This is a genomic window from Oerskovia enterophila, from assembly GCF_044748475.1.
In the GTDB taxonomy this organism is placed as follows: domain Bacteria; phylum Actinomycetota; class Actinomycetes; order Actinomycetales; family Cellulomonadaceae; genus Oerskovia; species Oerskovia enterophila.
This window is the reverse complement of the sequence record NZ_JBIVFZ010000002.1, coordinates 91,314-204,647: the sequence shown is the minus strand read 5'-3', so window position 1 is coordinate 204,647 and position 113,334 is coordinate 91,314. Positions and strand designations below refer to the sequence as shown.

At 71.7% G+C, this 113,334-nt stretch carries 93 protein-coding genes and 1 tRNA gene; 62 read left to right on the top strand and 32 right to left on the bottom strand.

All coding sequences use genetic code 11. The annotated features are described in order from the left end of the window. The first annotated feature begins 215 nt into the window (after positions 1-215). From ACIPWA_RS05565 to ACIPWA_RS05555, 3 genes are all read left to right on the top strand, one after another. Positions 216-1,724 carry a sensor histidine kinase gene (locus ACIPWA_RS05565; protein ID WP_400288668.1) on the top strand — a complete coding sequence of 503 codons (1,509 nt, stop codon included), beginning with the start codon at positions 216-218 and terminating at the stop codon, positions 1,722-1,724. A 110-nt stretch (positions 1,725-1,834) separates the two neighbouring features. Then, entirely contained in the window at positions 1,835-2,494 is a 660-nt protein-coding gene (locus tag ACIPWA_RS05560) for a response regulator transcription factor (protein ID WP_068627779.1), read from the top strand. A 223-nt stretch (positions 2,495-2,717) separates the two neighbouring features. Beyond that, positions 2,718-4,199 carry an acyltransferase family protein gene (locus ACIPWA_RS05555; protein ID WP_400288667.1) on the top strand — a complete coding sequence of 494 codons (1,482 nt, stop codon included), beginning with the start codon at positions 2,718-2,720 and terminating at the stop codon, positions 4,197-4,199. Here ACIPWA_RS05555 and ACIPWA_RS05550 read toward each other — a convergent pair. Next, positions 4,111-4,932: an RDD family protein gene (locus tag ACIPWA_RS05550; RefSeq protein ID WP_400288665.1), complete on the bottom strand. Its 822-nt coding sequence runs from the start codon at positions 4,930-4,932 to the stop codon at positions 4,111-4,113. The two genes, ACIPWA_RS05555 and ACIPWA_RS05550, sit on opposite strands and share 89 nt — an antisense overlap. Before the next feature lie 123 nt (positions 4,933-5,055). Here ACIPWA_RS05550 and ACIPWA_RS05545 point away from each other — a divergent pair, with 123 nt between their 5' ends. Beyond that, positions 5,056-6,045, top strand: coding sequence for a stage II sporulation protein M (locus tag ACIPWA_RS05545; RefSeq protein ID WP_056646070.1), 990 nt, complete (start codon positions 5,056-5,058; stop codon positions 6,043-6,045). Positions 6,046-6,048: 3 nt separating this feature from the next. Here the strand turns inward: ACIPWA_RS05545 and ACIPWA_RS05540 are convergent, their stop codons facing one another. From ACIPWA_RS05540 to ACIPWA_RS05515, 6 genes are all read right to left on the bottom strand, one after another. Continuing rightward, positions 6,049-7,353: a winged helix DNA-binding domain-containing protein gene (locus ACIPWA_RS05540; protein WP_400288661.1), complete on the bottom strand. Its 1,305-nt coding sequence runs from the start codon at positions 7,351-7,353 to the stop codon at positions 6,049-6,051. A 383-nt stretch (positions 7,354-7,736) separates the two neighbouring features. Then, a complete protein-coding gene (locus ACIPWA_RS05535; protein WP_400288659.1) occupies positions 7,737-9,029 on the bottom strand; it encodes a DUF58 domain-containing protein in 1,293 nt (430 codons plus the stop codon). 24 nt (positions 9,030-9,053) lie between these two features. After that, positions 9,054-10,208, bottom strand: a complete 1,155-nt coding sequence (locus ACIPWA_RS05530; RefSeq protein WP_449870439.1) for an AAA family ATPase — start codon at positions 10,206-10,208, stop codon at positions 9,054-9,056. Continuing rightward, positions 10,205-11,464, bottom strand: a complete 1,260-nt coding sequence (locus ACIPWA_RS05525; RefSeq protein ID WP_082618468.1) for a DUF4350 domain-containing protein — start codon at positions 11,462-11,464, stop codon at positions 10,205-10,207. The genes ACIPWA_RS05530 and ACIPWA_RS05525 overlap by 4 nt, the downstream gene beginning before the upstream one ends. Continuing rightward, positions 11,461-12,234, bottom strand: coding sequence for a DUF4129 domain-containing protein (locus ACIPWA_RS05520; protein WP_400288656.1), 774 nt, complete (start codon positions 12,232-12,234; stop codon positions 11,461-11,463). Before ACIPWA_RS05520 ends, ACIPWA_RS05525 begins: the two co-directional genes overlap by 4 nt. Further along, complete coding sequence (locus ACIPWA_RS05515; protein ID WP_400288653.1) at positions 12,231-13,556, bottom strand: DUF7847 domain-containing protein; 1,326 nt, start codon at positions 13,554-13,556, stop codon at positions 12,231-12,233. Before ACIPWA_RS05515 ends, ACIPWA_RS05520 begins: the two co-directional genes overlap by 4 nt. Before the next feature lie 208 nt (positions 13,557-13,764). On the opposite strand from ACIPWA_RS05515, the gene mtrA reads away from it, so the two are divergent. The 7 genes from mtrA to secA all read left to right on the top strand — a co-directional run bounded on the left by mtrA (position 13,765) and on the right by secA (position 24,447). Then, the gene (gene mtrA / locus ACIPWA_RS05510; RefSeq protein ID WP_056646082.1) at positions 13,765-14,448 is read left to right on the top strand and encodes an MtrAB system response regulator MtrA; all 684 of its coding nucleotides are present in this window, start codon (positions 13,765-13,767) and stop codon (positions 14,446-14,448) included. Between the two features lie 56 nt (positions 14,449-14,504). After that, a complete protein-coding gene (gene mtrB, locus ACIPWA_RS05505; RefSeq protein ID WP_400288650.1) occupies positions 14,505-16,241 on the top strand; it encodes an MtrAB system histidine kinase MtrB in 1,737 nt (578 codons plus the stop codon). Further along, entirely contained in the window at positions 16,238-17,962 is a 1,725-nt protein-coding gene (locus ACIPWA_RS05500; protein ID WP_400288648.1) for an LpqB family beta-propeller domain-containing protein, read from the top strand. Before mtrB ends, ACIPWA_RS05500 begins: the two co-directional genes overlap by 4 nt. Before the next feature lie 101 nt (positions 17,963-18,063). Beyond that, positions 18,064-18,972 (top strand): ComF family protein, encoded by a 909-nt coding sequence (locus ACIPWA_RS05495; RefSeq protein ID WP_400288646.1) that lies wholly within the window; start codon positions 18,064-18,066, stop codon positions 18,970-18,972. 220 nt (positions 18,973-19,192) lie between these two features. Further along, complete coding sequence (gene hpf / locus ACIPWA_RS05490; RefSeq protein ID WP_056646087.1) at positions 19,193-19,840, top strand: ribosome hibernation-promoting factor, HPF/YfiA family; 648 nt, start codon at positions 19,193-19,195, stop codon at positions 19,838-19,840. A gap of 139 nt (positions 19,841-19,979) precedes the next feature. Beyond that, positions 19,980-21,257 (top strand): winged helix-turn-helix domain-containing protein, encoded by a 1,278-nt coding sequence (locus tag ACIPWA_RS05485; RefSeq protein ID WP_400288642.1) that lies wholly within the window; start codon positions 19,980-19,982, stop codon positions 21,255-21,257. 190 nt (positions 21,258-21,447) lie between these two features. Next, on the top strand, positions 21,448-24,447 hold the full coding sequence (gene secA, locus ACIPWA_RS05480; RefSeq protein WP_400288640.1) for a preprotein translocase subunit SecA: 3,000 nt from the start codon (positions 21,448-21,450) through the stop codon (positions 24,445-24,447). Positions 24,448-24,477: 30 nt separating this feature from the next. On the opposite strand, the gene ACIPWA_RS05475 is transcribed toward secA, so the two are convergent. Then, positions 24,478-24,996: an Rv3235 family protein gene (locus ACIPWA_RS05475; protein WP_400288638.1), complete on the bottom strand. Its 519-nt coding sequence runs from the start codon at positions 24,994-24,996 to the stop codon at positions 24,478-24,480. A 120-nt stretch (positions 24,997-25,116) separates the two neighbouring features. Beyond that, positions 25,117-26,154 carry a LysM peptidoglycan-binding domain-containing protein gene (locus ACIPWA_RS05470; RefSeq protein WP_400288636.1) on the bottom strand — a complete coding sequence of 346 codons (1,038 nt, stop codon included), beginning with the start codon at positions 26,152-26,154 and terminating at the stop codon, positions 25,117-25,119. 166 nt (positions 26,155-26,320) lie between these two features. On the opposite strand from ACIPWA_RS05470, the gene ACIPWA_RS05465 reads away from it, so the two are divergent. Beyond that, the gene (locus tag ACIPWA_RS05465) at positions 26,321-26,857 is read left to right on the top strand and encodes a hypothetical protein (protein WP_400288633.1); all 537 of its coding nucleotides are present in this window, start codon (positions 26,321-26,323) and stop codon (positions 26,855-26,857) included. A 123-nt stretch (positions 26,858-26,980) separates the two neighbouring features. Here the strand turns inward: ACIPWA_RS05465 and ACIPWA_RS05460 are convergent, their stop codons facing one another. Then, a complete protein-coding gene (locus tag ACIPWA_RS05460) occupies positions 26,981-27,196 on the bottom strand; it encodes a helix-turn-helix domain-containing protein (RefSeq protein WP_056646101.1) in 216 nt (71 codons plus the stop codon). A 210-nt stretch (positions 27,197-27,406) separates the two neighbouring features. Here ACIPWA_RS05460 and ACIPWA_RS05455 point away from each other — a divergent pair, with 210 nt between their 5' ends. The 3 genes from ACIPWA_RS05455 to ACIPWA_RS05445 are packed head-to-tail and all read left to right on the top strand — an operon-like array spanning position 27,407 to position 30,034. Further along, positions 27,407-28,096, top strand: coding sequence for a hypothetical protein (locus tag ACIPWA_RS05455; protein WP_400288632.1), 690 nt, complete (start codon positions 27,407-27,409; stop codon positions 28,094-28,096). Beyond that, the gene (locus ACIPWA_RS05450; protein ID WP_400288631.1) at positions 28,093-29,505 is read left to right on the top strand and encodes a CpaE/TadZ family protein; all 1,413 of its coding nucleotides are present in this window, start codon (positions 28,093-28,095) and stop codon (positions 29,503-29,505) included. Before ACIPWA_RS05455 ends, ACIPWA_RS05450 begins: the two co-directional genes overlap by 4 nt. A gap of 4 nt (positions 29,506-29,509) precedes the next feature. Further along, positions 29,510-30,034, top strand: coding sequence for a DUF6912 family protein (locus tag ACIPWA_RS05445; RefSeq protein ID WP_056646107.1), 525 nt, complete (start codon positions 29,510-29,512; stop codon positions 30,032-30,034). A gap of 111 nt (positions 30,035-30,145) precedes the next feature. Here the strand turns inward: ACIPWA_RS05445 and hisN are convergent, their stop codons facing one another. The 5 genes from hisN to ACIPWA_RS05420 form a co-directional block, all read right to left on the bottom strand. Beyond that, positions 30,146-30,925, bottom strand: a complete 780-nt coding sequence (hisN, locus tag ACIPWA_RS05440; protein ID WP_068709861.1) for a histidinol-phosphatase — start codon at positions 30,923-30,925, stop codon at positions 30,146-30,148. A gap of 3 nt (positions 30,926-30,928) precedes the next feature. Continuing rightward, positions 30,929-32,080, bottom strand: coding sequence for a ribosome small subunit-dependent GTPase A (gene rsgA, locus ACIPWA_RS05435; protein WP_400288630.1), 1,152 nt, complete (start codon positions 32,078-32,080; stop codon positions 30,929-30,931). Further along, entirely contained in the window at positions 32,080-33,423 is a 1,344-nt protein-coding gene (gene aroA / locus ACIPWA_RS05430) for a 3-phosphoshikimate 1-carboxyvinyltransferase (protein ID WP_400288628.1), read from the bottom strand. Before aroA ends, rsgA begins: the two co-directional genes overlap by 1 nt. 203 nt (positions 33,424-33,626) lie before the next feature. Continuing rightward, positions 33,627-34,253: a DoxX family membrane protein gene (locus ACIPWA_RS05425; RefSeq protein WP_056763989.1), complete on the bottom strand. Its 627-nt coding sequence runs from the start codon at positions 34,251-34,253 to the stop codon at positions 33,627-33,629. Between the two features lie 271 nt (positions 34,254-34,524). Further along, the gene (locus ACIPWA_RS05420; protein WP_056646120.1) at positions 34,525-35,070 is read right to left on the bottom strand and encodes a ferritin; all 546 of its coding nucleotides are present in this window, start codon (positions 35,068-35,070) and stop codon (positions 34,525-34,527) included. A 212-nt stretch (positions 35,071-35,282) separates the two neighbouring features. Between ACIPWA_RS05420 and ACIPWA_RS05415 the strand changes: the two genes are divergently transcribed. After that, positions 35,283-36,089, top strand: a complete 807-nt coding sequence (locus tag ACIPWA_RS05415) for a sigma-70 family RNA polymerase sigma factor (RefSeq protein ID WP_056646784.1) — start codon at positions 35,283-35,285, stop codon at positions 36,087-36,089. Then, positions 36,086-36,409 carry a mycothiol system anti-sigma-R factor gene (rsrA, locus tag ACIPWA_RS05410; RefSeq protein ID WP_082849193.1) on the top strand — a complete coding sequence of 108 codons (324 nt, stop codon included), beginning with the start codon at positions 36,086-36,088 and terminating at the stop codon, positions 36,407-36,409. Before ACIPWA_RS05415 ends, rsrA begins: the two co-directional genes overlap by 4 nt. Positions 36,410-36,550: 141 nt before the next feature. On the opposite strand, the gene ACIPWA_RS05405 is transcribed toward rsrA, so the two are convergent. Continuing rightward, a complete protein-coding gene (locus tag ACIPWA_RS05405; RefSeq protein ID WP_156968370.1) occupies positions 36,551-36,625 on the bottom strand; it encodes a 50S ribosomal protein bL37 in 75 nt (24 codons plus the stop codon). A 149-nt stretch (positions 36,626-36,774) separates the two neighbouring features. Here ACIPWA_RS05405 and ACIPWA_RS05400 point away from each other — a divergent pair, with 149 nt between their 5' ends. From ACIPWA_RS05400 to ACIPWA_RS05390, 3 genes are read left to right on the top strand one after another with little or no spacing between them, the layout of a single operon-like run. Beyond that, complete coding sequence (locus tag ACIPWA_RS05400; RefSeq protein ID WP_400288627.1) at positions 36,775-37,728, top strand: DUF4097 family beta strand repeat-containing protein; 954 nt, start codon at positions 36,775-36,777, stop codon at positions 37,726-37,728. Next, the gene (locus ACIPWA_RS05395; protein ID WP_068625411.1) at positions 37,728-38,330 is read left to right on the top strand and encodes a PadR family transcriptional regulator; all 603 of its coding nucleotides are present in this window, start codon (positions 37,728-37,730) and stop codon (positions 38,328-38,330) included. The genes ACIPWA_RS05400 and ACIPWA_RS05395 overlap by 1 nt, the downstream gene beginning before the upstream one ends. Further along, positions 38,327-39,256, top strand: a complete 930-nt coding sequence (locus ACIPWA_RS05390; protein WP_400288626.1) for a DUF4097 family beta strand repeat-containing protein — start codon at positions 38,327-38,329, stop codon at positions 39,254-39,256. The genes ACIPWA_RS05395 and ACIPWA_RS05390 overlap by 4 nt, the downstream gene beginning before the upstream one ends. Before the next feature lie 142 nt (positions 39,257-39,398). Here ACIPWA_RS05390 and ACIPWA_RS05385 read toward each other — a convergent pair whose 3' ends face one another. Then, the gene (locus tag ACIPWA_RS05385; RefSeq protein ID WP_235534437.1) at positions 39,399-40,031 is read right to left on the bottom strand and encodes a GDSL-type esterase/lipase family protein; all 633 of its coding nucleotides are present in this window, start codon (positions 40,029-40,031) and stop codon (positions 39,399-39,401) included. A gap of 117 nt (positions 40,032-40,148) precedes the next feature. Then, a complete protein-coding gene (locus ACIPWA_RS05380; RefSeq protein WP_400288624.1) occupies positions 40,149-41,063 on the bottom strand; it encodes an aldose 1-epimerase family protein in 915 nt (304 codons plus the stop codon). A gap of 147 nt (positions 41,064-41,210) precedes the next feature. Between ACIPWA_RS05380 and ACIPWA_RS05375 the strand changes: the two genes are divergently transcribed. Continuing rightward, positions 41,211-42,206 (top strand): aldo/keto reductase, encoded by a 996-nt coding sequence (locus ACIPWA_RS05375; protein WP_400288622.1) that lies wholly within the window; start codon positions 41,211-41,213, stop codon positions 42,204-42,206. Between the two features lie 82 nt (positions 42,207-42,288). On the opposite strand, the gene ACIPWA_RS05370 is transcribed toward ACIPWA_RS05375, so the two are convergent. The 3 genes from ACIPWA_RS05370 to ACIPWA_RS05360 all read right to left on the bottom strand — a co-directional run bounded on the left by ACIPWA_RS05370 (position 42,289) and on the right by ACIPWA_RS05360 (position 48,316). After that, positions 42,289-46,134, bottom strand: a complete 3,846-nt coding sequence (locus ACIPWA_RS05370; RefSeq protein ID WP_400288620.1) for a multifunctional oxoglutarate decarboxylase/oxoglutarate dehydrogenase thiamine pyrophosphate-binding subunit/dihydrolipoyllysine-residue succinyltransferase subunit — start codon at positions 46,132-46,134, stop codon at positions 42,289-42,291. Positions 46,135-46,388: 254 nt separating this feature from the next. Further along, positions 46,389-47,555 carry a sensor histidine kinase gene (locus tag ACIPWA_RS05365; protein ID WP_083201315.1) on the bottom strand — a complete coding sequence of 389 codons (1,167 nt, stop codon included), beginning with the start codon at positions 47,553-47,555 and terminating at the stop codon, positions 46,389-46,391. Further along, on the bottom strand, positions 47,552-48,316 hold the full coding sequence (locus ACIPWA_RS05360) for a response regulator transcription factor (protein ID WP_225219744.1): 765 nt from the start codon (positions 48,314-48,316) through the stop codon (positions 47,552-47,554). Before ACIPWA_RS05360 ends, ACIPWA_RS05365 begins: the two co-directional genes overlap by 4 nt. A gap of 184 nt (positions 48,317-48,500) precedes the next feature. Between ACIPWA_RS05360 and ACIPWA_RS05355 the strand changes: the two genes are divergently transcribed. The 3 genes from ACIPWA_RS05355 (at position 48,501) to ACIPWA_RS05345 (ending at position 52,075) form a co-directional block, all read left to right on the top strand. Further along, entirely contained in the window at positions 48,501-49,991 is a 1,491-nt protein-coding gene (locus ACIPWA_RS05355; RefSeq protein ID WP_400288616.1) for a hemolysin family protein, read from the top strand. Next, the gene (locus ACIPWA_RS05350; protein ID WP_400288614.1) at positions 49,988-51,076 is read left to right on the top strand and encodes a hemolysin family protein; all 1,089 of its coding nucleotides are present in this window, start codon (positions 49,988-49,990) and stop codon (positions 51,074-51,076) included. Before ACIPWA_RS05355 ends, ACIPWA_RS05350 begins: the two co-directional genes overlap by 4 nt. A gap of 204 nt (positions 51,077-51,280) precedes the next feature. Continuing rightward, on the top strand, positions 51,281-52,075 hold the full coding sequence (locus tag ACIPWA_RS05345) for a M15 family metallopeptidase (protein WP_400288612.1): 795 nt from the start codon (positions 51,281-51,283) through the stop codon (positions 52,073-52,075). Positions 52,076-52,178: 103 nt separating this feature from the next. Here ACIPWA_RS05345 and ACIPWA_RS05340 read toward each other — a convergent pair whose 3' ends face one another. Next, positions 52,179-53,879, bottom strand: coding sequence for a cation:proton antiporter (locus tag ACIPWA_RS05340; protein WP_400288610.1), 1,701 nt, complete (start codon positions 53,877-53,879; stop codon positions 52,179-52,181). Positions 53,880-54,085: 206 nt separating this feature from the next. Here ACIPWA_RS05340 and ACIPWA_RS05335 point away from each other — a divergent pair, with 206 nt between their 5' ends. Then, complete coding sequence (locus ACIPWA_RS05335) at positions 54,086-54,730, top strand: hypothetical protein (RefSeq protein WP_400288608.1); 645 nt, start codon at positions 54,086-54,088, stop codon at positions 54,728-54,730. A 40-nt stretch (positions 54,731-54,770) separates the two neighbouring features. On the opposite strand, the gene ACIPWA_RS05330 is transcribed toward ACIPWA_RS05335, so the two are convergent. The 5 genes from ACIPWA_RS05330 to ACIPWA_RS05310 all read right to left on the bottom strand — a co-directional run bounded on the left by ACIPWA_RS05330 (position 54,771) and on the right by ACIPWA_RS05310 (position 60,482). Further along, a complete protein-coding gene (locus ACIPWA_RS05330) occupies positions 54,771-55,397 on the bottom strand; it encodes a CYTH domain-containing protein (protein ID WP_400288606.1) in 627 nt (208 codons plus the stop codon). Between the two features lie 160 nt (positions 55,398-55,557). Further along, on the bottom strand, positions 55,558-57,609 hold the full coding sequence (drt3b, locus tag ACIPWA_RS05325) for an antiviral reverse transcriptase Drt3b (RefSeq protein WP_400288604.1): 2,052 nt from the start codon (positions 57,607-57,609) through the stop codon (positions 55,558-55,560). Next, positions 57,602-58,966, bottom strand: coding sequence for an antiviral reverse transcriptase Drt3a (gene drt3a, locus ACIPWA_RS05320; protein ID WP_400288602.1), 1,365 nt, complete (start codon positions 58,964-58,966; stop codon positions 57,602-57,604). Before drt3a ends, drt3b begins: the two co-directional genes overlap by 8 nt. 140 nt (positions 58,967-59,106) lie before the next feature. Next, on the bottom strand, positions 59,107-60,261 hold the full coding sequence (locus ACIPWA_RS05315) for a N(5)-(carboxyethyl)ornithine synthase (protein WP_400288600.1): 1,155 nt from the start codon (positions 60,259-60,261) through the stop codon (positions 59,107-59,109). 148 nt (positions 60,262-60,409) lie between these two features. Beyond that, positions 60,410-60,482: transfer RNA gene (locus ACIPWA_RS05310), tRNA-Arg, on the bottom strand. A gap of 186 nt (positions 60,483-60,668) precedes the next feature. Between ACIPWA_RS05310 and ACIPWA_RS05305 the strand changes: the two genes are divergently transcribed. The 27 genes from ACIPWA_RS05305 (at position 60,669) to ACIPWA_RS05175 (ending at position 89,201) form a co-directional block, all read left to right on the top strand. After that, a complete protein-coding gene (locus ACIPWA_RS05305; RefSeq protein WP_082618465.1) occupies positions 60,669-61,955 on the top strand; it encodes an MFS transporter in 1,287 nt (428 codons plus the stop codon). 164 nt (positions 61,956-62,119) lie between these two features. Next, positions 62,120-63,814: an arginine--tRNA ligase gene (gene argS, locus ACIPWA_RS05300; RefSeq protein WP_354506915.1), complete on the top strand. Its 1,695-nt coding sequence runs from the start codon at positions 62,120-62,122 to the stop codon at positions 63,812-63,814. Then, on the top strand, positions 63,811-65,268 hold the full coding sequence (gene lysA / locus ACIPWA_RS05295) for a diaminopimelate decarboxylase (protein WP_082618464.1): 1,458 nt from the start codon (positions 63,811-63,813) through the stop codon (positions 65,266-65,268). Before argS ends, lysA begins: the two co-directional genes overlap by 4 nt. A gap of 239 nt (positions 65,269-65,507) precedes the next feature. Next, entirely contained in the window at positions 65,508-66,866 is a 1,359-nt protein-coding gene (locus ACIPWA_RS05290; protein ID WP_056646153.1) for a homoserine dehydrogenase, read from the top strand. Then, positions 66,866-67,969 (top strand): threonine synthase, encoded by a 1,104-nt coding sequence (gene thrC / locus ACIPWA_RS05285; protein WP_056646156.1) that lies wholly within the window; start codon positions 66,866-66,868, stop codon positions 67,967-67,969. Before ACIPWA_RS05290 ends, thrC begins: the two co-directional genes overlap by 1 nt. A 94-nt stretch (positions 67,970-68,063) precedes the next feature. After that, positions 68,064-69,029, top strand: a complete 966-nt coding sequence (thrB, locus tag ACIPWA_RS05280) for a homoserine kinase (protein ID WP_056646158.1) — start codon at positions 68,064-68,066, stop codon at positions 69,027-69,029. Between the two features lie 327 nt (positions 69,030-69,356). Further along, positions 69,357-71,471, top strand: coding sequence for a transcription termination factor Rho (rho, locus tag ACIPWA_RS05275; protein WP_400288596.1), 2,115 nt, complete (start codon positions 69,357-69,359; stop codon positions 71,469-71,471). Between the two features lie 164 nt (positions 71,472-71,635). Beyond that, the gene (gene rpmE, locus ACIPWA_RS05270) at positions 71,636-71,854 is read left to right on the top strand and encodes a 50S ribosomal protein L31 (protein WP_056646165.1); all 219 of its coding nucleotides are present in this window, start codon (positions 71,636-71,638) and stop codon (positions 71,852-71,854) included. Between the two features lie 214 nt (positions 71,855-72,068). Continuing rightward, positions 72,069-73,157, top strand: coding sequence for a peptide chain release factor 1 (gene prfA / locus ACIPWA_RS05265; RefSeq protein ID WP_056646168.1), 1,089 nt, complete (start codon positions 72,069-72,071; stop codon positions 73,155-73,157). 29 nt (positions 73,158-73,186) lie between these two features. Then, positions 73,187-74,191, top strand: a complete 1,005-nt coding sequence (gene prmC, locus ACIPWA_RS05260; protein WP_400289641.1) for a peptide chain release factor N(5)-glutamine methyltransferase — start codon at positions 73,187-73,189, stop codon at positions 74,189-74,191. A gap of 5 nt (positions 74,192-74,196) precedes the next feature. Beyond that, entirely contained in the window at positions 74,197-75,033 is an 837-nt protein-coding gene (locus tag ACIPWA_RS05255) for an L-threonylcarbamoyladenylate synthase (RefSeq protein ID WP_400288593.1), read from the top strand. Further along, entirely contained in the window at positions 75,030-76,319 is a 1,290-nt protein-coding gene (locus ACIPWA_RS05250) for an MraY family glycosyltransferase (protein WP_082849198.1), read from the top strand. The genes ACIPWA_RS05255 and ACIPWA_RS05250 overlap by 4 nt, the downstream gene beginning before the upstream one ends. Then, positions 76,316-76,822: a hypothetical protein gene (locus ACIPWA_RS05245; protein WP_400288592.1), complete on the top strand. Its 507-nt coding sequence runs from the start codon at positions 76,316-76,318 to the stop codon at positions 76,820-76,822. Before ACIPWA_RS05250 ends, ACIPWA_RS05245 begins: the two co-directional genes overlap by 4 nt. 228 nt (positions 76,823-77,050) lie before the next feature. Continuing rightward, positions 77,051-77,869: a F0F1 ATP synthase subunit A gene (gene atpB / locus ACIPWA_RS05240; RefSeq protein ID WP_056646174.1), complete on the top strand. Its 819-nt coding sequence runs from the start codon at positions 77,051-77,053 to the stop codon at positions 77,867-77,869. A 117-nt stretch (positions 77,870-77,986) separates the two neighbouring features. After that, positions 77,987-78,214 (top strand): ATP synthase F0 subunit C, encoded by a 228-nt coding sequence (gene atpE, locus ACIPWA_RS05235; protein WP_030149959.1) that lies wholly within the window; start codon positions 77,987-77,989, stop codon positions 78,212-78,214. Beyond that, positions 78,214-78,807 carry a F0F1 ATP synthase subunit B gene (locus ACIPWA_RS05230; protein ID WP_056646177.1) on the top strand — a complete coding sequence of 198 codons (594 nt, stop codon included), beginning with the start codon at positions 78,214-78,216 and terminating at the stop codon, positions 78,805-78,807. Before atpE ends, ACIPWA_RS05230 begins: the two co-directional genes overlap by 1 nt. Then, the gene (locus tag ACIPWA_RS05225; protein ID WP_056646180.1) at positions 78,807-79,622 is read left to right on the top strand and encodes a F0F1 ATP synthase subunit delta; all 816 of its coding nucleotides are present in this window, start codon (positions 78,807-78,809) and stop codon (positions 79,620-79,622) included. Before ACIPWA_RS05230 ends, ACIPWA_RS05225 begins: the two co-directional genes overlap by 1 nt. A gap of 134 nt (positions 79,623-79,756) precedes the next feature. Then, entirely contained in the window at positions 79,757-81,388 is a 1,632-nt protein-coding gene (gene atpA, locus ACIPWA_RS05220; protein WP_400288591.1) for a F0F1 ATP synthase subunit alpha, read from the top strand. A 1-nt stretch (position 81,389) separates the two neighbouring features. Then, positions 81,390-82,286, top strand: coding sequence for a F0F1 ATP synthase subunit gamma (locus ACIPWA_RS05215; RefSeq protein ID WP_056646186.1), 897 nt, complete (start codon positions 81,390-81,392; stop codon positions 82,284-82,286). Positions 82,287-82,371: 85 nt separating this feature from the next. Then, on the top strand, positions 82,372-83,853 hold the full coding sequence (atpD, locus tag ACIPWA_RS05210) for a F0F1 ATP synthase subunit beta (RefSeq protein ID WP_191800002.1): 1,482 nt from the start codon (positions 82,372-82,374) through the stop codon (positions 83,851-83,853). An 88-nt stretch (positions 83,854-83,941) separates the two neighbouring features. After that, a complete protein-coding gene (locus ACIPWA_RS05205) occupies positions 83,942-84,226 on the top strand; it encodes a F0F1 ATP synthase subunit epsilon (RefSeq protein WP_056646193.1) in 285 nt (94 codons plus the stop codon). Positions 84,227-84,244: 18 nt separating this feature from the next. Next, a complete protein-coding gene (locus ACIPWA_RS05200) occupies positions 84,245-84,661 on the top strand; it encodes a DUF2550 domain-containing protein (protein WP_400288588.1) in 417 nt (138 codons plus the stop codon). Between the two features lie 196 nt (positions 84,662-84,857). Further along, a complete protein-coding gene (gene nucS, locus ACIPWA_RS05195; protein ID WP_056646199.1) occupies positions 84,858-85,553 on the top strand; it encodes an endonuclease NucS in 696 nt (231 codons plus the stop codon). 95 nt (positions 85,554-85,648) lie between these two features. Beyond that, positions 85,649-86,311 carry a TetR/AcrR family transcriptional regulator gene (locus tag ACIPWA_RS05190; RefSeq protein ID WP_082618462.1) on the top strand — a complete coding sequence of 221 codons (663 nt, stop codon included), beginning with the start codon at positions 85,649-85,651 and terminating at the stop codon, positions 86,309-86,311. Position 86,312: 1 nt separating this feature from the next. After that, complete coding sequence (locus tag ACIPWA_RS05185) at positions 86,313-87,296, top strand: YndJ family protein (RefSeq protein WP_400288585.1); 984 nt, start codon at positions 86,313-86,315, stop codon at positions 87,294-87,296. Then, positions 87,293-87,817, top strand: coding sequence for a DUF1990 family protein (locus tag ACIPWA_RS05180; RefSeq protein WP_400288582.1), 525 nt, complete (start codon positions 87,293-87,295; stop codon positions 87,815-87,817). The genes ACIPWA_RS05185 and ACIPWA_RS05180 overlap by 4 nt, the downstream gene beginning before the upstream one ends. An 85-nt stretch (positions 87,818-87,902) precedes the next feature. Continuing rightward, positions 87,903-89,201 carry an N-acetylglucosamine-6-phosphate deacetylase gene (locus ACIPWA_RS05175; protein ID WP_400288580.1) on the top strand — a complete coding sequence of 433 codons (1,299 nt, stop codon included), beginning with the start codon at positions 87,903-87,905 and terminating at the stop codon, positions 89,199-89,201. Between the two features lie 117 nt (positions 89,202-89,318). Here the strand turns inward: ACIPWA_RS05175 and ACIPWA_RS05170 are convergent, their stop codons facing one another. Then, a complete protein-coding gene (locus ACIPWA_RS05170; RefSeq protein WP_400288578.1) occupies positions 89,319-92,360 on the bottom strand; it encodes a glycoside hydrolase family 3 C-terminal domain-containing protein in 3,042 nt (1,013 codons plus the stop codon). Positions 92,361-92,638: 278 nt separating this feature from the next. On the opposite strand from ACIPWA_RS05170, the gene ACIPWA_RS05165 reads away from it, so the two are divergent. The 3 genes from ACIPWA_RS05165 (at position 92,639) to ACIPWA_RS05155 (ending at position 96,383) form a co-directional block, all read left to right on the top strand. Then, positions 92,639-94,300, top strand: coding sequence for a type 2 periplasmic-binding domain-containing protein (locus ACIPWA_RS05165; protein ID WP_400288576.1), 1,662 nt, complete (start codon positions 92,639-92,641; stop codon positions 94,298-94,300). A gap of 152 nt (positions 94,301-94,452) precedes the next feature. Beyond that, on the top strand, positions 94,453-95,361 hold the full coding sequence (locus tag ACIPWA_RS05160; protein WP_231907548.1) for an ABC transporter permease: 909 nt from the start codon (positions 94,453-94,455) through the stop codon (positions 95,359-95,361). Next, positions 95,358-96,383 carry a carbohydrate ABC transporter permease gene (locus ACIPWA_RS05155; protein ID WP_068625368.1) on the top strand — a complete coding sequence of 342 codons (1,026 nt, stop codon included), beginning with the start codon at positions 95,358-95,360 and terminating at the stop codon, positions 96,381-96,383. The genes ACIPWA_RS05160 and ACIPWA_RS05155 overlap by 4 nt, the downstream gene beginning before the upstream one ends. 29 nt (positions 96,384-96,412) lie before the next feature. On the opposite strand, the gene ACIPWA_RS05150 is transcribed toward ACIPWA_RS05155, so the two are convergent. Both ACIPWA_RS05150 and ACIPWA_RS05145 read right to left on the bottom strand, forming a co-directional pair. Next, positions 96,413-97,417, bottom strand: a complete 1,005-nt coding sequence (locus tag ACIPWA_RS05150; RefSeq protein ID WP_068625367.1) for a LacI family DNA-binding transcriptional regulator — start codon at positions 97,415-97,417, stop codon at positions 96,413-96,415. Further along, positions 97,401-100,298 carry a glycoside hydrolase family 95 protein gene (locus tag ACIPWA_RS05145; RefSeq protein ID WP_400288573.1) on the bottom strand — a complete coding sequence of 966 codons (2,898 nt, stop codon included), beginning with the start codon at positions 100,296-100,298 and terminating at the stop codon, positions 97,401-97,403. Before ACIPWA_RS05145 ends, ACIPWA_RS05150 begins: the two co-directional genes overlap by 17 nt. A 147-nt stretch (positions 100,299-100,445) precedes the next feature. Here ACIPWA_RS05145 and ACIPWA_RS05140 point away from each other — a divergent pair, with 147 nt between their 5' ends. The 7 genes from ACIPWA_RS05140 to nrdF all read left to right on the top strand — a co-directional run bounded on the left by ACIPWA_RS05140 (position 100,446) and on the right by nrdF (position 111,247). Further along, a complete protein-coding gene (locus ACIPWA_RS05140; RefSeq protein WP_400288570.1) occupies positions 100,446-102,680 on the top strand; it encodes a beta-galactosidase in 2,235 nt (744 codons plus the stop codon). Beyond that, the gene (yicI, locus tag ACIPWA_RS05135; protein ID WP_400288568.1) at positions 102,677-104,947 is read left to right on the top strand and encodes an alpha-xylosidase; all 2,271 of its coding nucleotides are present in this window, start codon (positions 102,677-102,679) and stop codon (positions 104,945-104,947) included. Before ACIPWA_RS05140 ends, yicI begins: the two co-directional genes overlap by 4 nt. A gap of 190 nt (positions 104,948-105,137) precedes the next feature. Beyond that, positions 105,138-106,628, top strand: coding sequence for a GH1 family beta-glucosidase (locus ACIPWA_RS05130; protein ID WP_400288565.1), 1,491 nt, complete (start codon positions 105,138-105,140; stop codon positions 106,626-106,628). A 561-nt stretch (positions 106,629-107,189) separates the two neighbouring features. Continuing rightward, positions 107,190-107,432 carry a glutaredoxin-like protein NrdH gene (nrdH, locus tag ACIPWA_RS05125; RefSeq protein ID WP_056646227.1) on the top strand — a complete coding sequence of 81 codons (243 nt, stop codon included), beginning with the start codon at positions 107,190-107,192 and terminating at the stop codon, positions 107,430-107,432. A 37-nt stretch (positions 107,433-107,469) separates the two neighbouring features. Beyond that, a complete protein-coding gene (gene nrdI / locus ACIPWA_RS05120; protein ID WP_068627108.1) occupies positions 107,470-107,901 on the top strand; it encodes a class Ib ribonucleoside-diphosphate reductase assembly flavoprotein NrdI in 432 nt (143 codons plus the stop codon). Beyond that, positions 107,871-110,030: a class 1b ribonucleoside-diphosphate reductase subunit alpha gene (gene nrdE, locus ACIPWA_RS05115; protein ID WP_369800615.1), complete on the top strand. Its 2,160-nt coding sequence runs from the start codon at positions 107,871-107,873 to the stop codon at positions 110,028-110,030. The genes nrdI and nrdE overlap by 31 nt, the downstream gene beginning before the upstream one ends. A 236-nt stretch (positions 110,031-110,266) precedes the next feature. Next, entirely contained in the window at positions 110,267-111,247 is a 981-nt protein-coding gene (gene nrdF, locus ACIPWA_RS05110; protein ID WP_056763957.1) for a class 1b ribonucleoside-diphosphate reductase subunit beta, read from the top strand. Between the two features lie 175 nt (positions 111,248-111,422). Here nrdF and ACIPWA_RS05105 read toward each other — a convergent pair whose 3' ends face one another. After that, the gene (locus tag ACIPWA_RS05105) at positions 111,423-111,917 is read right to left on the bottom strand and encodes a phosphoribosyltransferase (RefSeq protein ID WP_400288561.1); all 495 of its coding nucleotides are present in this window, start codon (positions 111,915-111,917) and stop codon (positions 111,423-111,425) included. 161 nt (positions 111,918-112,078) lie between these two features. Further along, a complete protein-coding gene (locus ACIPWA_RS05100; RefSeq protein WP_235534434.1) occupies positions 112,079-112,906 on the bottom strand; it encodes an FKBP-type peptidyl-prolyl cis-trans isomerase in 828 nt (275 codons plus the stop codon). Positions 112,907-113,334 lie beyond the last annotated feature (428 nt).

The window sequence follows — 113,334 nt, the reverse complement described above, 5'->3', positions numbered from 1 at the left end:
GCCCCCGGGGGGGGGGGCGGGCCCCGCGGGGGGGCGGGGCCCCCCCGCGCCCCCCGCGCCCCCCCGGGCCCCCCGGCCCCGCGGCGCGCGCGGGGGGGCCGGGGGCACACCCCCGGGCCACGACGGCGGAGCGCACCCTGGGCGCGCGGGCGCGCGTCAGGAAGACTGGTGGCACCGCTCGAACCAGATGCAGGAGTCCTGACACCATGTCTGCTGTGACCTCCCCCCAGCCGCTCGGCGACGCCGCGCCCACCGGCGGCCCCGCCGACGGGCCTTCGGGCCCGGTGGCGCCCGCCGAGCCGTCCTCGTCCGCGCCGTCCCAGGCCGGGGCCCCTCCCGTACCCGCAGGCTCCCACGGACAGACGGCCCGCCCGCCCCGCCCGGGCCGGGTCCCGGTGCCGGTCGATCCGCGCTACACGGACCACCGCGAGGACGTCGGCTTCCTGCGGGCCCCCTTCGCGCGGAGCACGTGGCGCGAGTTCGGGTACATCTGGCTCTCGTTGTTCGTCGCCCCCGTGGCCTTCACCTACGCGATCTTCACCGTGAGCTTCACGGCCGGGGTCCTCGTGACGGTCGTCGGGCTGTTCGTGACGGGCGCGCTCGTCCTCGGGGCCCGCGGCTGGGGCGGCATGTACCGGACCATGGCGCGCTCCATGCTGTCGATCGACGTCCTGGCCCCGGCCCCCTACGAGCGCCGCCGAGGGTTCTGGCGAGTGCTGTGGTCGACCGTGTCCGACGGGCCGGGGTGGCGCGCGCTGTCGTTCATGCTCGTGAGCTTCGTGCTCTCGATCGTGTCGTTCGTCGTGAGCGTGACCTTCTTCTTCACCGCGGTGGGCGCCATGACGCACTGGTACTGGGCGCAGTTCCTCCCCCTCCAGGAGGCGGCCGACGGGACGTGGCACCGAGGCGCCCAGATGGGCACCGACTGGTTCGTCGACACCCCGATGCGGCAGTCGGCGCTCGCGGCGGCCGGCGTCGTGCTGTGGTGGCTGTGGCCGCAGCTCGTCCGGGGCTTCGCCCAGCTCTTCCGCCTGCTTACGATCAACCTCCTGGGTCCCACGCGCGCGAGCCTGCGCGTCCGGGACCTCGAGAAGTCCCGCGGTCGGACGGTCGAGGACGCCGACGCCAAGCTGCGCCGCATCGAGCGTGACCTGCACGACGGGACCCAGGCCCGGCTCGTCGCGGTCGCCATGCAGCTCGGCGAGGCCAAGGAGCAGCTCGCCTCGGGCGGCGACGCGGCCGAGGCGCTCGACCTCGTCGACAGCGCGCACGCCTCGACCAAGGAGGCGCTCGTCGAGCTGCGCGAGCTCGCGCGGGGCATCCACCCGCCTGCGCTCGACAACGGGCTCGCGGTCGCCCTGGAGACGCTCGCCGCGCGCTCGCCGCTGCCCGTGACGGTCGACGTCGACCCGCGCGTCGCCCCCTCGCCCGCGGTCGAGACCATCGCCTACTTCTGCGTCGCCGAGCTCGTGACCAACGCCGCGAAGCACGCCCGCGCGTCCGGGGTGTACGTGCTCGTCGAGGAGCAGGGCAGCACGATGCGCCTGCGGGTGCGCGACGACGGGCAGGGAGGGGCCCGGGTCTCGACCCCCGACGCGCAGGGGCACCGCTCGGGCCTCGCCGGCCTCGAGGAGCGGGTCCGCTCGGTCGACGGCACGTTGGAGCTCGTGAGCCCGGTCGGTGGGCCTACGGTGGTCACCGTGACCCTGCCGAGCAGGGTCTGACCCCACCCGTTCCCGGGACCGAGCACGGCCCCGGAACCCCGGACCGCCGCCCCTGCGGGCTGCGCGGCGGTCCTGCACCACGCTGACCCACGACCAAGAAGAGGTACACCGTGCGGCTCGTCATCGCCGAGGACTCCGTCATCCTGCGCGACGGGCTCGTCGCGCTGCTCACGCGCCGCGGCCACGAGGTGGTCGCGGCGGTCGGGGACGGGGACGCGCTCGTCGCGGAGGTCGGGAGGCTCGCGGTCCTGGGCGAGCTGCCCGACGTCGTCATCATCGACATCCGCATGCCCCCGACCTTCACCGACGAAGGGCTGCGCGCGGCCCTGGCCCTGCGGGAGTCCTCGCCCGGGCTCGGGGTGCTGCTGTTCTCGCAGTACGTCGAGACGCGCTTCGTGAGCGACCTGCTCACGGGCGGCGCGGAGGGCGTGGGCTACCTCCTCAAGGACCGGGTCGCGGACGTGAGCGAGTTCCTCGACGCGCTGACCCGGATCGCGGCAGGACAGACGGTCCTTGACCCCGAGGTCGTGAGCCAGCTCATGGGCGCCTCGCGCCTCGACGACGGCCTGGGACGGCTGACGCCGCGTGAGCGCGAGGTGCTCGAGCTCATGGCGCAAGGGCGGTCCAACACCGCGATCGCGGAGAGCCTGTTCCTGTCCTACGGGGCCGTCGAGAAGAACGTGACGTCGATCTTCGGCAAGCTCGGCCTGCCGCAGGACGCGGGGGACCACCGGCGGGTCCTCGCGGTGCTCAGGTACCTGCGGGACTGAGCCCGAGGTGGCGGTGCCGGCGGGACCGCTCGCGCCGCACGGACTCGTTGTCAGAAGCGCACCGGGTTATGGCCCAGCCACGTTCTGACAGCTGATCCGGGGGACAGCCCCCGCACCAGCTCGCCGGATCGCCTCCACGGCCTCGGGGGCGGCTCCCCTTCTGGGACGAACCGGGATCTTCAAGACTTGCAGGGAACCTGATCCCCGTCTCGAGGAGCATCCCGTGGCCGTCGTCGACGCCCCCTCCGCCCCCTCCGCCCGGCCGGCCGCCCCGCCCGCTGCACGGCCCGACCGCACGGCGGGCCACGTCGCGGGCCCCAGCAGCGGTCCAGGCAGAACAGGCCCCCGCCCCGGCCAGGTCTCGGGCAAGACCTCCGCGACCGGACCGCACGACCCGACGCTCCGCCGTCGGGCCTCCGCGTCACCCGGCGGCGCCGCCCGGCGCGACGTGTTCGTCGACGCCGTGCGCGCCCTCGCGACCCTCGCCGTGCTGAGCGTGCACTGGCTCATGCCCGAGGCCACGTGGGACGGCGAACGCCTGGGCATCGGCAACGCGTTGTCGCACGGCGGCGCGTGGACGCTCACGTGGGTCCTGCAGGTCCTGCCGATGCTGTTCTTCGCGGCGGGCGCGTCCGCGGCGTACCAGCTCTGGCGCAGCGGCACGGCCGGCCGGCCCGACGGCGCCGCTCACCTCCCGACCGCACGTCGCCAGGGTGTCGTCACGGCCGGGTGGGACGTGGTCCGTCGTAGGCTCCCGCGGATCTGGAGGCCCGTCGCGGCGTTCGTCGGTACGTGGGCCGCCGCGGTCCTCGTGCTGCCGGCGCTCGGGGTCCCGCAGGAGGCCGTGCGGCAGGTCGCACGCATCGCGCCCCAGCTCCTGTGGTTCCTCGGGGTCTACCTGCTGCTGCTCGCGGTCACGCCGGCCCTGCTGCGCGCCTACCGGGCGTGGGGGTGGCGCCTGGTCGTGATCGCCGTGGCCGCGCCTCTGCTCGTGGACGCGCTGCGCTTCGGGGCGGGCGTGGACCAGGTCGCGGTCGTCAACGTCCTGCTCGGCTGGGCCGTGCCCTACGTCCTGGGGATCGCGTACGTCGACCTCGTGCGTCGCGACGCGCTGCCCTCGCGCCGAGCCCTCTGGCTCACGGCCGCGGCGGCCCTCGCCGCGATGGCCGGCCTCGTGGTCGCGGGCCCCTACCCGCTGAGCCTCATCGGGATGCCCGGCGACGCGATCTCCAACCTCGGCCCGCCCACGGCCCTCGCCGTGACCCACGCGGTGCTCCAGGTGAGCGTCGCGCTCGCGGTGCGCGACGCCGTCGTCCGTTGGGCGCAGGGACGCGGCGCGGTCCTCGTGTCGTGGGTCGCCGCGCGCTCGATGACGCTGTACCTGTGGCACCTGACCGCGATGTTCGTCGTGATCGGCGTGGTCCTGCTCGGGGTGGGGTCGCCGCTGCCCGTGGCCTGGAGCGCCGACTGGTGGGCCAGCCGGCCCCTGTGGTTCGGTGCGGCTGCGCTCGTCCTGGGCGCCCTCGCGACGGTCTTCGGCCGGTTCGAGGCCCCGACGGCCCGGCCGACCGGTCCCGCGGCGGCCCGGGTGGCCCAGCGGGCCGGCTACGGGGCGGTCAGCTCCGAGGGTCGGGCACCGAGTACGGCAGCCGGTGCAGCATCTCGCCCTGCTCGTGCGCGAGCTGCTGCCCCCGCTGCGCCGTGACCCAGTCCCGGCTCCGCCGCTCGGCGAGCACCGCGCACAGGAAGTCCTCGGGGGGCGTGCCGGGCGGCGGGCCGGGGGCGACGAAGCGCTCGATCTTGCCCGCGAGGTCCTGCCCGATCCGTACGCGCGAGGCCGGGTTGAGCGTGGCCGCGCGCCCGAGGAACTGACGCACCGCGAGGGCCAGGCCGTCGGGGAGCTTGCGCATGTCGGTGTGCGCGGCCCAGGCCGCGAGGTAGGGCGGCATGGCGATCGCGGCGTACGTCGGCCTCCCACCGCGGACGCGGATCGCGTACGTCCCGGCGAGCATGTCGCCCACGCGCTTGCCCTTGTCGTTCGACAACGACGCGATGAGCGCGACCGAGCCGAACGTCAGCCACAGCTCGCCCACGCCCACGAGCGCTCGGATGAACGCGTGCCGGAAGCGGACCGGGCCGCCGTCGTCGCGCACGACGCGGATGCCCAGGGCGAGCTTGCCGAGCGACCGGCCGCGCGAGAGGGTCTCGACCGTCGTGGGGATGCCGACCATCACGAGGACCAGGATCACCGCCCAGAGCGCCGGGGAGAACTCGGGGCTCACCGCGTCGAGCGCCGACCCGGCCGCGGCGAAGAGCAGGGCGAACAGCACGATCCCGATCGCCGTCAGGTCGATCACGGCCCCCAGGGCGCGCGTCACGAACGATGCCGGTCGTGCGTCGAGGACCACTCCCTCGCCGGTCAGGATGCCGTCTTGCACTCGTGCTCCTCGGTCGTGCCTCGTCGAACCTCGTGCCCCGTCGCGCGGACGGCCACGAAGCGGTCCGGCCCACTGTAGGTCAAGGGCGGTCCTGCGGGCTCCAGGTGTGGCAAGGTTGCCCGCGTGGACCTGGATGCCTTCAACGCCGTGCACAGCGCCGAGTGGTCGCGACTCGAGGAGCTGACCAAGAAGCGCTCGCTCGACGGTGCCGAGGCCGACGAGCTCGTCCGTCTCTACCAGTCGGTCGCGACGCACCTGTCCACGATCCGTTCGGCTGCCCCGGACCCGGTGCTCATCACCCGGCTCTCCGACCTGCTCGGGCGCGCCCGGACGCGCATCGCCGGGGCCCACGAGCCCGCGTGGCGTGACGTGGTGCGCTTCGCGACCGTCTCGGTGCCCGCGGCCCTGTACCGGATCAGGTGGTGGACCGTGACGATCATGGTCCTGTTCGTGGGCGTCGCCGTGGTCTCGGGATGGTGGGTCGCCACGAACCCGGACGCGCTCGCCTCGATGGGGACTCCCGCGGCGCGCGAGCAGTACGTCGACGAGGCCTTCGCGAGCTACTACGACCCCGGCGCGGGCTTCGCGTCGATGGTCTGGACCAACAACGCCCGGATCGCCGCGCTGTGCATCGCGCTCGGGATCTCCGGGGTGTTCCCGGCGTACATCATGTTCGCGAACGCGGTCGGCGTGGGGTCGACGGGCGGCATGATGGCGTACTACGGCGAGCTCGACACGTTCCTCACGCTCATCGCCCCGCACGGGTTGCTCGAGCTCACCGCGATCTTCGTCGCGGGGGCTGCGGGGCTCCGGCTCTTCTGGGCCCTGATCGACCCGGGGCCGCGCACCCGCGGCCGGGCCGTCGCGGAGGAGGGACGGGCACTGTTCACGATCGCGATCGGGCTCGTGGTGGTCCTGGCGGTGTCCGGGCTCATCGAGGGGTTCGTGACCGGGTCGGGCATGGCGTGGTGGCTCAAGATCGTGATCGGAGCGGTCGCGCTCGCGGCGTTCTGGGTCTACACGATCGTGCTCGGTCGGCGCGCCGTGCAGGCGGGCGAGACGGGCGACCTCACGGCCGACCACGCGGGGGACGTCGCGCCCGTCGCGGCCTGAGGCCTACCCGGCGCCGACTGCCACCACGTGCTCGGTCGCCTCGGGGGCCACGAACCGGAGCAGCTCGCCGCCGCGCTCCTCGAGAGCGGTCCGGTGGGCGGGCGTGAACGTGTGGCCGAGCGGGGTGACGTCGAGGTGCGCGACGGCGCCGGGCGACGTGGCCGGCCGCGAGCCGGACCGTCGGACCTTCCACGTCGCGGCGACGTAGCCGTCCACCAGGACCGTCCCGGGCACCTGGCCGTTGACGGTCGTGATCGCCTTGCGCCGCGCGTCGTCCACGACGCGCGTGCGGTCGGCGTGACCCAGCACCAGGTTGTCGAACTCCGCGACGAGCGCGAGGGGCGCGGGGGCGTCCGCGCCGGGGCGGGGTGCTCCCGGCAGGTCGAGGAGCTCCTTGCCGTCGGGGCCGGTGAAGGTCGTGAGCTCGGGTCGCAGGTGCCCGACGACGTCGCGCAGACCCGTCAGGCCCGACCACCTCTGGGCGTCCATGACCGTCGCCGGGCCGAACGCCGCGAGGTAGCGCCGCACGAGTCGCACGAGGGCCTCGAAGCGTTCGTCGGGGTCGCGGAGCGATCGGCTCGGGCGCCCGAACCAGGCGTCCGCCGTGGTCCACGTCGTCGTCGTGCCGGGCCCGCTCGCGCCCCACACCCCGCGCGGCGTGACCTGCACGAGCGGGAGGTAGCAGCGGGCCGTGTAGGCCAGGTGCTGAGGATGGACGTCGGGCCAGCGTGCACCGAGGAGCCGGCCCAGGTCTGCCGAGGTGAGCGGCGCCTCGGCCAGGAGGTCCTGCGCGGCCGCCGCGACGTCGCCGAGGTCCGTGCCGACCAACGCCTTGGCGTGGACGCTGCCCACGCGCACGCCGGACTCGAGCAGCGGGCGCAGCACGCCCGGGAGCTCGAGGGCGTCGTCGGCCGTGACGAGGTGGACGGTGCCGCGCATCACGGCGATGCGCGTGACCGAGCGGTCGTCGAACCGGTCCGCGAGGTCGTCGGTGCGGAACCCCTCGAGGCGAGACCACAGCCCGGGGTACGGGGTCGTGGGGACCTGCGACTGGAGCCCGACGAGGTGGTCGACCTCGGCGAGGGTCGGGGTGCTGCGCGGCGCAGGGGTCGTGGCGGGGCCCGCGGCAGCGGGAGTGGAGGAGACCGCGGCAACGGGCGCGGCCGGTGTCGTACTGGTGCGAGCGGGCGCGCCGGCCGCTGCCGGGTCCGAGGCCGGGCGCGGTGCGAGCAGGTGCTGGCGTGCCAGCAGCGCACGGTTGAGGTCGTCGAGGCTGAGCGTGGGCCCGTGGCGGCCGGCGGCGGTCATGGTGCCATCCTGCCGCGAGGGGCCGACACGCGGGACGTCTGCGGACGCGTGTCAGGACGCCGTGCGACCCTGCCCGGCAGCGGTCCTGCCGGGGCGCGGGGTCAGAAGATCAGGAAGCCGAGCGCGGGGATGACGAAGGTCGCGGACAGCGCGAAGATCACGATGATCGCGACCCGGCGGTTGCGTGCTTCACGGTCGCGCGAGGTGGCCGGTCGGCGCACGGTGCTGCTCCTTCGGTGGTGGGGCGGGACGGGTACCAGCCTAGACGGCGCCCTGGGAGCGCTGCGACGGGTCGTGTGACGGAGCTGTGAGGGCAGGACCGCGCAGGTCTCGTCAGGACCGGTGCGACCCCGGGGCCACGCCGGTCCTGGCGGCGCCGTGGGTCACAACCGTCCGGCCGCCTTGAGCGCGAGGTAGGTGTCGGCGAGCCGGGGCGCGAGCTCCTCGGGCAGTCCCTCGATCACCTCGACGCCCTTCTGCGAGAGCACGGTCCGCACCGCGGTGCGCTCGAGCTCGACGCGTGCCGCGGCCGCGGCGTCGTAGACGTCGGCCGTCGATGCCCGAGCAGCGCGCAGCGCCGCGACCTCGGGGTCGGCGACCGAGGCCACGACGACCTGGTGCTTGGAGGTCAGCTGCCCGACGACGGGCAGCAGGCCGGTCTCGACGGCTGCCGGGTCGAGCGTCGTGAGCAGGACCACGAGCGCGCGCTGCGAGAGGCGCTGGTGGACCGAGCCGACGAGTCCCGGCCAGTCGGTCTCGAGCAGCGCGGGCTCGATGGGCGCGAGCGCGTCGGCCAGGGCCGGCATGAGGCGGGGGCCGGCCGCACCCGCGACCCGGGCGCGCACGCTGCGGTCGTACGCGAACAGCTCGACGCGGTCGCCCGCCCGTCCGGCGAGGGCCGAGAGCAGCAGGGCCGCCTCGATGCTCGCGTCGAGGCGCGGCTCGTCGCCGATGCGGGCCGCTGACGTGCGCGAGGTGTCGAGCACGATCAGGACACGGCGGTCGCGCTCGGGTCGCCACGTCCGCACGACCATGTCCGCCCGGCGTGCCGAGGCCCGCCAGTCGATCGACCGCACGTCGTCGCCGATCACGTACTCGCGCAGCGAGTCGAACTCGGTCCCCTCGCCGCGTACCTGGACCGCGGCGCGCCCGTCCATCTCGCGCAGCCGGGCGAGGCGGCTCGGCAGGTGCCGTCGCGAGGCGAACTCGGGCAGGACGCGCAGGCGGCCGGGCACGTCGAGCGAGACCTGGCGGGCAGCGAGGCCGAGCGGTCCCACGGCCCGGACCGTGACCTTGTCCGCGAGCCGGTCACCGCGCCGGGTGGGTACCAGCACGGTCGTCAGGCGCGCCGACTCGCCCGGGGGCAGGTCGACGGTGTGCCGGTTGACCTGAGGGCCCGCCGACGGGGCCCAGGCGTCCCGGACCACCGCGCGCAGGCGCCTCCCGGTCAGGTTCGTCACGACGAGCTGCGACGTCGCGCGGCCCGTGAGGCGGACCGAGCCGGGGACGCGCCGCTCGACCGCGACCCGTCGCGGGGAGGCCGCGAGGGTCACGTCGAGCGCGCACAGCAGCGCGACCACGAGCGCCCAGACCAGGACCGTGCCGTACGAGGGCACGACGAGGACCGTCACCACCCCGAGGGCGGCGAGCGCGACGGCGCGCCACGTCAGAGCCATGTCATCCCTTCAGGCAGCCGGCGCTCAGCGCGGGACCGGCACGGAGGCCAGCACCGTGTCGAGCACGCTCTCCGCGGTCACGCCCTCGAGCTCGGCCTCGGGGCGCAGCTGGACGCGGTGACGCAGCGTCGGGTGGGCCAAGGCCTTGACGTCGTCGGGCGTGACGTAGCCGCGACCGGACAGCCAGGCCCACGCGCGCGACGTCGCGAGCAGCGCCGTGGCGCCTCGGGGCGACACGCCGAGCGACAGCGAGGGGGAGTGACGCGTCGCGCGGCACAGGTCCACGGCGTAGCCGAGGACCTCGCGCGCGACCTGGACCTGGGCGACCTCGGCACGCGCGCGGTCGAGGACCTCGCGGCCCGCGACGGGGCGGACGCCCGCCGCGGCGAGGTCGCGCGGGTTGAAGCCCGCGGCGTGCCGTGCGAGGACCTCGATCTCCTGGTCGCGCTCGGGCAGCGGCAGGACGAGCTTGAGCAGGAAGCGGTCGAGCTGGGCCTCGGGCAGCGGGTAGGTGCCCTCGTACTCGACGGGGTTCTGCGTCGCGATGACGAGGAACGGGTCCGGCAGCATCCGCGGCGTCCCGTCGACCGAGACCTGGCGCTCCTCCATGGCCTCGAGCAGCGAGGCCTGGGTCTTGGGGGGAGTGCGGTTGATCTCGTCGGCCAGGAGCAGGTTCGTGAAGACGGGGCCCTCGCGGAACGAGAACTCGGCCGTGCGCGCGTCGTACACGAGCGATCCCGTGACGTCGCCGGGCATGAGGTCGGGCGTGAACTGGACACGCTTGGTGTCCAGGTCGAGCGAGGCCGCGAGCGTGCGCACGAGCAGCGTCTTGGCGACGCCGGGCACGCCCTCGAGGAGCACGTGACCCTTGCAGAGCATCGCGATGAGCAGGCTCGTGACCGCTGCGTCCTGACCCACGACGGCCTTGCCCACCTCGGTCCGCACGGCCGCGAGGGCCGCGCGCAGGTCGTGCGAGGGGCCCGACGGCGCAGCCTGGGCGGGAGCGTCGGTCACGGGCTGCGGAGCGGGGGCCGTGGGCGCCTGCGCGTGGGCGGGCTGTGCGGGGACGGGGGGAACCGGAGCCCCGTAGGCGGGCGGCGTGGCGGGCTGGGCCTGCGGCGGCGCGTAGCGCTCGGCGGGCTGCTGATAGGGGTTCGTCCCCTCGGGGTGGTGCGTCACGGGTGGAAGACCTCGCTCTCCAACTGGTCAAGGTGACGCGCGAGCTCGAGCAGCGCCGCGTCGTCGGCGGGTGGTGGGCCGTACAGGAGGTGCGCGACCTGCTCGGCCGGTCGGTGCGTGGCGCGGACGATCGCGTCGATCAGCGCCGGGGCGGCGGCCGAGCGGGGGAGCCCCAGGCGTGAGGCCATGCGGTCGGCGCTGTGGGCACGCAGGCCCGCGGCGGCGTGGCCGCGCGAGCGGGAGCGGCGGTAGAGCCGCCCGCGTCCGCGCGTGGTCTCCGAGGCGCGGACCACGACGGGCAGGTCCTCGGTCACGAGCCGTCCCAGGCGGCGCCCGCGCCAGAGCGCCGCGAAGAACGCGACCACGAGGAGCTGCACGAGCACGACCGTGACCCACGGGGGGAGTGCGCCGGTGCCCGCACCGACGTCCTCGGAGATCGTGTCGTCCGTGAGGCTCGGCACGAACCAGGTGAGGGTCTCGTGGTGCCCGAGCGACCGCAGCGCGAGCGCGGCGTTCCCGTCCCGGGTGATGCCCGAGTTGGTGAGCAGCGCGGCGTCGTCGAGGGCGACGACGCGGCGCTCGCCCTCGTGGACGAGGTAGGCGCCGGTGTCCGGGGGGCTGTCGTCGCCCGGGAAGCAGACGGTCGAGCCGGGACCGGTCGCGGTGAGACCGAAGCCCGTGCTGCGGATGCTGCCCGCGGCGACGGCGTCGGGGTCGGTGCAGTCGGGGGCCCGGGTGGCGTCGGGGGACGACCAGTCGTCGGCCAGGGTCGCGGTCCCGCCGGTCGCGCCCTCGAGCAGGTCGTACCCGGGCTCGACGAGCACCAGGTCCGCCTCTGTCTCGAGGAGGGCGTCGATCTGCTCGGGCAGGAGGTCGAGGTCCGAGGTCACGAGGAGAGTGGTCCCGGCGAGTGCCCGGGAGACCGCGTCCGCGGTGGTGGTCACGTACTCGACGTCGACGCCCTGGTCGCCGAGCACCTGGGCGAGCGCACGGGCGCCGGAAGGGCCCGGGTTGTCGGGGGCCAGCGGGGTGCTCGACACCGCCGGCCGGGACAGGGCCGCGAGGCCCGCGACGATCGCGACGAGGAGCAGCACCGCGAGCGGCCACCGCACGGCGCGCCAGCGTCGCCGCGCGCGTGAGCCGGCCGTGGTGCCGTCGCCCATGACCGGGGTGGGGACGTACGCCGTGGTGACCGCGGTCGAGGACGTGTCCGGGGCAGAGACCGGTGGTGGCGGAGCTGCGAGCCCTGTCGTCATCGGTCTGCTCCCGTGGTCGAGGACGTCCCGGCCCCGACGGGCAGGTCGCCGGCTCCGTCGGCGGGATCCGGCGTCGGGCCGGTGGCGGCGGGCGTCGGGCGGGTCGCGAGCGCTGCGGCGTCGAGCTCGCGCAGCGTCTGGTCGGCGGCGGCGCCGACGGACACCTTCCCGTACCGGACGTCGTCGAACAGGCGGGCGCCGCCCGCGAGCCGGTCCGCGAGGGACGGAAGACGCAGGGCCGCCGCGTCGGCCGCCTCGTGGGCCGTGCGCCCGGGGCGCGGGTCGAGGATCACCCGTTCCTCGAGTGAGCGGACGACGGCCCGGTAGCGCTCGACGACGGCCGTGGCCCAGTCGCCGGCCGCCGCCGCGGCGTCGGCCGCCGCGCGCAGGTCGGTGGCCGAGCGCGTGTCGTCCTCGAACACCGTGGCCGACGTGCGAGCCCGGCGCGAGAGCCGGACGGGGCCCGCGATCACGTAGGCGATCACCGCGACGACGAGGACCACGCCGACCACGACGAGCGACGCGACCACCGGGTTCACGTCGAGGACCTCGACCCCGTCGAACAGACCGATCAGCCAGTCGATGAAGCGCATGAGCAGGGACGGCTGGTCCTGGTAGACGGGATCGAGCAGCTCCTCCTGGAGCCAGCGGCGGGCCGTGTCGGCGTCGGGAGTCACGGGGACGTCCCCACGCAGCGCCACCGGCAGCTCCAGGCGCGCCGACCAGGCCGCCTGCCCGGCGGCGAGCGACGCGGAGAGCGCCCCGGTCACGCCGTGCCGTGCTCGGCGTGCTCGTTCGCCGCGGCAGTGAGCTCGACGTCGAGTCCCTCACGGCGCATGCGCACGTCGATGTAGAGGAGCGAGACGACGCCGGCGAGGAACACCGACGTGACGACCGAGCTGATGATCTGTGCCACCGCGGTCAGGGCCAGGACCCCGAAGGTGTCCGTCACGAGGAAGGTCGTGATGGCCGAGAACGGGTAGACGACGATGCTGGCGATGACGCTCACCGCGATGTAGGCCAGCAGCGAGATCCCGAGGGTGCGCCAGTAGGCGCCACGGGTCAGCGTCCAACCACGCACGACCGCCGAACGGAACCCCTGGCCCTCGAGCACCAGGGCGGGAGGGATCAGGAGCGTCCGGACGATGAACCACGCGAGGAACGCGACAAGTCCGGCGAGCCCGACGAGCAGGAGGACGATCCCGAGCCCCACGCCGACCGTGAAGCCCAGGATCGTCAGCAGCACGTACAGGAACGTCGCCACGTAGACCACGAGGTTGCTGAGGAACGAGAAGCCGATGAGGGGCCACACCTTGGAGCGCACCTGGGCCCAGACCTCACCCACCGTCGCCTTGCGCCCGATGACCGACTGCCCGACGGACGTGATCAGGATGCCGTTGACGATCGGCAGCGCGAGCGCGAGGACGACGCCGGTCACGAGCGACGCCCCCAGCAGCGGGAGCATGTCCGTGAGGACCTGCACGTCGCTGCCGAGCTCTGTCTCGAGCTGGGCGAGCTGCGGCGCGAAGATCCCGGACACGAGGGCTCCGAGCGCCATCCCGAGGATCGTCGCGATCGCGATCACGGTCGCGCTCATCCCGAGCATGACCTTGGGGTTGGAACGGATCGCGCCGAACGCGCCGTCGAAGATCTCGCCCAGGGTCAGGGGGCGCAGCGGGATGATGCCGGGCTTGTTCGCGGGCGGGGCATAGGGCATGCCGGCAAAGGCGGGCGGCCCGTAGCCGGGCTGCACCGGGGCGCCGTACTGCGGGGCGCCGTACTGCCCCTGCTGGCCCTGCTGTCCGTACTGGCCCTGCTGTCCGTACTGCGGCTGGCCCCAGGCGTTCGGCGTGGGCTGGCCCGGCTGCGCGCCCGGCTGAGGGGGCTGGCCGTACTGGCCCTGCTGGCCGTACGGCGTACCGGGCTGCGTCGGCTGGCCGTGCTGACCGGGCTGGCCGTACTGCGGTGCGCCGGTCGGGACGGGTGCGCCGCCACCGGGCGTGACCGTGCCCTCAGGGGGCTGCGGCGCGCGCTGGCCGTAGCGCGGGGTGTCGTCCGGTGCTGGCGTGCCGGCGTCGTCGGGCGTCGTCATCTGCTCTGCTGTCCCCGCTCGGTTCTGTGGGGCCCGGAGGCCTCGTCCTGGTGCGGCCGTGCACGGCACTGCGGCAGTGCCCTGCGTGGTCGCGGCCCACCCTAGTACGGGGGCCTGTCAGGTGCTGCGAGCGAACCGCCCGGGTGAACAGTGGGCGCCGTCCGGTGGTTCGGTCGGGCACTGCCGGGGTCGATGGCAAAATGGGGTCATGAAGGTACGCGTGCTTGTGGTCGACGACGACACCGCCCTCTCCGAGATGATCGGCATCGTGCTGCGCTCCGAGGGGTTCGACCCGGTCTTCTGCGCGGACGGGGACCTCGCCCTGGCGACGTTCCGCAGCACGCAGCCGGACCTCGTCCTCCTGGACCTGATGCTCCCGGGCAAGGACGGCACCGAGGTGTGCCGCCTGATCCGTGCGGAGTCCGGGGTACCCATCATCATGCTCACGGCCAAGAGCGACACGGTCGACGTGGTGCTCGGCCTCGAGTCGGGCGCGGACGACTACATCTCCAAGCCGTTCAAGCCCAAGGAGCTCGTGGCCCGCATCCGTGCGCGGCTGCGCCGCTCGGACGAGCCGGCTCCCGAGCACCTGGCGATCGGTGACGTGGAGATCGACGTGACGGGGCACAGGGTCACGCGCGACGCGCGCCCCATCGCGCTCACGCCGCTCGAGTTCGACCTGCTGGTCGCCCTCGCGCGCAAGCCCTGGCAGGTCTTCACGCGCGAGGTCCTCCTGGAGAAGGTCTGGGGCTATCGCCACGCCGCGGACACGCGCCTGGTGAACGTCCACGTGCAGCGGCTGCGTTCCAAGGTCGAGCACGACCCGGAGAACCCGGAGATCGTCCTGACGGTGCGCGGCGTCGGCTACAAGGCGGGCGCGGCACGCGGGTGAGCAGCTCGTCGCTGCGAGGTCGGGTGGGGCTGAGGTTCCGCCGTACCCGACGTCGTGTGCGCGCCACGGTCGGTCGGCTCACCTGGCGCGCCCGGTCGTCGATGCAGCTGCGCGTCGTCGGGACCGCTCTCGTCGTGGGTGCGGTCACGGTCGCGGCCCTCGGCGCCTACCTGTCGAGCACCATGCGTGACGGCCTGTTCGAGCAACGGCTCGAGCAGATCAACGTCGAGAGCGCGAACTCGATCCAGCAGGCGCAGAGCCTGTTCACGGCGTCGCTGTCCAAGACCAAGGACTCCGAGCTCCAGACGCTCCTGCTCGACGTCCACAACACCCTGCGCACGAGCGGCAGCCCCGACCGCAAGATCTTCCTCATGCGGCCCGAGGGGGCCACCTCACGCCTCAACGACGTCAGCACCGACAACCAGCTGACGAGCCTGGTCTCGGACGAGCTGCGCGACGCGGTCCTCGAGAGCGACGGTCGCGAGCTCCAGTCGGTCGCGATCCCGCGGGACCCGTCCGACCCGAGCTCGCCCGTGGACCCCGGGGTGCTCGTGGGCTCCAAGGTCCAGGTCCCCACGGTCGGGACCTACGAGCTCTACTTCCTCTACTCGCTCGCGCCCGAGCAGGAGACGCTGTCCTTCCTCCAGGGGACGCTCGCGCTCGGGGCGGCCTTCATGGTGGGGATCCTGGTGCTCATCACCTGGGTCGTGACCCGCCAGGCGGTCCAGCCGGTCCGCAACGCCGCGAGCGTGGCCGAACGGCTCGCCGACGGGCACCTGAACGAGCGTCTGCCGGTGAAGGGCCACGACGAGCTCGCGACGCTCGCGCGCTCGTTCAACGAGATGGCCGAGAGCCTGCAGCTCCAGATCGGTCGGATGGAGGAGCTGTCGCTGCTCCAGCGGCGCTTCGTGTCGGACGTGTCGCACGAGCTGCGCACGCCGCTCACGACGATCCGCATGGCGGGTGAGGTCCTGCACGCCTCGCGCGACGAGTTCGACCCCGCGTCCAAGCGGTCTGCCGAGCTCCTCCAGACCCAGCTCGACAGGTTCGAGGACCTCCTGGCGGACCTCCTCGAGATCAGCCGGTTCGACGCGGGGGCCGCGCAGCTGGACGCCGAGCGGCGCGACGTGCGAGACGTCGTCAACGCGGCGGTCGACCTCGCGGCTCCGCTCGCCGAGCGCAAGGGCGTGTGGATGTCGGTGCACTTCCCGGACGAGCCCGCGATCGCGGACGTCGACCCGCGCCGGGTCGAGCGGATCGTGCGCAACCTCGTGGTCAACGCGATCGAGCACGCCGAGGAGCGACCCGTCGAGATCACGGTCGCGCAGGACCGTCACGCGGTCGCGATCGTCGTCCGTGACCACGGCGTGGGGATGACCGAGGACGAGGCGATGCACGTGTTCGACCGCTTCTGGCGGGCCGACCCGGCGCGTGCTCGCACGACCGGCGGGACCGGGCTGGGCCTGGCGATCTCGCTCGAGGACGCCCACCTGCACGGCGGGTGGCTCGAGGTGTGGGGCCGCCCGGGTCGGGGTGCTGCGTTCCGGCTCACGCTCCCGCTCCGGGCCGGGATCCACCTCGCGTCCTCCCCGCTGCCGCTCGTCCCGGAGGAGCCGACCCGCATGCGTGGGCTCGGCCCGGCGACGGGTCCGGTCGGTCAGGTCGAGGACCCGGCCGAGGGCACCACGAGCCCGTCGGCGCTGCCCGTCCTTCCGGACGAGCCCTTGGTCGCCGGACGCCAGGGGGCGCTCCGAGCGGCGTCCGACCACACCGCCGACGAGGAGCGACCGTGACGAGCACCGTGGAACGACGACGTCGCTGGATCGCGCGGGCAGCGAGCCTCGTCGTGGCGGCTGTCGCGCTCTCGGGCTGCGCGGCGATCCCCACGTCCGGTCCCGTGATCCAGGGGGACACCGTGGTGCAGGGCTTCAACGCTCCCGGTCTGCGGGCGCGGGGTCCCGCGGCCGGAGACGACCCGAAGGGCATCGTGTCGGGCTTCCTGACCGCGCAGGCAGCCGGCCCGGCCGGCGACTTCGACGTCGCGCAGGAGTTCCTCACGTCGGACGACTGGGACTGGAAGACGCAGGTGCTGGTCTTCGACGGGGACCTCGACCTGACGTACGACGAGGAGGCGATGCAGACCGGCGCGGTCACGGTCACGGGCAGCGCGTCGGTCGTCGGGGCGCTCGACAAGCGCGGCGTGTACACCGAGGACGTGCCGGTCACCACGGTCGTCTCGTTCGGGCTCGTGCGTCAGGGGGACGGGCAGTGGAGGATCGAGACGGCCGCGGACGGGTTGCTGCTGTCTCAGGCCAGCTTCCTGGCAGCCTTCAGGTCGACCCGCCTCTACTTCCCCTCGGCCGACCGTGAGGTCCTGGTCCCCGACGAGCGGTGGTTCCCCAACCGGACCTGGCAGACCAACGCGGTGGACGAGACGTTGATCGGCCCCGTCGAGTGGCTCCGGGGGTCGACGGACGTCGTCGTCCCCGAGGGGACGCGCCTGAGCATCGACGCGGTCACGAACGAGGGGGGCGTCGTCGACGTGCGCCTGACGGACGCGATCTCGCTCGCTTCCCCCGAGGATCGTGCGCTGCTCAGGGCCCAGCTCGAGGCGACGCTCTTCGACGCGGTGCCGCTGACGGTCAACCTCTACCGGGGCGAGGACCTGCTCAGCACGCCCGCAGGCGGCCCGGTGCTGGCCAAGGCCGCCGCCGTGGGCAGCGAGATCGTCGCGGCCGAGGGTCAGGTCCTGACGCTCGAGACGGGGGCCGACGACCTGGTGCCGCTGGCGCCCGCCGTCTCGCTCGAGGGCATCGACGCGACCGCGCTCGCTCAGGGCGCCAACGCCCGGACGGTCGTCGTCCGGGACGGATCGGACAGCCTGCTGCGCCTGCCGACCAAGAACCTACCGGGCGCGCCCCTCCTGACCGGCACCGATCTGCTCGCTCCGAGCGTCGACCGGCTGGGTGGCGTCTGGTCCGGTCCGCGCGCGCAGGCGGGAGCGCTGCAGGTCGTGCGGTCGGACCTGACAGACCCCGGCACGCCGGTCGAGGTCGCCGTCCCGTGGCTCGCCGGTCGCTCGGTCCAGTCCATCCGGGTGGCACACGACGGGGCGCGGATCGCAGTGGTCAGCTCGGACGCCCTGGGAGCCACGCGCGTCGACGTCGCGGGAATCGTGCGCGACGAGAAGGACGTACCGACCGCGTTGTCGGAGCCCTTCCGGGTCGGGGCGCCGATCAGGTCGGCCTCGCAGGTGGTGTGGGCCGACGAGACGCTGCTCGCGGTCCTGGGTACCGACGAGGCCGAGAGGTCTCCGGCGGTCCACCTCGTCACGGTCGGGGGAGACACGACCCGACTGTCCCCGGTCGCGGGAGCGACGGCGATCAGTGCGGGCGACGGGGAACGGACGGTCCAGGTCCTGACCGAGGACGGCACGCTGTTCGGGCGCAGCAGGTCCGGCGCCGTGTGGGAGAAGCGGATCGAGGGAGTCGCTCTGCCGGCGTTCCCGGGCTGACCCGACGGTCCTGCCCGTTCACAGGCACGGGGACGGGCCACGTGTCCACAGGACGGGCCCGCCCTCGCCCGGTGTGCGGCGGGCCGTGACAGGCTCCGGCCGTGCTCTTCTCCGTGCAGCCCTCCCGGTCCCCGGACGACCCGCCGCCCCCGCCGGGCACCGGGCGTGGTCGGCGCGCACCGGTCACGCCCGTCACGGCTGCGGGGGGGGCGCGCCCCCTCGTCGCCGCGCTCGCGGGCGCATCGGCCTCGCTGACCCGGCTCGTCGTCCCGATCGAGTGCCCGGGCTGCGGTATGCGGGACCTCGCCCTGTGCCCGGCGTGCGCCGGGCTGCTCGACGGCGCCCCGACCCGCCGCGAGCGGGACGCCCCTCGGCTCGACCGGCTCGACGGCCGGGCCCCGCTGCCCGTGTGGGCCTGCGCGCCGTACGCGGGCCCGCTGCGGGACGTGGTCGTGGCGTGGAAGGACAAGGGCCGGGTCGACCTCACGGGGGTGCTCGACGCCGCGGCGCGCCGGGCTGGGGTGGCCCTGGCGCCCGGAGTGCGGGCCGCCGTCGGGCGCGGAGAGGCCAGGGCCCGTGCCGGGAGGGGCCGGGACCCCGTGCTCGTGGTGCCCGCGCCCTCGACCGCCGCAGCACGGCGCGCACGGGGACGAGAACCCGTCCTGTCGCTGGCCCGCGCGCTCGCGCAGGGGCTCTGTGCGGCAGGCGTCGAGGCGACGCCCGTACGGCTGCTGACGCAACGCGGGCACGACCAGGTGGGGCGGGGGTCACGAGGTCGCGGAGAGCGGTTGACGACGGTCCGTGCGCCCCGGCGAGGCGCCTCGCCGGGCCCGTCGCTCGCGGGAGCCGCATGCCTCCTGGTCGACGACGTGCTCACCACGGGCGCCACGCTCGCGGCCTGCGAGCGGGCCCTGGCAGGGCTCGGAGCGCACGTCCTGGGGGCCTTCGTGGTGGCCGCGACACCCCCTCCGCGGCAGGGTTCCGCGGCCCACGAAGTTCATCTCACGTAGATGCTGCCTTTACCTCGCAGGGGGGTTAACCTGGGGTCCAGTCGTCACGGGGAACGGTTGGTAACGAGACCCGTGCGGCCACAGAGCGACAGGCCCGAGGCTAGGTCTTCGGGCAGGGAGGTGATAGGTACTCCGGATCCCCCTCGGGGGAGCCAGACCCAGGACCACACGGGACGCTCTGGAGTAACGGGAGCGTCCGAGACCCTTTGCGGAGGCTCACATGGAGATCGTTGTCGTCGGCAGGCACACGGAAGTGGCTGACCGCTTCCGCCGACACGTGGAAGAAAAGCTCGCGAAGTTCGAGCAGCTCGCACCGACCGCCCAGCGGATCGACGTCGAGGTCACCCACGAGAACAACCCCCGACTGTCCGAGGTACGCGAGAGGGTCGAGCTGACCGTCCGCGCCAAGGGACCCGTCGTCCGCGCCGAGGCGGCAGCAGACGACCGGTTCGGGGCACTCGACCTGGCCATGAACAAGCTCCAGGAGAGGCTGCGGCGTGTCAGCGACCGCCGCAAGGACCACCGCAACAACAACCCGCAGCCGCCCGTCGACGTCCGCCCGTTCATCCCGGAGGACAAGCAGCCGGAGCCGGTCGTCGCGCACCCCGGCGTGCCGGGCGAAGCGGTCGAGACCCAGCTCGGCGACTCGCCCGTCGTGATCCGTCAGAAGCTCCACTCCGCCGAGCCCATGACGATCGACGACGCCCTCTACGAGATGGAGATGGTGGGCCACGACTTCTACCTCTTCGTCGACGTCGAGACCGCCCGCCCCTCGGTCGCCTACCGGCGCAGGGGCTGGAGCTACGGGGTCATCGCGCTCGACACGGCCTGCGCGGGTGGCATGAAGGGATCCCCCGACCAGGGGTGAGCACCGTGAGGTCCACGTGACCTAGGACCGACCCGACGGGGTGGCGTCGCCGACCAGGCGGCGCCACCCCGTCGGCGTGCACCCTGCACGGCGTGGCCCGCGCGGTGTGGCGCGGCGCGTGTCAGGGGGGACGGGCAGGATGGGTCGGGTGAAGACCGAGACCATGTCGCTCGCCCAGGCTCGCCGCGTCGCGCTCGCCGCGCAGGGTCTGCACGCCCCCCGGCCCGACGACGGCGCGGCGCCCCGGCAGGTCACGCTGCGGCACGTCCAGCGCACCGTGGACCGCCTGGGGCTGCTCCAGATCGACTCAGTCAACGTCCTGGCCCGGGCGCACCTGGTCCCGCTCTACTCACGGCTCGGTCCCTACGACGTGAGCCTGCTCGACCGCGCGGCGGGCCGGGCGCCGCGTCGGCTCGTGGAGTACTGGGGGCACGTGGCCTCGTACGTACCGCCCGAGACCTACCGTCTCCTCGAGTGGCGCCAGCGCGCCTACCGGACCGAGGCGTGGGGGGCCATCAGCGGTGTCGAGCTGTCGCACTCCGCGGTGGTCGAGCACGTCCGGGGGATCGTCGCGGAGCGTGGCCCGATCACGGCCGGCGAGGTCCACGAGCTGCTCGAGGCGCAGGGCATGGGCGAGGCGCGCACCACGACCGAGTGGGGCTGGAACTGGTCGCTCGCCAAGCGGGCCCTCGAGTTCCTCTTCTTCACGGGCGAGATCACGGCCGCGCGCCGCAACGCGGCGTTCGAGCGCTGCTACGACCTGACCGAACGCGTCCTGCCCCCCGCGGTCGTCGCGGCCCCGCCCGTGAGCGACCGGGACGCGGTCCGCCGGCTGCTGGAGATCGGGGCCAGGGCGCACGGGGTCGGGACGCTGCGCTGCTTCCGCGACTACTTCCGGCTCAAGGGGCCGGCCCCACGTCGCGCGCTCGACGAGCTCGTCGAGGACGGCGTGCTCCGGCCCGTCGAGGTACGAGGCTGGGACGAGACCACGTATCTCCACCGAGACGCCGTGCTCCCGCGCCGGGCCCAGGGGCGCGCGCTGCTCAGCCCGTTCGACCCGCTCGTGTTCGAGCGCACGCGGCTCGAGCAGCTGTTCGGGACCCGCTACCGCATCGAGATCTACGTGCCCGCGGCCAAGCGGGTCCACGGCTACTACGTCCTGCCGTTCCTCCAGGGGGACCGCATCACGGCCAAGGTGGACCTCAAGGCGGACCGCCGCGCGGGCGTCCTGCGGGTCCTCGCGGCCCACCGCGAGGAGTACTCGGACACGGAGACCGCCCCGGCGCTCGCGGCCGAGCTCCGTCTCATGGCGGGCTGGCTGGGGATGGCGAGCGTCGCCGTCGGGCCCGTGGGGGACCTCGCCCCCGCGCTCGCCGCCGAGCTCGCCGCTGCCCCCGTGCAGGGCGCCGCGGGGTAGGCGTCCCGGGCGGCCCGCGCGGCGGGTTTCGCCGCAGAGCGAAACCCCCATCGCCGGACAGAAGCCCTACCACGCTCGGGACTCGCCTACGATGGTCTGTGGTGTGATCCAGCCGACTGCCGAACGGTGGTCGCCTCGCATTCGCCCCGGACCGTCCGGCCCGGGGGCGCGATCGATACGGGAGTACTGCGTGCCTGCGATCCTCGAGAAGGTCCTGCGCTTCGGCGAGGGCCGGATCCTGAAGAAGTTGTCCGGCCTGGCTGAGCAGGTCAACAAGCTGGAGCCCAGCTTCGAGGACCTCAGTGACGAGGAGCTGCGCGAGGAGACGGACCGCTTCAAGGAGCGGATCGCGAACGGGGCGACGCTCGACGAGCTGCTCCCCGAGGCCTTCGCCGCCGTCCGCGAGGCGGCTCGCCGCACCCTGGGTCAGCGCGCGTACGACGTGCAGCTCATGGGTGGCGCCGCCCTGCACATGGGCAACATCGCGGAGATGAAGACCGGTGAGGGCAAGACCCTCGTCGGGACGTTCCCGGCGTACCTCAACGCGCTGTCCGGCAAGGGCGTCCACGTCGTCACGGTCAACGACTACCTCGCCAAGTACCAGAGCGACCTGATGGGCCGCGTGTTCCGCGCCCTCGGCCTCACGACCGGCTGCATCATCTCGGGGCAGACCCCGGCGGTCCGCCGCGAGCAGTACGCCGCGGACATCACGTACGGGACGAACAACGAGTTCGGCTTCGACTACCTGCGCGACAACATGGCGTGGAGCACCGACGACCTGGTGCAGCGCGGCCACAACTACGCGATCGTCGACGAGGTCGACTCGATCCTCATCGACGAGGCGCGCACGCCGCTCATCATCTCGGGTCCTGCGTCGGGCGACGCGAACCGCTGGTACGGCGAGTTCTCCAAGGTGGTCCGCCGCCTGAACCCTGAGACCGACTACGAGGTCGACGAGAAGAAGCGCACCATCGGTGTGCTCGAGCCCGGCATCGCGAAGGTCGAGGACTACCTCGGCATCGACAACCTGTACGAGTCGCTCAACACGCCGCTCATCGGGTTCCTCAACAACGCGATCAAGGCCAAGGAGCTCTTCAAGCGCGACAAGGACTACGTCGTCCTCAACGGCGAGGTCATGATCGTCGACGAGCACACGGGCCGCATCCTCGCGGGCCGCCGCTACAACGAGGGCATGCACCAGGCCATCGAGGCCAAGGAGGGCGTGCAGATCAAGGCGGAGAACCAGACGCTCGCCACGATCACGCTCCAGAACTACTTCCGCCTGTACGACAAGATCTCGGGAATGACCGGTACGGCCGACACCGAGGCCGCCGAGTTCCAGGGCACGTACAAGCTGGGTGTCGTCCCCATCCCCACGAACCGCAAGATGCAGCGCGTGGACCAGCCGGACCTCGTCTACAAGAACGAGGAGGGCAAGTTCGACGCAGTCGTCGCGGACATCGTCGAGCGCCACGCCGAGGGGCAGCCGGTCCTGGTGGGCACCACGAGCGTCGAGAAGTCCGAGCTGCTCTCGTCCAAGCTCAAGAAGCAGGGCGTCCCGCACGAGGTCCTCAACGCCAAGCAGCACGAGCGTGAGGCCGCGATCGTCGCGCAGGCCGGCCGCAAGGGCTCGGTCACGGTCGCGACCAACATGGCCGGTCGTGGGACGGACATCATGCTCGGTGGCAACGCCGAGTTCATGGCCGTCGCTGACCTCGCGGCCCGTGGGCTCGACGCCACGGAGAACCCGGACGAGTACGAGGCCGCCTGGCCCGAGGCCGTCGAGCGTGCCAAGGCCGCGGTGGCCGCTGAGCACGACGAGGTCAAGGAGCTCGGCGGGCTGTACGTGCTCGGCACCGAGCGCCACGAGTCGCGTCGCATCGACAACCAGCTGCGTGGTCGTTCCGGCCGTCAGGGCGACCCGGGCGAGTCCCGGTTCTACCTGTCGATGCAGGACGACCTGATGCGTCTGTTCAACTCGAGCCTCGCCGAGTCCATGATGAACCGTGCGGGCTTCCCGGACGACGTGCCCCTCGAGTCCAAGATCGTCACGCGCGGCATCGCGAGCGCGCAGGGCCAGGTCGAGGCGCGCAACTTCGAGATCCGCAAGAACGTCCTCAAGTACGACGACGTCCTCTCGCGTCAGCGCACCGTCATCTACGACGAGCGTCGCCGCGTCCTCGAGGGCGAGGACATGCAGGAGCAGATCCAGCACTTCATCACCGACGTCGTCACGGCGTACGTCGACGGCGCAACGTCTGAGGGCAACCCGGAGCACTGGGACCTCGAGGGTCTGTGGACGGCGCTGCGCGCGGTCTACCCGGTCTCGATCGAGGTGGACGAGGTCGTCGAGCAGGCCGGGGGAGCCACGCGCCTGACGCGTGAGCTGATCCTCGAGGAGATCCTGTCCGACGCACGCGTGGCCTACCAGGACCGTGAGGCGTCGCTCGGGAGCTCCAACATGCGTCAGCTCGAGCGCCGCGTGGTGCTCTCGGTGCTGGACCGCAAGTGGCGTGAGCACCTCTACGAGATGGACTACCTCAAGGAGGGCATCGGCCTGCGCGCCATGGCGCAGCGCGACCCGCTCGTCGAGTACCAGCGCGAGGGCTTCCAGCTCTTCCAGGCCATGACCGAGGCCATCAAGGAGGAGTCGGTCGGCTTCCTCTTCAACCTCGAGGTCAAGGTCGCCGAGCCCACCACGCCCGCGGTCAACCCGTTGTCTGCCGCTGCGGCCGCGCAGTCGGCTGCGGGTCAGGCGTTCGGCGGGACGGCCGGGGCTGCGGCCGCAGGTGCTGCCGTGGCGGCGGCCGCCGCCGCGAAGGCCGCTGCTGAGGCCCAGGCCGTGCAGGACGAGCCGGTCGCCGAGGAGGTCGTGGACGCGCCCGTCGAGGACGCCCCTGCGGCCACCGAGGCTCCTGCGCCGAAGGCAGAGCCCACGCTCATCGCGAAGGGCCTCGACGGCCCGGGCGAGCAGATCCCGCTGCAGTACTCGGCGCCGTCGGACGACGGCTCGGGCCAGGCCGTGGTCTCGGGCGACGGCTCGCGCCGCGCTCGCCGCGCCCTGCACGGCGAGGCGACCGCGGTCGAGGGTGACGGGCGCACGTTCCCCGGCACGCCCCGCAACGCCAAGTGCCCCTGCGGCTCGGGCAAGAAGTACAAGCTCTGCCACGGGTTGAACGAAGAGGAGTAGTCCTCGCCCGAGGAGCACTGCGAGCGGCGGTCAGCCGATCTCGAGGACCACGACGCGCCACACGCCGCGCCGGGCCTCGAGTCGGACGGCCGCCGCTCGTACTCTGTCCATGTCCTCCAGGACGATCGTGGCCTCGGCGGCCGCGTCGCCGAGTCGCAGCAGCCGGGCCCGACGGATCGCCACGGGACGGGAGGCGGCGACGCGGTCCGGCGCGTCCTGCGCGAGCTGGGCGCGGCGACCGATCGCGTCGAACACGTCGGGGGCGAGCCAGCGCTGGAGCTGTGCGACAGGCCGCTCGCCTCGCAGGACCTCGACCGCGGCGCGCACGACCGAGCAGCAGAGCGAGGTCGGGTCCGGCAGGACTGTCTCCGTCGCGGTGACCACGGGCCGCCCGCTCTCCGCCAGGTCCTCGGAGTGCGGGAACTGGGGTGGGCCGCCGAACGTCAGGACGCGTACCGATCGGCGGGCGGCCCGCGGCAGGGTCGCGACGGACTCGTGACGCGGGGCAGCGCCGGAACGGACGGCTGGGTGCTCCGTGGAGATCGACATGGTGCTCCTTCGGGGTGCGGCAGGGGACCGGGCCGCTCGTGCGGGCGCCGGTGACGAGATGCTGAACCGACCGGGTGGCCGGCTCGGGAGGTCTGCCGAGGCGGTCGCCCCGGGGCGAGATCAGGGGGACGGGGGTGCGCTGAGGATCTGGCCAGGCTTGATGAGGTCGGGATCGTCACCGATGACGTCCCGGTTGGCGTCGAACCACCGCCGACACTCGGCGGCCACCTGGGCGTCCGAGGCCTCGCTGCCCAGGCGCCGCTCTGCGAGCGACCACAGGGTGTCGCCGCGGAGCACCACGATCTCCACGACCGAAGGTGCGGGCGCGGCGGGATCCGGCGCAGTGGCCGGCGAAGGGGTCGCGGCCCGCGCTGGTGAACCGAGCAGCGTGCCGAGAGGGACGTGTGCGGGACGTGGCGTGCTGTGTTCCGGCTCCTCGGGCGAGTCGGCCGGCGGTGGTTCCCTGACCGTCGGGACCGGGGTGGTCGATGCAGGCGCCTGCGCTGCGGCGTGGGGAGTCGGCTCGGCGGACGGTCCGGACGTCGGTGAGGGGGACCGGGGGGCGGCCCCGGTGGGGGCGGGACCGGACGAAGGTGCCGGCACGGCCAGGGGATCGCTCGCGGAGGGGCCGGCGGCTGGGCCCACGGCGGGCATGTGTCCCGCATCGTCGACCGAGCTGTCGGTCTGCGGGGTGGGCTGCCAGCCCAGGTCGACGACGAGGGATCCGTTCGTGCTGCCCTCCGGTACGGGCGGCAGCTCGGCGGCCTGCGCGGCGCCGCCCCCCAGGGCCAGCCCGGCTCCGACCGAGAGCGAGACGCCGATGCTGGCCAGTCGACGGACCGCCGCAGGTGCATGGCGCAGCACGAGACGCTCGCCCGTGGCCCATCGTCGCCCGAGGGCCTGGGCGACCACGCAGACGAGGGCCAGGGCCGAGGTCAGGGCGACCCACGCGGCGAGCACCGCGCCGACGGCGAGCACGAGGATCTCGAGGTGCACCTCGACGCGTGGCGTCGGCAAGGACTGGGCGATGCGGCCTCCCCGTGCGGCGAGCAGGGCTGCAGCGAGCCCGGTCGCCATCGAGACGACGACGAGCGCTGCGAGCCGTGGTGCACGTCGACCGTGCTCGTCGTCCCGCCCGTGCTGAACCTGTTGCGCCATTGCTTCCCCCTGAAGACGGTGACTTCCGTGCATGCACGACCATCATCGCGTTTGATCGCGTTTGATCTCGTTACATCAAACTCGATCCCGCTTGCCCTGTCCAGAGGAAGTTCGCACCGCGGACAGGTCTGGACGAAACCCCCCGGGGAGGCGCTAGCGTGTGCGCGTGCGCTGGGACCTCTTGTTCGCCGATCTCGCGGCGCAGCTCGACGCTGCCGAGGCCGCTGACGGGGTGCAGACCATCGCCGAGCTCACCCGCGCGGAGCAGGGGACGATCCTGCTGACGGACCGGCTGCGTGCGGCCGTGGGCGCCCTGCTCGACCTTCACCTGGTCGACGGTCACCGCCTCGCAGCAGAGGTGCGGGACGTGGCCCCCGAATGGGTCCTCCTGGCCGAGCGGTCACGCCAGCACGTCGTGCCGCTGACGGCGATCGCGTCGATCCACGGCCTGACCCGTCACGCCGTGGCGCCGACGTCTCGCACTGAGGCGGGCAGGTCGCTCGGCGCTGCGCTGCGTGCACTCATGCGCGACCGCGTACCGGTCCGCGTCCGGACCCGGTCGGGGCAGGTGGACGGCCGGATCGCACGGGTCGGCAGGGACCACCTGGACGTCGAGGAGCTGAGCCACGAGCAGTCGGGCAGAGCGGCGCGCACGGGTCGGCTCGTGCCGTTCTCCGCGCTGGTGTGCGTGAGCGAGACCTAGGGGACGGCGCAGGGGGATGCAGGGGAGCAGGGGGAGAGGGGATCGGCGGCGACGCGGGTCGGAGGAGACGCGCCGCAGGACGACGAGCTTCGTCGAGGGACGACCTCGACGAGGTCGACCGTCTCAGCCCTCGAAGTCGCCGGCGTCGATGCGCGTGCGCGTCTGCTGGTACAGGCGCTGGATGTATCCCTCGAGCTCGGTGGCCTCGACTCGCCACTGTCCGCGCCCGCCGACCTGGATCGCCGGCAGGTCGCCGCTGCGGACCAGGGCGTACGCCTGTGCTGCGGAGATGTTGAGCTCCTCCGTCACGTCGGCGAGGGTGAGGAAACGCGGTGCCATGGCGACATTCTTCCACGAGGCACCAGATGGACGGAGTTGTCCACAGCCACCCCGAGGTCACCTCCCACCTCGACGCCCCAGCGGCCATGATGTGCACGAGCACGCCGTCAGGCTCCGCTCGAGGTGCGGGTCGTGGCACGCGCCGACCCGCACCGTCCGACCTTGCCCGACCCCGCCCACCCTGGGACCGACCCGACGAAACGGATCCTCATGACGAGCACGATCGACCGCCTGCCCACCCCGACGGTGGCTCGCGTGCGCAGGCCGACCTGGCGTGACCCGCGACTCGTGCTCGGGATCGTCCTCGTGGCCGGGTCCGTGGCGCTCGGGTCATGGGCCGTGTCCACCGCGGGACGGACGGTCGCGGTCTACGCCGCGGCAGGGCCGCTCACGCCCGGCGAGACGCTCGACGTGAGAGCTCTCCGGACCGTCGAGGTGCGCCTCGGGGCGCAGGAGGACGACTACTTCGTCGCGGGTGAGGCCGTGCCCGAGGATCTCGTGGCGCTGCGCGTCGTCGGGGACGGAGAGCTCGTCCCGCGCAGCGCCGTCGGTGACGCGGCCGAGCTCGCGGTCCGTCCCGTGGCGATCTCGGTCACCGGAGGGTTGTCGGACCGGGTCACGGACGGCGCCCTCGTGGACGTCTGGTTCGTCCCGGACCCGGACACCACCAGAGGGGCCGGTGGCACCGGCAAGGACCTCGCCCCGGTGCCGGAGCCGCCGCACGAGCTCGTGGGCCAGGTCGTCGTCGCGCAGGTCGCGGAGGCGTCGAGCACCCTCGTCACCGGCGGCGCGACGACGCTGCACGTGCTCGTCCCGACCGACTCGCTGCCCGAGGTCCTGGGGGCTCTCGCGGCCGAGGGCGAGATCGCCGTCGTGCCCGTCGCGGGAGGAGCGTCATGACCCTCGAACCGACCATGCCCCTGGCATCCGTCCTGTGCGCCGTGCGCGGGGACAGCGAGACGATCATCGTGACGGCCCTGACCCGGCCAGGTTCGGGGGTCTCGGTCGCGCGCCGCTGCGCAGACCTCACCGAGCTCCTGGCAGCGGCGGGAGCGGGCGCCGGGACCGCGGCGGTGATCTCGGCCGACCTGCCAGGCATCGACCGGGAGGCCGTGGCCCATCTGCACGAGCACGGGGTGCGGGTCGTGGCCCTCGCCGACAGGCAGAGCTGGCTCGCCGACCGGTTGCGGGCGATCGGGATCGACGTGGTCCTCGATGAGGACACACCCGCCTCGGTGCTCGTCGAGACGGTGCGCGACGAGGCGCGGGGGCGCAGGGGCGGCGCAGGACGTTCCGACGGGCCAGGGGCGCCCTCGTCCGGGCGGGGCCCCGGTCGGCCGGGCGACGAGCCCGCGTTGCCGGTCGAGTCTCGACGAGGGCGGGTGCTCGCCGTCTGGGGTCCCACGGGTGCCCCCGGGCGCACCACGGTCGCGGTGCACCTCGCCGCAGAGCTGGCGGGACTGGGACCTGAACGCAGGTCCCGGGGACGAGGACGTCGGAAGGAGGGACCGTCGTCGGGCACGGGATCCAGGCCCGACGACGTGCTCCTGGTCGACGCGGACACCTACGCCGGATCCGTGGCCCAGCACCTCGGGCTGCTCGACGAGTCGTCCGGGATCGCCGCCGCGGCCCGCAGTGCGGGGAACGGCACGCTCGATCTGGCGGGTCTTGCCCGCCTCGCCCCCGAGGTCGTCCCGCACCTGCGTGTGCTCACCGGGATCGCCCGCGCCGCGCGCTGGCCCGAGCTCCCGGGCTCGTCGCTCGACGTCGTCTGGGAGCACGGTCGGGCGCTCGCGGACTGGACCGTGATCGACTGCGGGTTCGGCATCGAGCAGGACGAGCTCCTCACCTACGACACCCGGGCTCCCCAGCGCAACGGCGCGACGCTCAGCGCGCTCGCCGCGGCGGATGCCGTGCTCGTCGTGGGCGGGTCGGACGCCGTCGGGATCCAGCGGCTCGTGCGGGGGCTCACCGAGCTCGCCGAGTCGGGTGCGGCGGCCGGTGCGCTGAAGATCGTCGTCGCGAACAGGGTCCGCGCCTCGGCCGCCGGGCCACGCCCCGAGGCGGCCGTCCGGGACGCCCTCGGACGGTACGGGGGAGTCGCCGACCTGCATGCGCTGCCCGACGACCGGTCCACGCTCGACGCAGTGCTGCTCGCGGGGCGGACGCTCGCCGAGTCCGCCCCCGAGGCGCCGGTACGGCGTGCGATCGCGGCGCTGGCACAACGGGTACGGACCGAGCTCGGAGCAGTGCCGGTGGCTCCCGCGCCGGGCGGACCACGCGAACGCGTCCCGGAACCGGCACACTGATCCCATGCGCATCTACGTTCCCGCCACCGTCGACGAGCTCGACGCCGTCACCGTGACCGGCGACGAGGCCGTGTGGTCCCTCGCTCCGCGAGCCGCTCACGCCGTCACGTCCGCCCTCTCCCGCGAGCTGCCCGACGAGGACGAGGAGGGCCTGGAGTTCGCCGCGGCCCTCGAGGCCGCCGACGACTCCCTCGCCCTCATCGCCGGCCGCGTCGGCGCCCCGCGTCAGCGCCTCGTCGTGACCGTCGACGTGCCCGACGAGATGGTGTCGCTGACCGAGCCCCGCGGCGGCGAGACCGCCGAGGACGTCGCGCCCAGCGCGGTCGAGGTCACCGCCACCATCCCCGAGGTGCGGATCGTGTGCGTCCACGTCGACGAGCCCGAGGCCGCGACCGATATCGCCGACGTCTTCGCGGCGGCCGACGAGGACCGTGACGAGGACCTCGACGCGGCCCTCGACCGCGTGAGCGAGCGCGACCTGCTCTGGTACGACTGGTCGGAGCTCAAGAGCGTGCCGCGCGCGAAGTAGTCGTGCCCAGAACGAGGTTGTGGTCGCTATCCCACGGATAACGACCACAACCTCGTTCTCGCCGGTACAGCAAGGTGCACCGGCACCCGTCAGCAGCTCACGACGGACCCGTCAGGACAGCCGGCCCAGGATCTCGTCGTGCAGCAGCCCGTTGGTCGCCACGGCGTTGCCGCCCCAGGGTCCGGGCGCGCCGTCGAGCGACGTGAAGGTCCCGCCCGCCTCGGTCACGATGGGGACCAGGGCGGCCATGTCGTAGAGCTCGAGCTCGGGCTCGGCCGCCGCGTCCACGGCACCCTCCGCGACGAGCATGTAGGACCAGAAGTCGCCGTAGGCGCGCGTGCGCCAGGTCTCGCGCGTCAGGTCGAGGAACGCGTCGAGCCTGCCGCGCTCCTCCCAGCCGGACAGCGACGAGTACGACAGCGACGCGTCCTCGAGCCTGCTGACCTTGGACACGCTCAGGCGGCTCGCGGCCGCGAGCGAACGCCCCGTCCATGCGCCCGTGCCCTTGGCGGCCCACCAACGGCGGCCCAGCGCGGGGGCGGACACGAGCCCGACGACGACCTCGTCGCCGTCGGCCAGCGCGATGAGCGTGGCCCACACGGGGACGCCGCGCACGAAGTTCTTGGTCCCGTCGATGGGGTCGACGATCCAGCGCCGCGCACCGTGCCCGGACTCGCCGAACTCCTCGCCGACGATCGCGTCGCGACCCCGAGCCCGCGAGAGGTGGCTGCGGATGATCTCCTCAGCCGTGCGGTCCGCGTCGCTGACCGGGGTGTTGTCCGGCTTGGACTCCACGGTCAGGTCGAGGGCCTTGAAGCGGGACATGGTGTGGGAGTCGACCTGGTCGGCGATCACGTGAGCCAGGCGCAGGTCGTCGTCGTAGGTCGGCATGGCTCACACCGTACCGGTGCGCGCGGCCAGCAGGCGGCGGAACGACTCGACACGCGCCGTGCGCGCCGCCTTCTCGTCCTCGGGCGAGGCCTCGAGCCAGTCGTCGAGCGCGCAGTCGGGCGCGCCGTCGAGGTGCGTGCAGCCGCGGGGGCAGTCCTCGGCGACCACGTCGAGGTCGTCGAAGGCCTTGAGGAGGTTCTCGACGTCGACGTGCGCGAGCCCGAACGAGCGCACGCCGGGCGTGTCGATGACCCAGCCGGCGGGGTTGCCGTCGGCGTCGGGCAGGCGCAGCGCGACCGCCGACGTCGAGGTGTGCCGACCGCGTCCCGTCACGTCGTTGACGACGCCCGTGGCGCGGTAGGCGTCCGGGACGAGCGCGTTGACGAGCGTCGACTTGCCGACCCCCGAGTGGCCCACGAGCACCGACGTGCGGCCCTCGAGCTCGGCCCGCACGGCCTCGAGCGGTTCGATGCGCCACGCGTCCTCGGCCGTGTCCGAGCTGTTGTGCCCGGGCTCGTCGCCGTGCCCGTCCTGCCCGTCCTGCCCGTCCTGCCCTGCCCCGTCGGAGGCGTCGGCAGTCGCGTCGTCGTGCACCCGGCGCGTCACGACGACCTTGACCCCGATGGGCTCGTAGAGCTCGCGCAGGGGAGTCGCGTCCGCGAGATCCGCCTTGGTGAGGCACAGCAGGACGTCCATACCGGCGTCGTACGCGGCCACGACGCAGCGGTCGATCATGCGCGTGCGGGGCTCGGGCTGGGCCAGGGCCGTGACGATCACGAGCTGGTCCGCGTTCGCCACGATGATGCGCTCGTACGGGTCGGTGTCGTCGGCCGTGCGGCGCAGGGTCGAGGTGCGCTCCTGGATGCGGACGATCCGCGCGAGCGTGCCGTCCTCGCCCGTGGTGTCCCCGACGATGTCCACGCGGTCCCCGCACACCACGCGGTTGCGGGTCAGCTCGCGGGCCTTCATCGCGAGGATGGTGCGTTCCTCGGGGGTGTTCTCGTCGAGCAGGAGCGTGTAGCGCCCGCGGTCGACGCCCGTGACGAGCCCGGTCTCGGCGTCCTCGTGCTGAGGGCGCTGCTTGGTCCGCGGGCGCGAGTTCTTGTTGCTCGCCCGGTCGTGGAAGTCGGACTCGTCGCGGACGTGCCGCGCCATCAGCTCGCCGATCCCTCGGCCGTCAGCATGCGGTCCCACATGGCCGTGAAACCGGGCAGGGTCTTGGCGGTCGTCTCGACGTCCTCCACGAGCACGCCCGGCACGCGCAGCCCGATCAGTGCCCCCGAGGTCGCCATGCGGTGGTCGTGGTACGTCCGGAACGTGGCGCCGTGCAGCGGGCGCGGGGTGATGACGAGGCCGTCGTGCGTCTGCTCGGCCTGCCCGCCGAGGCGCGTGATCTCGGTCGCGAGCGCTGCCAGACGGTCGGTCTCGTGCCCGCGCAGGTGCGCGATGCCGCGCAGCCGGCTGGGGGAGTCGGCCAGCGCGGCGAGCGCCGCGATGGTCGGGGCGAGCTCGCCGGCCTCGTGCAGGTCGATGTCGATCCCGCGGATCTCGCCGGTCCCGGTCACGGACATGACGCCGCCCGCCAGCTCGGCCCGGCCGCCCATCGCGGTGAGGAGCTCGGCCATCATGGCGCCCGGCTGGGTAGTGACCGAGGGCCAGCCCGGCACGCGCACCGTGCCGCCGACCACGAGGGCCGCGGCGAGGAACGGCCCCGCGTTCGAGAGGTCGGGCTCGACGTAGACGTCGCGCGCGGCGATGGGCCCGGGCGACACGGTCCAGGTCAGGGGGCGCGAGTCGTCGACCTGCACGCCGACCTCGCGCAGGACCTCCACGGTCATGTCGATGTGGGGCACGCTCGGGAGCGTGGGGCCGACGTGGCGCAGCGTGATGCCCTGGTCGAACCGGGCCGCGGCCAGGAGGAGCCCCGAGACGAACTGGCTCGACCCCGACGCGTCGACGTCGACGGTCCCGCCGCGCACCGCGCCGTGGCCCGTGATGGTGAAGGGCAGCCTGTCCTGGCCCTCGACGGGCACGCCCAGGACGCGCAGCGCGTCGAGGACGGGGCCCATGGGGCGCACGCGGGCGCCCTCGTCGCCGTCGAACCGCACGGTGCCGTCGGCCAGGGCCGCGACCGCAGGCACGAAGCGCATGACCGTGCCCGCGAGCCCGCAGTCGATCTGGGCCGGGCCGCGCAGTGCACCGGGCGTGACGTGCAGCTCGCTGGGGAGGTCGCCCTCGGTGATGCCCACGCCCAGGTCGCGCAGCGCGCCGGCCATGAGGTCGGTGTCGCGGCTGCGCAGCGCGCCGCGCAGCACGCCCGGCCCGTCGGCCAGGGCCGCGAGGACCAGGAGGCGGTTGGTGAGCGACTTGGAGCCGGGGACCGCGACGGTCGCGTCGAGCGGGGCGCCGGCGGTCGCGCCGGTCCGGCTGGGCGCGGGCCAGGCGGCCGGGTCGAGGGCGGTCTCGTCGGAGCGGGCGGCAGGAAGGTCGCTGGTCACATGCCCCAGGTTATTGCACGGGGTGCGAGGAGCGGGCTTCCGTCCCGTGCGCGGCAGGGTCCCGACGGCGCGGCGCACCGCCAGCGCGCCGTCACCTGCTGCGCGCTCTCACCAGCCCGACGGCGCCGCTCGCCGTGGTGCAGCGGTCCAGGTCCCGCGCGGGTCGCCCAGGGGTCCGGCTGCGAGCGACCGCACAGGCGTCCTCAGGAGGAGACGGCGCCCTTGACGGTGTCGACGGCGGACCGGGTCGCCGAGCTCGCGGCGCGACGTGCCTTCCGCGAGGCCTGCGCGGCGCCGTCCGTCACGGTGTGCGCGGCCTTCTCGGCCGTGGAGCTGATCGTGTGCTTGGCGGTGTCGACCTGGTGCTTGGCGTTCTTGGCCAGCGCGAGGTCCTTGCGCGCGCGGTCCACGCGCCAGCGGACGCCGGGCCGGCCCTCGTAGTCGGCGCCGGCGATGAGCGCTGCGCCGATCGCGCCGACGTTCGCGACGAACTTCCGGGTGCGCACGTCGCGGGGCACGTCGCTCGGGGTGAAGGGCTGGTTGACGACCGCGAGCGGCACGCTGAGTGCCGCGAGCGTGAGCGCGGCCGTGCGGGGGGCCTTGCCGAACGCGAGGAAGAGCCCGGCGACAGCCGTCGTGGCGCCGTGCACACGGACCAGGGCCGCGACCTGCTTCTCGCTGAGCGGGTCCTCGACACCGAGCTGCTGCCCGACCAGGCTCACGCCGCGGCGGGCGGCGCGCACGTGCTCGGCGGGCTTGAGGGCGGCCTGCACGCCGTCGTAGATGAACCAGGAGGCCAGCATGGGCCTCGCGACGTGACGCAGCAGCATCGGTGGATCTCCTTCGTCGAGCGGGGGCCGCGGGCAGCGGCCGGGTCCGGGACGCCGGGACGTCGTCGGTGCGTCCAGCCTGTCCCATCGCTGCTCAGCATGCCACCGGGCGTGCCACCTCACGGCGACGCGCGCCGGGGGAGCGGGGTGATCGAGGGCCAGGCGCCGGTCAGCGCCCCGGGCGAGCGCCGCCGTCGGGCACGAAGCTCCAGAGCCGCGCACGGCGAGGGCGGAGCCGGGACGAGCCCGGCTCCGCCCTCGGTGCGTCAGGTCAGATCGCGCCGCCCGCTGCCTCGGGGGCGTCGGCCGACTCGCCGGCATCCCCGATGGTCTCGCGCGCGACGTAGTTCTCGAGGTCGAACAGGTTCTCACCCGCGCGTCGGGCGACCGTCAGGAGCGTGGTGGCCGAGGCCACCTCCTCGACCTGCTCCTTGAGGAACCACAGGAGGAACTGCTCGCCGAGCGCGTCACCCTCCTCGCGGGCCGCGCGGAAGATGGCCTCGATCTGGTCGGTGACCTGCTTCTCCTGGTCGAGCGCGAGCTGGAGCGGTTCGATGACCGAGTCGAAGTCGTTGCGGACCGCGCCCGTGCCGGGGATCGTGATGTCGAGGTCTCGGTCCAGGTGGTACTGGACGATCATCATGGCGTGGTTGCGCTCCTCGACCGACTGGCGGTAGAAGTGCGCCGCGAGCTGGGGCAGGTCGTGGGAGTCGAACCACACGGCGATGGCGATGTACTGCTGGTGGGCGTCGAGCTCGTGGCCGACCTGCTCGCGCAGGAGCGTGCGGAACCTGGAGTCGGAAGTCGTGGTCGTCATGCGCCTCACGCTAGCGAGGATCGGCACGGAGCACACCCGATGGTTGCCTGTCCTCACCGAGCGCAGCCTTGCCTGTGCCCGGCGGGGTGTGCGGGGCAGCGGGGCCGTCCGACCGGAGGAGCCCGAGCCGAGAGGCCTGGCGGAGGTGTGTGACGGGCGGCCCGTCGAGGGGCTGCGGGAATGTCGGCAGAGGCCCGACGGTTGTGCTGAGCGTGACATGTGTACTGGAAGCGGAAGCCGACAAGAGCGCCACCGCTGCACCGAGCCTGGAGGTCGTGCCGTTCGGCGCGATCGCCCCTTCAGCGCTCTCGGCGGACGCCCGACCATCTGGGGGACTAGGCTCGTTGTCGATGACGGATCAGATCAGCAGCAGCGCAGGCGACCTCGCGGGAGCCGACGACGCCGAGGACACCAACCGGGCTCCGGCCACGGAGAGTGACGCGGCGCGTTCGGCGCGCTTCGAGCAGGACGCCCTGGTGTACCTCGACCAGCTCTACTCGGCGGCGCTGCGCCTGACGCGCAACCCGACCGATGCCGAGGACCTGGTCCAGGAGACCTTCACCAAGGCGTTCGCGGCGTTCCACCAGTACCGTCCCGACACGAATCTCAAGGCCTGGCTCTACCGGATCCTCACGAACACGTTCATCAACAACTACCGCAAGAAGCAGCGCGAGCCGCTGCAGTCCGCGGCAGAGGACGTCGAGGACTGGCAGATCCACCGTGCGGCGTCCCACACGTCGCAGGGGTTGCGCTCGGCCGAGGCCGAGGCGCTCGACAGGCTCCCGGACTCCGACGTGAAGAAGGCGCTCCAGGAGCTGCCGGAGGACCGTCGCATGGCCGTGTACTACGCGGACGTCGAGGGATTCCCGTACAAGGAGATCGCCGAGATCATGGGCACGCCGATCGGGACCGTGATGTCGCGGCTCCACCGTGGTCGGCACCAGCTGCGTGATCTGCTGAGCGACTACGCAAAGGACCGAGGACTGGTGGGGGCCAAGACCCCCGGAGGTGAGTCGTGAGCAAGCAGAACGTGAGCACGGAGGCGGAGGAACCCGTCATCGTGCCGATCCCTCACTCGACCGAGGGCGAGACGGAGTGCGAGCACGCGCTCAAGCACCTGTACGAGTACCTCGACTCGGAGATGACCTCCGACGACGAGGTCCGCATGCGCGCGCACGTCGCGCATTGTTCGCCGTGCCTGGCCGAGCTGAGCGCGGAGGAGCTGGTCAAGCAGCTCGTGCGCCGCTCGTGCCACGAGCAGGCGCCCGCGGAGCTACGGCTGCGCATCCAGGCGCAGTTCACGGTCCTGCGGACCACCACGGTGATCGAGACCTACTGACGCCGGCGCGCCTGCGGGCGTGACGCCGTCGGGCGGCGAGAACCGAGAACGACGAAAGGGCCTGTCCTCACCGGAGTGAGGACAGGCCCTTTCGTCGCACTCGCCCTCAGGCGCGTGATCGCGGCCCTGGCGGGCTCGTGATCAGGCGTTGGGGCGCTTGCCGTGGTTCGCTGCGCTGCCCTTACGGCTGCGACGCTTGCGTCCGCGCTTGCTCATGATTGCTCCTCACGCCGGATTCTGTCTGCTCAATGTTCCCACATCCGGGGCTTGTCCTGGTCCAAGACGCGATATATCGTGTGGAGAAAGACGCGATACATCGCGTCGTCGACCACCGAGCGGGACACCGCAGGAGCGCGAGGAGAGACATGGCGACCGAGAGCTGGACCGTGACGGGTCCCCAGACCATCGACGTCGGGCACGTGAGCCGCCTCGACGCGAACCTGCTCAACGGGCGCATCGACGTCGTGGTGCACGACGAGCCCGGCGTCCGCGTCGAGATCCACTCGATCGAGGGCCGGCCGCTCGAGGTGCGTCTCGAGGGCGACCGCCTCCGGGTCGGGTACTCGCCCACGGGTGGCTGGCAGGGCTTCCTCGACTCGTTCCGCAACTACCGCGGCAAGGACCGTGCAGACGTCTACGTGGGCGTCCCTGCCCACGTCGCGGTCAAGCTCGCGACCGTGCGCGGCGACGGCCTGGTCGCCGGGACGCACGCCAAGGTCTCGGTCGCGACCGTGGGCGGGTCCGTGATGACGACCCAGACCACGGGCGCGGTGCGGGTCGACACCGTCTCGGGCGAGGTCACGGTGCGCGACCACGTCGGCACGCTCGTCATGGACTCGGTCTCGGGTGACCTCACGGCGTCGGGCGCGCTCAGCGACGTCAAGCTCAACACCGTGTCCGGGAACGTCACGCTCGACTCGAGCAGCACGCCCGACTCCATGAACGTCAACGCCGTCTCGGCCGACGTCCTGGTCCGCGTCCCCGAGCCCGACGCGCTCGACTACGCGCTGCGCTGCGTGAGCGGCCGGCTCGTGGTCGACGGCGTCGAGCACCGGGGCACGCCCGGGGGCGCCTACCGCCAGGGAGGTCCGGCCGCGGCCCCCGGCAAGAGGCTCCAGGTCAACTCGGTCTCGGGGAACGTGACGGTCCTGCGCGGCGATCCCGAGCAGCCCGTGACGTGGGGGGCGCCGACCGGGCACGGGGTCCCCGACGACGCCCCGACCGACGCGTACCCGGGCTACGGAGCGCCGTGGGGCACCGCAGGCGTGCAGGCGCCGTGGACGGCAGGCGGGCCCGCGGACGGACCGGCGGACCGCTGATGGCCTCCGTCTTCGCCCACGGCGAGCTGCGTCTCTACCTCCTCGCGCTGCTCGAGTCGGGCCCCAAGCACGGGTACGAGCTCATGACCGAGCTCTCCGACCGCTTCGGCGGCACCTACCGGCCGAGCGCGGGCACCATCTACCCGCGCCTCGCACGGCTCGAGGAGGAGGGGCTCGTGCGTCGCAGCGACGAGGCCCGCAAGTCCACCTACGAGCTCACGCCCGCGGGCCGGGCCGAGGTCATGGCCCGCCAGGCCGACGTCGCGGCGCTCGAGGACGGGATCGCGCAGACCGTCCGGACACGGGCGCAGGCGCTGCGCACCGACATCGAGGGCTCGATGCAGGGCCTGCGCGCCGAGCTCGCGGCCGCGGCCCAGGAAGCCCGGGTGCGACCGCGCCCCGCGGCTTCCCCGGACCCCCGCCGCGGCGAGTCCTACGCGCGACGCGTCGAGGCAGAGGCGCTCGTCCAGCGGTTCCGCGACGACGTGCGCGCCGACCTGCGGCAGGCCGACGCGAGCAGCGCCGTGACGGACCTGACCCTCGAGACGCTGCGCACCGTGCTCGACTCGGCACGCCGGGCCGTCCGGGGGACGCTCCGATGACGGGCCACGACACGCCGCCGCCGCCCCCTGACCCGCGTCCGGGCGACCAGGGAGCCGAGGACCAGCACCACCAGAACGACCAGCAGCACGACGACCGGCACGACACGCAGACGCAGAAGGAGAACGACATGGGCACCGAGTCCTGGGTCATCGCAGCACCGCAGCAGATCGAGGTCGGCGAGGTGGCCTCGCTCGTCGTGGGCCTCACGAACGGCGCTGTCGAGGTCGTGAGCGACCCGACGCGCGAGTCCGGCGCGAGCGTCGACGTCACCGAGGTGGGCCCGCGGCCCTTGCACGTCACGTCGCACGCGGGCGAGCTCCGCATCGCCTACGACTTCGCCGGGGTCGAGGGCGTCGTGGACCGCGTCCGAGGTCTCAAGGACAAGGACACCGCGACCTTGCGCGTCGTGCTCCCGGCGCACCTGCCCGTGAAGGTCACCACGGCACGCGCCGCGGTCTCCGTGACGGGCACCCGCGCGGACGTCTCGGTCACCACGGCGGACGGTGCCGTGTCGGTCGACGACACCGTCGGCGTGCTCGCGGTGAAGTCCGCGGCCGGACGGGTCGCCGTGACCGCGCACGAGGGGGACGTCCGGGTCGGCACGGCCTCGGGCCGCGTCGAGGTCGGCGGACGGCTCGGCCGGGTCACGGCCAGCACGGTCACGGGGGACGTGGTCGTCGAGGCCCGCGAGACCACGCCGCTCGTGACGGCCAAGACCGTCTCGGGAGACGTGACGCTCCGCCTCGGACAGGGTGCGGGGGTCAACCTCAAGGCGCGTGCCGTCACGGGCAAGGTCGTGCTCGACGGCGCCCCGCTGCCCAGCACGCAGTCGCGCACCACGGCGGTCGACCACTCCGACGGCACGAGCGGCGCCTACGTCTCGGCCAGCTCGATCTCGGGGAACCTCACGGTCTCGCGGGTCTGAGGCTCCCGCGCCCGCAAGGGGCGCGACGAACAGCGGCTCGTGCCCCGGGTAGGGGCACGAGCCGCTGTGGTCTGTCGTCGTCCTGATCGGCCGCCGCACGACGGCCGCCCTCGGCCAACGCGGGGCGACGTGCTCGCCCGGCCTACGCGACGTCGTCGGGCAGGCCCAACCAGGCGTGCCAGCCCGTGTGCAGGACGAGCCAGGCCATGAGCCCGTAGCCCGCCTGCCCCGGGTACCCGCCCACGCCCGTCGCGAGGTCCGCGAGCCACTGCTCGTGCGTCACGAGCGGCGTGAACGTGTCGACGTACGGGACCCGTCGCCGGTTCGCCACGTCGGCGAACGCCCCCGACAGCTCGGCGAGGCGGTCGCTGTCCTCGGGCCGTCCCGGCGGTGGGCCCACCACGAACACGGGGAGCCTGCGCTGCTCGGCCACGTCCAGGACGTTCGCGAGGTTGAGGCGCGACCTGGCCACCGACAGGCCGGCGTCCAGGTCGTGCCGCCCGAGCGCGATGACGAGACGGTTGTCCGACTCCGGGTCCGGGTGGAACCGCTTGGCCGACTCGAGGTCCCAGCGCTGGCTCATCGCCGTGGTCGTCTCGCCCGGGATCGCGAGCGGGAAGACCATCGCCGTCCCGGGGAATCGGGTGCGGGCGACGACGCGCCCGACCCAGCCGAGGCCCTTGGCGTCGCCGACGCCCGCGATCAGCTCGTCGCCGACCACGCAGATCCGTACTTCAGGTTCTCCCACGGTGATGTGCTCCTCGTTCGCTCGCACACCATTGTCTGTCACGACCGGGGTCCCGTGCGGGAGGTCGGGCCCGACGGACGGCAACTGGTGCCGGAGGCGACCATGAAGGTGACCGGCGGCGGCGTCCCGCAGGGCCCGACCGGCTCAGAGCAGCGTGGCGCCCCACGTCGCCTCGTGCGACGCGCCCGGAGCGAGGCGCACCAGGCGCTCGCCCGTGCGGAACGCGTCCGCGATGCAGCTCATGGGCTCGGCCGCGACACCCGTGCGCCGGTACGACGTGGCCGACACGTGGTCTCCGGTGCAGACCTGCCAGGTGTCCATCGAGGTGTCCATCCAGACCGCGGCCGTGCGGCCGTCGGGGGCACTGAGCTGCATCCAGGACAGGCCGTCCTCGTCGCGCAGGACGTCGACGTAGGCGTCGTCGAGGTCGATCCCTGCGAGCAGGCGCGGCTCGCGCAGGTCGAAGTCGCCGGTCGCGGGCTCGGTGCCCGTGGGCAGGAGGCGCTCGTCGGTGGTGACCCGGGTGCTCGCGTCGAGGCGCAGCGTGCACTCGTCGACCGACGCGTCACCGGGCGAGAGCCACGGGTGGAACCCGACGCCGTAGGGGGCGTCGGTGCCGCCCACGTTCGTCGTGCGGGTCGTGACGCGCAGGCCGGCGTCCGACAGTGCGTAGGTCACGCGGGCAAGGAGGTCGAACGGGTAGCCGGGGGTCGGGACGAGGTGCAGCTCGAGGGTCACGGCCGACGCGGACTGCTCGACGACGTCCCAGCGCTCCCAGCACACCAGGCCGTGGATCGCGGTGCGGCGAGGGACCTCGGTGAGGGGGAGCTGGAGCTCGACGCCGTCGAACGTGTACTGCCCGTCGCGCAGCCGGTTGGGCCAGGGGAGCAGCACCGCTCCGTGGGACGCGGGAGCGAGCTCGGTCTCGGCGAAGGGGGTGAAGACGTCGCGCCCCCCGACCGAGTACTCGCGGATCGTTGCGCCGACCTCCGTGACGGTGACGCGGTGGTCCCCGTGCTCGATGCGGATCTGGGCGCCGGACGGTGGTTTGATGTTCACGATCACATACGTTACTGGGTGCGGAACACCGCGCGAGCAGCGACAGTAGAACCCGGTCGTGCCGCCCACCGCGGGCAGCAGGCCGAGCGACGCACCGTCCCCGGCCCCCGGGCGACGGGAGCACCACCGCAGGACGAGGAGGAACACATGGAACGAGGAGTGCTCGGACGCACAGGAAGGCTGGTCTCGGTCGTCGGGCTCGGCACCTGGCAGCTCGGGGCCGACTGGGGAGAGGTCAGCGAGGACGACGCCCGCGCCGTCCTCGACGCCTCGGCCGAGTCGGGCGTGACGTTCTTCGACACCGCCGACGTCTACGGAGACGGCCGCAGCGAGGAGATCATCGGCTCCTACCTCGCCGACAACCCCGGCGCAGGGATCACGGTCGCGACCAAGATGGGCCGGCGGGCACCGCAGGTACCCGAGAGCTACACGCTCGCGAACTTCCGCGAGTGGACCGACCGGTCGCGCCGCAACCTGCGGACCGACCGGCTCGACCTCGTCCAGCTCCACTGCCCGCCCTCGTCGGTCGTCGACGACGACCAGGTCTACGACGCGCTCGACACGCTCGTGGCCGAGGGGGCGATCGCGGCCTACGGCGTGAGCGTCGAGACGGTCGACGAGGCGCTCGCGGCCATCGCCCGACCCGGGACCGCGACGGTGCAGATCATCCTCAACCCGTTCCGGCTCAAGCCGCTCGACGAGGTGCTCCCCGCAGCCTCCGAGGCAGGCGTCGGCATCATCGCCCGCGTCCCGCTCGCCTCGGGTCTGCTGACCGGGAAGTACACGCGCGAGACGACGTTCGCGGATAACGACCACCGGAGCTTCAACCGGGACGGCTCGGCGTTCGACGTCGGCGAGACGTTCTCCGGGGTCGACTTCGAGACCGGGATCACGGCCGCGGGGGAGTTCACCGCGCTCGTGCACGACGTGCTCGGCCCCGACGTCAGCCCCGCCCAGGCCGCGATCGCCTGGATCTGGCAGCAGCCCGGGGTCTCGACCGTGATCCCCGGCGCGCGCAACGTCGAGCAGGCGCGGGCCAACGCGGAAGCCGGGTCGGCCGAGGTGCTCGGCCCGCTCTTCACGTCCGGTATCCGCGAGATCTACGACCGGTACCTGCGCGAGTCGATCCACGCACGCTGGTAAGGCTGGCGCCCACCACGACGAAGGCCGCCTCCCCGGACGGGGAGGCGGCCTTCGTCGTGCAGCGCTCAGCGAGAGCGTCCGGTCAGCGGGCGAAGGCCTGCTCGAGGAGGACGACCTGCTGGGCCTGGTGCTTCTTGGCGGTACCCGCAGCGGTCGAGGCCGAGGCAGGACGCGAGACGACGCGCACGCGCGGCATGTCCTCGGGCAGGTTCACGTGGATGAACGACCACGCACCCTGGTTCTCCGGCTCGTCCTGGACCCACACGACGTCGGCTCCCGCGTACTTGGCGAGCTCCGTGCGGATGCCGTCCACGTCGAGCGGGTAGAGCTGCTCGAGGCGCACGATCGCGGTCTTGTCGTCGCCACGCTTGGTCCGCTCGGCGAGCAGGTCGTAGTAGACACGACCCGTGCAGAGCAGGACCCGGTCCACCTTCGCCGGGTCCACCGAGGCGTCCCCGATCACGGGCTCGAACGTGCCCGTCGTGAAGTCCTCGACCGCCGAGGCAGCGGCCTTGAGGCGCAGCAGCTGCTTGGGCGTGAAGACCACGAGCGGGCGGCGCGGGCGGGCGTACGCCTGCTGACGCAGCAGGTGGAAGTACGACGCGGGCGTCGACGGCTGGGCGACCGTGAGGTTGTTCTCGGCGCACAGCTGGAGGAAGCGCTCGATACGGGCCGACGAGTGGTCGGGTCCCTGTCCCTCGTAGCCGTGCGGCAGGAGCATGACGACCGAGGAGTTCTGGCCCCACTTCTGCTCGGCCGAGGAGATGAACTCGTCGATGACGGTCTGGGCGCCGTTGACGAAGTCGCCGAACTGCGCCTCCCACAGGACCAGGGCGTCGGGACGCTCGACCGAGTACCCGTACTCGAAGCCCAGGGCCGCGTACTCGCTCAGCGAGGAGTCGTAGACCCAGAACTTCGCCTGGTCCGCCGACAGGTACAGCAGCGGGGTCCACTCGGCGCCGGTCTCGCGGTCGTGCAGCACCGCGTGACGCTGCACGAACGTGCCGCGTCGCGAGTCCTGCCCGGCCAGGCGCACCGGGGTGCCCTCGACCAGGAGCGAGCCGAACGCGAGCAGCTCGCCGTATCCCCAGTCGATGCCGCCGTTCGCGGACATCTGGTGACGCTTCTCGAGCAGCTGCGCGAGCTTGGGGTGGACCGTGAAGCCCTCGGGCGGTGCCACGTGCACCTGGCCGACGCGCTCGATGACCGACTGGTCGATCGCGGTCTTCCAACCGACCATCGTGCCGGCGTCCTCGCGCTGGGACTCGGGACGCTCGAGGCCCGCGACGGGCTCCGAGGACGGCGACGGGGTGAAGCCGCCCTCCTTGGTCTCGGTGAACACGCGCTCGAGCTGGGCCTGGTAGTCCTGCAGGACGTGCTCGGCCTCCTCGAGCGTGATGTCTCCGCGGGCGACGAGGTTCTCGGTGTAGAGCTTGCGGACCGAGCGCTTGGCCTCGATGAGGTTGTACATGAGCGGCTGGGTCATCGAGGGGTCGTCACCCTCGTTGTGACCACGGCGGCGGTAGCAGATCATGTCGATGATCACGTCGCGGTCGAACTGCTCGCGGAACGCGAAGGCGAGCTCGGCGACGCGCACGCATGCCTCGGGGTCGTCACCGTTCACGTGGAAGATCGGGACCTGGTAGCCCTTGGCGACGTCCGTCGAGTACAGCGTGGAGCGCGACGAGGACGGGCCCGTGGTGAAGCCGACCTGGTTGTTGATGATCACGTGGATGGTGCCGCCGGTGCGGTAGCCGCGCAGCTGGGCGAGGTTCAGGACCTCGGGGACCACGCCCTGGCCCGCGAAGGCCGCGTCGCCGTGGATGAGGATCGGCAGCACCGAGAAGCCGTCGCCGCCCAGGTCGATGCGGTCCTGCTTGGCTCGCACGATGCCCTCGAGCACGGGGTCCACGGCCTCGAGGTGCGAGGGGTTCGCCGCGAGGTAGACGCGCGTCTGCGCACCCGACTCGGCGGAGAACGTTCCCTCGGTGCCGAGGTGGTACTTGACGTCGCCCGAGCCCTGGACGCTCTTGGGGTCCTGGTTGCCCTCGAACTCCGCGAAGATCTGCGCGTAGCTCTTGCCGGCGATGTTCGCCAGGACGTTGAGGCGACCACGGTGGGCCATGCCGATGCAGACCTCGTCGAGGCCCCCGTCGGCCGCCTTGGACAGGACGGCGTCGAGCAGCGGGATGACGGACTCGCCGCCCTCGAGCGAGAAGCGCTTCTGCCCGACGAACTTGGTCTGGAGGAACGTCTCGAACGCCTCGGCCGAGTTCAGGCGGCGCAGGATGCGCAGCTGGTCCTCGCGCGGCGTGCGGGCGTAGCCCGACTCGAGGCGCTCCTGGAGCCAGCGACGCTGGGCGCGGTCGGCCAGGTGCATGTACTCGATGCCGATCGAGCGGCAGTACGAGTCGCGCAGCAGGCCGAGGATGTCGCGCAGCGTGGACTTCGTCTTGCCGCCGAAACCGCCGGTCGGGAAGGAGCGGTCCAGGTCCCACAGCGTGAGGTCGTGCGTCTGCACGTCCAGGTCGGGGTGCTTGCGCTGACGGTAGGCGAGCGGGTCCGTGTCGGCCATGAGGTGGCCGCGCGAGCGGAACGAGTGGATGAGCTCGGCGATCTTGGCGGGCTTGGCTGCCTCGATCTCGGCGTCCGTCGTGTTGTCGCGGGTCCAGCGGACCGGCTCGTAGGGGATCCGCAGGGCGGCGAAGACGCGGTCGTAGAAACCGTCCTCGCCGATCAGCTTGGTCCCGAGGATGCGCAGGAACTCACCGGACTGCGCGCCCTGGATGATGCGGTGGTCGTAGGTCGACGTGATCGTCAGGACCTTCGAGACGCCGAGGCGGGCGAGCTGCTCGACCGAGGCGCCCGCGAACTCCGCGGGGTAGTCCATGGCGCCGACGCCGATGATGGTGCCCTGACCCTGCATGAGGCGGGGGACCGAGTGCACGGTCCCGATCCCGCCCGGGTTGGTCAGCGAGATCGTGGTGCCCGCGAAGTCGTCGACCGTGAGCTTGTTGCCACGCGCCCGGCGCACGAGGTCCTCGTAGGCGGCCCAGAACTGCGCGAAGTCCATCTGCTCGGCGCTCTTGACGCTCGGCACGAGGAGCTGGCGGGTGCCGTCCGGCTTGGCGAGGTCGATCGCGAGACCGAAGTTGACGTGCGCGGGGTTCTTGACCGCCGGCTTGCCGTCGATCTGCGTGTAGCTCGCGTTCATCGCGGGCATCTCGGTGAGCGCCTCGACGAGCGCGAACCCGATGAGGTGCGTGAACGAGATCTTGCCGCCGCGCCCACGGGCGAGGTGGTTGTTGATGACGATGCGGTTGTCGACCATGAGCTTGGCCGGGACGGCGCGCACCGAGGTCGCCGTGGGCACCTCGAGGCTGGCCTCCATGTTGACCACGACGCGCGCGGCCGGGCCGCGGAGCTTCTGCACGTCGTCGCCGGTCTCCGGCGAGTCCGAGCGGGACGGCGCGGTCGCGACCGCTGCGTACGGCGCGGTCGCGGGCTGTGCCGTCGCGACCGGTCGGGTGGCCTTGATCGCGGCGATCGCCGCGTTGACGGTCGGGTCCGCGGGGACGACGGGCGACCTGCGTCGCTGCGCCGACTCGCCGGCGGCCGAGCCGTCGGTCGCGGGGGTGGGGAGCGCTGCGGCGACCGGCGGCTCTGCCGGGGCCTTCGCGGGGATCTGGACCGCGGGGGCAGGGCCGGCGGCGGCGGGGGTCGACGCACCGTTCACGGGGGCGGGGCTCCCGTTCGCCTCGGCAGACTTCTCCCCGGGACGGTAGTCCGCGAAGAAGTCCCACCACGCGGGGTCGACCGCGTTCTTGTCCTGGAGGTATTGCTCGTACAGCTCGTCGACAAGCCATTCGTTGGCGCCGAACACAGAACTAGCTGCGCTGATCGACTCTGACTCAGCCTTCGGGGACACGCGAGGATCGCCCACTTTCACCACTGATCGTCACTGGATATCGGGTACCTAGTCCGGAACCGGACCCGTCAAGCGTAGGCCCTCGGTAGCGGTGCGGGGCGCCCCGGGACGCCAGTCGGCGCAAGGTGTGCGGTCGTTCTTCACCGGATGTCTACCTGAGGCAAACGGGGGGCAACGACGACCTGTTCACCGGCCAAAGACGAGGTCGGTTTGGCCATCCCCGGGTATGCGCGGCCGCAAGTGTGACGAAGGTCTCACGCGCTGGCGTCGGGTCGTCCGTCTTCCCCGGTGTCGCGCCTGGGGTCCCAGGGCTCGCCCAGGGCGGTGCCCAGGATCTCCGGCAGGTCGTCCGGCAGGCCCGTGGTGTGCGGGTGGGGCTGGGCGGGGAACGTCAGGCGCATGGTCGCCCCCTGCAGCGAGTCGGCGACCTCGATCCGCCCGCCGTGCAGGTCGACGGCCCAGCGGACGATGGCGAGGCCGATCCCGGTGCCGCCCGTCGAGGAGTGCCCGTGCGAGGGTGCGTTGCCGCGCGCGAAGCGCTCGAAGATCCGCTCACGGTCCTTCTTCGCGATGCCCGGCCCCTGGTCGATGACCTCGATGACGACCTCGTCGTCCACGGGGTAGGCCTCGAGCCGGATCTCGCCGTTCTGCGGGGAGTGCCGGATCGCGTTCTGGAGGAGGTTGGTGATGATCTGGCGCAGGCGCTCCGGGTCGGCCGGGAGCGTCAGGTCCTCGGGCGTCACGTCGATCACGTACTGGAGGTGCTTGCCGGCCTCGACCATGGAGACCGCGTCGGCGTTCTCCTCGAGGAAGTCGCCGAGAGGGACGTCCTGGATGTTGAGCGCCGCGGCGCCGGCCTCGATCCGCGACAGGTCGAGCAGGTACGTCACGAGCCGGGTCAGGCGCTCGGTCTGCGCGAGGGCCATCTCCATGGTCGCGGGGTTCGCCTCGCTCACACCGTCGACCACGTTCTCGAGCTGGGCCTGCAGCGCCGCGATGGGGGTCCGCAGCTCGTGCGACACGTTGGCGATGAGCTCGCGCCGCATCTGGTCGGACGAGGCGAGGTCCTCGGCCATGATGTTGAACGCGACCGCGAGCTGACCCACCTCGTCACGGCTCGTGGCCCGCACGCGGCGCGTGTAGTCGCCGTCGGCCATCGAGCGCGCGGCGGCCGTCATCTCCCGCAGGGGCGAGGTCATGCCGCGCGCCAGGATCTGGGTGAGCAGGAGCGAGAGCACGATCGCGAGGGGGAAGGTCCGCGTGGGCCCGAGCTTGTTCTGCTGGCCGAGCCACGTGATGAGGACGGCGAGCGTGACGGTCGCGAAGACCAGCACGCCGAGCTTGATCTTGAGCGACCGGAAGGAGTCTAGGGGCCGGACGTCCGGGAGGTGGGGGCGCAGCGTCCGGGGTCCGGAGGTCACGCGACCGGGGGCTCGAACGCGTAGCCGACGCCGTGGACGGTGCGGATCAGGTCCGGGCCGAGCTTGCGGCGCAGCGCCTTGATGTGGGAGTCGACCGTGCGGGTCCCGCTCGCGTCGGCCCAGTCCCAGACCTCGGCGAGGAGGCGCTCGCGGGTCAGGACCGTCTTGGGGGAGCTGGCGAGCATGACGAGCAGCTCGAACTCGGTGGGGGTCAGGTGGACCTCCTCGCCGGCGCGGTGCACGCGTCGCTGGGCGCGGTCGATCACGACGTCGCCCACGACCATGGGCGGGTCCGTGGGGGTCGACGTCGCAGCCTGGGCCGCGCGGTCCACGCGCCGCAGGAGCGCCTTGACCCGCGCGACCAGCTCGCGCATCGAGAAGGGCTTGGTCATGTAGTCGTCGGCCCCCACGCCGAGCCCGATCAGCATGTCGGTCTCGTCGTCGCGCGCCGTGAGCATGAGGATCGGCACGGGCTGCTCGGCCTGGATGCGGCGCGTGACCTCGAGCCCGTCGATGCCGGGGAGCATGACGTCGAGCACGATCACGTCGGGGCGCAGCCGGGTCGCGGCCTCGACCCCCGAGAGCCCGTCGCGTGCCACCTCGACGCGCCATCCCTCGGCGCTCAGCCGCTGGGCGATCGCGGTGGCGATCGCCGGCTCGTCCTCGACGACGAGGATGTTCGCGGCCTGCTGCGCGGGCGTACCCGCAGGTCCGGCCCCGCTCGTCGCGCCGCTGCCGGTGGGGAATGCGCTGGCTGTCATGGCACCAGCGTGGCACAAACCGGCCTGCGATGGTCGGAGGTCGGGGCGAAACCGGGGGATGTCGGGCGCCCGTCCGCCTCGCGACGGCCGGCGCCGGGTGGAGTTTCCGGATGGACGGCGGCCCGACGGCGGATAACATCGTTGCCACGATGAAGAGCAAACCCCGATATCCGTGGAGCACCCCGTGGTAGGCGACTGGTTGATGGTCGCGCTGGGGGTGCTCCTGACCGCAGGGACCGCCGTCTTCGTGGCGAGCGAGTTCGCCCTCGTCACCCTGGACCCCGCCGTGCTGTCCAGGACGGGCGACCGTGACGGGGAGGGAGACGGCGAGGGGGCCACGGCCGCCGAGCAGCGCAGCGGCCGTCGTGACCGCAGCGTCCGGGCAGGCCTCAAGCACCTGTCGACCGAGCTGTCCTCGGCACAGGTGGGCATCACCATCACCACGATCCTGCTCGGCTACACGGCCCAGCCCGCGCTGGCGAACCTGATCGGCGACGCGCTGGGGAGCACGGCGCTCGGCGCCGGTGCGGCCACGGTCCTCGCCGTGGTTCTCGCGCTGGTCGTCGTCAACCTGTTCTCGATGCTGTTCGGCGAGCTCATCCCCAAGAACTTCGCGCTCTCGCTCCCGTACCAGACCGCTCGGCAGGTCGTGCCGATCCAGCGCCAGTTCACCAAGCTCTTCCGGCCCGTGATCTCGGTGCTCAACGGGTCGGCCAACGCGATCCTGCGGCGCATGGGCGTCGAGCCGCGCGAGGAGCTCTCGGGCGCACGCTCGGCCTCCGAGCTCGCGGCGCTCGTCAAGCGTTCCGCCCAGGAGGGCACCCTGAACACCTCGGTCGCCACGCTCCTGACCAACTCGATCGAGCTCGACGAGCTCAGCGCGGTGGACGTCATGACGGACCGCATGCGCATGGTGGTGCTGCGTCGCGAGGACACGGCCGAGGACGTCGTGGCCCTGGCCCGGACCTCGGGGCACTCGCGCTTCCCGGTGATCGGCGAGGACAGGGACGACGTCGTCGGGCTGGTGCACCTGCGTCGCGCGATCGGTGTGCCGCACGAGCGGCGCTCCGAGGTCCCCGCGGCCGCGCTCATGGTCGACGCCCCGCGCGTCCCGGAGACCGTCGCGCTGGGGCCGCTGCTGGTCGAGCTGCGCGGCTTCGGCCTGCAGATGGCCGTGGTCGTCGACGAGTACGGCGGCACCTCGGGCGTCGTGACGCTCGAGGACGTCGTCGAGGAGCTCGTCGGCGACGTCGCGGACGAGCACGACCCGCGGCGGGCCGGGGTGGCCCGCAGCGCGGACGGCTCGTGGATCGTGCCGGGCGTCCTGCGGCCCGACGAGCTCGTCGAGTCGACGGGCCTCGAGGTCCCCGAGGACGGTGCGTACGAGACGCTCGGCGGGCTCGTCATGGCAGACCTCGGCCGGGTGCCCGTCGCGGGCGACGAGGTCCGTGCGGGTGACGTGGTGCTGCGGGTCGAGGCCATGGAGGGGCGACGCGTCGAGCGTCTGCGGGTCCGGCTCGAGTCGCCCGACGGCGACCGTCCGGACATCGTCCCCGACCAGGGCATCGAGGGCGAGAGGCCGGGCACGACGCGCTGGCCCGCCCCCGAGCGCCCGCCGGGTGCGCGCCCGCGCTCGGGCGACCAGGGCTCCGAGCCTGCCGGAGGTGCACGATGAGCACGACCCCCGCACTGATCCTCGGCATCGTCCTCCTGGCGGCCAACGCGTTCTTCGTCGGCGCGGAGTTCGCCATCCTCTCGGCCCGTCGCAGCTCGATCGAGCCGCTCGCGGCGCAGGGCAACCGGCGCGCGCAGACGGTCCTGTGGGCCATGGAGCACGTCTCGCTCATGCTCGCGTGCGCCCAGCTGGGCGTCACGGTCTGCTCGGTGGGCCTGGGCGTGGTCGCGGAGCCCGCGGTCGCGCACCTGCTCGAGGTGCCGTTGCACGCGCTCGGCGTGAGCCAGGCGTTCGTCCACCCGATCGCGTTCGTGGTGGCGCTCGCGATCGTCGTCTACCTGCACGTGGTGCTGGGCGAGATGGTCCCCAAGAACCTCGCGGTCGCGGGACCGGAGAAGGCCGTCATGTGGTTCGGCCCGCCGCTCGTGGTCCTGGGGCGCATCCTCAAGCCGATCATCGTCGCGCTCAACTGGCTCGCGAACCACGTGGTCCGCTGGGCGGGCGTCGAGCCCAAGGACGAGGTCGCGTCGGTGTTCACGGCCGAGGAGGTCCAGTCGATCGTCGAGCACTCGCAGGCCGAGGGCCTGCTGCGCGACGAGCAGGGGCTGCTCTCGGGGGCCATCGAGTTCTCGGAGCGCACGGCCGCCGAGGTCATGGTCCCGGTCGACCGGCTCGTGACCGTGGTCGAGGGGTGCGCGCCCGACGAGATCGAGCGCCTGGTCGCGAAGACCGGCTTCAGCCGTTTCCCGGTGGCCGACGCGCGGGGCGAGCTGGTCGGGTACCTGCACCTCAAGGACGTGCTCTACGCGAGCGGCCAGGACCGGTTCCGGCCGGTCCCGTCCTGGCGCGTGCGCGCGCTCGCGACGGCCGAGCCGGGGGACGAGATCGAGGACGCGCTGCGCGCCATGCAGCAGTCGGGGGCTCACCTGGCCCGCGTGGACGCGGTCCCGGGTACCACGGGCGCGGTGCCCGACGACGGAGCGCCCGCGGGTGCGCAGGGCGCCGTGGGAGTGGTCTTCCTCGAGGACATCCTCGAGGAGCTCGTGGGCGAGGTGCGGGACGCGATGCAGCGCCGCGTGCACTGAGGCGACGTTGCGCGGGGCCCTGAACTGGGGACTTGGTTTCCTCGTCACCCCCCGTTATTGTTTCGTTGCTTCGTTCGCACGGTTCCTCCTGCAACGGGAGGGTCGTCCGGTCTGCGAGGCTGGGCGCGGTCCACGCGCTCGTCGGTCCTGGTCGTCCAGGGGCTGCCTGCGGGCGGCCGGGCGGTCGCTCGGAGTGGAGGCTTGGTGGAGTCGTCGTCCTCGACCTCCGACTCACGCCGCGCCCGACGCGAGGCGGAGACCGGGCACAAGGGCCGTCGTCGGGCAGAGATCCCCTCCCACCAGCGCTGGGCACCCCGCATGGCCGTCCTCGGGACCCTGGCGGTCGCGACCATCGCCATGCCGCTCTCGGCGGGCGCGCAGGACGGTCCCGTCTCTCCCTACGCCCCGGACGGCAAGCCCGTCGGGCCCACGGCCCTGGACCTGGTGAGCGCGCCCGTCGCGGCCGGGCCCACGTCCGAGTACGTGGCGTCGGCGCCCAAGATCGAGGGCCGGGCCCAGGCCGCGAGCCGTTCGGTCGAGCGCGCACCGCTCCCGAACTGCGACCCGAGCATCGAGGTCACGAGCAGCAACGGCAAGCTCACGGGGCACGAGCTGTGCGACCTGTGGCAGGCGGGCGAGTCGCTGCGTCCGGACGCCGCGGTCGCGCTGTCCGCGATGAACGAGTCGTTCCGCGCGACGTTCGGCCGGGACATCTGCCTCGTGTCGAGCTACCGGACCCTGGCCTCCCAGGTCTCTCTCAAGGGCACGCGGGGCGGCTTCGCGGCCAAGCCGGGCACGTCGTTCCACGGCTGGGGCCTCGCGATCGACCTGTGCTCGACCGAGACGGGCAACCGGGAGGTCTACTCCTGGATCAACAAGAACGGCGAGCTGTACGGCTGGGCCAACCCGTCGTGGGCCAAGCGCGGCGGCGGCGGGGCGTACGAGCCGTGGCACTTCGAGTTCACCGAGGGCGTCATCGCGCTCGGCGGCCTCACCTGAGCGGTCCCGTCCGAGCGGTCTTGCCCGGCTGTGCCTGCGCCGACCGTGCCCGCGTCGACCCGCGCCGACCGCGCCGACCACGCCGGCCCGCGCGAAGGAGCCGTCAGATGCGGTTGACCCACGACTCGGCCAGCGCCTCGGCCTCGATGTCGAGCTCGCGCAGGATCCTGCGCATCACTGCCTCGTTGAGGCGTCCCGCGTCGCGCTCGTCGACGAGCACCTGGCGTTGAGCCCTGTTCATGTCGGCGCGCAGCGCGCGGAGCCGGCGCAGGTCGTCCGACCGGTCCCCGAGGCGGGCCATCGGATAGGCCCGGCCGCCCGTGGGGCGCGCCCGGGACGGGGCCTGCTCGACCGGTTCCTCGGCCTCGGACTCGGGTGAGAGCAGTCGGGCCGCGGCCTGGGCGCGCCCCACGATCGCGGCCGACATGGCCGCGCGCGTCGCCTCGGCCTTCTCCTCGCCGATCAGGGGCGCCCACTCCTTCGTGGCGCGCGAGATGGTCTCGGCCTGCGCCTCGGCCATGAGACGGCGGACGCGTGCCTCCTCGGCCGCGTCGCTCGCGGCCTCGTCCTCCCCGCCGACCCCGAGACGTCGGATGACCCAGGGCAGCGTCGCGCCCTGCAGCAGGAGCGTGCCGATCGCGACCGTGAAGGCCGCGAGCTGGATCGTGGCGCGGCCGGGGAACTCGGCGCCGCCGAGCGTCGCGGGGATGGCGGCCGCCGCCGCGAGCGTGACGACGCCGCGCATCCCGGCCGACGAGACCACGAGCGACTCGCGCCATCCGAGCTCGTCGGCCCGGGTGCGTTTGGACCCGGGCAGGTGCACGCGGTCGAGCCAGGACGTGGCGAACACGTACACGGGACGGATCGCCATGGTGACCGCGAGGGCTGCGAGGGACACCCAGACGGCCGTGCGGAGCCCTTCGTCGGACGTCACGACGGTCTGGACCACGAACTTGAGCTGGAGCCCGATGAGCGCGAACGTGATGGCCTCGAGCAGCAGGTCGAGGCTGTCCCACAGGGGTTCCTCGACGAGCCGTGTCTCGTAGCCGGCCGTCGGCGCGGTGTGCCCCAGGTAGAGGCCCGCAGCCACGACCGCGAGCACGCCCGACCCGCTGAGCTCCTCGGCGATCCAGTAGGCCGCGAAGGGGAGGATGATCCCCGCGACGCTCGTCAGGAGCGGGTCGGCGAGCCGTAGCCGGGCAGCGTGCATGCCGATGCCCATGACGAGCCCGATCCCGACGCCGACCACGACCGCGAGCGCGAAGACCCCGATCCCTTCGGTCCAGACCCAGGCGCCCGTGGCGACCCCGGCGAGCGCGACCTTGTAGAGCGTGAGCGAGGTCGCGTCGTTGATGAGGCTCTCTCCGCCCAGGAGCGTCATGACGCGGCGGGGCAGGCCGAGGCGGCGCCCGACCGCGGCTGCCGAGACCGCGTCGGGCGGGGCGACCACGGCGCCCAGGACGAGCGCTGCGGCGAACGGGAGGTCGGGGAGAAGGATCGTCGCGACCCAGGCCACGGCGAGCGCCGTGACGACCACGAGCCCGACGCCCAGGCGCACGATCGCGTTGAGCGACGTGCGGAAGTCCTGGTAGGAGCTCCCGGTGGCCGCCGAGAAGAGCAGCGGCGGCAGGATGACGCCGAGCAGCACCTCGGGGGCCAGCTCGACGTGCGGGACCGCCGGAATCAGCGAGACGCCGAGCCCGACCACGACGAGCAGGAGGGGAGCGGGCAGGTCCCAGTGCCGCGCCACGGCCGTGACGGCCAGGGCACCGGTGATGACCAGGAGTACGACGGCCTCGTCCATGCCCTGCATTCTCCGCCCGGGTCGGCAGTGAGGCGCGGGGGACGGCCCGACGGCGTGTTCCCCACCGGGCGCGCGCCGCACCCTGGGTGTCAACCACCTCTTGACAGAACTATCGTGTCAAGCCAGGGTTGACACATGACGAGACAGTGGCGGGCAGAAGGAGCGACCGGTGCTCCGGCGTCGGGCATCGACGAGGGGCGCGAGCCGTGAGCGGCGCACCCGCCTGGGGCAGCCTCGAACCACGCGACCCGCGGTCGCTCGACGACCTGCTGGCCGAGGCCGTGGCAGCCGCCGACCCGGGGATCGGCGACCGCATCGCGACCCAGCCCGCCGCGCACCTCGAGCTCGTGACACTCACGGCGCGCGCGCACCTCGCGACCGAGGAGCTGCTCGGGACGGCCGTGTCGTCGGCCCGTTCCGCAGGGCACAGCTGGGAGGCCGTGGGGACGGCCCTCGGCATCACACGGCAGGCGGCCCAGCAGCGGTTCGGGCGACCCGCCGGGCCTGGCGACGGGGCTCCCGGCCTCGTGGGCGACCTGATCGCCGGGGCCGTCCCGGGCGACACCCGGACGCTGGCTCCTGTCACGGCCCTGACCGAGATGGCCGCGCTCGAGGTCTACGGGCGGCACGGGTGGCGCTCGACCGGGTTCGGCGCGGCGTTCCACACGATCGAGCGGACCACCCAGCAGTGGGAGCACAAGCGCGTCTACGTCCTGGGGGCGAGCAGGTTCGGGCTCGAGGCCGAGGGGTGGGAGCGGATCGGGACCTGGTTCCCGTGGGTCTACTACGCGCGTGGCTTGGGGACCGCGCCCGTCGGCGACCGCGGACCGGTCGCGGACGACGCGCCCTGAGCGGGCGCGTGCCGCGCGCGGCCCGGTCGACGCCGCCCGGCTACTCCCCGGGCAGGCGCGCGTTGTGCCCGAAGTCCTGGCGGAAGCGCGGCCCGGACACCGCGAGCTCGGCCGCGAACGAGGCTGCCCACCCCGAGTACGGGGTGTGCGAGAGGTAGTCGTTGGAGAACCGGCGGTCGTCGGTGATCTCGGTGAGGCAGAACGACGGGATCTGCAGGTCGACGACCGGCCCCGAGCGTTCGCACTCCGCGACGACCAGGGGGTGGTTGGCGCCCCCGAACACGTCGATGACCCAGCCGTCCGCGCCCAACCACGCGGAGTAGCGCGTCTTGACGATGCGACCGCCACCGCGCCGGATCATCTCGGTCCCCACGTGCACGTCGATCTCGCGCTCGGCCTCGTACCGCGTGCCGCCGTTCGTGGGGCCCTTGACCGTGAGCGCGCAGAAGTCGAACGTGTGCGCGTCCAGGACGTGCAGCGGGGACGTGCTCGCGGCGAGAGTCGCGTCGGTCGCGCTCGCCTGGACCCGCAGGCGGATCGCGTAGCCGTCCTGCGCCAGGAAGTAGCTCTGCACGATCAGGGCGGGCGCGTCGAGCAGGTCGACCGGGACGTCCTTCACGAGGAAGCGACGCTCGAACTCGAAGTCTCCGTTACCACCGTCGGTCAAGATGTCCCCTCGCATAACGACTAGTTGTGCACCGAGGGCACATTGCCACTTAGCACTCGAACCCACAAACGAGGCACAATCCGTGAAAGAATGGGTGGGCAGGGTACTCGATACCGCCCAAGCGCTGGTGTGTGTCCGGTCGGACGTGCGAGGCGCACGCCTAGTATACCTCCTGGACGCGCTTGAGTTGAAGTTCATGGTGCAAGTCAATGTCTCCCCAATGCGTAAACCATCCCTTGCTGATTCCTAAGACCATTGGAACATCCGTACGAGCCTTCAATCCGTACAAGTGCAGGATTCGCCATTTAGTCTCAAGAGAGACGGAAGGTGAAGGCAGAAAATTCAAGGCAAGAAACGCCTCTTCCGCAGTCCTGCGCGTGGATAATCGGAGCTGGTCGATTCGGCCCAAGATCCAATGTTCTAAGGCCAGCCTCAGGTCCGCGTACTCGTTCGTCGAACCGATGTATCGCAAAACTTCGGCGACAATGAGCGGGTGGTACCAATCGGGTAAGATTGGGTTGCCCGATTTCGTCGATCCAACTCCAAGAAATCGACGCAACTCTGCAGGACGCACTTGATAGTGTGCATCAAGTTCCCCCAGTAGGGTCAGAAGGTACAGGCTCTCGACAGACGCGTCGCGCGAAAGGGGGGAGCGGTTCAACTGGGTAGTGGCTTCCCTGAAAATCAAGTCGTCCAACTGGTGTCGGACATCCAGCGTGGAGAGCAACTCCTCAACGGACTTTCGACAAAGCGAAGCGATCCGGACGAGTTTTACTGCGGGGGCAACCCGCGGAGAGCCGCCATAAACATAGAAGGAAAACTCCATTGCTGCGAGAACAAGTTTCGCGACAGCGCGCCGGTTCTGAAGTGCGCTCGAAGTCGACGGTTCGAGATTCAAGGTGCGCGCAAACTCGATCACTGACTCCAGTCTGCGCTCAACTTCGGCGAGGGTAAAGTTCACGACCTCAAGCGGCCCCAGCCCGGTTTCCCGCAAGGAGGTCTTGTATGCAGTTATTAGCCGGTGGGTTGACGACTTAAATTCTACGACCAAAGACGTCGGATCTGGACGGTCTTTGAGGAATAGGTTCTTGCGTATCAACCGACTTAGCGCGTTCTTGGCAATCGATAGGTCGGATATGAATGGAGTTGAAGTAATCGACTCCTTTGACCGGTTCAAGTGAAATCTGTAGCCCCGCAACTCCTGCTCGATGACGGGGACGATGATGTCACGCATTCCCGGGTCGGTCATGAAGACAAAGTAGTCGTCCACGTAGCGCAGAATTTCGTAGTCACGCAGATGAACCAAGCCTAGTTCGGCGAGGCGCTCTTCAACTCCGCAATCTACCCGCTGTAGTATTAGTTCCGCGAAGATGCGTGAGACCTCGGGACCGATCAGAATCCCATGCGTTTCGTCGTCGTTTAGTCTATGCATCACCCTGTCAAAATGCGCCGCGAAGGTGTCCTTATGCTTCGACCGTGACGACTTGACGGTCCGCTTCCCATATATGGCCCACTCGATCGAGTGTGTATAAACCGAATCGAAGCACTTTTGAATGTCAAGCTGCAACAAGTATCCGAATCGCTTCTCGCTTTCGCGGTACTCCGCGGATTCGTGAAACTTGTGGATGTTGTCGTAACGGCTGTAGACAAAGTAGGAGCGCAGGCGGTCGTACTCGACGCCGCTTGCCTCCACCCCGCCGCGATTTCTATCTAGGCTTTCGCCGAAGAGGCTGTCCTTGACAATTGTGAACCTAGCGACCTTTGTTGGCCGCCGCACGGAGAAGGCGCTCTTTCCTGAATGTAGCAGGACCAGACAGTCGTACTGAGAGTAGAATTCTGCAACTGCAATTTGTGATCCGGGGTGTGGGATTGAGAGTTGGCGAGTCTCGCGTTCTCGGTGGCCGATATTGAAATGAAGAGGTACGGAAGCAGCGTGAAGCATCTTTTCGCCGATGACATAGCAGTGCTTGCCATCGATGGTCTCTTTGCCGTACTGCTGGTTCCGTCCGAACAGCATCCTGAGTACGACGAGAGTTGCATCGTCCTGCCCTTCGATGTAAAGCGACCCCTTATGAAATTGCGCGCCGCGACTCGCTAGGAATGAGTATAGGCCAGAATTGCTAAACGACGCGGGGACTTCGTATGGGAGGACTTCAGAAAGCAGAACCCTGGAACTTATGTTCCGCACCTTGACCCGCCGCCGTCTATGCATCTTTCCAGACCTTTGCAATGACTCCCAGTCGCCTGGACGAGAAGACCCGATAACGTTTTAGAGCGAATCCTGTTGAAAAGGTGAACTCTGCAATTCGCCCCCTGGTTGCACCAGGTATGCTGACTTGTGCGAGCAAACTCGATAGGTGGCGGTCGAGGCGTGCGATTCGACCGTCGGTGTTTGTTATTATTGGATTTGAGAAGTAGATCCCGACGAGGGCGTGTTGCTTGTTGTTTTCTAGCCGAGTGTTTGACGTAAGGAATGCGATTCGATCCACCAGTGCTGATTGAGCCCTGGGTGCGGAACTCTGTGCCCGATAGCTAGCAATCGCCAGATCGAGTTTGCGCTTGTAGCGCTCAAGTCGCTGCTGTGTCATGTCAACTGTGACCGTGTGCCCCGTTATGGTGTACTCGTATCCAAGAAATCGGATGCGCGTAGGCGGTGTGCCGCGTTCGTCGCGTAGTCTGTGATGCACTGTTTTTGTCGGATTGAGCGCAAGCCCAAGATTGCGAACCGCTTTGCGAACGGCCTGCTTCCGTTGATCGACGGTCGGATAGTGTGCGCCTTCGGAAAAGATGAGGACGAAATCATCTACATATCGCAGGTGTGCAACGAGGCCCGGCAGCTTTCGCACCTGCACATCGAATTGTGCGAGATAGGCCTCCGCGAGCAATGAGCTAGCACCTATCCCCCGAGGAAGACCTGAATCGGAGCCAGTCAATGTTTGATACTCATTCAAGAGTGAGCGGACGAAACTTACCGTAGTTCGAGAGACTCTGGCGTTGTCCCTCAGGAGCTCGAGTAGTCGATCGTGAGGGATGCTCTCATAGAAGGACTTTATGTCGGATCGCATGAGGTACTTGTCTGTCGAGTCTCCAAGTGTCTTCTGCAGCTGTTCGGCAAGTTGATTTCGGCTCACGGTCCGAACTTCAAGCGCAACTCTGAGATTCTGCTCGAGTTGGCGCGCAAGGTAGTAGGTCTCCGGATTTGACATACCGATTCGGTAGGTGGACTTGCCTTTGGACACTGGTCCCAATTGTAGTCCCCACGTCAGTGTTGACGAGTCAATTCGTGAATTCAGTGATGCCGCGACTTGCTCTAGGTTCTCAAGAAGTGCGTTCTTCTTCTCGGCAGATAGTTCTGTTTTGTTGTGAGCATAGTCATCCGACAGCTTCTGCGCCGCGGCGGAGTCGCGTGGATGTGCTCGTACTGCTATCTTGTATTCATTCTTCAGATCCCGCAGTTCGAGAATCAGCTTCTGCACATCGGCGAACTGGCCAGTCAGGTCTTCGCCTCGCCGAGTGCGCATGTCCCATATGTGCAGAAAATTGTTCGCAGAAAACTGTTGATCAGACACGTCGCCTCCACGAGTTAGTGCGTGGCCCTCAACGTATCCAAAATGGTAGAACGAGGATGAATCGGGCGTAGGGCTCAGGTTCTAGCCGACTCGAAGGTCTCGAAGGTGCTGGCTGCGGATGAAAAAGCTTGGTTGTGCACCTACGCGACCGGCAGGTGCGGGTACGCGGCCTCGCGGTGCTGGAACTCGAGCACCGCCGGGTTGAGGACCACCCCGTCGCGGATCTCGATCGCACGGCGGACCGTCTCGTTCTCGTCCCAGCCCGCGGGTCCGGCCATGACGGCCGGGAGGAACGGCAGCACGGCAGAGCTGATCTCCCAGGTCGCCGAGTTCCACAGGTAGGACGGGCTGTGGTCCACGGCGTAGTAGTTGATGCTCTCGCCGACCGTGACCAGGGGGTCGGCGAAGGTCGTGGAGCGGGCCCAGTCGAACGCCATGCCGTCGTCGCACGAGACGTCGACGATCAGGCTGCCGGGCCGGAAGGCGCCCAGGTCCTCGGTGCGCAGGTACAGCAGCGGCGCGTTGGGGTCCTGGAGCGTGCAGTTGACGACGATGTCGCTCTCCGCGAGGAACGGCGCGAGCGGGAGACGGCCCTCGTCGGTGATGACCTCGCTGAGGTACGGCTCGTCGTCGTGGTCGAACTGGACGATCTGCGCCGAGTGGATGGGCGCGGCGACCGCGGCGACCCGGCGGTTGGTCAGCACGCGGACGTCGTGGATGCCGTGCGCGTTGAGCGCCGTGACGGCCCCGCGCGCCGTGGCGCCGAACCCGATCACGACCGCGGTCAGGCGCCGGCCGTAGTCGCCCGTCGAGCCGCACAGCTCGAGCGCGTGCAGCACCGAGCAGTAGCCGGCCATCTCGTTGTTCTTGTGGAAGACGTGCAGGCCGAACCCGCCGTCCGCCGCCCAGTGGTGCATCGCCTCGAACGCGACGAGCGTGAGCCTCTTGTCGATCGCGAGCTGCGTCAGCTCGCGGTCCTGGACGCAGTGCGGCCAGCCCCACAGCGTCTGCCCGGGGCGCAGGTCGCGCAGGTCCTCGTGCTGCGGCTTGGGCAGCAGGACCACGTCGGCGGCCTCGATGACCTCGGTGCGTGTACCCAGCGCTCGCACCCAGGGAGCGATCTGCTCGTCGCTCACCCCGAAGCGCTCGCCGTAGCCGCGCTCGACGACGATCCGGGCCCGCAGCTCGGGCGCGATCCGTTCGAGGTGGTCCGGATGGAGGGGGAGCCTGCGCTCGTCGGGCTTCCGCGACGCTCCGAGGAGGCCCAGGATGGAGTCGTTCGATGCTGTTGTCACGCTTGTCCCGTCAACGAGACCACGGTGGCCCTGTAGTGCGGACGCTACACCGGTGCGGAGGGCGCGGGGACCACCCGGGTCCAGGTCTCGGCGGCTCCCGGGCACGACGAAGCCCCCGGACCCGAGGGTCCAGGGGCTTGGTCTGCGGTGCCCTCGATAGGACTCGAACCTACGACCTTCTGCTCCGGAGGCAGACGCTCTATCCACTGAGCTACGAGGGCAGCATGCGTTCGCTCTGACGAGCATCCGGCACGGTGCACGAGACTACCAGCCTCCGGCGGGTTCGTGCTCCCACCTGCCCGGATCCGCACGTTCTGCCCGCCCGTCGGGGCGGGGTGACCGGACTCACCACCCCAGGAGACCCCTCGGGACGGATGCCCGGGGCGACCGGTGCGTACCCTCCTTGAGTGGATCGCCAGGACTCGAGCTCGACCCCCGACAGCACCCTCCGGCCGTGGAGAGGGCGGTTCGTCGTCCTCGCCGGGATCGTCCTCGCCGCGTTCAACCTGCGGATCGCGGTCGCCGCGGTCTCCCCGATCCTCGACGTGGTCCGGGTCGACATCGACCTGAGCGACCAGCTCGCGGGGCTGCTCGGCACGGTCCCCGTGATCGCGTTCGCGGTCTTCGGCTCGCTCGTGCCTGCCCTCTCCCGCCGCTTCGGTCTGGAGCCCACGCTCGTCGCGGCGCTCCTGATCAGCGCGGTCGGCGAGATCCTGCGGTCCGTCTCGACCTCGGCCCCCGGCTTCCTGGTGTGGACCGCGGTGGCGCTCGCGGGCATGGGCATGGGTAACGTGCTGCTCCCGCCGCTCGTCAAGAGGTACTTCCCCGACCGCATCGGCGCGGTGACCGCGGCCTACACCGTGACGCTCTCGCTGAGCACCGCGATCCCGCCGCTCCTCGTGGTCGGCATGGCGTCGTCGCTGGGCTGGCGCCCGGCGCTGGGCGGGTGGGCGCTCGTGGGGCTGCTCGCGGCCGTGCCGTGGACCGTCGTGATCGTGCGCTCGGCGCGCGCCCGTGCCGAGCTCGCGTCGGTGCTCGAGCACTCGCCCGAGCACACCGTGGGCCTCGACGGACGTCACCGCCACGCGGGCCGCGCCTGGCGCAGCCCGCTCGCATGGGGCATCGCGGTCATGTTCGGGCTCAACTCGCTCAACACCTACGTGATGTTCGCGTGGTTGCCGCACGTCCTGATCGACTCGGGCATGTCCGAGCCGGTCGCGGCGAGCGCGCTCGCGCTCTACGCCTTCGTCGGCATGCCCATGTCGATCGTCACGCCGCTGCTCGCGGCCCGGATGCGCAACCCGTACCTGCTGGTCGTGCTCTTCGTCGCGATGCTCGCGGTCGGCTACGCCGGGCTCATGGGCGCCCAGGCCGGCCCCGCCACCTGGGTGTGGGTCGTCCTCGCGGGGCTCGGGGCCTCGACGTTCCCCCTGGGCCTCGCGCTCATCAACCTGCGGAGCCGTACCTCGGCAGGGGCCGTGGCGCTGTCGGGGTTCGTGCAGGGCGTCGGCTACCTCGTCGCGGGGGCAGGGCCGCTGACCGCGGGCATCCTCTACGGGCGCAGCGGCACCTGGACCAGCACCTTCGTCTTCCTGTTCGGCACGCTCGTCGTGATCCTCCTCGCCGCGGTCGCGGGCTGCCGGCCGTCCATGATCGAGGACTCGTGGGGACGCAGGGCCCGCCCGGGGGAGTGACGCCGGGGGAGGGCGACGACGCGAGGTGAGCGACGCCGTCGGGCCGGTGGGGCAGACCCGCCGGGCGACGCGCGGCGCGACGTCGGAGCACGCACCGGTGGCCGCCCGTCCGCCCGTCGCGGACGGCGACGCAAAGCCCTGGCGTCCCTCGCTAGAATCGTCGGGTGACCCCCAACGAGCTCTCCGAAGCGCTGAGCGCTGCCCTGGCCTCCGCCGTCGCCGACGGCACCCTCGCCCTGCCTGCCGACGCGGTCCCCGCGTCGGTCCACGTCGAGCGACCCCGCCAGCGCGAGCACGGCGACTGGGCCACGAACGTCGCCCTGCAGCTCGCGAAGAAGGCCGGCGTCGCCCCGCGCGTCCTGGCCGAGGACCTCGCGCAGCGCCTCGCCGCGCACCCGGGCATCAAGTCCGTGGACATCGCGGGACCGGGCTTCCTGAACATCACGCTCGACGCGGCGGCCGCGGGCGAGCTCGCCCGCACGATCCTCGCCCAGGGCGCGACCTACGGGAACAACGACTCCGAGGCCGGCACGCGCATCAACCTCGAGTTCGTCTCGGCGAACCCCACGGGCCCCATCCACATCGGCGGCGTGCGCTGGGCCGCGGTCGGCGACTCGCTGGCCCGCGTGCTCCAGGCCTCGGGCGCCGTCGTCGAGCGCGAGTACTACTTCAACGACCACGGCGCGCAGATCGACCGCTTCGCGCGCTCGCTGCTCGCGCGCGCCAAGGGTCAGGACGCCCCGGAGGACGGCTACGGCGGCCAGTACATCTCGGACATCGCAGAGGCCGTCATCGCCGACGCGATCGCCGCGGGCGACCCGGACCCGCGCACGCTGCCCGACGACGAGGCCCAGGAGGTCTTCCGGGCGCGCGGCGTCGAGCGCATGTTCGACGAGATCCGCGCCGCGCTGCACGACTTCGGCGTCGACTTCGACGTCTACTTCCACGAGGACTCGCTGCACGAGTCCGGCGCGGTCGAGCGCGCGGTCCAGCGCCTGCGCGAGGGCGGCCACGTGTTCGAGGCCGACGGCGCGACGTGGCTGCGCACGACCGACTTCGGTGACGACAAGGACCGCGTCATCATCAAGTCGGACGGCGAGGCCGCGTACATCGCGGGCGACATCGCGTACTACCTCGACAAGCGCGAGCGCGGGTTCGACGACGTCATCATCATGCTCGGCGCGGACCACCACGGGTACGTGAGCCGCATGATGGCCGTGTGCGCGGCGTTCGGCGACGAGCCGGGCAAGAACCTGCAGATCCTCATCGGACAGATGGTCAACCTGGTCAAGGACGGCCAGCCGGTCCGCATGTCCAAGCGCGCCGGGACGGTCGTGACGCTCGAGGACCTGGTCGACGCCGTGGGCGTGGACGCCGCGCGCTACTCGCTCGCACGCTCCTCGACCGACTCGAGCATCGACCTGGACCTCGACCTGCTGTCCAGGGCGACCAACGAGAACCCGGTCTTCTACGTGCAGTACGCGCACGCCCGCACCGCGAACGTCGCGCGCAACGCGGAGGCGCACGGTGTCTCGCGGTTCCGTGAGGACGGGAGCGAGGCGTTCGACCCGTCGCTCCTGACGCACGAGACCGAGTCGATCCTGCTCGGTGCGCTCACCGAGTTCCCCCGCGTCGTGGGCCAGGCCGCCGAGCTGCGTGAGCCGCACCGCGTCGCGCGCTACCTCGAGGCGCTCGCGGGCGACTACCACTCCTGGTACCACGAGTGCCGCGTGACGCCGCTGGGCGACGAGGAGGTCACGGACGTGCACCGCACGCGCCTGTGGCTCAACGACGCGACGCGTCAGGTCCTCGCCAACGGCCTCGGCCTGCTGGGCGTGTCCGCGCCGGAGCGCATGTGAGCGCGTCGGCAGGCCCGACGACGCCGCCCGCCTTCTCGCCGACCGGCACCTACGTGCCGGGCGAGCCGTGGTCGAGCGGCGTGCGCCGCGGGCCCGACGGCGCGCTCACGGTCGCGGGGGTCGACGTGCGTGAGCTCGCGGTCGCCCAGGGCACCCCGGCCTACGTGCTCGACGAGGCCGACCTGCGCGAGCGCGCCCGCTCGTACCGTCGCGCGTTCGAGGCCGCGTTCGCCGAGGTCGGCGCGGGCGTCGACGTGTACTACGCGGGCAAGGCATTCCTGTCGGTCGCCGTGGCCCGCTGGGTCCACGCCGAGGGCCTGCGGGTCGACACCGCGACGGGCGGCGAGCTCGCGGTCGCGCTGCGCGCGGGCGTGCCCGGAGAGCACATCGGCCTGCACGGCAACAACAAGTCCGACGCGGAGATCGCGCGAGCGCTCGACGCGGGCGTGGGCCGGATCATCGTCGACTCGCTCGTCGAGGTCGAGCGCGTGGCCGCAGCCTCGCGCGCACGCGGCGGGGCTCCGGCCCCGGTCATGATCCGCGTGACGACGGGCGTGCACGCGGGCGGTCACGAGTACATCTCGACCGCGCACGAGGACCAGAAGTTCGGGCTCTCGCTCGCGACCGGTGGCCACGTCGCGACGGGGGCGGGCGCGCAGACCGAGGACAGCCCGGCCATGACCGCGCTCCTCGCGGTGCTCGCGCACCCCGAGCTCGAGCTCCTGGGCATCCACTCGCACATCGGTTCGCAGATCCTCGACCCCTCGGGCTTCGAGGTCGCGGCGCGCAAGGTCCTCGAGCTGCGGGCCGCGCTCGCGCAGCGCACGGGCTTCCTCGTCCCCGAGGTGGACCTGGGCGGCGGGTACGGCATCGCCTACCTGCCGGGAGAGGTCGCGCTCGACCCCGACCGCATCGCGAAGGACGTCGCGGCCTCGGTCGCGGCCTCGTCGGCGGACCTCGGCACGCCCCTGCCGCGTTTCTCGATCGAGCCGGGCCGGGCGATCGTCGGGCCCGCGGGCCTGACGCTCTACACGGTCGGCACGGTCAAGCCCGTGCGGGTCGGCGGACCGGACGGCGAGGCTGGGAGCACGATCGTGCGGACCTACGTCTCGATCGACGGCGGCATGAGCGACAACATCCGTCCCGCCCTGTACGGCGCGGACTACCACGCTGAGCTCGCGAACCGGCTCTCGGACGCCGCGCCCGTGCTCGCGCGCGTGGTCGGCAAGCACTGCGAGAGCGGTGACATCGTGGTCCACGACGTGCTCCTGCCGGGAGACGTCCGGGCGGGCGACCTGCTGGCCGTCGCGGCGACGGGGGCCTACGGACGCTCGATGGCCTCGAACTACAACCACGTGCCCCGGCCCCCGGTCGTGGCCGTGGCCGACGGCGGGACCAGGGTCCTGGTCCGTCGTGAGACCGAGGACGACCTGCTCGCGCTCGACCAGGGCTAGCGGCCGGGCGCGCGGCTCTCGCCGGGCCCGCGTCCGGCACCCGTATCCTGAGACGGGCGCCCAGGATCCGGGCAGCAGAGCGAGGATCGACACGCTCAGGATCGACCGGTCGGGGAGCGACGCACGGCGTCGTGACCCGTCGGGACCGAGCGGCCACCTCCGACGCGACCGCGTCCGGCAGGGGCCGAGAACGACGGCACCGCTGACCGTGCGGGCCGGGGTGATGGAGGAGGAGCTTCGTGGGAGCCAGCCAGCAGGAGCAAGGTCCGCTGCGCGTCGCGCTGCTCGGGTGCGGCGTCGTGGGGTCCGAGGTGGCCAGGCTGCTGACGCAGCAGAGCGCGGACCTGGCCTCGCGCGTCGGGGCGCCGCTCGAGCTCGTGGGGATCGCGGTGCGCGACGCGTCCGCACCGCGCCCGCTCGCCGCGTCGGTCGACCGCTCGCTCCTCACGGAGGACGCCGAGGGGCTCGTCGCGCGCGCCGACATCGTCATCGAGGTCATGGGCGGGATCGAGCCGGCCCGCTCGCTGCTGCTGCGCGCGATCGAGTCGGGCGCCGCGGTGGTGACCGCGAACAAGGCGCTCCTGGCCGAGGACGGCCCCACGCTCTACAAGGCCGCGGACACCGCGGGCGTCGACATCTACTTCGAGGCCGCGGTCGCGGGCGCGATCCCGATCGTCCGTCCGGTGCGCGAGTCGCTCGCGGGCGACAGCGTGCGCCGCATCCTGGGCATCGTCAACGGCACCACGAACTACGTCCTGGACCAGATGGCCAGCACGGGCATGTCGTTCGACGACGCGGTCAAGCAGGCCCAGGACCTCGGCTACGCGGAGGCCGACCCCACGGCCGACGTCGAGGGCTTCGACGCCGCGGCCAAGGCCGCGATCCTCGCGAGCCTCGCGTTCCACACGCGGGTCTCGCTCGAGGACGTCGCCCGCGAGGGCATCACGCGCATCACGGCCGACGACGTCGCGTGGGCCGCGCAGACCGGCCACGTCATCAAGCTGCTCGCGATCGCGGAGTCCGTCACGGGCGACGACGGCGCGCACGGCGTCTCGGTGCGCGTGCACCCCGCGCTCGTGCCGCTCACGCACCCGCTCGCCGGGGTCCGGGGAGCCTTCAACGCGGTCTTCGTCGAGGCCGACGCCGCGGGCGAGCTCATGTTCTACGGCCGTGGCGCGGGCGGCGCCCCCACGGCCTCGGCCGTGCTGGGCGACGTCGTGTCGGCGGCCCGCCACCGGGTCCTGGGCGGCAAGGGCCCCGAGGAGTCCACCTACGCTGCCCTGCCGATCCTGCCGGCCAGCACCGCGGTCACGCGCTACCAGGTCCGCCTCGCGGTCGACGACCGTCCCGGCGTCCTGGCACAGGTGGCTCAGGTCCTGGCCTCGAAGGGCGTCTCGATCGAGGCCGTCCGCCAGCCGTCGGAGCCCTCGGTGCCCGGGGCCGATGGTGCGGAGGACGACGGGTCGACCGGCGTCGCACACCTGGTCATCACGACCCACGCCGCTGCGGAGGCCGCGCTCGCCGCGACGGTCGACGCGATCGCGGTGCTCGAACCCGTCCAAGAGATCACGTCCGTCCTGAGAGTCGAGGGAGCCTGATGGCCCACCAGTGGCGAGGCATCATCGCCGAGTACGCCGACCGCCTGCCCGCCCACGTCCAGGAGCGCATCGTGACGCTCGGCGAGGGTGGCACGCCCCTCGTCGAGGCGCCCGCGCTCTCGGCCCGGACCGGGGCCCAGGTCTTCCTCAAGGTCGAGGGCATGAACCCGACCGCCTCGTTCAAGGACCGCGGCATGACCGCCGCGATCTCCTCGGCCGCGGGCCGCGGGGCGAAGGCCGTGGTGTGCGCGTCGACGGGCAACACGTCGGCGTCGGCCGCCGCGTACGCGACCAAGGCCGGCATGGTCTGCGCCGTCCTGGTCCCGGACGGCAAGATCGCGATGGGCAAGCTGAGCCAGGCGATCGCGCACGGCGCCAAGCTGCTCCAGGTCGACGGCAACTTCGACGACTGCCTGGTCGCGGCGCGCAAGCTCGCCGAGGCGTACCCGGTCGAGCTCGTGAACTCCGTGAACCCCGACCGCATCGAGGGCCAGAAGACCGGCGCGTTCGAGATCGTCGACGCGCTGGGCGACGCCCCGGACATCCACGCGCTGCCCGTGGGCAACGCGGGCAACATCACGGCGTACTGGAAGGGCTTCCGCGAGTACGCGGGCCTCGGCGACCCGGACGCGCCGGGGGCGCACCTGCCTGCGGTCAGCACCAGGACCCCCATCATGTGGGGCTTCCAGGCTGCCGGCGCGGCCCCGATCGTCGCGGGCCACCCCATCACGCACCCCGAGACCATCGCGACCGCGATCCGGATCGGCAACCCCGCGTCGTGGGCCCAGGCGGAGGCTGCTCGCGACGAGTCGGGCGGCGTCATCGAGGCCGTGACCGACGAGCAGATCCTCGCCGCGCACCGCATCCTGTCGGCCGAGGCCGGCGTGTTCGTCGAGCCCGGCTCGGCGGCGGGCGTCGCGGGCATCCTCTCGCGGGCAGAGCGTGGCCTCGTCCCGGCCGGTGCGCGCATCGTCGTCACGGTCACGGGCCACGGCCTCAAGGACCCGCAGTGGGCCCTCAAGACGCTCGACGGCGCCGACGTCACCCCCATCCGGGTCAGCGCCGACGTCGTCTCGATCGCCGACGCGCTCCAGCTCGGCTGAGCACACCTCGCACGTCCTGCCCGCCCCGGCTGCCCGCCGGGGCGGGCAGCGGACGGGCGCCTCCCCACCCTTCACCTGACGAGAGGTCACCGCGATGCAGCTCGGAGCCGACCATGTGCGGGTGCGCGTGCCCGCCACGAGCGCGAACCTGGGGCCCGGGTTCGACGCCCTGGGGCTGGCGCTCGCGCGCTACGACGTCCTCGAGGTCCGCGCGCTGGGCAACGGTGACGTGGTCGTCGACGTCGAGGGGGAGGGGGCCGGCGAGGTCCCCGGGGACGAACGGCACCTGGTGGTGCGCGCGCTGCGCGCGGCCCTCGAGCTCGTCGGGGCTCCCCAGACCGGGCTCCACCTGACCTGCACCAACGCGATCCCGCACGGTCGGGGGCTCGGTTCGTCCGCGGCCGCGGTCGTGGCGGGCATCGCCGCGGCCCGCGCGCTCGTCGCGGACCCCGCGGCGCTCGACGACGCGGCGGTCCTGCAGCTCGCGACCGAGTTCGAGGGGCACCCCGACAACGCGGCTCCGGCGATCTACGGCGGCGCGACCATCGCCTGGACCAGCACGGTCGAGGGGCGCGAGGGCGCGCACGCCGTGCGGCTCGACGTCCACCCGGACATCGAGGCCACGGTCCTGGTCCCCTCGACGCGGCTCGCCACGAGCCGTGCTCGAGGCGTGCTGCCGCAGACCGTCCCGCACGCCGACGCAGCGCTCAACGCGGGCCGCGCGGCGCTGCTCGTCGACGCGTTGACGCGCTCGCCCCAGCACCTGTTCGAGGCCACCGAGGACCGTCTCCACCAGGAGTATCGCGCGGGCGTCATGACTGCCTCGTGGGAGCTCGTGCGCGCGCTGCGTCTCGACGGCCTCGCCGCGACCATCTCGGGGGCCGGGCCGACGGTCCTGCTCCTGGGCCGTGCACAGGACCGCGAGCACGCGGACGCGGTCCTGCGCGAGCTGCTGCACGGCTCGGACCTGTGGCGGGCCTACCGTCCGGGGATCGACCTGGAGGGCGTCCGCTCGGAGCGGGTCGTCGGCAGCACGGGCCTGCCGGCATCGATGCGCTGAGCGACGCGTCGACCGGTGCGGCGACCGGTGCGGCGACTGGTCTTCCCGGGTGCTACGGATGGTAGAATCCATTGAGCCTTCGCAGGTTCGTGATGATGCCTCGGTGATTCCTCGACGAATCTCCGCCGAGTCCCCGGGCATCGGCAGAGCAACCACTGACTGCGCCTCATACCCCGCGAGAAGGCAATCCAGCCCACGTCAGCTGACGTCGTCGTACCACTGACGCGTGGTTCCACTGCGTTCCGGCCGTCACGTGCCGAGCGTCGATCACCCGCGGCCCACCCCTCGCACAGAGCAAGTGGGCGCAAACGAGGGGAAGGGTCCTTCGTGACAGACACCACCGACACCGCCCGTGCAGGCGCACTCTCGACGCTGCGCCTCCCCGAGCTGCAGGCACTCGCCTCGCAGCTCGGTGTGAAGGGCACGTCCAAGATGCGCAAGAGCGATCTTGTCGACGTCATCCGTTCCACCTCCGGCGAGACGAGCGCCTCCGGGCGCCCCGCCGGAGCGTCCGCTCCTGCGCGTCGCGCGCCGGAGAAGGACACCTCGACCGAGAAGGTCGTGCTGCCCGCCGTCGAGGCGCCCGCACGTCAGGCGACCGAGAGCATCGAGCGTCCTCGCCGCGAGCGAGGCGCACGCGCCGAGCGCGCCGGCAAGGGCGAGAGCAGCGACAAGGCAGCCGACATCATCGCCCCGCTGCTCGAGCAGACCGCGCGTGCGGCTCGCGACGGCGGCGACCGTCCGGTCGCCGGCGAGACCCCCGACGAGCGCGCTGCACGCGCAGCCGCCGCGGTCGGTCTCGTCACGGGCTCCGAGCGCGGTTCGCGTCGTTCCGGTCGGGGCGCCGGTGCTCCGCGCGGCGGCGAGGCCGAGCAGGCTCGCGAGACGGCCCCCGAGGGCGGCGCGGCCCGTCAGGGCGGCGAGCGTCAGCAGCAGGGTCAGCGCGACCAGCAGGGGCAGCGCGACCAGCAGGGGCAGCGCGACCAGCAGGGCGGCGACCGTCAGCAGGGCGGTCAGCGCACCGACCGTCAGCAGGGTCAGCGCGACCAGCAGGCGCAGGGCAACCAGCAGGGCGGCCAGCGCACCGACCGTCAGCAGGGTCAGCGCGACCAGCAGGGCGGCGACGACTACGACGAGCGCGGCGGACGCCGCCGTCGGGGTCGCGACCGCAACCGCGACCGCGACCGCAAGCGCGGACGCACGCGCGGCGGGAACATCGACGTCGCGGGCCTCGACGAGATCGAGGTCACCGAGGACGACGTCCTGCTGCCCGTCGCGGGCATCCTCGACGTCCTCGACCAGTACGCGTTCGTGCGCACGAGCGGCTACCTGCCCGGACCGAACGACGTCTACGTCTCGCTCGGACAGGTCAAGAAGGCGGGCCTGCGCCGCGGCGACGCGATCATGGGGGCCGTGCGTCAGCCCCGCGACGGCGAGAGCTTCCAGCAGACGGGACCGCGCAACCAGAAGTTCAACGCGCTGGTCCGTCTCGACTCGGTCAACGGCATGGCCCCCGAGGCCGCCCGCAACCGCGCCGAGTTCAACAAGCTCACGCCGCTCTACCCGCAGGAGCGCCTGCGTCTGGAGACGGGCGAGGTCGGTCGACTCACGCCGCGCGTGATCGACATCGTCGCACCGATCGGCAAGGGGCAGCGTGGCCTGATCGTCGCGCCGCCCAAGGCCGGCAAGACGATCATCATGCAGCAGATCGCCAACGCGATCACGACGAACAACCCTGAGGTCCACCTCATGGTCGTGCTCGTGGACGAGCGACCCGAAGAGGTCACCGACATGGAGCGCACGGTCAAGGGCGAGGTCATCGCCTCGACCTTCGACCGTCCGGCCTCCGACCACACGATCGTCGCCGAGCTCGCGATCGAGCGCGCCAAGCGTCTCGTGGAGCTGGGCCAGGACGTCGTCGTGCTGCTCGACTCGCTCACGCGTCTCTCGCGCGCCTACAACCTCGCGGCTCCGGCCTCGGGGCGCATCCTGTCCGGTGGTGTCGACGCCTCGGCGCTCTACCCGCCCAAGCGCTTCTTCGGTGCGGCGCGCAACATCGAGAACGGTGGGTCGCTCACGATCCTCGCCTCGGCGCTCGTCGAGACCGGCTCGAAGATGGACGAGGTCATCTTCGAGGAGTTCAAGGGCACGGGAAACATGGAGCTCCGGCTCTCCCGCTCGCTCGCGGACAAGCGCATCTTCCCGGCCGTGGACGTCAACGCGTCCGGCACGCGCCGCGAGGAGATCCTCATGCCGCAGGACGAGCTCCGCATCGTCTACAAGCTGCGCCGCGTGATGGGCGCGCTCGACCAGCAGCAGGCGATCGAGCTGCTGCTCGGCAAGCTCAAGGAGACCAAGTCCAACGTCGAGTTCCTGCTCCAGGTGCAGAAGACGACGCCGGGCGGTATCCACAACGACGAAGAGGTCGGCCGCGCCGTCTGATCCGTCCTGCGGGTCGGTCGCGCCCTCGTCCTGACGGCCGGCCGACCCGCAGATTTTTCGTGTGCCGGACCCGTCTGGCACAATGTCCTGTTGGTTTCCCCGTCCCCGGTTCACGGCTGCTGTCCAGGCAGGCGACCCGGGGGCACCCCACTGAGGAGAGTCCTGTGAAGGCTGATATCCACCCCACGTACGTCGTGACCGAGGTGACCTGCACCTGCGGTTCCACGTTCGTCACGCGCAGCACCGAGACGTCCGGGCGCATCTCGTCCGACGTCTGCTCCGCCTGCCACCCGTTCTACACGGGCAAGCAGAAGATCCTCGACACCGGTGGCCGTGTGGCTCGCTTCGAGGCTCGTTACGGCAAGAAGGCCGCCGACAAGTAGCGACTCTCCAGCGCCGGTGGTCCGAGCGCCCGTCCAACCTCTCCAGGGGCAGGCGGCGTGCTCGTTCCACCGGCGCTGTCGTCTTTCCCGGTGGGCGGGTGCCCGGCGCGCACGTGCCGGAGGCTCCCGCACCGAGCCGCACCCAGCCATACCGGCCGCGCAGAGTCGCACGCAGCCGGACAGCCCTAACCATCCCTCTCGTCAGGACACCCTCGTGACCGAGTCCTTCGCCGCCGTCGAACACCTGCTCGCCGAGCACGCCGAGATCGAGACGCTGCTCGCCGACCCCGCGGTCCACGCGGACGCCGGCCGGGCGCGCACGCTCGGGCGCCGCTACGCCGAGCTGGGCCAGGTCGTCGCGGCCTACCGCGCGTGGCGCGACGCGACCGACGACGTCGAGGCCGCGGCCGAGCTGGTGGCCGAGGACAGCTCGTTCGCCGCCGAGCTGCCCGCGCTCCAGGAGACGGCCGCGGCCGCGACCGAGAAGCTGCGCCGGGTCCTCGTGCCGCGCGACCCCGACGACGGGCGCGACGTGATCCTCGAGATCAAGGCGGGCGAGGGCGGCGAGGAGTCCGCGCTGTTCGCGGGCGACCTGCTGCGCATGTACCTGCGCTACGCCGAGCGCCGGGGCTGGAAGACCGAGATCATCGAGGCCACCGACTCGGACCTCGGCGGCTACAAGGACGTCCAGGTCGCGGTCAAGGCGCGAGCGGGCGCCACGGATCCCGCGGACGGCGTGTGGGCCAACCTCAAGTACGAGGGCGGCGTGCACCGCGTCCAGCGCGTGCCCGTGACCGAGTCCCAGGGCCGCATCCACACCTCGGCCGCGGGCGTGCTCGTGTTCCCCGAGGTCGAGGACGCGGGCGAGATCGAGATCGACCAGAACGAGCTCCGCATCGACGTGTACCGGTCCTCGGGCCCGGGCGGGCAGTCGGTCAACACGACGGACTCCGCGGTGCGCATCACGCACCTGCCCACGGGGATCACGGTCTCGATGCAGAACGAGAAGTCCCAGCTCCAGAACCGCGAGCAGGCCATGCGCGTGCTGCGCGCCCGCCTCCTGGCCGCGCGCCAGGAGGAGGAGGCGGCCGCCGCGAACGACCTGCGCCGGTCCCAGGTGCGCACGGTCGACCGGTCCGAGCGCATCCGGACCTACAACTACCCGGAGAACCGCATCGCGGACCACCGCACGGGGTACAAGGCGTACAACCTGGACCAGGTCCTCGACGGCGACCTGGAGCCCGTGATCCGCTCGGCCATCGACGCCGACGAGGCGGCACGCCTCGCCGCAGCGGCGTCGTGACGTCGGTCGGGGTCCCGGGCCCGGCCCCGATGCCCGCAGGCCTGCCCGACGACGTCTCGCGCCTCCTGCGGGAGGCTGCGGCCGGTCTGGCACAGGCGGGCATCGACTCCCCGCGCGTGGACGCCGAGCTGCTGCTCGCGCACGTCGCGGGCGTGCCGCGTGAACGGGTCGTCTCCGCGGCCGTGCTCGGCAGGCCCGTCGCGTCGCTGCTGCTCGCGAGCGGGAGCGCGCCGGGCGCCGACCGGACGGCCGAGCAGGTGCTCGACGAGATGGCCCGCCTCCTCGCGGCCCGCGCCGCGCGCGTCCCGCTCCAGCACCTGACGGGCTCGGCGCCGTTCCGGCACCTCGATCTCCTCGTGGGGCCCGGCGTGTTCGTCCCGCGCCCCGAGACCGAGCAGGTCGCACAGGTCGCGATCGACGAGGCGCTCGAGGTCGCCGCGCGCAGGCCCGGGGCGCCGGTCGTCGCCGTCGACCTGTGCACGGGCTCGGGCGCGATCGCCCTGGCCCTCGCGACCGAGGTCCCCACGGCCCGGGTGCACGCGGTCGAGCTCGACCGCGATGCCCATTCCTGGGCCGAGCGCAACGTGACGCGCACGCGCGCGGAGAGCGGCGCCGTCGTGCACCTCGTGCGCGGCGACGCGCGCACCGCGTTCGCCGACCTCGACGGGGCGTGCGACGTCGTCGTGTCCAACCCGCCCTACGTCCCGCCGGGCGCGGTCCCGCGCGACCCCGAGGTCGCGCTGCACGACCCGCAGGTCGCGCTCTACGGCCTGGGCGACGACGGTCTCGAGGTGCCGCGCGGCGTGACGCGCGCCGCGGCCCGGCTCCTGGCCGACGGCGGGCTCTACGTCATGGAGCACGCCGAGGTCCAGGCCGAGGCGGCCCGTGGCATGGTGGCCCGGGTCGGCGGGTTCGACGAGATCCGGACCGTCGACGACCTGACCGGCAGACCCCGCATGGTCGTCGCGCGCCGCGTGCGCGCGACGAGCGACGCACCGGCCGCGCAAGCGGACCCTTCGGACATGGAAGACTGAGAACCGTGAGCTCTGTGCACCCCGTCACCGACCCGAACGCCTGGGGATCGTCGATCGACGAGGCGGTGAACGCCGTCTCGCGCGGCGGGCTGATCGTCCTGCCGACCGACACCGTCTACGGGATCGGCGCCGACGCGTTCGACGCCCAGGCCGTCGCGGCCCTGCTCGCCGCGAAGGGGCGCGGGCGGCAGATGCCCCCGCCCGTCCTGGTCCCGGACACGCGGACCCTCGACGGCCTCGCGACCGACGTGTCCGCGGACGCCCGCGCGCTCGTCGAGACGTTCTGGCCCGGAGGGTTCACCATCATCCTGCCCGCCCAGCCGTCGCTCGCCTGGGACCTGGGGGAGACGCACGGCACGGTCGCGCTGCGCATGCCGGACCACCCCGCGGCCCTCGCGCTCCTCCGCCGCACCGGACCGCTCGCGGTCTCGAGCGCGAACGCGACGGGTCGCCCCGCAGCCCTCGACGTGACGACGGCGCAGGAGCAGCTCGGCGACTCGGTCACGGTCTACCTGGACGGCGGCGACGCACCCGGGGGAGTGGCCTCGACCATCGTCGACGCGACCGGTCCGCACCTGCGCGTCGTCCGGGAGGGGGCCGTCTCGCTCGAACGCATGCGCGTGATCGCGCCCGTGCTCGGGCTCGGCGAGGAGCCGCAGGAGCCCGACGACGAGGCGCAGGCCCCCGAGACGGCCTCGGACGCCGCGGGCTCCGACGAGGTGCCCTCAGACGGTGCAGCCGTGGTCGGCGACGCGCCGTCCGAGCCCGGGCTCGTGCCCGCACCCACCACGGACGCCGCCCCGACCGCCACGACGAGCGACCCGGAGGCGAACGACGGGTGAGGGTCTATCTGCTCGTCCTGCTGATCGCGGCCGCGGTCACGTACCTCCTGACGCCCCTCGCCTACTGGGTCGCGGCGAGGACGGGCGCCATCACTGCCGTGCGCGACCGCGACGTGCACACCGTCCCGACCGCCCGCCTGGGAGGGCTCGCGATGACCGCGGGCCTCGTGGTCGCGGTGACGTTCGCGTCCCAGATGCCCTTCCTCAGCGGGGTCTTCGCGACCGACCAGCAGGCCTGGGCAATCGTCGGCGGCGCGGTGATCGTGTGCCTGCTCGGTGTCGCCGACGACATCTGGGACCTCGACTGGATGACCAAGCTCGCGGGACAGGTGCTCGCGGCGCTCTTCATCGCCTGGCAGGGCGTGCAGCTCGTGACGTTCCCCATCGGCGGGCTCACGATCGGCTCGCCCCGGCTCTCGCTCATCGTCACGGTGCTCGTGGTGGTCGTGGTGATGAACGCCGTCAACTTCGTCGACGGGCTCGACGGCCTGGCCGCGGGGCTCATCGCGATCGGCGGCACGGCCTACTTCGTCTACACGTACAGCCTGACCGTCGCGGCGAGCCCGACCGACTACTCGAACCTCGCGACGCTCGTCATGGCCGGGCTCGTCGGCATCTGCCTCGGGTTCCTGCCCCACAACTTCTACCCGGCCCGGATCTTCATGGGGGACTCGGGCTCCATGGTGCTCGGGCTCGTGCTCGGCGCGGCGGTCATCGTCGTGACGGGCAACATCGACCCCGGTGTCGCGGTGGACCCGAGCAAGCAGCGCACGCTCATCCCCATCCTGCTGCCCCTGGCCGTGATCCTGCTCCCGCTGCTCGACATGGTCCTCGCGGTGCTCCGCCGGGTCGGGACGGGCAAGTCACCCTTCCACCCGGACCGGCTCCACCTGCACCACCGGCTCCTCGCGCTCGGGCACTCGCACCGCCGCGCCGTGATCATCATGTACCTGTGGACCGCGGTGTTCGCGTTCGGGGCCGTGTCGCTCGTGTGGTGGCCCGCGGAGACCGTGGCGATCGGGCTCGGCGTGGCGATCGTGATCGCGCTGCTGCTCACGCTCGGGCCCCTGCGCTCCCGTGGCCGGTTCCTCGACGACGACGCGGTGACCGCGCCCGAGGGCATCCCGACGACCGTCCCGCGGCGCGCGGGAGCGCCGAGCGGCGCCTCGCCCGTCGTCCGCAGCACGGTCTCGGGCGCGACGCCGAGCACCACCGCGCCCGTCCCCGATCCTGACCCCCGACCGGCCCGCACCGGCCCGGCCCACCCTGAAGGAACCTCCCGATGACGACTCCCACGCCCCACGGCGCCGACGACCCCACGACCCCTTCGGAGCAGCCGGCCTCGCAGGCCCAGCCCGGCGAGGTCACGGCCGACGCGGTCGGTGACGCCGTGAGCGCAGTGTTCCGCACGGCCCTGCGCGACACCCTGATCCTGCTCGTCGGGCTGCTCGTCCTGGGCGTCGCGCTCGGCGCGCTCCTGGCCGGGACGGCCGGCGTGTGGGGAGCTCTCATGGGCGTCGGGATCGCGCTCGTCTTCTCCGGGACGACGATCGTGGCCATGGCCCGCACGGCCCGCTCGACCCCGACGACGACCGCCGCCGTCGTGCTGGGCAGCTGGCTCGTCAAGATCGTCCTGCTCGGGATCGTCCTCGCGGTCCTGCGGAACTACGAGTTCTACGACCGGGTCGTGTTCGCCGTGGTGCTCCTCGTGGGAGTGATCGGCTCGGCGCTGCTCGACTACCGTGCGGTCGACCGCGGCCGTATCCCGTACGTGACGCCCAAGTCCTGAGTTCGCGAGCCGGTCGGGACCGCTCCCGACGGCGCAGCGAGACCCGGCCGCCGGGACGCACATCGACCGGCGCCGGGGCATCTTAGACCCACCTCGCGCTGATCTGCCCGACGTGAGTGACCTGTGAAGGTCCGAACATGCGTTAGGCTATCGGCGAATCCATGAAGGCCTGGTCCGACGGCGTGCCCGCGCACGGCCCCGGAAACCGACGACCACTGGGAGTCCACCCTGTTCACGCTCGCGACCCCCTCTCCCTTCGTTGCCGCTGCAGAAGGCGAAGGCGGCTTCCACGCGCCGACGATCGGTGAGTTCTTCCCCGATGCCATTCTCTTCGCCGGCACCCCGTTCGAGTTCAACCGGCTGCAGCTCATCCGTGTGATCGCGACGATCGTCCTGCTGACGATCTTCCTCATCGCGGCCCGGCGCGCCAAGCTCGTGCCCGGCAGGTTCCAGAACGGCGTCGAGATGGTCCTCGACTTCGCTCGCGTGAACATCGTCGAGGAGATCATGGGGACCGAGCGGGCTCGCCGCTACGTCCCGATGATCACGACGATCTTCGTGACGATCCTCGCGTTCAACCTCACGGGTGTCGTGCCCGGGCTGAACCTCTCGGGCACCTCGGTCGCCGGCGTGGCGATCCTCCTGGCCCTGTGGGTCTTCGTGGCCTACTGGGCCGCGGGCATCCGCCAGCACGGCCTGTGGGGCTACATCCGGGCGAACCTGTTCCCCCCGGGCGTGCCGTTCCCGATCTACTTCATCCTGGCGCCGATCGAGCTGCTCCAGCTCCTGATCATCCGCCCGGCCTCGCTGGTCATCCGACTGACCGCGAACATGGTCGCCGGCCACATCATGCTGGTCCTGTGCTTCGCCGCCACGAACTTCCTCCTGCTCGAGGCCGCTCCGGCCCTCAAGGCGATCAGCGCCCTGACGCTCGCCGGGGGCATCGCGATCACCCTCTTCGAGGTCTTCGTCGCGGGCCTGCAGGCGTACATCTTCGCGCTCCTCGCCACGGTCTACATCAACATGTCGATCGAAGAAGAGCACTGACCCGCACCGCAGACCCTGGTTCCGCCGCCTCGGCGTCGGCGCCGTCCCTGAGCTCCACCTGACGCAACGCACCTGACGCCCGTTCGCACGACCGGGCGCCCAACGGAAGGAAACACCGTGGACGTCACCACCCTCGCCGCTGTCGAAGGCAGCATCAACACCATCGGCTACGGCATCGCCGCGATCGGCCCGGGCATCGGCCTCGGCATCCTGATCGGCAAGACGGTCGAGGGCATGGCCCGCCAGCCCGAGGTCGCCGGCCAGCTCCGCGGCACCATGTTCATCGGTCTGGCCTTCGTCGAGATCCTCGCCCTGCTCGGCTTCGTCGCTGGCTTCATCTTCTGATGTCGACCATCGGCCCCCAGGCGGTCCTCGCCGCAGAGTCTGGCGAGGTCGACCCCATCCAGCTGTTCCTTCCGCCGTTCTACGACCTCTTCTGGTCGGCGGTCGTCCTGATCATCATCGCGGTCGTCTTCTACAAGATGGTCCTTCCCAAGTTCCAGGCGGTGCTCGACGAGCGCACGGCCAAGATCGAGGGTGGCCTGGCCAAGGCTGAGTCCGCTCAGGCCGAGGCCGCGGCAGCGCTGGCGGAGTACCACCAGCAGCTCCAGGAGGCACGCACCGAGGCCGCGAAGATCCGTGAGGACGCGCGCGCCGAGGGCACGGCCATCGTGGCCGACCAGAAGGTCAAGGCCGGCGAGGAGGCCGCTCGCATCGTCGAGACGGCACACCGCCAGATCGAGGCCGAGCGCCAGCAGGCGTCGGTCTCGCTGCGCAACGACGTGGGGACGCTCGCGACCCAGCTCGCGTCGAAGATCGTCGGCGAGTCCCTCGAGGACTCCGCACGTCAGTCGCGTGTCGTGGACCGCTTCCTCGACGAGCTCGAGGCTGCGGGAGCCGGGGCTGCCAGCGCGGCGGCCAACGGCAAGGAGGGCTGATGCGCGGGACGAGCGGAGCCTCCCTCGCGCAGGCTCAGGAGCGTTTCGAGCCGGTGCTGCGCGCGGCGGGTGAAGGAGCCTTCGCCCTGGGCGAGCAGCTCCTCACCGTCGCCGCGGCGCTGGACGCCTCGGTGCCCCTGCGTCGCGCCCTCGCCGACCCGTCGCGGTCGGGCGAGGACAAGGCGGCCCTGGCCGCCGACCTCCTCCGGGAGGGCTTCGACGGTCGTGTGGTCGACCTCGTCTCGGGCGTCGCCCGCGGACGCTGGGCGCGCGACGTGGACATCGCGGACGCCGTCGAGCACCTCGGTGTCGACGCGGTCCTGGCCTCGGCCGAGGCCCGCGGCGCGCTCGAGCGCGTCGAGGACGAGCTCTTCCGCATCACGCGGTCGCTCGTCGGGGAGCGCGAGGCACGTCGAGTGCTCACCGAGACCTCCACGGACCCCGCTCGTCGCAAGGCGTTCGTCGACGCGCTGCTCGCGGGCAAGGTCGACCCGGTCACCCAGTTCCTCGCGGAGCGGGCGACCATCGCACCCCGGGGGCGTCGCTTCGTGGCCACCCTCGTGTGGCTCGGGGAGGTCGCCGCACAGCGTCGTCGTCGTCTCGTCGCCTCGGTGACGACCGGTGCGGTGCTCAGCCAGGCACAGCAGGACCGTCTGTCCGCGCTCCTCGAGCGCGCGTACGGCCGGGCAGTCCAGCTGAACGTCACCGTGGACCCCGAGGTCCTCGGCGGCCTGCGCGTCCAGGTCGGAGCGGACGTCGTCGACTCGACGGTGCTCTCCCGCCTGGCCGATGCACGCAGACGACTGGTCAGCTGACCTGTTCGCCCGAACACTGAGGTCCTCGCGGCCCCCGGTGTCGTCGACACCCTGCCGGCTCCCGAGCCGGCGAACTGACAAGAACGTTCGACCGTTCCCGCACCTCGCGGGGCGGCCACGACAGGAGAAGAGCAATGGCTGAGCTGACGATCCGGCCCGACGAGATCAGGGCCGCGCTGGACAGCTTCGTGAAGTCCTACGAGCCCCAGGGTGCGGTGACCGAGGAAGTCGGTCGCGTCACCCTTGCCGCTGACGGCATCGCCCAGGTGGAAGGCCTTCCGGGCGCAATGGCCAACGAGCTGCTGCGCTTCGAGGACGGCACCCTCGGCCTTGCCCTGAACTTGGACGTTCGCCAGATCGGTGTCGTCGTCCTGGGTGAGTTCACCGGGATCGAGGAGGGCCAGGAGGTCCGCCGGACCGGCGAGGTCCTCTCGGTCGCCGTCGGCGACGGCTACCTGGGTCGCGTCGTCGACCCGCTGGGCCAGCCGATCGACGGTCTCGGTGAGATCGCGACCGAGGGCCGCCGCGCCCTCGAGCTGCAGGCCCCCGGCGTCATGGACCGCAAGTCGGTCCACGAGCCGCTGCAGACCGGCCTCAAGGCGATCGACTCGATGATCCCGGTGGGCCGCGGTCAGCGCCAGCTGATCATCGGTGACCGCCAGACCGGCAAGACCGCGATCGCGATCGACACGATCATCAACCAGAAGGCGAACTGGGAGACCGGCGACCCGACCAAGCAGGTCCGCTGCATCTACGTCGCTATCGGCCAGAAGGGCTCGACCATCGCCGCCGTCCGCGGCGCGCTGGAAGAGGCCGGAGCGCTCGAGTACACGACGATCGTCGCGGCCCCGGCCTCCGACCCGGCAGGCTTCAAGTACCTCGCGCCCTACACCGGCTCGGCCATCGGCCAGCACTGGATGTACGGCGGCAAGCACGTCCTCATCGTGTTCGACGACCTGTCGAAGCAGGCCGAGGCCTACCGTGCCGTGTCGCTGCTCCTCCGCCGCCCGCCGGGCCGCGAGGCGTACCCCGGTGACGTCTTCTACCTGCACTCCCGTCTGCTCGAGCGTTGTGCGAAGCTCTCGGACGAGCTCGGTGCGGGCTCCATGACGGGCCTGCCCGTCATCGAGACCAAGGCGAACGACGTGTCGGCGTACATCCCGACCAACGTCATCTCGATCACCGACGGCCAGATCTTCCTCCAGTCGGACCTCTTCAACGCCGACCAGCGCCCCGCGGTCGACGTCGGCATCTCGGTCTCCCGAGTCGGCGGTGCCGCACAGGTCAAGGCCATGAAGCAGGTCTCCGGCACGCTCAAGCTCGAGCTCGCCCAGTACCGCTCGCTCGAGGCCTTCGCGATGTTCGCCTCGGACCTCGACGCGGCCTCGCGCGGCCAGCTGACCCGTGGCGCTCGCCTCATGGAGCTCCTCAAGCAGGGTCAGTACTCGCCGTACCCGGTCGAGGACCAGGTCGCCTCGATCTGGGCTGGCACCAAGGGCAAGCTGGACGACGTTCCGCTCGAGGACGTGCGCCGCTTCGAGAGCGAGCTGCTCGACCACCTGCGCCGCAACACGGACGTGCTCGGCACGATCGCCTCGACCGGCAAGCTCTCGGACGAGGTCGAGTCTGCGCTCGCTCAGGGCATCGACGACTTCCGCAACGGCTTCCTCAAGGGCGACGGTTCGCCGCTCGTCGGTGGAGACGCTGACGAGGAAGAGGGCGTCGTCGTCGAGCAGGAGCAGATCGTCCGGCAGAAGAAGGCCTGACATGGCCGGATCCCAGCGCGTCTACAAGCAGCGGATCAAGTCGACGCAGTCCCTGAAGAAGATGTTCCGCGCGCAGGAGCTCATCGCGGCGTCGAGGATCGGGCGCGCCCGCGCCCGGTCCGCCGAGGCCGGCCCGTACGCCCAGGCGATCACGCAGGCGGTCTCGGCGGTCGCGACGCACTCCACGACGCGGCACCCGCTGACGTCCGAGCGCACCGACACGAACCGCGTCGCGGTGCTCGTGGTCGCCTCGGACCGCGGCATGGCCGGCGCCTACTCGGCGTCGATCATCCGCGAGACGGAGCGGCTCGTCGAGCGCCTCACGCACGAGGGCAAGGAGGTCGCGCTCTACGCCGCCGGGCGTCGCGCCGTGACCTACTACACGTTCCGTCACCGTGAGCTCGCCCAGTCGTGGACCGGCGGTTCGGACGCACCCACTGCGGACGTCGCCCGGGACATCGCCGACACCCTGCTGGAGGCGTTCCTCGCCCCGGCGGACGAGGGTGGCGTCGGTGAGCTGCACATCGTGTACACGCAGTTCGTGAACATGGTCACGCAGCGTCCCCGGGTCGTGCGGATGCTCCCTCTCGAGGTCGTCGAGGGTGTCGCTCCTGCGGGCCAGCACGACGTGCTCCCGCTGTACGACTTCGAGCCCTCGTCCGAGGCCGTCCTCGACGCACTGCTGCCGCGCTACGTGCGCAGCCGCATCTACAGCTGCCTCCTGCAGGCGGCCGCGTCGGAGCTGGCCGCCCGCCAGCGCGCGATGCACACCGCGACGGACAACGCCGAGGACCTGGTCCGCATGTACACGCGACTTGCGAACCAGGCACGACAGGCCGACATCACCCAGGAGATCAGCGAGATCGTCTCGGGTGCCGACGCCCTGGCGGCGTCGTGAGGTACCGCACGACGAACACGTCGATCTCCATCACCTGCACCGAACCTGCCGGAGCTCTCTCCGGCCCTGCGAAGCGAGGCCAGTAATGACCGCCACCACCGTGGAAGCCCAGGTCGAGCACCAGAGCGGACCCGGCGTGGGCCGTGTCGCCCGCGTGATCGGCCCCGTCGTCGACATCGAGTTCCCGTCCGACGCCATCCCCGAGATCTACAACGCACTGACCGTGGACATCGACCTGTCCGGCCAGGGCGAGGGGGAGAAGTCCTTCCGACTGACCCTCGAGGTCGCACAGCACCTGGGTGACTCGCTCATCCGTGCGATCGCCCTCAAGCCGACCGACGGCCTGGTCCGTGGCGCGGTCGTCACCGACACGGGCGCGCCGATCAGCGTCCCCGTGGGCGACATCACCAAGGGCCACGTGTTCAACGTGACCGGTGACGTGCTCAACCTCGCGGAGGGCGAGAAGCTCGAGATCACCGAGCGCTGGCCCATCCACCGCAAGCCCCCGGCATTCGACCAGCTCGAGTCGAAGACCAACATGTTCGAGACCGGCATCAAGTCGATCGACCTCCTGACGCCGTACGTGCAGGGTGGGAAGATCGGCCTCTTCGGTGGTGCGGGCGTCGGCAAGACGGTCCTCATCCAGGAGATGATCCAGCGTGTGGCGCAGAACCACGGTGGTGTCTCGGTGTTCGCCGGTGTCGGCGAGCGCACGCGTGAGGGCAACGACCTGATCGTCGAGATGGAGGAGGCGGGCGTCTTCGACAAGACGGCACTCGTCTTCGGCCAGATGGACGAGCCGCCGGGCACGCGTCTTCGCGTCGCGCTCTCCGCGCTCACCATGGCGGAGTACTTCCGTGACGTCCAGAAGCAGGACGTGCTGCTCTTCATCGACAACATCTTCCGCTTCACGCAGGCCGGTTCCGAGGTCTCCACGCTGCTCGGGCGCATGCCCTCCGCGGTGGGCTACCAGCCGAACCTGGCCGACGAGATGGGTCTGCTCCAGGAGCGCATCACCTCGACGCGTGGTCACTCGATCACGTCGCTCCAGGCGATCTACGTCCCTGCCGACGACTACACCGACCCGGCGCCGGCGACCACGTTCGCCCACCTGGACGCGACCACCGAGCTCTCGCGTGAGATCGCCTCGAAGGGTCTGTACCCGGCGATCGACCCGTTGACCTCGTCGTCGCGCATCCTCGACCCGCGGTACGTGGGCCAGGAGCACTACGACGTCGCGACGCGCGTCAAGTCGATCCTGCAGCGCAACAAGGAGCTCCAGGACATCATCGCGATCCTCGGTGTGGACGAGCTCTCCGAGGAGGACAAGACGGTCGTGGCGCGTGCGCGCCGCATCCAGCAGTTCCTCTCGCAGAACACCTACATGGCCGAGAAGTTCACGGGTGTCGTGGGTTCGACGGTTCCGCTGACGGAGACCATCGAGGCGTTCAAGAAGATCGCGGACGGCGAGTTCGACCACATCTCGGAGCAGGCGTTCTTCAACATCGGTGGCCTCGAGGACCTCGAGCGCAACTGGGCCCGCATCCAGAAGGAGTACGGCGTCTGATTCGACGTGAGCGCGCCGCGCGCTCGGCCCACCGGCCGAGCACGCGGCGCGCTTCGTCAGACCCGTGCACCGACATGAAGGAGTTCAAGTGGCACAACTGAACGTCGACCTCGTGGCGGCGGACCGCAAGATCTGGTCCGGGACCGCGCGCGCAGTGAGCGCGCCGGCCGCCGACGGTGAGATCGGGATCCTCGCGGACCACTCACCGGTCCTGTCCGTCCTGGAGGCGGGCACCGTCCGGATCACCGGGGTCTCCGGCGAGAAGATCGCCGTCAAGGTCACCGGCGGCTTCCTCTCGGTGGACTCCAACCAGGTCATGCTCGTGGTCGACGACGCCGAGGTGCTCGACGCCTCCGCCGTCTCCGGCCACTGACGGGACCAGGTAGCACACGTGCCGCTCCCCGCCTGGATCGCGATCGGACTCCTTCTGGTGGTCCTGGTCGTGGTCGGGCTGGGGGCGTTGCGTCTCCGGGCCATCGCCCACCGGGTCGGCTCGTTCGAGTGCAGCGCCCGCCCGGCGGGCGCCGAGCAGGCCTCGTGGTCGCTCGGCATCGCGCACTACGGCGTCGGACGCATCGACTGGTGGCGCTGCTGGTCCTTGTCCCTGCGCCCCGCGAGGTCCTGGCGCCGCCAGGACCTCGTGATCGTGTCCCGTCGCCCCGTCGAGGCCCCTGACCGCGACCTCTTCCTGGTCGAGTGCTCGTACGAGGGCAGGCGGTTCGAGCTGCTCATGTCGAGCGGGGCCTACGCGGGCCTGGCATCGTGGCTCGAGGCGGCCCCTCCCGGCCGCCGCGGCGTGGTCGTCTGAGGGCCTGCGCGTAGCCTGGCCGTCCGGCGGCGGCTCGTCTGCCCCTCCGGCCCGGCGCCGCCTCGCTCTCGTCCGTCCCGCCGGCGCCGCACCCCGTGAGCTGGTGGCTCACCCGTCCGTCCCGGTCGGCGCTGTGCCAGCGTCGCTCTCCGTCGTCGTCCCCGGTCTTGCGTCATCCCGGTCTGAGGAGTTCTTCGTGCGTCTCGTGGTTGCCCAGTGCTCGGCCCACTACACGGGTCGGCTCTCGGCCCATCTCCCGCTCGCGACCCGCGTGCTGCTGGTCAAGGCGGACGGCAGCGTGCTCCTGCACTCGGACGGTGGCTCGTACAAGCCGCTGAACTGGATGAGCCCCCCGTGCTCCATGGCTGTCACCGAGCCCGACGAGACGGCGCGCGAGCGCGGCGTGACCCAGGTCTGGGCGGTTCAGCACGCCAAGAGCGACGACCGCCTCGAGATCGAGCTGCACGAGGTCCTGCACGACTCGGCTCACGACCTCGGGATCGACCCGGGTCTCATCAAGGACGGCGTCGAGGCCCACCTGCAGGAGATGCTCGCGGCGCAGATCCAGCTCCTCGGGACGGGGCACACCCTGATCCGCCGGGAGTACCCCACGGCGATCGGTCCGGTCGACATCCTGGCCCGTGACAAGGACGGCGCGACGGTCGCGGTCGAGATCAAGCGCCGCGGAGACATCGACGGCGTCGAGCAGCTCACGCGGTACCTCGACCTGCTGAACCGCGACCCGCTGCTGGCCCCCGTGCGCGGCGTGTTCGCGGCGCAGGAGATCAAGCCGCAGGCGCGCGTCCTGGCGACCGACCGGGGGATCGGCTGCCTGGTCCTGGACTACGACGCGATGCGCGGGGTCGACGACGTGGACTCGCGCCTCTTCTGACCCGGAGCCCGCACACCCGCGCGGTGCGCGGGCTTCTCTCGTGCTACATTTTTGAACATGTTCAAAAACCCGCGCACGGCGACCGGGGCGACCTCATGAGCCCCACCCCCAAGTCGGAGGAGACCCGGGCCAAGGTCCTCGGGGTGGCCCTCGCGATGCTGCGCGAGCAGGGCTACGAGGCCACGACCATGCGGTCCATCGCGTCCGCGGCGGGCGTGAGCACGGGCAACGCCTACTACTACTTCCCGTCCAAGGACCACCTGGTCCAGGAGCTCTACCTCGACGTCCTGCGTGCGCACCGGGTCGCCGCCGACGAGATCCTCGCGCAGGGCGGGTCGCTCACCGACCGGCTGCGCCGCGTGCTCGACGCGTCGATCGACGTCTTCGCGCCCTACCACTCGTTCGGCGCGGAGTTCGTCTCGGTCGCGATCCGGCCGGGCGCGGCCGCCAACCCGTTCAGCGAGGCGTCGCGCGAGGCTCGCGAGCTCTCGCTCGGGATCTTCGAGGACCTCGTGGCCGGCGCCTCGCCCGCGGTGCCCCCCTCCCTGCGGGCGCAGCTCCCCGAGCTGCTCTGGTTCGCCCAGCTCGGGGTGACGCTCTTCTGGGTCCAGGACTCGTCGTCGGGCACAGCGCGCACGCGGCGCCTGGTCGCCGGGGCGAGCCCCATCGTGGGCAAGCTCGTGCGCCTGTCCCGTCTCCCGGTCGCCCGCGGGGTCGTCGACGACGTCCTGCGCCTGACGTCGTCCCTGCGAGGCTGAGGTGTCCGCATCGACCGCCCTGCTCGTGGACCTCGTGGTCGCGTTCGGGCTCGTCGCGGTCCTCCCGCTCGGGCTGTCGCTGCTCGGGCCTCGCGTCGTGCCCGGGGCGGGCGGGGCGTGGTGGCCCGTGGCAGGGGCGGCGGCCGCCGCCGGGGCGTGGCTCCCGCACGGACTGTGGGCGCAGGTCGCGACCGTCCCCTTCCTCGCGGGGTCGGCGGTGCTGCTCGTCGCCGCGGTCCGCGCGGCGCTCCCCGGCCCGACGGCGCCACGCCCGCTCGGTGTGCGGCTCGCCGTCGGCGTGGCGCTCGCCCTGCCGAGCGTCGGTGCCGCCGCGATGCTCGCCGACCGCGGCGGCTGGGGGCTGCTCGGCTTCTCGGGGACCTACCTCGCGCTGACGGTCCCGCACATGCTCTTCGCGGGGTTCGCCGCGGCCCTGGTCGCGGGGCTCGTCGCCGGGCAAGGTGCCGGGCACGACGACCCCCGCGACCCGGACACTTCCGACACCCACCGGGCCCCGGACCGGGGCCGCGCCGCGCGAGCGGGCGCGTGGGGTGTGCCGGTCGGCACGGGACTGGTCCTCGTGGGCTACTTCCTGGGCGACGTGGCCGAGCTGGCGGGTGCGCTCGTGCTCACGGGGGCGCTGTGGTGCACCGCGTGGGCCGCCCTCGGGCTCGCGGCACGGGGCTGGGCACGGGGGCTGCTCGTCGCCGGATCCGTCGCGGTGGCGTGCTCGATGCTGCTCGCGGTGTGGTGGGCCGTGGGTGAGGCGACCGGGCTGCCGCACCCGAGCATCGGGCAGATGGCCGCGACGCACGGCGTGGCCAACGCGGTCGGGTTCGCGCTGTGCACGCTGCTGGGCCTCCGGGTGGTCCGGGGTGCGGCGGGGGAGCGGCTCGAGCGCGAGGGGCCCGGCGTCCCGGCGCTGCAAGGAACGGCCACCCGGCCACACAGACCCAGCAGGACCCCAGGACGGAGACAGGCATGACGCAGAGCCGCACGACCTACCCCGAGGTGGGCGCGACGCGCGCCGCGGAGCTGCCCGCGGGCTACGCCCACCTCCGCCTGCGCCACCGGCTCTCCGAGCGGCCCTGCACGGTCGCGGAGCTCGGACGCCTGGGCGAGCAGCTCCTGACCTGGCAGGTGCACGCGGCGGCTCACGTGCGGATCGAGACGTCGGCCCCGGTCGCGGAGCCGGGAGGTCGCGTCGTCACGCGGCTCGGCGTGGGCAGGGTGCGGCTCGAGGAGCCCTGCGAGATCGTGTGGGTCGAGCGCGAGGAGCAGCGCATCGGGTTCGGCTACGGGACCCTGCCCGGCCACGTGTTCGTGGGCGAGGAGGCGTTCGTGCTCGAGCGGGACGCGGCCGGGGACGTGTGGTTCGTGGTCGACGTCTTCAGCAACCCAGCGGTCCGCTGGGTCTCGGCGGTGCGTCTGTTCGTCCCGACGTTCCAGCGGCTGTACATCGCGCACCTCGCCCGGGCGGCACGCAAGCTCCTGCGTGACGGCTGACGGGCCGTCTCGGCCCTCGACCGCTCGACGTCAGGTGCAGTGGCCATTCGTGCGTCGTCCGAACGAAGTGCGCAAGAATGAGGACATGACGTCGAACGCCGCCCCGCACCCCATCGTCCCGTCGTCCGCAGGAGCCGCCCGCTCCGCCCTGCGCGGGCGAGTCGTCACCCCGCAGGAGGTCCTCGAGGACGGCGTCGTCGTCCTCGACGGGGCGAAGATCGCGTGGGTCGGCGACCGTCGCGACGCGGCAGCCGCCGGGTACGGCGCCGAGGTCGAGGCGGCCGAGGCTCCCGTCGACGGTCAGGTCGTCCTGCCCGGGCTCGTCGAGCTGCACAACCACGGCGGCGGCGGAGCGAGCTTCCCCGACGCCGAGGACGCGGAGCAGGCGCTCGTCGCGGTGCGCGAGCACCGGCGTCACGGGACGACGAGCCTCGTCGCCTCGCTCGTGACGGCCGAGCGCGAGACGCTCCTGCGCCGGGTCGCGACGCTCGCCGACCTGGGCGACGCCGGTGAGATCGCAGGCATCCACCTCGAGGGACCGTTCCTGTCGGAGGTGCGGTGCGGCGCCCAGAACCCGCACGACATGCTCGCGGGAGACGTCGAGCTGGTCCGGGCCATCGCGGAGGCCGGGCGTGGACACTTCCGCACCATGACGTTCGCACCCGAGGTCCCGGGGAACACCGGTCCCGGGGGTGTCGTCGAGGCGCTCGTCGAGGTCGGCGCGGTCCCGTCGATCGGGCACACCGACGCCTCGTCCGAGCAGACGGACGCGGCGATCGTCGAGGGGGTCGCGGCCCTCGCGGCGCGTCGAGCAGCGCAGGCCGCGGCGGGCGAGCCGGTAGGCCCCGCGCCGCGCCTGACCGCGACGCACCTGTTCAACGGCATGCGTCCCCTGCACCACCGGGCGCCTGGCCCCGTCGCGGCGTGCCTGGCGGCTGCTGCGCGCGGAGAGCTCGTGGTCGAGCTCGTGGCCGACGGCACCCACCTCGCGGCCGGGACCGTGCGCAGCGTGTTCGAGCTCGTGGGGCCCGACGCGATCGTGCTCGTCACGGACGCCATGGCCGCCGCGGGCATGCCCGACGGCACCTATCAGCTCGGCCCCATGGCCGTGACGGTCGCGGACGGCGTCGCGCGGCTCGACGACGGCACGCCCGAGGGCTCGATCGCGGGCGGCACGTTCCACCTGCTCGACGTGGTGCGTGCGACGACCGGCTTCGGGATCCCGCTGGTCGACGCGGTCAAGTCTGCCTCGTACACGCCCGCCGGCGTCCTGGGACGCTCGGACATCGGTGCGCTGGAGGCCGGACGACGTGCCGACGTCGTCGTGACCGACGCCGACCTGACGCCCCTCGCGGTGTGGCGCGGGGGCCGGCCGGTCGTCTGACCCGGCCCACGCGCGGCTCGCTGCCCGACGGCGGGCCGCGCCTCCCACGGGCGGGCGGCCTCGCCGGCGTCCCGGCAAGCGGGCGCGCCTCGCGCCGAGACGCCCACCTCGCCCGCCTCAGAACCGGATCGAGGCGAGCCTGGCGGCGCCCTCGAGCCGGGCGAGGAGGTCCACGGCACCCGTGATCGTGTCCGGGACGTCGAGGGCCGCGTCCTGCCACGCGTAGCGGCCCGAGGCCCGGACCTCGGCCCGGCCCACGGGCTCCCAGGTGCCGGCTCGGTCCCCGGCGCGACGGACCAGGAGCTCGACGGCCCCCACGGTCGGGCCGTCCGGCGACCCCGGACCACGGGTGCCCGGGCGGGACCCGTCCCCGCTCCCGCCGGGCGCTCCGCCCGTGCCGGGCCCGGCGGTCGAGGCGACCGACAACGTCGCGCGCCGCACGCCGTCGAGCACGAGACCGTCGTAGCGTGCCCAGCCCGACCTGCTGCCGGCCGCGACCTCGATCGCCGAGCCCTCCTCGGGGGTGCGGTCGCTCGTGAGCACGCCGTCGTAGGCGTCGAACCCGTGGGCGTGGAGCGCCACACCGCCGAGCGGTCGCGCGGGGCGGGGAGCGCCCATGACGCGCAGCGGAGCGCGGACCGGGAGGTCGACGCTCGAGGGGCCCGTGCCGATCTCGTAGTCGCCCGGCTGGAGGTGGAACGCCCCGGGGGTCGAGGTGCCGGGGCCGTCCGCGCTCACGCCGACGTCCCAGACGGCGAGGCGCGACACGTCGATCTCGAGCGCGACGCTCGCTGCCTCGCCCGGCGCGAGGTGGACCCGCGTGCGGGCCACGAGGCGACGGCGCGGCGCCGTGACGGGGAGGTCCGGGGCGAGCGCGTACAGGGCCACGAGCTCGTCGACCGGCCGGGCGCCCGTGTTGCGCAGGCGCACGGTCGCGACGAGGGATGTGCCGGGAACGCCCCCAGGGCCCGAGGTGGGCGACACCGCGGCCGCGAGCTCCCCGGTGGTCGTCCCGGTCGTGGCGGTCAGCCCGGGCGTCGAGAGCGTGATCGCGTCGTACGCGACCGCGGACCAGGACAGGCCGTGCCCGAACGCGTACAGGGGGTCGGCGTCGCTGTACCAGTAGGTCGTCCCGGCGGACACGACGTCGTAGTCGAGGATCTCGCCCGCGTCCCGGGTCTCGCGCCACCACGTCTGGGCGAGGCGTCCCGTGGGCTCGAGGTCGCCCGAGAGCACGTCGACCAGTCCTGACCCCAGCTCCTGCCCGCCGTGCGACGTCCACACGACCGCGGCGGCCTCGTCGGCGACGGGTCCCAGGGCATAGGGGTAGCTCGAGACGACCACGAGCACGGCGGGGCGGCCCGACTCGTGCGCGACCCTCCAGATCTCCTGCATGCCTGCCGGCAGGTCGAGGTGCGGGCGGTCCTCGGTCTCCCGGCCCAGCACGTGCGGATCGTTGCCCACGGCGACGAGGACGACGTCGGCCTCCGCGGCGACCCGGGCGACCTCCGGGGCGCCGGCCCGCACGGTCCGCACCGTGAACCGCTCGGCGGCTTCTGCGTCGTCGGCGTTGGCGACCAGCAGGCCGCTGCCGTGCTGGACGCGCACCCACCGGCGGCTCCCGACGTGCTGGAGCGACCAGGACCCGTCCGGGTGGCGGTGCGAGCGGAAGGTCTCCTGCGCGACCCAGCCGCCGATCCGCTCGGCGTCGGCCGCGAGGATCCACGAGGCCCCCGTGAGCATCCGGCCGCTGACGACCGAGCGCAGCGTCAGGACGCCCTCGCCCCAGTCGGTCACGTCGAGGTGGGTGCTCGGGGACGCGGTCGGGGACGACGCGGTCAGGACCGACGCGTCGACGCTCACCGCGACGTACGCGCCTGTCGAGCGTGAGCGCAGCGCGACCCGGTCGGCTCCGTCGGCGACGAGGACCTCGGCGTCCGGGTAGCGCGCGACGAGGGCCGCGGCGATCGACGTGGTGTACGGCGGCGTGCCCGAGTACCAGTCGTGGACCACGCGGTCGGCGTGCGGGCCGACGACCGCGACCCGGGTCGGGGTGGCACGGAGCGGGAGCACCCCCTCGTTCGAGAGCACGACGACGCCTCGCGCGACCGCCTCGCGGGCGAGCGCACGGTGCTCGGGCAGGTCGATCGCGTCGGGGGCGATCGACCGGTAGGGATCCAGGTCGGGCGGGGAGAGCTCGCCCGTCCGGGCGCGCAGGACGAGGAGGCGCAGGACCGCGCGGTCGACGTCGGACTCGGTGACCAGCCCGGCGGCGAGCGCCGCCGTGACACGTTCGATCGTGAGCCGAGGATCCGCGTCGTTGTCGGTGAACGAGTCGACGCCGGCCCGCAGGGCAGCCGCGTGCGAGGCGGTGTGCGTCGGGAAGTAGCGCTCGGACTCGACCAGGTTGGTGGGGGCGGCGGCGTCGGAGACCACCGCGATCGAGCCCGGGGCCCAGCTCCGCAGCTCGTCCAGGAGCTCGCGCGCGACGTGGTTGGGACGCCCGTTGACGAGGTTGTAGGACGGCATGACGGCCCCGACCGCGCCTGAGGCGACCGCGCCCTGGTAGGCGGGGAGCTCGTACTCGCGCAGCGCCTGGGGCGGGAGGTGCGAGCTCGTGACCGACCGGTCGACCTCGTTCGAGTAGCCGAGGAAGTGCTTGAGGGTCGGGACGGTCTTCCAGACCGTCGGGTGCGCGCCGCGCAGGCCCCGGGAGTAGGCGGTCGCGAGCTCGGTGGTCAGGTGCGGGTCCTCGGAGAAGCACTCCTCGCCGCGACCCCACAGGGGGTGGCGCAGCGGGTTCACGACCGGCGCCCAGACGTTGAGGCTCACGGACGGGTCGCCCGCGTGCTTGGCCCGCACCTCGGTCGCGACCGCGTCGCCCACACGGGTGAGCAGGTCCTCGTCCCACGAGGCCGCGAGGCCCACGGGCTGGGGGAAGACCGTCGCGGTGCCGAGCCACGAGACCCCGTGCAGGGCCTCGGTGCCGGTGCGGAACGGGGCGAGCCCCAGGCGCTCGACGGCCGGGGCCGCCTGGTGCAGCATGGCGACCTTCTCGTCGAGCGTCAGGAGCGCGAGGACCGCGCCGGCCCGAGCCTCGGCGGGGTCCAGGACCGGGGCGTCCCGAGCCAGGTCGGGGGCGTCGTGGAGAGAGTGCATGGCTCCTCGTTCTTCGAAACGGTTCGACAATGAACCGGGTACGTACAGGCCAAGAGGGGTGTCGGTATCGTCCACCAGATCGTGCGCCGAGGCAAGGTGGTCGCGTTTCCACGGTTGCTATTGCTTCACCCGGTGCGCGTGCCATAGAGTCCTGGGCGTCGAACCGCTTCGACGTTCTTCGAGGCTGACGACGAGCATCCACGAACGGTCTGGCTCCGCCGGTCCGCACCATGGCACGATGCCGTGCCGCGTTATCCACGAAGGAGTGAAGAACGCCCATGAAGAGGCAATCAGCTACCGCACCGATGCAGGGCACGCTCAACCGCCGCTCGTTCCTCGGCCTGCTCGGCGCCGGGATCGCCGTGGTCGGCGTGCCCTCGCTGCTCTCGTCGTGCAGCACCGCGGGCGCCGGGGTGAACGCCGCCACGGCAGGCAAGGTCAGCGCGGGCGTGCTCCCGGGGTACTTCCCGGTCGAGTACGTCTCGCCCGACTTCCCGAGCGTCAACGGTTCGACGGCGGGCTACGCCTCGATCCCGAAGGAGCTCGTCAAGGCGTTCCCGAAGCCGCCCGGGAGCGGCGGCACCTACACCGCGATGACGCCGCTGTGGGGCACGATCCCGCCGACCAAGGGCAACCAGTACTTCGACGCGGTCAACGAGGCGTCGGGGACCACGCTCGCGTTCCAGATCAGCGACGGCAACACCTACGGGGACAAGCTCGCTGCCGTGCTCGCCTCCGCGAAGGACGTCCCGGACTGGGTCTCGATCCCCTCCTGGAACGTGCCGCCGCGCTTCGGTCAGGCCGTCGACGCGCTGTTCGAGGACCTCACGCCGTTCCTCGCGGGGGACGCCGTCAAGAAGTACCCCAACCTCGCGAACATCTCGACCGACACCTGGAAGTTCTGCGTCTTCAACGACAAGCTGTACGCGCTGCCCTTCCCCGGCGAGATCATCACCGACGCCACGTTCTACCGTGCGGACGTGTTCGACGAGCTCGGCATCACGGCGCAGCCCACGAACGCCCAGGAGCTGCTCGACCTCGCCAAGGAGGTCACGGACCCTGCGGCCAAGCGGTGGGGGGCCAACGACCTGTGGGTCACGGCCACGCAGATGTACTCCGTCCCCCCGAAGTGGAAGGTCGACGACGCGGGCAAGCTGGTCCACCGGGTCGAGACCGACGAGTACCGAGCGGCGCTCGAGTGGCAGTCCAAGCTCTACGCGCAGGGCTCCGTCCACCCCGACGCGGTCGCGGACAACTCCGGCGACGCCAAGCAGCGCTTCGAGTCGGGCCAGGTCCTCATCTCGAGCGACGGCCTGGGCGGCTGGCACGAGGCGCTGGGACGCAACCTCCCCATCAACGCCGCGTACTCGCAGCTGCCCTTCGCCCCCTTCGCGGCCGACGGCGGCAAGGCCACGCTCTTCAAGGGCAACCCCGCGAACATCTTCAGCTTCCTCAAGAAGAACTCCGACAAGGCCAAGATCGAAGAGCTGCTGACGGTCGCGAACTTCCTGGCGTCCCCGTTCGGCACCGAGGAGTTCGCGCTCATCAACTACGGGGTCGAGGGCGTCCACTACGACCTGGACGAGAACAACCTCCCCGTCTCGACCGACCGGGCGGCGACCGAGCTCCAGCCGACCTTCATCTTCCTCACCGACCCGCCGGTCGTGAACGCCAAGGTCCAGTACCCGGGCTTCGTCGAGGCCTTCTGCACCTGGATGGCCGACGCCGCGAAGACGACCGTCGACCCGGTCTTCTACGGACAGCAGATCACCGAGCCCAACCAGTACGCCTCGATCGCCCAGCCGTTCGAGGATCTCGAGAAGGACATCGCGCGCGGCCGCAAGTCCATGACGGACCTCGACGCGGCGATCACCACGTGGAAGTCCGCCGGCGGTGACGAGCTGCGCGCGTTCTACCAGGACATCCTGGACGCGCAGTGACGCTCCACGTCGGAGACCGGGGCCGGGTGCCCACCGCGGCCACCGGCGACGGCGAGGTTCCGGGCCCGGCGGACGCGACGCCGTCGGGCCCGGGAGGGGGCGCCGCCGCCGTCGCGGACCCCGCAGCCCCGCCCGTCCCGGCGGTCCGCACGATCCCCTGGCGGGTCCGCCTCCGGCGTGACCGGTCGCTGATCCTCATGACGCTGCCCGCGGTGATCCTGCTGGTCGTCTTCGCGTACGTCCCCATGCTCGGCAACGTCGTCGCGTGGCAGGACTACTCGCCCTACGTCGGGATCGGTGGCAGCCCGTTCATCGGGTGGGCCAACTTCGAGCGCATCTTCACCGACCCGCTCTTCCTCGACGCGATCGTCAACACCCTGACGATCACGGCGTTCCAGCTCGTGTTCTTCTTCCCCGTCCCGATCGTCCTCGCGCTCCTGCTCAACAGCGTCGTGACACCGGGCGTGCGGACCATGATCCAGTCGATCGTCTACCTGCCGCACTTCTTCTCCTGGGTGCTCGTCGTGACGATCTTCCAGCAGATCTTCGGCGGGGCCGGCTTCATCAACCAGCACCTCGCCGCGGCCGGGCACCAGGGGTTCGACCTCATGACGAACCCCGACACGTTCCTGCTGCTCATCACGGCGCAGTCCGTGTGGAAGGACGCGGGCTGGGGGATCATCATCTTCCTCGCCGCGCTCAGCACCGTGGACCCGGCGCTGTACGAGGCCTCGGCCATGGACGGCGCGGGCCGGTGGCGCCGCATGTGGCACATCACGCTGCCCGCGCTGCGGCCCGTCATCATCCTGCTGCTCATCCTGCGCCTGGGCGACGCGCTCACGGTCGGGTTCGAGCAGCTCATCCTCCAGCGAGGAGCCGTCGGGGCGGGCGTGTCCGAGGTCATCGACACGTTCGTCTACTACCAGGGCGTCGTCAACGGCGACTGGGCCTTCGCGGCCGCTGCAGGGCTGGTCAAGGGGATCGTCTCCCTGCTGCTGGTCCTCGGCGCGAACAAGCTGGCGCACGTCTTCGGAGAAGCGGGAGTGTACAAGCGAGCATGAGCACCACGACGAACGCGGACCGGGCCCCGCGCAGCGGGCCCGACACCACGGGCGCCCCGGGCGATCCCGGCCGAGCGACCCCCGGCGCGTCGGGCGGAGCCACGCCCCTCAAGCGGCGCCGGCGGTCCAAGCACCGCGCCCCGTGGGAGGGCGACCCGCACCCCGTGGGGGCCGTCGCCAAGGTGGTGATCCTCGCCGCGATCGTGTTCGTGGTGGTCTTCCCGCTCTACACGATCATCCTCACGTCGCTGTCCTCGCAGGCCGACATCACGCGCTCGGGGGGCCTGGTCACGATCCCCGGGTCGCTGAGCCTGAGCGCGTACTCGCAGATCCTCGCGGGCGGGATCGTCACGCAGGCCGCGCTCGTGAGCATCGGTGTCACGCTCGTGGGCACGCTGCTGTCCACGTCGGTGTCGGTCCTCGCGGCCTACGGGCTGAGCCGTCCGGGCTCGTTCGGGCACCGCCCGCTGCTGTTCACGCTGCTCGTGACCATGTTCTTCGGGGCAGGCATGATCCCGACCTACCTGCTGGTCAGCGCGCTCGGGCTCATCGACACGTACTGGTCGCTGATCCTGCCGGGCGCGGTGTCGGCGTTCAACGTGCTCATCCTGCGTGCCTTCTTCATGGGCATCGACCGGAGCATCACCGACGCCGCGCGCATCGACGGCGCGGGGGACTGGCGCATCCTGGGCCGGATCGTCATGCCCATGTCCAAGGCGTCGATCGCGGTCGTCGCGCTGTTCTACGGGGTCGGCTACTGGAACGCGTTCTTCAACGCGATGCTCTACATCAACGACAACGCCAAGTGGCCGCTCCAGCTCGTGCTGCGCTCGTACGTGCTCCAGGGCGTGACCCTGCCGGGCAGCGGGGTCAACCAGGTGGACGTCGCGGCGGGGGCCGTGACGGGACTGCCGGTCAAGATGGCCGTCATGGTCCTGGCCGTGATCCCGATCCTCGCGATCTACCCGTTCGTCCAGCGGCACTTCACCAAGGGCGTGATCTTCGGGGCCATCAAGGGGTGAACTGACGGCTCCGGACGAACGACCGGCGGCTACCGCGGCGCCCTGCGGGTGCTGCCACGGTCGGTCAGCACGGGGGCGAGCAGCCTGGTCTCGGCCGGCTGGTCGCCCCCGAGGCGTGCCACGACCATCTCGACCGCGACCCGGCCGATCGCCTCGGCCGGGATGTCGACGCTCGTCACGGGGGACTGCATCGCGAGAGCCACGTCGGTGGGGCACACGGCCACGACCGAGACGTCCTCGGGCACCGACTTGCCGCGCTCGCGCAGGTGCGCGAGCACGTGCGGCAGGGCGACCTCGTTGTGCACGACGACGCCCGTGACGCCCGGCATCGCGTCGAGCAGCCGGTCGACCGCGTCGTACGCCCCGGCCACGGACGACTCGGCGGGCTCGATCGCGTACGTCGCGCCGGCCTGCTCGCACGCCGTGGTGAACCCGCGCAGCATGCGCTCGGCGTAGGACGTGTGCCGCTCGAGCACCGCGGGCGGCGAGCCGATCAGCGCGACGTGCCGGTGCCCCTGGTCGAGCAGGTGCCGGACCGCGGTGCGCCCGGCGGCCTCGAAGTCCAGGTCCACGCAGCTCAGGCCCGCGGGGTCGCGGGGGAGCCCGATCAGCACGGTCGGCTGCTTGAGGCCCACCAGGACCGGGATGCGGGGATCGTCGTCCTCGACGTCCATCATGACCAGGGCGTCGACCATCGAGCCGCTCGCGACCCGGTCGAGGCCCGTGGTGTCGTCCTGGGTCAGGAGCAGGACGTCGTGGTCGACCGCCCGCGCGCTCGTCACGACCCCGGCGACGAACTGCATGATGACCCCGACGTTGACGCCCACGCGCAGCGGCGCCATGAGTGCGATGACGTTGGTGCGTGCCGAGGCCAGGGCGCGCGCCCCCGCGTGGGGTCGGTAGCCGAGCTGCTCGATCGCACGCTCGACCCGGTGCCGCGTCGCCGCGGAGATCGGGCGCTTGCCCGACAGGACGTAGGAGACGGTCGAGGCGGAGACCCCGGCGGTCTTCGCGACGTCATCGATCGTGGCCACGGTGTGCTCCTTCTCGGGCGGGGACGGCAGGGGACGGCGGCCCCCCGGCGGGTGGTCCGGCGGCATGGCCGGCGGGGTCCTGGGAGGGGGTCGGGTCCGTGGCGGAGGACGTGCAGGACGCGCCGAGAGCCTCGTGCCCGAGGGCAACCCTAGCGCCGGGCGCGAGGTCGACGTCGGCACGGCGCCCGTCCGCGGTGCGCAGCCGGACGCGGACGGCGCGCGTCGGGGGAGCGGTCAACCGGACCTCGGTCACGCGCATGTCCCGCCAGGTGATCCCCACGAGGATCCCGCCACGTGCTCGCAGCCCGTCGACCTCGCCCTGGGGCCAGGCCTCGGGCAGCGCGGGCAGCAGGTCCAGGTGGTCGGTGTGGCTCTGGAGGAGCATCTCGGCGATCGCCGCCGTGAGGCCCAGGTTCCCGTCGATCTGGAACGGCGGGTGCGCGCTGAAGAGGTTCGGGTAGAGCCCGCCGCGGTGCGGGGCGGGCCCGCTCTCCAGCGGGTCCGACGGCGACGCGACCGTCCGCAGCGCGAGCCGCACCTGGTCGTGGGCCCGGTCGCCGCGCCCGAGCCGGGCCCACAGCGCGGCCCGCCAGGCGAGGGACCAACCGGTCGACTCGGGGCCGCGCAGGTCGAGGCTCCGCGCCGCGGCCCGGCACAGGTCGGGGTGCTCCTCGGGGGTCAGGCTCCCCAGGGGGAACAGTCCCACGAGGTGCGAGAGGTGCCGGTGCTCGGGCTCGGCCTCGGGCAGGTCCTCGGCCCACTCGAGCAGGCCCCCGCGGGCCCCCACCCGGGGGGACGGGAGGAGCGCGACCGCGGTCTCGAGGTCGGACAGCCACCCGGGGGCGTGGCGCGCCGGGCCACCCGGCTCCACGAGCGCCTCGTGCGCCGCGCGGCACGACGCCGCGAGGTCGCGCAGCAGGGCGACATCCATGGTGGCCGACCTCGTGACCGCCGCGGGCGCGCCGTCAGGCGCGAGGTAGTGGTTCTCCGGAGACGTCGACGGTGAGGTCCAGGCTTGGCGGGGGACCTCGACGAACCCGTCGGCGTCGCGCCGCGCGTCGGTGCAGATCCAGTCCAGCGCGAAGAGTCCCGCGCCCTCGAGCACGGGCCACGCCACGTCGCGCAGATAGCCGGGATCAGGGGCGAACACGTAGTGGTCCCAGACGTGGCGCGCGAGCCAGGTCCCGCCCAGCGCCCAGCTCGCCCAGGCAGGGTCGCCGTGCCCCGCACCCACGGGCCAGGCATGCCCCCAGACGTCGGTGTTGTGGTGCGCGACCCACCCGCGCGTCCCGTAGAGCGTCGCGGCCGCGCGCGCCCCGGTGCCGCGTGCGATGCGGGCCGTGAGGGCGAGCAGGGGCTCGTGGCACTCGGCAAGGTCGGTGGTCTCGGCGGCCCAGTAGTTCATGGGCGTGTTGACGTTGAGCGTGTAGCTGCTGCTCCACGGAGCGGGGAGCTCGTCGTTCCAGAGTCCCTGCAGCGTCGCGGGGAGGCCACCGGGTCGTGAGCTCGAGATCAGGAGGTAGCGGCCGTGGTGGAAGGCGAGCGCGGCCAGCGCGGGGTCCGCCGGGTCGGCGTGCGTCGCAGCGACGGCGTGCGGGCGACGCAGGTGGTGCTCGGTCACCGTGGCGCCCGTCGCGTCCCCTCGCACGGGCACCGGCCCGAGCCGGAGCCGGACCCGGTCGAAGAGGCGACGGTGCTCGTCGACGTGGCGGCGCCGAAGACACTCGACGATGCCTGCGACCGCCTCGTCCGCCCAGGGGCCCGACGAGGCGGGGAAGGCCTGGTCGGACCCACCGGGTCGCTGCGGCTCCCTCGGGGGCTCGACAGTGCTCGACGACCCCGACGAGAGGGCTGCGACGGCGCTCGCGGTCGCCCGGGCAGACGCGTCGGCTCGTGAGCCCGGTCCCGTGGACGTCGGGTCCTGCGACGTCGCGGTCGCGACGACGAGCACGTGCCGCAGCGCCGCGGGCAGGACGAGCCGGCCGTCCTCGACCCGCGCGCCGGGAGCGGCGACGACCGCGACCCCGTGCCGCCCGCCGTCGTCGTACCGCACCGGGACCTCGACGCTCTCGTGGCCCGGAGCGACGTCGACCGGGAGCTGCACCTCGTGCCGCAGGATCCCGCACGCGAGCGCACCAGGGCTCGCGGCGACCTCCCCGCCGGGGTCCGCGCCACCGCGCTCCTCGGGAGCAGGGGCGGCGTCGGCCGACGTCCCGCGCAGGACGCTCGAGACCCGGACCGTGAGGGTGCTCGGCGTGCTGGTCGTGACCGTGTGGACGAGCACCTGGTCGGGCGCGCCGACCCACGTCTCGTGCCGGACGTCGAGACCCTGCGCCGGTCCCGGCAGCGAGTACTCGTGCGACGCGACGGCCTCGTGCAGGTCGAGCCGTCGGGAGTAGCCACGGGTCCCGTGCGCACCGGCGGGCTCGCTCGTCGCGCCGGGAGGGTCCTTCGCCTCGGCCGGTGCGACGCTCACGTGGACGTCGACGAACGGGAGGTAGGCCTGCGCGTACGGAGTCTGCACGTCCTGCAGGAGCTGCTCGGCGCGGCGCGGATCTCCCGCCGTGACGGCCGCCCGGACCTCGGCGAGGTGCGCGGGCCCGTGCGCGCGCGGAGGTTCCGGGGCCCAGGCCGGGGGGCGTGCGTCGGCGCTCGAGGGCCCGCGGCCCGCGAGCGGCTCGGCCCCCGCCCCGGACCACACGGTCGCGTCGTTGACCTGGAGCCGCTCGGTGCCGATCCCGCCGAAGCACATGGCGCCGATCCTCCCGTTCCCCACCGGAAGCGCTTCGATCCATTCTTCCGCGGGACGGTCGTCGACGAGCGACCATCCGTCGAACGGCCCCGTCGGCTCGTCTCGATGCCCATCGCGCCGCGCGATCATGCGGTTTGCCTCCTCGTTCTGCGGGGCGCTCCCCGGCTTTCCCGGGAGCCGTCCTCGACGAAGCGTCTCGTCAGGACGCTGGACAGGACCTCGGCGGTCAGACTAGCGTGTTGAACCGCTTCGATGAAGTGGAGACCAGGAGAGGCAATGACGCTACTGACCCCTGACCGCGCCGGCGGTCGCCCGTCCCCGTCCCCGCACCAGGGCACGGACCCGGCCCCCGGGCTCTCGCCGTCGACCACCGAGCTCGGCGTGCTGTTCGGCGGTGACTACAACCCCGAGCAGTGGGACCCGGCCGTGTGGCGCGAGGACGCCCGGCTCATGCAGCTGGCAGGGGTCAACCTCGTGACCGTCGGGGTCTTCAGCTGGTCGCGCTACGAGCCGCAGCCGGGCGTGCGTGACTTCGCCTGGATGGACGAGGTGCTCGACCTCCTGCACGCGCACGGCATCGCCGTGGACCTCGCGACCCCGACCGCCTCGCCACCCCCCTGGCTCGGGCACCTGCACCCCGACACTCTGCCGGTCGACGCGGACGGCGTACGCCTGGGCTGGGGATCGCGCAACCAGTTCAGCCCGGCGTCGCGGGTCTACCGCGATCACGCGCTCGCGATCACGCGCGACGTCGTCGAGCGGTACGCGACGCACCCCGCGGTCCGGATGTGGCACGTGGGCAACGAGCTCGGCCAGGTCTGCCACGGCGAGGAGTCCGCCGCGGCCTTCCGGGACTGGCTGCGCGAGCGCTACGGCTCGCTCGCGGTGCTCAACGAGGCGTGGGGGACCGCGGTGTGGTCGCAGCACTACGGGCAGTGGGAGGAGATCACCCCTCCGCGGCGGGCGCCCTACCACCTCAACCCGACCCAGGTCCTGGACTTCCGGCGATACTCGTCCGACGCGCTGCGGTCGCTGTTCCGCGAGCAGCGCGACGTGATCCGTGGCATCGATCCCGTGCGCCCCGTGACGACGAACTTCATGGGCTTCTTCCCCCTCGTCGACTACTGGTCGTGGGCCGACGACCTGGACGTGGTCGCGGACGACGCCTACCCCGACCCGGCCGACCCGCACGCCCCGAGCACGTCGGCGCTCACGCACGACCTCATGCGCTCGCTCGGGCGCGGTCGGCCCTGGGTCCTCATGGAGCAGGCGGCCGGCGCCGTCAGCTGGCGCCCGCACAACCTCACCAAGTCGCCCGGGCGCTCGCGTCTGGAGTCGCTGCAGGCCGTGGCTCGCGGGGCCGACGCGGTCTGCTTCTTCCAGTGGAGGGCTGCGACCAAGGGGCCCGAGCGCTTCCACTCGGCCATGCTCCCGCACGCGGGCCCCGAGACCCGCGCGCACCAGGGGGTCCGCCGCCTGGGGGCTGACCTCGCGAGGCTGCGCGCCGTCGTCGGCACGCGCGTCGTGGCGCGGGTCGCGATCCTCTTCGACTGGCCGAGCTGGTGGGCGTCGCAGAGCGAGGCGCTGCCGACCGACCGGCTCGACGCCCTGGCGCAGCTCCGGTCCTGGTACCGCCCCCTGTGGGAGGACGGCGTCGCGGTCGACGTCGCCCGCCCGGGGCAGGACCTGTCGGGCTACGACGTCGTGCTGGCCCCCCAGCTCTACCTGCTCGCCGAGCGGGCGGCCGAGGAGCTGCGCGCCCACGTCGCCCGGGGTGGGACGCTCGTGCTCGGCCCGTTCGGAGGGGTCGCGGACGAGTCCGCGCACGTGCGGACCGGGCGCTTCCCCGCCCTGCTGCGGGACGTCGTCGGGCTCAGCGGGGAGGAGTGGGTACCGCTCCCCGACGACGGCGCGGAGGTCGCCTGGTCGGCAGGGTCGACGGCGGCGCGACCAGGAGGGCGACCGGGCGAACCGTCCGGGACGCCCGGCGCGACGTCCTCGCGGCCGTCCGCGCCCGTGCCCGCGCCCGTGCCCGCGGCGGGCACGGGCTCGTTCCGCGCCGAGGTCCTGGGCGAGCTCGTGCGCTCCGAGGGGGCCGAGGTCCTCGCGTCGTTCCGCGGCGGTCACCTCGACGGGGGACCGGCGATCACCCGGCACGGGCTCCCGGGGGGCGGTGCGGCCTGGTACGTCGCGACCGTGCCGCCGCAGGACGTCCTCGCGCACGTGCTGCGGCGGGCGCTCGCGGAGGCCGGCGTCGAGGGGGTCGCACCCGCGGTGCGCCTCCCCGGCGTCGAGGTGGTCCGGCGCGGTGACGCGCTCTTCGTGCTGAACCACGGACGCGACACGGTCCGCGTCCGCGTGGAGGACCTGTTCCCGCGCGGCTCCTCGTCCGTCTCCCCATCTCATCCCCGGGCCGAGGTCGTCGACCTCCTGACCGGGCTCCCACCTGCTGCCGGCGAGGTCGTCCTCGCGGCCGACGACGTCGTCGTCCTGATCGAGAGGAACTCATGAAGTTCACGGATGGTTACTGGAAGCTGCTGCCGGGCGTGACGTTGCTGCGGCCGCAGTCGGTCGACGAGGTCGTCGACGACGCGGGCCGGCTCGTGGTGTACGCGCCGACGGCGCCGATCCTGACGCGTGGCGACACGCTCAACCGGCCCCTCGTCACGGTGTCGTTCGACGCGCCCATGGACGACGTCGTGGGCGTGCGCATCGAGCACCACCAGGGGCGCCGGGACCCGGGCCCGCACTTCGAGGTCTCGCGTGCGCCGGGCGACTCCAAGGTCGTCCTGCCCCTCGTCGAGGGCGAGCACGGCGCGTCGCTGACCTCGGGCCGGCTCGTGGCCCGGGTCGCGACCGACGGCGGCTGGCGCGTGGACTTCGTGGCCGACGGCAGGGTCCTGACGAGCTCGACCGACCGCAGCGTCGGGGTCGTCACGACGCCCGACGGCGCCCATCACGTCCGCGAGCAGCTCACGATCGGCGTGGGTGAGCACCTGTACGGCCTGGGCGAGCGCTTCGGTGCACTGGTCAAGAACGGGCAGTCGGTCGACATCTGGAACGAGGACGGCGGGACGGCGAGCGACCAGGCGTACAAGAACGTCCCGTTCTACCTGTCGGACGCGGGCTACGGCGTGTTCGTGGCGCACCCCGAGAGGGTCTCGTTCGAGGTGGGCACCGAGGTCGTCTCGCGCACGCAGTTCTCGGTCGTGGGTGAGACGCTCCAGTACTACGTGATCTACGGCGCGACGCCCAAGGAGATCCTCAGCCGGTACACCGCGCTCACGGGGCGGCCTGCCAGGGTGCCCGCGTGGTCGTTCGGGCTGTGGTTGTCGACCTCGTTCACGACCGACTACGACGAGGGCACCGTGACCTCGTTCATCGACGGCATGGCCGAGCGCGAGATCCCCCTGAGCGTCTTCCACTTCGACTGCTTCTGGATGCGGCAGTTCCACTGGTGCGACTTCGTGTGGGACCCGGCCACGTTCCCCGACCCCGAGGGCATGCTCGCGCGGCTGCGCGCCAAGGGGCTGCGGATCTCGGCGTGGATCAACCCGTACGTCGCCCAGCGCTCGCACCTGTTCGCCGAGGGGCGCGAGAAGGGGTACCTGGTGCTGACGCCCGCGGGCGACGTCTGGCAGTGGGACATGTGGCAGGCGGGCATGGCGCTCGTCGACTTCACGAACCCCGACGCGAAGGCCTGGTACCTCGCGCAGCTCAAGGGCCTGCTGGACCAGGGCGTCGACTGCTTCAAGACCGACTTCGGCGAGCGGATCCCCACGGACGTGGTGTGGCACGACGGGTCGGACCCGCAGCGCATGCACAACTACTACGCGCACCTGTACAACGAGGCCGTGTTCGAGCTGCTGCAGGCCGAGCGCGGCGAGGGCGAGGCGGTGCTCTTCGCGCGGTCGGCGACCGCGGGCGGTCAGCAGTTCCCGGTCCACTGGGGCGGGGACTGCGAGTCGACGTACGCCTCGATGGCCGAGTCGCTGCGCGGCGGTCTCTCGCTCGCGCTGTCGGGGTTCGGGTACTGGAGCCACGACATCGGGGGGTTCGAGGGCACGCCCGACCCGGCGGTCTTCAAGCGCTGGACCGCGTTCGGCCTGCTGTCCTCGCACAGCCGCCTGCACGCCTCGGACTCCTATCGCGTGCCCTGGGCGTTCGACGACGAGGCCGTGGACGTCGCGCGGACCTTCACGCGGCTCAAGATGTCGCTCATGCCGTACCTGGCCAGGGTGGCGGGGGAGGCGCACGGGCAGGGCGTGCCGATGATGCGGCCCATGATGCTCGAGTTCCCGGGCGACCGGGGGACGGCCGGCGTCGACACCCAGTACATGCTGGGCGACGCGCTGCTCGTCGCACCGGTGTTCAGCACCGAGGGCGACGTCGAGTACTACGTCCCGGAGGGCCGCTGGACGAACCTGCTCGACGGGCGCGCGGTTTCTGGGCCGCGGTGGGTGGCCGAGCGGCACGGGTTCGACTCGTTGCCTCTCCTGGTCCGCCCGGGCACGGTCCTGCCGGTCGGTGCGCGCACCGACCGGCCGGACTACGCGTGGGCCGACGGCGTGACGCTGCGCCTGTTCCAGCTGCCCGACGGGCACGACTCGACGACCACGGTCCCGTCCGAGTCGGGCGAGCCGACGACGTTCCGCACGCGCCGCGAGGGGAGGAGGGTCACGGTCACCTCGGACGACGCCCGGGCCCCGTGGGCCGTGCAGCTCGGCGAGCACGTCGTCCGCGCCGAGGGGGCGGGGAGCGTCGAGCTGCCCGTCTGACGCTCCTCCCGTCGTGTGGGCGAGGGGAGAGGTGAGCGGCGTCGTCGGGCAGGAAGCCCCGTGCCCGACGGCGCCGCTCACCCTGGGCCTCGACGTCGCCCCCGCGCGTGGGTACCCTGATCGAATCGATACGTGAGAGCGCTCCCACGCTTGCACGGACCGTCCATCCCAGAACCACCGAAGGAACACCGTGAGCAACGTCGCTACCCGGCAGGACGCCGGACCCGCACCGTCCACAGCACAGCCACCCGCACGGCGGGCTTTCCCGACCGACTTCCTCTGGGGGTCGGCCACCGCCGCCTACCAGATCGAGGGCGCCGCCGCCGAGGGCGGGCGCGGACCCTCCATCTGGGACACCTACTCCCACACCCCCGGCCGCACCCTGAACGGCGACACGGGCGACGTCGCCGACGACCACTACCACCGGTGGGCCGAGGACGTGCAGCACATCAAGGACCTCGGGCTCGGCGCCTACCGGTTCTCGATCTCCTGGTCGCGCGTCCAGCCCGGCGGCACCGGAGAGTTCAACCCCGAGGGCATCGCGTTCTACTCGCGCCTCGTCGACGCGCTGCTCGAGGCGGGCGTCAAGCCCGTCGTCACGCTCTACCACTGGGACCTCCCGCAGGAGCTCGAGGACCGCGGCGGCTGGGCGAACCGCGAGACCGCGCACGCGTTCGCCGAGTACGCGCGCCGCATGGCCCGCGAGCTCGGCGACCGGATCGACGTGTGGACCACGCTCAACGAGCCGTGGTGCTCGGCCTACCTCGGCTACGGCTCGGGCGTGCACGCCCCGGGACGCACCGAGCCCGTCGCGGCGCTCGCGGCCGTGCACCACCTCAACCTCGCCCACGGGCTCGCGTGCCTCGCGATCCGCGACGACCTGGGCAACGACACCATGACGTCCGTGACGCTCAACCTGCACGTGATCCGGCCCGACGACCCCACGTCGGAGGCCGACCTGGACGCGGTCCGGAAGATCGACGGCCTCGCCAACCGGGCGTTCCTCGGCCCGCTGCTCGACGGCGCCTACCCGGCCGACCTGCTTGCCGACACCGCGCACGTGACCGACTGGTCGTTCGTCCAGGACGGCGACCTCGAGATCGTCCGGCAGCCGCTGTCCGTGCTCGGCATCAACTACTACTCGACGACCAAGGTCCGCCACTTCGCGGGCGACGGCGAGCGCGCGGAGAACGACGGCCACGGCGCATCGAGCCACAGCCCGTGGATCGGGGTCGAGGACGTCGAGTTCGTGACGCAGGCGGGCCCGTACACCGCGATGGGCTGGAACATCGAGCCCGCCGGGATGACCGAGCTGCTCCTCTCGGTGCACCGGGCGTACCCGGGCCAGCCCCTCATGGTCACCGAGAACGGTGCGGCGTTCGACGACGAGGTCACGGTCGACGCCGACGGGACCGCGCGGGTCCACGACGACCGTCGTGTCGCCTACCTGCACGACCACATCGACGCCGTGGGTGCTGCGATCGACGCCGGGGCCGACGTGCGCGGGTACTTCGCGTGGTCGCTGCTCGACAACTTCGAGTGGGGCTACGGCTACGACCGTCGGTTCGGGATCATCCGCGTCGACTACGACACGCTCGAGCGCACGTGGAAGGACTCGGCGCACTGGTACCGCCGGCTCGCGACGACCTCGGTGCTGCCCGGGGTGGCGGAGGTCGGCTGACTGCGGTGGTCGACGTCGCCGGTGATCTATCTCGCACCTGTCACGGTCGCGGCGCGACACGCCGACGGAACATGACACGCGGGGGAAATCGTGTCCGGCTTGTCTGGTTCGGAGGTCGGTCGTTCCTCGCGTCTCCGCGGGGCCGACCGGCGCTCCGGACCTCTTCGTGCGCTCTGCACAGCATGTGGACGGAGGGCTTCCACAAGCTGTGGAGAAGTCCTCGGGGCCGCTCGGACAAGCCGTTCGCGGGCTCCTGTACCGGTGGACGACGGGGTGCATCCGGGGGAGTGTCAGTGCCTCCTGGGAGGATGGATCCGTGCTTGTAGCACACTTCGACACGTCTCGAGGAGGAGGCGGCGAAGATCGTCCGACCACGACATCTAGTGCCGAGCGCGGAACCCGCCCACTAGGTATAGTGGTCAACACCAGGGAGCGATCGTCTCCCCGGCAAAACACACGGTCGTAGTTCCATCAGCGTTCTTCGAGGTCAGGACCCCAGCAGGGAGTCGGCCTGAGCGCCCCCGCTGGAAGCTCGATCCCCTACCCGAGGAGACTGACCAGATGAGCATCACGGTCTACAGCAAGCCGGCTTGCGTTCAGTGCGACGCGACGTACCGCGCCCTCGACAAGAAGGGCATCGAGTACTCCGTCGTGGACATCAGCCAGGACGCCGAGGCACTCGAGCTCGTGCGCGGCCTCGGCTACCTGCAGGCACCCGTCGTCATCGCGGGCGACGAGCACTGGTCGGGCTTCCGCCCCGACCAGATCAACGCTCTCGCGACGAAGGTCGCTCCCGTCGCCTGAACAGCTCGTCCCACCGGTCCCCGCTGCGAGGTGTGACATGGGATCGCTCGTCTACTTCTCCAGCGCGTCGGACAACACCCACCGGTTCGTCCAGCGGCTGGGCCTCGAGGACCGTGGCTGCACGGTCCACCGCATCCCGCTGCGACCCAAGGACGAGTTCCTGCGGGTCGACGAGCCCTACGTCCTGATGGTCCCGACGTACGGCGGCGGCAACGAGGGCGGGGCAGTGCCCCGCCAGGTCATCAAGTTCTTGAACGACTCACACAACCGGTCGTTGATCCGCGGCGTCATCGCCGCGGGCAACACCAACTTCGGCGAGGCCTACTGCATCGCCGGCGACATCATCTCCTCGAAGTGCCAGGTGCCCTACCTGTACGCCTTCGAACTTCTGGGAACAGCCGAGGACGTCGAGCGCGTCCGCGACGGATTGGGACGATTTTGGCAACGACAGTCACGGATTCCAGCGTGAGCACGGTGGCGGCGGGCGTCGAGCTCGACTACCACGCGCTCAACGCGATGCTCAACCTGTACGGCCCCGACGGCGAGATCCAGTTCGACAAGGACCGCCAGGCAGCGCGCCAGTACTTCCTGCAGCACGTGAACCAGAACACGGTCTTCTTCCACAGCCTGGAGGAGAAGCTCGAGTACCTGGTCGAGAACAAGTACTACGACCCCGCGGTCCTCGACAAGTACGACCGCGACTTCGTCAAGACGCTGTTCGAGTTCGCCTACTCCAAGAAGTTCCGCTTCGACACGTTCCTCGGCGCGTTCAAGTACTACACCTCGTACACGCTCAAGACGTTCGACGGCAAGCGGTACCTCGAGCGCTTCGAGGACCGTGTGTCCATGGTCGCCCTCGGCCTGGCGGACGGCAACGAGCAGACGGCGCTCGACATCGTCGAGGAGATCGTCGCCGGTCGCTTCCAGCCCGCGACCCCCACGTTCCTCAACATCGGCAAGGCGCAGCGCGGCGAGCCCGTGTCCTGCTTCCTGCTGCGCATCGAGGACAACATGGAGTCCATCGCACGCGGCATCAACTCCGCGCTGCAGCTCTCCAAGCGCGGCGGCGGCGTGGCCCTGCTCCTGAGCAACATCCGTGAGCACGGCGCCCCGATCAAGCACATCGAGAACCAGTCCTCGGGCGTCATCCCCGTGATGAAGCTCCTCGAGGACTCCTTCTCCTACGCGAACCAGCTCGGTGCCCGCCAGGGCGCCGGCGCGGTCTACCTGCACGCGCACCACCCCGACATCATGCGTTTCCTCGACACCAAGCGTGAGAACGCCGACGAGAAGATCCGCATCAAGACGCTGTCGCTCGGTGTGGTCATCCCCGACATCACGTTCGACCTGGCGAAGAAGAACGAGGACATGTACCTGTTCTCGCCGTACGACGTCGAGCGCGTCTACGGAAAGCCCTTCGCCGACATCTCGGTCACCGAGAAGTACGACGAGATGGTCGACGACGCACGCATCCGCAAGACGAAGATCAAGGCCCGCGAGTTCTTCCAGACCCTCGCCGAGCTGCAGTTCGAGTCCGGCTACCCGTACGTCATGTTCGAGGACACGGTCAACAAGGCGAACCCCATCAAGGGCCGCATCACGCACTCGAACCTGTGCTCGGAGATCCTCCAGGTCTCGACGCCCTCGACGTTCAACGAGGACCTGTCGTACGACCACGTCGGCCGCGACATCTCGTGCAACCTCGGCTCGCTCAACATCGCCAAGACGATGGACTCGCCGGACTTCGCCAAGACCATCGACACCGCGATCCGTGCTCTGACGGCCGTGTCCGACCAGACGAGCATCGAGTCCGTCCCGTCGATCAAGCGCGCCAACGAGTCGGGCCACGCGATCGGCCTCGGCCAGATGAACCTGCACGGGTACCTCGCTCGCGAGCGCGTCTTCTACGGCTCCGAAGAGGGCATCGACTTCACGAACATCTACTTCTACACCGTGGCCTACCACGCGATCGCGGCGAGCAACCGCCTCGCGATCGAGCGGGGCCGCGCGTTCGGCGGGTTCGAGGACTCGACCTACGCCTCGGGCGAGTACTTCGCGAAGTACACGGACCAGGTGTGGGAGCCCGCGACGCCGCGCGTCAAGGAGCTCTTCGAGACCGCGGGCGTGCACATCCCCACGCAGGAGGACTGGAAGGCGCTGGCCGCGTCCGTCAAGGAGCACGGCATCTACAACCAGAACCTCCAGGCGGTCCCGCCGACCGGTTCGATCAGCTACATCAACAACTCGACGTCGTCGATCCACCCGGTCGCCGCCAAGATCGAGATCCGCAAGGAAGGCAAGATCGGGCGCGTCTACTACCCGGCGCCGTACCTGACGAACGACAACCTGGAGTACTACCAGGACGCGTACGAGATCGGCTACGAGAAGATCATCGACACGTACGCCGCGGCGACGCAGCACGTGGACCAGGGCTTGAGCCTCACGCTGTTCTTCAAGGACACCGCGACCACGCGCGACGTCAACCGCGCGCAGATCTACGCATGGCGCAAGGGCATCAAGACCCTGTACTACATCCGCCTGCGCCAGCTCGCGCTCGAGGGCACCGAGGTGGAGGGTTGCGTCTCCTGCATGCTCTGATTGCCTGAAGCAATCACCTGAGTTCCACGGCCTCTGCGGAGGGGGCGCGGGTCTGCCATCCGGCCGTTCGTTCCTCACGGCCTCCCGCCAGACCCGACCACGACCCGCGCCCCCTCCGCGCCGGCCGCTCGATCTCTCTCCTGGGTTCGCCACACTCGGCCCAGGGGAGAGATGCTGACTGTTGAATGTCGTTCGTGCCCCGGCTCGGCTGCGGGCGTTGGAGAGAGAAGTAGTCGATGTCACCCACTGGGAAGCTCAAGCTCATCGATCGCGTGTCCGCGATCAACTGGAACCGTCTCGACGACGACAAGGACGCCGAGGTCTGGGACCGTCTCGTCGGGAACTTCTGGCTCCCCGAGAAGGTGCCGGTCTCGAACGACATCCAGAGCTGGGCCACGCTCACCGAGGAGGAGAAGACGCTCACCATGCGCGTCTTCACCGGCCTCACGCTCCTGGACACCATCCAGGGCACCGTGGGCGCCGTGTCGCTCATCCCTGACGCGATCACCCCGCACGAGGAGGCCGTGTACACGAACATCGCCTTCATGGAGTCCGTGCACGCCAAGAGCTACTCGTCGATCTTCTCGACGCTGTGCTCGACGCGCGAGATCGACGAGGCGTTCCGCTGGTCGGAGGAGAACCCCAACCTCCAGCGCAAGGCCGAGATCGTCATGGAGTACTACAAGGGCGACTCGCCGCTCAAGCGCAAGGTCGCGAGCACGCTGCTCGAGTCCTTCCTGTTCTACTCGGGCTTCTACCTGCCCATGTACTGGTCGAGCCGCGCCAAGCTCACCAACACGGCCGACCTCATCCGCCTCATCATCCGCGACGAGGCCGTGCACGGGTACTACATCGGCTACAAGTTCCAGAAGGGGCTCGAGAAGCTGAGCCCCGAGGAGCGTGACGAGATGAAGGCCTACACGTACGAGCTCCTGTTCGAGCTCTACGAGAACGAGGTCCAGTACACCGCGGACCTCTACGACGGCGTGGGCCTCACCGAGGACGTCAAGAAGTTCCTGCGCTACAACGCCAACAAGGCCCTCATGAACCTGGGCTACGAGGCGCTGTTCCCCAAGGACGAGACCGACGTCAACCCGGCGATCCTGTCCGCACTGTCCCCGAACGCCGACGAGAACCACGACTTCTTCTCCGGCTCGGGCTCGTCCTACGTGATCGGCAAGGCCGTGAACACCGAGGACGACGACTGGGACTTCTGATCCCGCCCGTCAGCACCGCACTCACGGGCTGACCACGATCGAACGTCGGACGCCCCGCCACTCCGGAAGGAGCGGCGGGGCGTCCGTCGTTCGAGGACCGGTGGCGTCGGCAGGGCCCGACCGGCGCGGCCGGCGAATCGGCGGCGGTGATCCGTGCTGCCGAAAGGTCAGGGGCTCAGTCGTTCGGCCGCGCCAGCGCGCCCTCGACCGGAGGCTCGGCCGACCACGGGAAGGTGATCCACCGGTCCGTCTCCTTCCAGGAGAAGTCCGGCTGAACGATCGTGCGCGGCTTGGTGTACAGCACAGCGGAGCGCGCCTCGGTGCCGTGCTCGGCGAGCAGGTCCATGACCAGGGCGAGCGTCCGGCCCGAGTCCGCGACGTCGTCGACCACGAGGACCTTGGACCCCGGGAGCTCCGACGTGTCCATCAGCGGGGGAAGGACGCGGGGGTCCGCGAGCGTCTGACCGATGTCCGTGTAGAACTCCACGTTGAGCGTTCCTACGCCCTTGGTGCCCAGCGCGTAGGCCACGGCCCCGCCGGGCAGCAGCCCGCCGCGGGCGATCGCGACCACGACGTCGGGCTGGAAGCCGCCCGCGACCACCTGCTCGGCCAGCTGCCTGGACGCCGCGCCGAAAATCTCCCACGTCATGACTTCGCGCTCTGTGCTCATGGACAGAGCCTAGGGGCAGCCCCTGTGAGGTGGCCTGCCCAACGGCTCGTACCGGACGTCACCGTCCAGCACGCGAGAAGGGCCACCTCCCGCGAGCGGGAGGTGGCCCTTCGACGATCCGACGGCCCCCCGACGGCTCAGCCGTCAGGAAGGCAGGTGGATCAGGAAGCGTCCAGGATGTCCACGACGAACACGAGGGTCTTGCCCGCGAGCGGGTTCGACTCGCTGGCCTCGGCGCCGTAGCCCATGGCGGCGGGGATGACGAGCAGCACCTGGCTGCCGACGGTCTGTCCAGCAAGGCCTTCGGTCCAGCCCTGGATGACGCCCGTCAGCGGGAAGCTCGCGGGAGCGCCCTTCTCCCACGACGAGTCGAAGGGCTCGCCGTCGAGGGTCCAACCCGTGTAGTGCGCCGTGATCGTCTGGTCAGCCGTGACCTCGGGGCCGGTGCCCTTGATGAGCGTCTGCACGACGAGCTCGGTCGGGTCGGCGTAGCCCTCGGGGATGTCGATGCTGGGCTTGCCGGTGTCGTCCAGGGTGACGACCGGCAGGCCGTCAGCCGGCGTCACGGCCTCGCCCTCGGCGCGCTCCGGGATGCTCTTGGCGCCGGTCACCTCGACGATGGAGATGCTCGTCTTGCCGTCCTGGCCGGGCGCGGCGAAGATGAACCGCGTGCCGACCTTCTGGCCCGTGAGGACCTCGTTGAGCACCGGGTACAGCGACGGGTCGCCCAGCGTGATGGTGTCCACCTGGCTCTCGTCGCCCCACATCGAGCCGAGGACCTCGGCGGTCTCGCCGGAGTAGACGACCGACTTCATGGTGAGCTGCTGCCCCTCTTCGAGGTCCTCGCCCGTTCCCTCGACGTCGACGCGGGCCGTGGCCGTGGAGACGGTGAAGGGCTTCTCGAACGTCGCGGTGGGCTCGGTGCCGATGTCACCGGTGACCTTGATGGACTCGACCGCGGCGATGTCCTCCGCCGTGGGGGCTGCCACGCCGGTGTCTGCCGGTGCCGACTCGCTGGGGGACGGGCTGGCGCTCCCGCCGTCTCCGGACGCACAACCGGACAGGACGAGGGCGGTACCCAGGGCGATCGCGACGAGGCCGCGAGAGGTACGGAGCTTCACAAGGATCCTTCGTTCGGGGTGTCCGCGCACGACCGGGAGTGAACACGGCGACGAGCACGGGAGTGGCGGGCCCCGCAACTCTAGCCGCACTCTCTGGGAGTGCGCTGAAAACGGACGCGGGAGCCTTGACCGGCTCGTCGCTGTCGCGACCGTGAGCGTTCGTCGCTGTCGCGACCGTGAGCGTTCGTCGCTGTCGCAACCGTGAGCGTTCGTCGCTGTCGCAACCGTGAGCGTTCGTCGCTGTCGCAACCGTGAGCGTTCGTCGCTGTCGCAACCGTGAGCGTTCGTCGCTGTCG

What these genes read in the sequence shown, in the direction of transcription:
- ACIPWA_RS05540 (WP_400288661.1), bottom strand. Translation starts at nt 7,353, where the DNA reads ATGACCGCCGCCGGCCGCCACGGGCCCACGCTCAGCCTCGACGACCTC.
- ACIPWA_RS05535 (WP_400288659.1), bottom strand. Translation starts at nt 9,029, where the DNA reads ATGGCTCTGACGTGGCGCGCCGTCGCGCTCGCCGCCCTCGGGGTGGTG.
- ACIPWA_RS05525 (WP_082618468.1), bottom strand. Translation starts at nt 11,464, where the DNA reads ATGACGACAGGGCTCGCAGCTCCGCCACCACCGGTCTCTGCCCCGGAC.
- ACIPWA_RS05515 (WP_400288653.1), bottom strand. Translation starts at nt 13,556, where the DNA reads ATGACGACGCCCGACGACGCCGGCACGCCAGCACCGGACGACACCCCG.
- mtrA (WP_056646082.1), top strand. Translation starts at nt 13,765, where the DNA reads ATGAAGGTACGCGTGCTTGTGGTCGACGACGACACCGCCCTCTCCGAG.
- hpf (WP_056646087.1), top strand. Translation starts at nt 19,193, where the DNA reads ATGGAGATCGTTGTCGTCGGCAGGCACACGGAAGTGGCTGACCGCTTC.
- ACIPWA_RS05485 (WP_400288642.1), top strand. Translation starts at nt 19,980, where the DNA reads ATGGGTCGGGTGAAGACCGAGACCATGTCGCTCGCCCAGGCTCGCCGC.
- ACIPWA_RS05475 (WP_400288638.1), bottom strand. Translation starts at nt 24,996, where the DNA reads ATGTCGATCTCCACGGAGCACCCAGCCGTCCGTTCCGGCGCTGCCCCG.
- ACIPWA_RS05470 (WP_400288636.1), bottom strand. Translation starts at nt 26,154, where the DNA reads ATGGCGCAACAGGTTCAGCACGGGCGGGACGACGAGCACGGTCGACGT.
- ACIPWA_RS05460 (WP_056646101.1), bottom strand. Translation starts at nt 27,196, where the DNA reads ATGGCACCGCGTTTCCTCACCCTCGCCGACGTGACGGAGGAGCTCAAC.
- ACIPWA_RS05455 (WP_400288632.1), top strand. Translation starts at nt 27,407, where the DNA reads ATGACGAGCACGATCGACCGCCTGCCCACCCCGACGGTGGCTCGCGTG.
- ACIPWA_RS05450 (WP_400288631.1), top strand. Translation starts at nt 28,093, where the DNA reads ATGACCCTCGAACCGACCATGCCCCTGGCATCCGTCCTGTGCGCCGTG.
- ACIPWA_RS05445 (WP_056646107.1), top strand. Translation starts at nt 29,510, where the DNA reads ATGCGCATCTACGTTCCCGCCACCGTCGACGAGCTCGACGCCGTCACC.
- hisN (WP_068709861.1), bottom strand. Translation starts at nt 30,925, where the DNA reads ATGCCGACCTACGACGACGACCTGCGCCTGGCTCACGTGATCGCCGAC.
- rsgA (WP_400288630.1), bottom strand. Translation starts at nt 32,080, where the DNA reads ATGGCGCGGCACGTCCGCGACGAGTCCGACTTCCACGACCGGGCGAGC.
- ACIPWA_RS05425 (WP_056763989.1), bottom strand. Translation starts at nt 34,253, where the DNA reads ATGCTGCTGCGTCACGTCGCGAGGCCCATGCTGGCCTCCTGGTTCATC.
- ACIPWA_RS05420 (WP_056646120.1), bottom strand. Translation starts at nt 35,070, where the DNA reads ATGACGACCACGACTTCCGACTCCAGGTTCCGCACGCTCCTGCGCGAG.
- ACIPWA_RS05400 (WP_400288627.1), top strand. Translation starts at nt 36,775, where the DNA reads ATGGCGACCGAGAGCTGGACCGTGACGGGTCCCCAGACCATCGACGTC.
- ACIPWA_RS05395 (WP_068625411.1), top strand. Translation starts at nt 37,728, where the DNA reads ATGGCCTCCGTCTTCGCCCACGGCGAGCTGCGTCTCTACCTCCTCGCG.
- ACIPWA_RS05390 (WP_400288626.1), top strand. Translation starts at nt 38,327, where the DNA reads ATGACGGGCCACGACACGCCGCCGCCGCCCCCTGACCCGCGTCCGGGC.
- ACIPWA_RS05375 (WP_400288622.1), top strand. Translation starts at nt 41,211, where the DNA reads ATGGAACGAGGAGTGCTCGGACGCACAGGAAGGCTGGTCTCGGTCGTC.
- ACIPWA_RS05360 (WP_225219744.1), bottom strand. Translation starts at nt 48,316, where the DNA reads ATGACAGCCAGCGCATTCCCCACCGGCAGCGGCGCGACGAGCGGGGCC.
- ACIPWA_RS05350 (WP_400288614.1), top strand. Translation starts at nt 49,988, where the DNA reads ATGAGCACGACCCCCGCACTGATCCTCGGCATCGTCCTCCTGGCGGCC.
- ACIPWA_RS05340 (WP_400288610.1), bottom strand. Translation starts at nt 53,879, where the DNA reads ATGGACGAGGCCGTCGTACTCCTGGTCATCACCGGTGCCCTGGCCGTC.
- drt3b (WP_400288604.1), bottom strand. Translation starts at nt 57,609, where the DNA reads ATGCATAGACGGCGGCGGGTCAAGGTGCGGAACATAAGTTCCAGGGTT.
- thrC (WP_056646156.1), top strand. Translation starts at nt 66,866, where the DNA reads ATGGCCCACCAGTGGCGAGGCATCATCGCCGAGTACGCCGACCGCCTG.
- thrB (WP_056646158.1), top strand. Translation starts at nt 68,064, where the DNA reads ATGCAGCTCGGAGCCGACCATGTGCGGGTGCGCGTGCCCGCCACGAGC.
- prmC (WP_400289641.1), top strand. Translation starts at nt 73,187, where the DNA reads ATGCCCGCAGGCCTGCCCGACGACGTCTCGCGCCTCCTGCGGGAGGCT.
- ACIPWA_RS05245 (WP_400288592.1), top strand. Translation starts at nt 76,316, where the DNA reads ATGACGACTCCCACGCCCCACGGCGCCGACGACCCCACGACCCCTTCG.
- ACIPWA_RS05230 (WP_056646177.1), top strand. Translation starts at nt 78,214, where the DNA reads ATGTCGACCATCGGCCCCCAGGCGGTCCTCGCCGCAGAGTCTGGCGAG.
- ACIPWA_RS05225 (WP_056646180.1), top strand. Translation starts at nt 78,807, where the DNA reads ATGCGCGGGACGAGCGGAGCCTCCCTCGCGCAGGCTCAGGAGCGTTTC.
- atpA (WP_400288591.1), top strand. Translation starts at nt 79,757, where the DNA reads ATGGCTGAGCTGACGATCCGGCCCGACGAGATCAGGGCCGCGCTGGAC.
- ACIPWA_RS05215 (WP_056646186.1), top strand. Translation starts at nt 81,390, where the DNA reads ATGGCCGGATCCCAGCGCGTCTACAAGCAGCGGATCAAGTCGACGCAG.
- atpD (WP_191800002.1), top strand. Translation starts at nt 82,372, where the DNA reads ATGACCGCCACCACCGTGGAAGCCCAGGTCGAGCACCAGAGCGGACCC.
- ACIPWA_RS05190 (WP_082618462.1), top strand. Translation starts at nt 85,649, where the DNA reads ATGAGCCCCACCCCCAAGTCGGAGGAGACCCGGGCCAAGGTCCTCGGG.
- ACIPWA_RS05180 (WP_400288582.1), top strand. Translation starts at nt 87,293, where the DNA reads ATGACGCAGAGCCGCACGACCTACCCCGAGGTGGGCGCGACGCGCGCC.
- ACIPWA_RS05175 (WP_400288580.1), top strand. Translation starts at nt 87,903, where the DNA reads ATGACGTCGAACGCCGCCCCGCACCCCATCGTCCCGTCGTCCGCAGGA.
- ACIPWA_RS05170 (WP_400288578.1), bottom strand. Translation starts at nt 92,360, where the DNA reads ATGCACTCTCTCCACGACGCCCCCGACCTGGCTCGGGACGCCCCGGTC.
- ACIPWA_RS05165 (WP_400288576.1), top strand. Translation starts at nt 92,639, where the DNA reads ATGAAGAGGCAATCAGCTACCGCACCGATGCAGGGCACGCTCAACCGC.
- ACIPWA_RS05155 (WP_068625368.1), top strand. Translation starts at nt 95,358, where the DNA reads ATGAGCACCACGACGAACGCGGACCGGGCCCCGCGCAGCGGGCCCGAC.
- ACIPWA_RS05145 (WP_400288573.1), bottom strand. Translation starts at nt 100,298, where the DNA reads ATGATCGCGCGGCGCGATGGGCATCGAGACGAGCCGACGGGGCCGTTC.
- ACIPWA_RS05140 (WP_400288570.1), top strand. Translation starts at nt 100,446, where the DNA reads ATGACGCTACTGACCCCTGACCGCGCCGGCGGTCGCCCGTCCCCGTCC.
- yicI (WP_400288568.1), top strand. Translation starts at nt 102,677, where the DNA reads ATGAAGTTCACGGATGGTTACTGGAAGCTGCTGCCGGGCGTGACGTTG.
- nrdH (WP_056646227.1), top strand. Translation starts at nt 107,190, where the DNA reads ATGAGCATCACGGTCTACAGCAAGCCGGCTTGCGTTCAGTGCGACGCG.
- nrdI (WP_068627108.1), top strand. Translation starts at nt 107,470, where the DNA reads ATGGGATCGCTCGTCTACTTCTCCAGCGCGTCGGACAACACCCACCGG.
- nrdF (WP_056763957.1), top strand. Translation starts at nt 110,267, where the DNA reads ATGTCACCCACTGGGAAGCTCAAGCTCATCGATCGCGTGTCCGCGATC.
- ACIPWA_RS05105 (WP_400288561.1), bottom strand. Translation starts at nt 111,917, where the DNA reads ATGAGCACAGAGCGCGAAGTCATGACGTGGGAGATTTTCGGCGCGGCG.